Consider the following 113,589-nt stretch of genomic DNA (forward strand, 5'->3'; position numbering starts at 1 on the left):
AGTCGTCGAAGAGGACCGCGGTGGCCGGCGCCAGGACGGCGTTGAGCCGCTTGAGATCGACGTCACGGTCGCCGGGCAGGCCGATCGCCAGCAGCTCCGGCTCGCGGCCCGGGTGCTGAACGGTGACCACCACGTTCTTCAACGTGTCGGCGGCAGTCCAGTCGGTGCGCCCGCCGAGCGCCCGCTCGTTGGCCAGATCGACCAGCGACGCGATCGTCGGCGTCTCGGGAGTGTCGTGCACCGCCATGGCCGGGGCGGTCCGCTGTCGCACGGTGGGCGCCGGAGTGGTCACGGCCTCGGTGTTGGCCGCGTAGTCGCACGCGGTGCAGCCGACGTAGGTGTCCTCCCCGACCTCGGCCGCGGCCAGGAACTCCTCGGATGCCGAGCCGCCCATCGCGCCGGAGGTGGCCGCGACGACCGTGTGCTCCAACCCGAGCCGGCTGAAGATTCGTCGGTAGGCGGCGCGCATCCGTTCATACGCCTCCGCGAGCCCCGCGTCGGTGAGGTCGAACGAATAGGCGTCCTTCATCAGGAACTCGCGACCGCGCAGCAGGCCACCGCGGGGACGGGCCTCGTCCCGGAACTTGGTCTGGATCTGGAACAGGATCAGGGGGAAGTCCCGATACGACCCGGTCATCTCCTGCACCAGCAGGGTGAACATCTCCTCGTGGGTGGGCGCGAGCAGATGGTCGGCCCCGCGCCGGTCCTTGAGGGTGAAGATGTCGTCGCCGTACTCCGTCCAACGGCCACTGGTCTCGTAGGGCTCGCGGGGCAGCAGTGCGGGGAACGAGACCTCCTGCCCGCCGGCCGCGAACATCTCCTCCTGCACCACGGCGGTGACGCGGTCCAGCACGAGCTTGCCGAGTGGCAGCCAGGTGTAGCCGCCCGGAGCGGCGCGACGGACGAACCCAGCGCGCACGAGGAGGCGGTGACTCGGCACCTCCGCGTCCGCCGGCTCCTCACGCAGGGTCTTGAGCAGCAAGGTGGACATCCGAAGCAGCATGCAGGCGAGCTTAGGGACCGGGTACGACGAAAACATCCGGTTATCTCGTTGTCACCGGCATCACGTTGTGTTGGTCCCCCGCACGTGGCGGTGGCGAGCGGTGACAGCCATGCCCTCACAGCCGTGCCAAGCCCGCACGATCAGGTTGCAGCAGGCGCTAGCGTGACAGGCATGTCCGTACCGAACGATCCGGCGCAGGCGCTGCAGGCGTACGCGCATCCCGACAAATTGGTCACCACCGAGTGGCTCGCCGCGAATCTGGACACCCCCGGCCTGGTCGTCGTCGAGTCGGACGAGGACGTGCTGCTCTACGACACCGGCCACATCCCCGGCGCGGTCAAGGTCGACTGGCACCTGGAGCTGAACGACCAGGTCAGCCGGGACTACCTGGACCCGGCGGCCTTCGCGGCTCTCTGTGCGGCCAAGGGCATCGGCCGTGACGACACGATCGTCTTCTACGGCGACAACTTCAACTGGTGGGCGGCGTACGCGCTGTGGGTCTTCGGTCTGTTCGGCCACCGCGACGTGCGGCTGCTCGACGGCGGCCGGCAGAAGTGGGTGGCCGAGGGCCGTTCGGTGACCCGGGAGAAGACCGTCCGCCCGGCCGCCGACTACCCGGTTCCGGTGCGTAACGACGCCGAGATCCGCGCTTTCCGCGACCAGGTGATGGGTCACATCGCCAGCGGGCGGCCGCTGGTCGACGTGCGCTCCCCCCAGGAGTACACCGGCGAGCTGACCCACATGGAGGCGTACCCCCAGGAGGGCGCTCTGCGGGGCGGCCACATCCCGGGCGCGGTGAGCAAGCCGTGGAAGTCCGCGGCCAACGACGACGGCACGTTCAAGTCGCACGACGATCTCGTCAAGATCTATCGCGACGAGCTGGGCCTGGAGCCGGCGGACGACATCATCGCCTACTGCCGTATCGGTGAGCGGTCCAGCCACACCTGGTTCGTGCTGCGACACCTGCTCGGCTACCCGCAGGTGCGCAACTACGACGGTTCCTGGACCGAGTGGGGAAACCTGGTCCGGGCGCCGATCGCCAAGGGCACGGAGCCCGGCGGCCTCAGCTGATCCACCCGGAAACGGCGCTGCCGAACGGCGGCGCCGTTTTCTCGTGAACCAAATCCGCGGCCATCGGCGATAGTCCAGATGTGCGACGGAGAAGACTTCGACCGGTGCCGCCGGTCAGCGAGCAGAGCAGCGATGCTGACCTGCTGCGCGCCATCGCCGACGGGCAGACCGCGGCGCTGCGCCTGCTGCACCACCGGCATGCCGGCTGGCTGCGAGCCCGGCTTCGCCGGCGCTGTGCCGACGCCGATGTGGTCGATGCCGCGATCCAGGACACGTTCGTCGCGGTCTGGGGTGACGCCCGACGCTACGAGGAGATGCACGCCGACGCGGCCGCCTGGCTCTGGACCATCGCCGTTCGGCGCCTGGTCTCGGCCCTCCGCGGTCCGGCGCACCGTTGGTTGAGCAGCGGCTCCGGCGAGCTGCCGGACACCGCCGTCACACCCTCCGCCGAGGAGCTGGTCCTGCTCGGCGTCGAGCACGGCGCCCTGGGCCCGGCTCTGGACCGGTTGTCCCCCGAGTTGCGCCACCTGATCGAGGCCACCGCGCTGGACGGGCTCACCGTCCGGGAGGCGGCGAAGCTGCTCGGCATCCCGGAGGGCACCGCCAAGACCCGGCTGATGCGGGCCCGGAGCAGGTTGAGGGAGCTGCTGACATGAGCGAGTGGCATATCGACCCGGAGCTTCTCGAGCAGTACGAGCAGGGCGTTCTCAATCCGAGCCGGGTCATGGCGGTGGAGGCGCACATGTCGGCCTGCGCCACGTGCCGCGGCCGGATTCCGGTCGACATCACCTGGCTGACCGGCAACTGGTCGATCGTCTTCGACAACATCCACGCGCCGCAGGCCGGTCCCGTCCAGCGGTTCCTGACCCGCGTGGGCCTGCCCGAGCACCGGTTCCGGCTGCTCACCGCGACCCCGGCGCTGCGCTGGTCGTGGCTGATCGCCACGGTGTCGGTCGTCGTCCTCGCGGTGATCGCGGCCTCCCTGGCCGCAGCCGGCGACACCGGCGGGGCGAGCCGGTTGTTCCTGATCCTCGCCCCGGTCCTGCCGGTGGTCGCGGTCTCCGGCGCCTACGGTTCGGGCATCGACCCGATGCACGAGATCACCGGGACCACACCGTCGGCCGGCCCGGCCCTGGTGCTGTGGCGGGCGATCTCGGTGATCGGCGCCGCCACGGCGCTGGCCGGCGTCGCCGGGCTCCTGCTGCCCGGTCCGGGGTGGTATGCGGCTGCCTGGCTGCTGCCCGCGTTGCTGCTCTGCACCGGCACGCTCGCGCTGGCCACGGTCTGGTCCCTCCAAGCCGCGGCGGTCGCGCTCGGCGGTCTCTGGCTCACCGGGGTGTCCTGGGTGCTCGGCGCCCGGTCCGAGGTCTTCGTCCCGCTCGTGTTCGGCCCGATCGCGCAGTTCGTCTACCTCGCCGCGGCGGCCGCCGCCGTGGCCGTCCTGATCCGGCGGCGACGCCACTTCGACCTGGGGGAGAGCCGATGACCACGGTCACCGTGCAGGGAGTGTCCAAACAGTACGGATCGCTGACCGCGCTCGACGGCGTCGACCTGGAGATCGGGGTCGGCGTGACCGGCCTGCTGGGGCCGAACGGCGCGGGCAAGAGCACCCTGCTGCGCTGTCTGGCCACGGCGCTCGGTCCGGACAGCGGTTCGATCCGGGTGCGCGGGTTCGATCCGGCCGTGCCCGCGGAGCGCACCGAGGTGCGGCGCCGGATCGGTTACCTCCCGCAGAATCCGGGTCTCTATCCCAACTTCACGGCGTACGACCTGCTCGATTACGTCGCCGTGCTGAAGGAGATGACCGACACGCGGCAGCGGCGCGCCGAGGTCCGGCGGGTGCTCGACGAGGTGGAGCTCACCGACCGGGCGAAGACGAAGGTGCGCAAGCTCTCCGGCGGCATGCGGCAGCGGCTCGGCCTCGCCCAGGCGCTGCTCGGCGACCCGGAGCTGTTGATCCTGGACGAGCCGACGGTCGGCCTCGATCCTGAGCAGCGGATGCTCTTCCGCGCGCTGATCTCACGCATCGGCGAGCGCCGGACCGTGCTGCTCTCGACGCACCAGACCGAGGACGTCGGGGCGCTCTGCGAGCGGGTCGTGGTGATGAGCGGTGGCCGGGTGGTCTTCGAGGGCAGCCCACGCGAACTGGCCGGCGTCGCCGACGGACAGGTGTGGTTGTCCGAGTCGCCACCGCAGGGAAATGCGGCGTATTGGCGCAATGCGGACGGGCTCTACCGGACCATCGGGCAGCAGCCGGACGGCGCCGAGGCGACCCGGCCGTCCATCGAGGACGGATATCTCATGCTGTTGGGCCGGGCGGCGATCGCCGAGGTGGTCCGGTGACGATCACCATCGAGCGGACCGAGCGCCCGGCCCCGTCCCCGCGGATGGCGACCATCGCGCTGGGCCGGGCCGAGGCTCGCCGGGTCTGGCGCAGCCCTTTCCTCTGGACCGGGCTGGTGTTGTCCATCGTCTCGGGCCTGGCCTGGTCCTGGACCCGGCTGCCGACCTGGGAGACGTTCCACGAGAACAGCGGCATGGCCGCCGTGGTGCTGGCCGCCGCATTGCTGATCACCGCTCAGATGGCGGTCGCCCGCGACCACCGGGCCCAGACCGTGGAGACCATGCGCACGATGCCCACCGGTCCCGGCCGGCGCAGTCTCGGGCAGCTCGCGGTGGTGCCGATCGCGGCCCTCGCCGGGCTCGTCCTCTATGCGGCGATCCTGCTGCTCCTGCTGCCGACCTGGCCGGTCGGGCGATTCGAGCCCTGGGCGGCCGTCGTGGTGGTCGTCATCCCACCGATCGGGGCGGCGATCGGCCTGGCGGCCGGTCGGCTCCTGCCCGCCGCCGTGACCGGGCCGCTCGCCGTGGTCGCCATCTTCCTGGCCCTCTCGGTGCCGTTCGTCTTCGTGGACAGTGCGGACATCAGCTTCTGGCCGGTCACCTTCGTCGAGTGGGACTTCGGATACCGCTACCCACACGGATGGCATCTGCTCTACCTCGCCGGCCTGCTGGTTTCGGTCGTCGCCCTGGCGTCCTGGCCGGCCGCCCGCCGGGCGTCGGTGGCGATCGCGGCCGTGTCCGTGGTGTTCGCCGGCTACGCCGTTCAGCACGAGGCGGCGATCACCCCTGACTTCATCGACACGGAGGCGGCGCTGCGCCGGACCGCCCCGGAGATGCTCGACTGCCGGGTCCATGCCGAGGTGCGTTACTGCGCCCTGCCCGGATACGCGCCGTGGATCGAGTACTGGCGAGACGCCGTCGAGCCGGTCGCGGCCCTTCTCCCACCGGGCGCACGGCGCCCCTCCATCCGGCAGATCGCCGCCATGGACGACATGAAGCCGATGACTCCCGGCTATCCCGAAATGATCATCTCGGACAGCTGGGGGCGGATCGGAGGCTGGGCCGAGGACTCACGGCGCAGGATGGCCCGCGATTACGTGTCGGCCGGCATCGGGATCCTCACCCGCGAGCCCATGACGTGGCTTCCCTGCGACGCGTCGGGCCAGCACCGGACGGTCGTCGGCCTGTGGATGCTGGGCCGGGCCGCACCGGGTGAAGGCTGGACGCTGCCCCGGACCCGGTACGGGCAGGCCGAGATCCAGGCCGCGGAGAGCCTGCTGGCCATGCCGCAGGACCGGGTGGCGAGTTACCTCGCCGAGCACTGGTCCGAGGTGCTCGACCCGTCATCGACCGCCCTGGCCGGGCTCGGCGTGACCCTTACGCCGCCGCCGATCCCCACCGAACCGCCGGCTTTGCCGGCCGACGGCACGATGGCCCCGGAGGACCGTGGGGTCTGCACGTGACCCGGCCCCTGACCCTGCATCTGATCCGGGCTGTGCCGTGGTGGCCCTTCGCTGCGGCGGTGGTGCTGGCCGTCGTGGCCCAGCTCCCGGTGCTCCTGAACGACCCGCCACCCGCCATGATCGTGATCGACCTGCGGATCGCGGCGGCCGTGCTCGGCGCCGCGGCGGGGTTCGCGTTGCCGGATCTGATGGCGTCCACAGTGATCAGTCCGCTGCCGCGATGGCGGCGGCAGTGGGTGCGGATCGCTCTGCTGCTGGTGCCGTCCGTCCTGGTCTGGGCCCTGCTCTGCCTCGCCGTCCGGAATGCGGCCGGCCCGGCCGCGACCTGGCCGCACGGGTTCGTGATCCTCCAGGCGGCGGTGTGCGGGCTGTTGCCGGTCGCGGCCGCCGCGGTCGGCGCCCGCTACCGGGACGACACGACCGGTGCGCTCATCGGCCCCGCCGTGCAGGGGGTTGTCCTGGTGGTGAGCCTGTTCCTCACCGATCGCAGCTCGCCCTGGCTGCTCCCGATGGACGGGGTGTGGACCACGGCCCAGCGTTCCTGGCCGATTGCCCTGGCGTTGATCCTGGTCACGCTCCTGGTCGCCAATAGGGAGACACCGGGGCGACGCCAGCGTCGTTGGCGACGCCCTGCCTGACGGCTCGGCCGGTGGGTGGGAAGCGCTGATCGCGACGTTGGATCGTGCCGGAGGCCGGTCCAACGGGGGCCGTCGCGATCAGTGCGACTCACCGAGCGATATCGGTCTGATTTTGTCGTAGGTAACCGGTACCGTGCCGCACCGTGAGCAACACGTTCCAGGTCGACCTGCGGGGCATCGTCGATCTGCTCAGCCATCACCTCTACGCGAGCCCCCGCGTGTATGTCCGGGAGCTGCTCCAGAACGCCGTTGACGCGATCACGGCGATCGGCCCCGGGCACGACGGCGTGGTGACGATCGCCTCCTCGGACACCACCGGCGACGGCACCCTGCGGATCGACGACAACGGCATCGGCCTCACCGAGGCGCAGGTCCACGAGTTGCTCGCCACCATCGGCCGCAGCTCGAAGCGTGACGAGCTGGGCTTCGCCCGGCACGAGTTCCTCGGCCAGTTCGGCATCGGCCTGCTCTCCTGCTTCCTGGTCGCCGACGAGATCCGGGTGCACACCCGCCGGGAGGGCGCCGCCCCGGTGCTCTGGACCGGTTACTCGGACGGCCGTTACGCGGTGCGTGCCGGCGACGACCGCGAGCCGGGCACCACGGTCACCCTGCTGCCCCGCCGCGGTGCCGAGCACTTCCTGACCGGTTCGACGGTGGCCGAGCTCGCCACCACCTACGGCTCCCTGCTCCCGGTCGCCGTGTCCGTCGACGGCCGCGCGGTCACCACCGGCACCGTGCCCTGGGAGCTGCCGCCCGAGTCGCGTATGGCATATGCGCAGCGCACTCTCGGGTTCCGCCCGTTCGACGTGATCGAGCTGAACGTGCCGTCCGCCGGGCTCACCGGCGCCGCGTTCGTGCTGCCCACCCCGGTCAACCCGGCGAGCCGCGGCGGCCACCGGGTCTACCTGAAGCGGATGCTGCTCTCCGAGAGCATCGAGGGCCTGCTGCCCGAGTGGGCCTTCTTCGCCCGTTGCGTGGTCGACAGCACCGAGCTGCGCCCGACCGCGAGCCGGGAGGCGCTCTACGACGACGGCATGCTCGCCGAGACCCGGGAGGCGATCGCCGACCAGCTCCGCGGCTGGCTGGTGCGGTTGTCGGCGACCGACCCGCGCCGTCTCGCCGAGTTCCTGAGCATCCACCACCTCGGCGTGAAGGCACTGGCCCTGCACGACGACGAGATGCTGCGCCTGGTCGAGCAGTGGTACCCGATGCAGACCAACATGGGTGAGGTCACCCTCGCCGACTTCCGGGCCCGGCACGGTGTCCTGCGGTACGCCGCCACCGCCGACGAGTTCCGGCAGCTCGCGGGCGTCGCCGCGGCCCAGGACGTGGGCCTGATCAACGGCGGGTACGTGTACGACGCCGAGCTGATCCAGCGCCTCGCCGCCACCGATCCGGAGGTCCGTGCCGAGCGGCTCGACCCGACCGATCTGACCACCCGCTTCAACGGCCTGGACCCGGAGACCGAGCTGTTGCTGCGGCCGTTCCTGGCGGCCGCCCAGCGCCGGCTCGACCGGCTCGGCTGCGAGGTCGTGGTGCGCGCCTTCGACCCGGTCACCATGCCCGCGCTGTACCTGGTGAGCCGTGCCGCGGCCTTCCACGACGAGTTCACCGCGGGCCGGGATCAGGCCGACGACCTGTGGGGTGGGGTGCTGGACGCGCTCTCCCGTACCGTGCCGGCCGACCGGCCGCAGTTGGTCCTCAACCACCGCAACCCGCTGATCCGCCGGATCGCCGCACTGGGTGACGCCGACCTCGCCGGCCTGGCCGTCGAGTCGTTGTACGGGCAGGCGCTACTGCTCGGCCACCACCCGATCCGCCCGGCCGACGCCGCACTGCTCACCACGTCGTTCCTCGGCCTGCTGGACCGGGCCGTCCCCGGGGAGGAGACCCGATGAAGACCGCCCAGGAGCTGTGGGAGCTGCTCAACGAGGCGCAGCACCTGCCGTACGGTGCCGCGCAGATCGCCATGGTGGAGCAGGTTCTCCGGCATGTCGACACGACCGACGACCCGGCGCTGCGGTTCTATGCGCGACTTTTCGCGACCACCGCGTACATCTACGGCGGCGAGCCGGTGAAGGCGTTCCCGACTTTCTCCTGGTGCGTGGCGGATTTCGATCGCAACCCGGGGCCGCACCACCAGCGCTGGATGCACAACCTGCTGTGGCTGTTCAAGAACATGGTCAACTCCCTGACCAAGTTCCCGGAGGTGCCGCTGGAGCGCACCTACGCGGTGCTCGACGACATGGAGCGGCGGTACCGCGAGTCCGGCCACGGCATGCAGGCGGTCTACAAGCACCGGTACCTGGTGGCGCAGCATGTCGGGCGGACCGGCGAGGTGGCGGAGTGGTTCGGGAAGTGGCAGGCCGCGCCCCGCGACACTCTCTCCGACTGTGCCGGCTGCGACCCGACCACCCTGGTCAACCACTTGGCCGACCAGGAGAGGTACGAGGAGGCCGCCGAACTGGCCGGCCCGGTGCTCGCCGGTGACCTGTCCTGTTCCGAGCAGCCGCAGAGCATCCTCAGCGAGCTGATGCCGGTCTACCTGCGGACCGGCCGGCTGCGGGAGGCCGCCGACGCGCACCGCCGGTCGTACATGATCGAGCGGAACAACCTGGCCGACCTGTGGGGCGTCGGCGACCACATCCGGTTCTGCGCGCGTACCGGTAACGAGCACCGTGGCCTGGAGATCCTTCAACGGCATGTCGACTGGCTGGACCAGGCGCCGTCGCCGGCCGCCGCGATGAACTTCGCGGCGTCGGCGGTCCTGCTGCTGCGCCGGCTCACCGAGCTCGGCCACGGTGACACGCTGATCCGCCGGGCCGGCCGGGCGGATGTCACCGCCGCGGCTCTGGCCGGTGAGCTGGAGACGTTCACCCTCGAGACGGCGGCCCGGTTCGACGCCCGCAACGGCACCCGGCACCAGAGCGGCCTGATGGTCGAGGTGATGGAGGCGAAACCGTACGGTGTGAGCGTTCCGCTCTCCCCGACCGCGCGCCGTCCGGTGGCGCCGGAGACGGAGATCGTGGCGCCGAAACCGGAGCGGTTGGTGACGCCCCGGGTGGAGGTGCCGGAGACGGCGACGCCCGCGGAGTTGATCGACCTGGCCGAGAAGCACTGGCTGGAGGACCGTGAGGACGCCCTCCGGACGGTGTTGGAGGCCTTCGGCGCCCGGTTCGAGGTGCCTGCCGATCCGGCGCCGGCCGCCCGCCTCTGGCTGCTGCGCGGTTTCGCGGCAGCGGACGACGACGGCGCGGCGACCAGGTCGGCCTGGGAGCGGGCCGCCGCACTGTTCACCGAGGCCGGGGACACGGGCGAGGCCGGCATGACACGGGCCCGGCTGGCTGTTCAGGAGGCCTGGGCCGATGAGCCGACCGACGAGTTGCTGGCCGTGGTGGAGGCGAATGCCGCGCACCACGACGCCCACGGCGACGCGCGCAGCCGGGCGGGCGCGTGGATCCGTCTGTCCCAAATGTACCGACTTATGCAGCGGATGGACGAGGCGAACGAGGCCGGTGACCGATCGGACCGCTTTGCCGAGGAGATCGGTGAGCCGCGGCGGGTGGCGTACCACGCGATGATCCGGGCGCAGAACCGTGCGCTGGCCGACCGGAGCGAGGAGGCCCTCACGGCCGCCCGGCTGGCGTGGGAGTTCTACCGGGCGCACGGTCCGGCCCGGGCCGCTGCCGAGGCGGCCGTGCTCGTCGGTCAGCTCAGTGAGTCACCGGAGGAGACGGTGGCCGTGCTCAGCGAGGCGCTCGCGGTCGGTGTGCCCGGCGCCGAGCTGCCGTCCCGCCTGCACCGGGCCCGCGCCCTGATGAACCTGGACCGCCCGGACGAGGCGATCGACGACTACGTCGAGGTGGTCGCGCTGGTCGCGGCCGACGGTGACGGCGACGGCGGTGGCGTCTTCGTCCGGCACGAGCTGGCACAGGCGTACAAGCAGGCCGGGCGCCCGGCGGAGGCCGCCGAGGTGGCCGAGGAGGCGCTGCTCGGTTTCGACCGGCTGGGCGCCGAGGAGCCGGCCCTCGACACCCGGTTCCTGCTGGCCGCGATCTACCGCGACCTCGACGACAGCAGCCGGGCACTCCAGCTCTACCGTGACCTGATCGAGCGGCTGGAGGGCAATCCGGCCGGCCGGGGCCAGGTCGGCGAGCAGGCCGGTCAGCTGCTGTACGACCTGGACCGCGACAGTGAGGCCGCGCTGACCTTCCGGGCCGCCGCTGAGGCGCTGCACGAGGCCGGCGACCTGGTCTCCGAGCTGCGGGTGCTGCGCCGCCGGCTGATGGCGCTCAACTACGCCGACGAGGTGCCGGAGGCCGAGGAGGTCATCGGGTTCGCCGAGCGACGGTACGCGGAGCTGCCCGCCGAGCTGGCCACGCAGCCGGGTGTCGTCTGGGGCCGGTCCACCTTCGCCTTCGAGGTGGGTAACCTGCTGATGCGCCGCGGCCGCTATGCCGAGGCGCTGCCCCACCTGCGAGGTGCGGTGGAGCCGTTGCGCCGTATCGGCGCGGTGGACGACGCCGACCGGCTGGAGGGCATGCTGGCCGAGGCCCTGCTGCGTTCCGGGTCACCCCGGGAGGCCGAGCGGATGCTCGATGAGTTACTGAAGCGGATGAGTCCGGAATCGCCCACCCGGGAGCTGGCCACCGGCCTCTACGCCGAGGCGCGGGCGGCTGTCCAGGGCTGAACGACCGTTCAGTGCGGACTTGACATCGGGTTACAGTTGCGAGGTGACGACGGTAGATCAGCGGCACCGGACCACCCCACCGGCGCCTCGGCGGCGGTCGCGCCGCGAGGAGATTCTGGAAATCGCGGTGGGCCTGTTCGCCTCCCGTGGCTATCACGGCGTGTCGATGGACGACATCGGTTCCGCCGCCGGCGTCACCGGCCCGGCTCTGTACCACCACTTCGCGGGCAAGGAGGCGATGCTGGCCGCCGCCTTGATCCCGGTCAGCGAAAGCCTGTTGGAGGGCGGCCAGCAGCGCGTCGCCCGGCATCCGGACGACGCGGAGGCCGCCCTCGCGGATCTGATCGACTTCCATGTCGAGTTCGCTCTGGCCAACCCCGCGGTGATCGCCCTGCATCTGCACGAGCTGGACCGGCTGCCGGAGGATCCGCGCCGGCAGATCCGCAAGCTGCAACGGCTCTATGTGGAGGAGTGGGTGGCGGTGCTGTCCCGGGTCCGCCCCGAACTGCCCGCCCCCGAGGCCCGGGTGCTGGCCCACGCGGCGTTCGGTCTGATGAACTCCACACCGTTTCTCGGCGGCGAGGTGGACCGGGTGCGCCGCGCCGCTCTGCTGCGTGACGCGACGATCCACGCTCTGACCGGACATTAAGGACAGGTGTGATTTTCGCTGCTTTTTCCTGCGATCATTTTTCCGATTTGTCCGCGTGACTTCCGGCTCGCTCCCCTCGTTACCAATACCGAGTGGCCAATACCGCCTGTTTGCACTGAACAGGGCTAATCGGTCACCGTGACGACGAGGGGTGAATCATGGCGGGCTGGGGGGTCGAGCGCGACGAGCGCGCGACGTGCCGGTCTCTGCCAGACACCCACGGCGGCTCCCCGCTCATGCCGTCCCACAGCCAGGGGGCGGAGCGGCGGACGGAGCGCCGCGCGGGCCGTACCGGATCCCGGTGGATCCTGCGTGCATTCGTCGTCGGAGGCCTGGCCGGAGCGGCCTGGCTGCTCACCGGCTCCGCCGCACACGCCGCGGACCACGATGACCTGCTCGGGTCCGCGTTGTCCGAGGTAGCGACGGTGACCGGGAACGAACCCACGGTCGGCGAACTCCTCGAAGCGGCTGTCCGGCCGCTGGAGACGTCCATGCGGGTGGAGGCGATCGACGAGATCGTGGCCGAGGTGCCCGCGATCGACGGCGAGCCCGTCGGCGCGGCGCTGCGAACGGCGGCCGCTGCCCCGCGTGCCAGCGGTGGAACGGTGGACGACCGGGCGCAGGCCGAACCTGTTCCGGTGGAGTCTCCGCTGGAACCGCCGGTGGCCGCTGCGGCCCCGGTGACCGTCGTCGACGTCACGGCTGCCGTACCGGATACGAAACGGCCGGATAAACCGGTCGTCACACGTACCGGAAAGGCGAAGCCGAAAATGGCTGAAGCCGTGGCCGGTAAGGCCAGGGCACAGCTCGGGTCCCACGTTCAACGGCGTATCCCGGCCGCCCGGCCGGCGCCGGAGACCGCCCGTGACGAGGTGCCCGATGACGGGCCCGCGCCACGGCGCATGAACCTCGGTGCAGTCAGCGGCATCCCGGCCGGCGGCTCGGGAGCGTCTCCGGAGGCCGGCTCGGTAGCCGTTCTTCCGGCCCGGCTCGCGAACGGCGCGGTGGCGAACCACCAGCTGCCGGTAGCGGCCGACGTCGAGGCCCGGCGGAACGACGCCGAGGCACCGACCGTCTCGCCTGACTAGTGGCGGCGTTCCGCCAACCCTCCACCGGCGCTTCGTAGGGCGTCCGGACAGCGATTCCTGAACCGTTTGCGGACAAGCGGCGAATCGTCAAGGACTTGAGGGCATCACCTTCACCGCTATCGAAGCGTCATATCCGGGCGCGTGTCGACAGGCGGAGTCAGGGCTTGGAAATAGTGCCAGGGCACCGCTGCGCCCAAAAACTGTGGTTCCGGACCAAATAAATGAATACGCGGGAACAATTGCTGACCATTTTGCGAAAGGCAAATCTTTTCTGATGAAGAAGACTTGGGTTCGTAAGACTCTGAGTGTCGGCGTCCTGGCCGCCGGCGCCCTCCTGCTGGCCCCGGCCGCGGTCGCCCAGGCCGACGTCGACCAGGCAACCTTCAACAACTTCGGCGCGGCCAACGGCACCCAGGTCGCCATGCCGATCACCGTGCCGGTGAACCTGGTCGGCAACTCGGTGGGCGCCCTCGGCTCGGCGCAGGCGACCGGAGCCGGCGCCAACAAGGTCGAGAACGCTGGTGGCCGGACCAAGCAGCGCTCGTTCAACAACTACGGCGCTCTGAACGGCACCCAGGTGGCCGTGCCGGTGAACGTGCCGGTCAACGTGTCCGGCAACGCCGCCGCCGTGGCCGGCCACGCGACCGCCAAGGGCGTCAGCGCCAACCAGGTGGAGTCCGCCCGGACTCCCGAGAGCATCTGGGACGGCGGTCCCGCGGGCAGCAGCCCGGACCAGCTGAGCTACAACAACTACGGCGCCCTGAACGGCAACCAGGTGTCCGTGCCGATCAACATCCCGATCAACGCGTGTGGCAACGCCCTCGCGCTGATCGGTAGCTCGACCGCGAGCGGCATCTGCGCGAACCAGATCGGCCCGACCTATCGCATGGCCCACCCGCAGGAGAGCAAGAAGGCCGGCAAGCGCACCGAGAGCACCAGCGCTGCCGGTGGCGGCTTCGGCGACCAGGTCACGAGCAACAACTACGGTCTCCTGAACGGCAACCAGTTGTCCGTGCCGATCAACATCCCGATCAACGCGTGCGGCAACGCGATCGGCGTGCTCGGCTTCGCGAACGCGACCGGTGTCTGCGCGAACCAGATCGGTGGTGGCGGCGGCCAGCCGATCAGCTTCAACCCGGGTGGCGGTCACCCGGGCGGCGGTCAGAACCCCGGTGGCGGCTTCCCCGGTGGCGGCTTCCCCGGTGGCGGCTTCCCTGGTGGCGGCTTCCCCGGCGGCGGTGTTCTCCCCGGTGGCGGCGTCCTCCCGGGCGGTGGCGTCCTCCCCGGCGGCGTTTTCCCCGGCGACGGCTACCCGGGCGGCTTCTTCCCCGGTGACCTCGACGAGGGCCCGGACTACGGGATCCTGCCGGTGCACAACTACGTGCCGTACTACCCGGTTCCGGACTACATCCTGGACGACTGCGACGAGTTCCTGGGTGACCTCGGCCCGGACGGCCCGCGGGACTACTACCCCGGCTACCGGGGGCCGAAGTTCAAGGGCAACGGCATCGTCAAGGGCGCCGGCAACCAGGTCGTGCCGGGCGACGTCCGTGGCGACCAGGGCTACAAGGGCGGCAAGGCCAATGCCAACGCCGGGTACGACAAGGGCGGCAACCGCGGCGACGACTTCCCGGCCGACACGAAGGACGACTTCGAGGGCCCGGCCGACGACAACGACGTCAGCCCGGACAAGTACGGCAAGGGCAACGGTGGCCGGGAGAACGAGAAGTCCCCGGTCTCCGCGCTGACCAAGGACCTCGGCGCGGGCAACTTCGGCGGCCTCGACCTGCTCGACACCCTGCGCTGACCGCGCGTGGTGGAAGGCCGGGTTGCGCCGGTCCCGGGCGCGACTCGCATCGGCACGTGACGCCGATGACCGGTGCTCCTCCACAGCGCCGGTAGCAGTGAAACGAACGGGAGTCTCCGTAACCAGGGGACTCCCGTTCGTCGTTGCCGCTTCCCGAACGGTGAGATAACCTAACGTCCGTTAAGCCTAACGAGCGTTAAGGGTGGGGCAATGGTCGACTTCCGGCTCGGTGATGAGTATGCGGAGTTGCGCGACAGCGTGCGGCAGTTCGCGCAAGAGCAGATCGCGCCGGTGATCGCCGAGCACTACGAGAACAAGACCTTCCCGTACGAGATCGTGCGCCAGATGGGGAAGATGGGCCTTTTCGGTCTTCCCTTCCCGGAGGAGCACGGCGGGATGGGTGGCGACTACTTTGCGCTCTGCCTGGCCCTGGAGGAGCTGGCCCGGGTCGACAGCTCGGTCGCCGTCACCCTGGAGGCCGCCGTCTCGCTGGGCGCCATGCCGATCTTCCGGTACGGCACCGACGAGCAGAAGAAGCAGTGGCTCCCCCGGCTGACCAGCGGTGAGGCGCTCGCCGCCTTCGGCCTGACGGAGCCGGGCACCGGGTCGGACGCGGCCGGCACCACCACCCGGGCGGTGCTCGACGAGAGCACCGGCGAATGGGTGATCAACGGGACCAAGGCGTTCATCACGAACTCCGGCACCGATATCACCTGCCTGGTCACGGTGATGGCGGTGACCGGCACCAACCCGGACGGCAGCAAGGAGCTGTCGACCATCATCGTTCCGTCCGGCACGCCCGGGTTCACGGTGGCGCCGGGCTACTCGAAGGTCGGCTGGTGTGCGTCGGACACCCACGAGCTGTCCTTCGACGAGGTCCGGGTGCCGGCCGGCAATCTGCTCGGCGAACGCGGCCGCGGCCTGGCCCAGTTCCTGCGCATCCTCGACGAGGGCCGGATCGCGATCGCCGCGCTCTCGGTCGGCCTGGCCCAGGGCTGCGTCGACGAGTCGGTGACGTACGCCGGGAACCGCACCGCCTTCGGCCGGCCGATCGGCGCCAACCAGGCCGTCCAATTCCTGATCGCGGACATGGACATGCGCGCCCACGTGGCCCGGCTCGGCTACTACGACGCCGCCGCCCGGATGCTCGCCGGCGACGAGTTCAAGCGGTACGCCGCGATCGCCAAGCTGAACGCCAGCAACGCCGCCATGGAGAACAGCCGGTACGCCACCCAGGTGCACGGAGGCTACGGATTCATGAACGAGTCCGCGGTCGGCCGGTTCTACCGGGACGCCAAGATCCTCGAAGTCGGCGAGGGCACCTCCGAGGTGCAGCGCATGCTCATCGCGCGGGGCCTCGGACTGTAGTGATCGATCAGGCGGGCAGCGCGGACTCCGTGCTGCCCGCCGTCGCGCACGGGTTGACCGCGTCCCGGACCGTGCGCAGTGAATCCAGCAGCTGGGTCAGCTGCTCCTCGGGAAGCAACCCGACATACCACCGCTGGACCAGCTCCAGGTGGCCCGGCAGGACCTCGGTGAGCCGCTGCATGCCCTCGTCGGTGATGACCGCGTAGGAGCTGCGCCGGTCGCTCGCGCACGCCTCACGGCGGACCAGCCCGCTGCGCTCCATCCGGTCGACGACCCGGGTGACACCGCTCGTGGAGAGGGTGGTCTGCCCGGCCAGATCGGTCATCCGCAGGTGATTGCCGGGGGACCGGGCCAGCCTCATCAGCACCTCGAACTCCACCGGGGAGAGGCGGTGCTCCTCGAACTGCGCGGCCAGCCGGTTCATCAGGCCCGTATAGGCCTCCGCGAGCAGCCCGACAGCGGTGAGGCGTGGGTCGTCCAGGTCCGTGTTCACGCTTCGACTCTAGCAGGCACTTGACAGGAGGAATATTGCGGCGCATATAGTTGCTCCGTCAGACAAGCATCCGGACCGAGCTTCGAGAGAAGGCAGTGTCATGACCGTCAGCACCCGTGAGTTCGAAGGCCTCCAGATCCCCGCCGCCGGCACCTACGAGCTGGACGCGGCGCACAAGCGGGTCGGCTTCGTGGTGAAGCACCTCATGGTGAGCAAGGTCCGCGGCCAGTTCGCCGAGGCGACCGCCACCATCACCGTGGCGGAGAACCCGCTGGAGTCCGCGGTCGTCGCCTCCATCAAGACCGGCAGCGTCGAGACCGGCCAGGTCGACCGGGACAATCACCTGCGTACCGGTGACTTCTTCGAGGCCGAGAAGTACCCGACGATGGAGTACCGCAGCACCGGCGTGAAGTCGCACGCGGGCGCCGAGTTCGTCCTCGACGGCGAGCTCACCATCAAGGGCATCACCCGGCCGGTCGAGCTCGTCGTCGAGTTCGAGGGCGCCACCACCAGCCCGTACGGGCAGCATCTCTTCGGGTTCAGCGCGCACACCGAGATCGACCGGGAGGACTGGGGCCTGACCTACAACATGGCCCTGGAGACCGGTGGCGTGATGATCGGCAAGAAGGTCAAGATCGAGATCGAGGGCGAGGCCATCCTGCAGCAGGGCTGATCGTCCTGATCGGAGAACGCCGTCCGGTTCCGGGCGGCGTTCTCCGTGTATCCGGATGTCTGGCGGTCGTCCGCGAGTGATGGCAGGGTGAACCGAGCGCAGTCGTTCGTTCACAGAGCGGTGATCGACATCCGTTTCGTCCCCGGCCGTCCCGGGAGGGCAGCACATGGGCAAGGAACTGGTGACCGCCTTCTTCTCGCCGCATGATCGGGTGCTGTTCCGTCGGAGGGTCCGCCGTGGCCTCGACGCGCTGACCGGGATGCTCGAGGAGGGCCGGATCGAGGCCGGCGACCGGACCACCGGCCTGGAGATCGAGATCAACCTGGTCGACGCGGAGGCCGCCCCGGCCATGCGCAACACCGAAGTCCTGACCGACCTGGCCGATCCCCGCTTCCAGTTGGAGCTGGGCCGGTTCAACCTCGAGCTGAACGTGCCACCCCGGTTGCTGGCCGGCGACGGGCTCGGCGACTACGAGCGGGAGATCCTCCAGGCGCTGCGTGCGGCCGGTGACTCCGCCCGCAAACGGGAGACCCGGCTCATCCTGATCGGGATGCTGCCCACCCTCACCGCCGGTCAGCTGGTACTCGGCGACATCTCCGACAACGAGCGGTTCCGCGCGCTGGACGCCGAGATCGCGGGCGCCCGCGGTGACGACTTCCGGATCGACATCCAGGGCCCGGAGCGGCTGCGGACCAGCAGCGACACCATCGCTCCGGAGGGCGCCTGCACGAGCGCGCAGTTCCACCTGCGGGTCGCTCCGGCCGATTTCGCCCGGTACTGGAACGCGTCCCAGGCGATCGCCGGAGTCCAGCTGGCGCTCGGCGCCAACGCCCCGTTCCTCTACCGGCGGCGGCTCTGGGCGGAGACCCGGATCCCGTTCTTCGAGCAGGCCACCGATGCGCGCCCGGACGAGTTCGCGGCCCAGGGCGTACGGTCGCGGGTCTGGTTCGGCGACCGGTGGATCGATTCGGTCCTCGATCTGTACGAGGAGAACGTCCGGTACTTCCCGCCGCTGCTGCCGGAACTCGGTGACGAGGACCCGGTCGCCGTCCTGGCCGCCGGCGGCATCCCCGAACTGCCCGAACTACGCCTGCACAACGGCACCGTCTACCGCTGGAACCGGCCGGTCTACGACGTCACCGGCGGCCGCCCGCACCTGCGGGTGGAGAACCGGGTCCTGCCGTCCGGCCCCACCGTGGCGGACATGCTGGCCAACGCGGCGTTCTACTTCGGGCTCGTCCGGCAACTCGCCGAGGAGGATCCGCCGCTCTGGGCGTGCCTGGACTTCGCGGCGGCCGAGGCCGGCTTCCGGACCGGCGCACGGGACGGGATCGAGGCCCGGCTGTTCTGGCCCGGCCTCGGCGAGGTGCCGGTGACCGATCTGGTGCGCGACGTGCTGCTTCCCCGCGCCCATTCCGGTCTGGACCGGTACGGGGTGCACCCGGCGCATCGTGACCGGTTCCTCGGGATCATCGAGGACCGCTGCCGGACCCGGCGCAACGGCGCCGTCTGGCAGAGCGAGACGGTCCGTACCGTCCAGGAGCGCGGCCTGGACCGCGCGGCGGCGCTGCGCGAGATGACGCAGCGGTACCTCGAATTCCAGCGCACCAACGAGCCGGTGCACACCTGGCCGATCTGAGGCTATTTGCCGGGCTTCTTGGGATCGTCCGGGTTGATCCGGGCCACCGTCGGGCTGGCCGGCGGCGGGGTGATCGTGGACCGCGGGGCGGTGTCGCCGTTGCCGTTGCGGCGCTTGGCCGGGGCACGGCCGCCCGGACGGGACGCCTCGGCGATCTCCGGATCGGCCGGGTCCGGCTTGGCGGGCGGCGCCGCCTTAGCCGGCGCGGGTGCCGGTGCGGTCACCCGGCCGGTCGCCTTGACCGGCTTCGCCGGGGCGCTCCCGGTCTTCGGAACGGGGACGGGAGCGAGCCGGCTGCGCCGGCCCTGCGCCAGGGCCACGGTGAGCGCGGATCCGCCCATGCCGGCGAGGACGGCGTACGGAGCGATGAGGTACGCCGACTGCAACGGCCCCATCGCCTCGGTCAACAGTGGCGCCAGGGTGAGGAACGAGAAGGCGACCAGCAGCGGCCCGACCGCGCCGGAGATCGCCGTGCCCAGCCCCAGATCGCCCTTCAGCGCCGCCGGGGTGGCCGCCACCAGCCCGATGACGAACGCCGCGACAAGGGTCAGCACGGCGCTCGGCCAATAGATCCCGCCGTAGCGGACGGGACTCACCGACTCGGCGAACTGCCAGCTGGTCAGGTAGGTGGCGAAGTCCCGCCCGGTGACCAGCTCGGCCACCACGCCGGCGATGGCCAGTGTCCACAACCACAGCGCGGTGCCGATCAGGTTGGCCGCGACCGGGGTGGACGACACCGCCCAGAACGCGACCACGAGGCCGGCCAGCAGGCCGGCGAGTGCGTACCCACTGGCGACCAGTTGGGGGGACAGGGTGTCGGCGCGGACCGCGGACCGGGCCGGCAGCGCGACCAGGACGACCGACACCAGCGCACCCACCGCCGATGCCGCCGCCAGTGCGAACCGCCAGAGCGCCCGCCACCGGCCGGGTCGTTCGGGTCGCAGCCGGCCGGCGATGACGGCGCCGAGCACCGTGGCGCTCGCCGTGATCCAGGTGGCCCAGCCGAGGCTGCCCAGCCACACGCTGTCGGCTTCGGCGAGGGTGACCGGCCAGGTGATGACACCCAGGCCGTAGCCCAGACCCAGTTGAGCGGCCCCGGTCCCGGCAGCGATGCCGGCCGCGGTGGCAGCCTGTGTTGTCCAGCCATTCTCGGCCATGCCGGGCACTGTACTGGTCGCTGCCGATGTCTGGGAAATGGTCACCGAGGGTCGGCACTCGACCGCTTTACGGCTGGTGGAAACCACAACCAGGCCGCAAGATTCGATACCTTGACGCTGCGACTAGCGCGGATGTACGGAGCGGAAGGGGCGCGGTGATGCCCGAGGAGCGCGAACCCGAGCGGGACGACGAGACCCGCCCGTTGTCGTCAGTGGACGAGGAGCCGTCCCCGCGACCGGAGGACCGTGGCACGGACGTGTGGACCGGCCGGGCCGGTGTCCGGCCGTACGGGGCCTATCGCCGCGACGAGTTCGACGACGACGGCGACGGCGACTGGGCCGACAGTGGGTCCGCCGAGCCGTCCGGCCGCTGGTGGGCGCCGATCGCCATCGGCACCGTCTCGCTGATCCTGCTCGGATTGCTCGGCTTCGGCATCGCGGTGATCGTGCGGAGTTCGGACGGCGAGGTGGAGACTCCGGCCACACCCGCCGTGCGCGCGACGACGACCGGGCCGGCCGCCCCCGATGTGACGTCCACGCCCACGATCACCGAGACGATCACCACACCGCCGACGACCGACGCGGCGGATCGCGAGGTGACCGTGCCGGCGCTACGTGGGATGCCGCTGGCCGACGCACAGGCGGCATTGACGCGCTCCAACCTGGGATACCGGGTGATCCATCGGGAGAGCGACGCCGAGCCGGGAACGGTGATCAACTGCGACCCCGCGGAGGGTCAGCAGGTGCCGTCGGACACCCGGGTGACCCTCATCGTGGCCACCGCGCGGACGGGCGACCCGTCTCCGACGACACCGGCGTCCTCCATCGGAGGTTGATTCAGCGCGGGGTACGGACCGTCCGTGCGGGAGCCACCCCGGGACGGCCGGCCGGCTGACGGCTGTTGCGCAGGCGCGGATCGGGTGCCTTCCCGGCCGGGCGCAGACCATTGACCTGTACGAAGATCGAGCGGCGTTCGACCGCATCGCCGGCCGAGTTCAGTTCGTAGCCGTCCAGCCAGACCCAACCCTCGTAGGTCGGCCAGTCGTGGACCCGGATGACCCGGAAGAGCATCGGTGATGCGAATTGGACGCTTGCCGCTCTCGTCACGTGGATGACATCACCGGACCGAGGTAGAACCACGTCATCTCCTGCCCTGAGACCCGTGTAGATGGACTTTGGTGACCTAGGCGCACCAGTTTGCCGGTTTGATGCGCCCTTGCAAGCCTCCGACGGGTTTGACCATCGAAGGAGGTTGCGGAACGTCACTATCGCCGATCACACCTACCCGGTTTCGGGAGAAGGTCCATCGTGGACCGGAAGTGCTTCGGCGCCCCGTATCGGACGTCGTCTTGCTGCTATTTGTCGGACTTGCCCGCGTCTTTCAAGAACGTTAAGTGATGCAAGCCATACGGAAAGATTGCACCACCAGTCTCGTCGATGCAAGTTGCATGTCACGCTTCCGTGATTCTCCGTGATCATCCAATGTGCTTGAACGATCATGAGCGGCTCGGGAGACTGGTCGGGTGAATCGACGTCGCAGTCCCACCGTCCGTCGACGCCGCCTCGGGGTGGAACTGCGCAGGTATCGCGAGGCGGCCGGCGTGACCATTGATGTGGTGGCCGAGCGGCTGGGCTGCTCGACATCCAAGATATCCCGGATCGAAACCGGGCATACCACCGCCAGCCCGCCTGACGTGAGCGCCATGTTGGCCATTTATGGGGTCGATCCGGACATTTCGGGAGAGTTAGTTGAAATTTCGCGAGATGCCCGGAAGAAAGGTTGGTGGCACCCCTTCTCCACCGTCCTGAACAGCACTTATGTCGGCTTCGAGGCCGAAGCTAGATCAATTCAAGCGTACGAGCAGCAGGTCATTCCGGGCCTTCTGCAGAGCGAGCAGTACGCAATGGCTCTCATTCGATCCGCCCGATGGGATGACACCGATCAGGAAATCGCGCAACGGGTCCGCGTCCGTATGGAACGGCAGTCGTTACTGATTCAGGACGATCCAATCGATCTCTGGGTGGTGCTCGATGAAGCGGTGGTGAGTCGCCCGGTCGGTGGCGACGCGGTCATGCGCGATCAGTTGCGACATCTGGTCGAGACCGCCGGCCTGCCGAACGTGACCCTCCAGATCCTGCCGTTCGCGGTCGGCGCGCACGCCGCCATGGACGGTGCGTTCGCGATCCTCGACTTCCCCTCGGACGGTGACCCCGCCCTGGTGTTCGCCGAGAACGCGGCCGGTGGGCTCTTTCTGGAGAAGGACGACGAACTCCGCAAGTTCCGCGAGGTGTTCGGCACCATCCGGGCTGCCGCCCTGGATCCGGAGGCGTCCATCGAGATGATCGAAAAGTTGGCAGAGGAGCCATTGTGGAAATCGAGGCGAAGGGCCTCCGAGTCGACTTGAACCAGGCACGCTGGTTCAAGAGCACGCGGAGCGGGCCGAACTGCGACAACTGTGTCGAGGTCGCGTTCGTCGGCGAGGCTATCGCGGTGCGCGACTCGAAGAATCCGTCGGGACCGGCGCTGATCTTCACGACCGCGGAGTGGGACGCGTTCGTGGGCGGAGCCAAGGACGGCGAGTTCGACCTCTGAGGATGCCTGAGCGGTCGGCCCGGTGATTCGATCGCCGGGCCATCCGTTGCTATTTGCCCGATTCGCGTCGCTGTGCGCGACTCGCCTCGTTGAAAGCTCCAGGCGCGGACCGGACCGCGCTGACGGGCCGGGACACACCACCGACGAGGCAAGGCAGTAGAGATGACGATTGGTTCCGAGAACCTCAGCAGCGGTTCGTCGACGGCGCAGGACCGCTTCAGCGGGGGCGTGAGCGCGTACCGGCAGGGCCGGCGGGAAGCCCTCACGGGCGATCACAGCGACGGTGAGCTGGTGTCCCGTACCAGCTCCGGCCTGCCGACCCGGTCGCCCGGGCGTTCCCACAGCATCGAGCCGACCAGCCCGCTGGACCGGGCCGCGAGACTGCCCTCCCTGGATCTGCAGAACCTGAACGAGCCGGTCTTTCCGTCCGGAACCTGGTCCGACTCCGGGAACCAGTCGATGGCCGACCACCCGCTGCTCCGCGGACTGCTGCTGGAGCTGCCGGCTCGGGGGACGCTGCCGCCGTCGGAGTGGCTGGACCGCTGGTTCGAGGCGACCCGCTCGATCCTGGAGCTGCTCTACGTCCAGGAAGCCAAGCAGCACTGACGATCAGCGGGCGCCGGCCGGCGCCCGCTCCCGGTCCCGGCGCCCGATCGGGGCCAGCACCAGAGGGGCCAGACGGCTGTGCCGCAGCGCCGCCCGGATCCCGATGCCGGCGACGGTCACCACGATCACCGTGACGGCGATGCCCAGCATGCCGGTCGCCGCGCCGCCGGGCACGTCCACCAGGCCGGCCGCGATCGGTAGGCCCACCAACGCGGCCACCCCGGTGATCTGCAACGGCGCGGACAGCAACGGGTGGGCGGCCGCGGCCCGCAGAGCCGGCGGAACCGGCGTCAGCGGCGCGGCGGCGAACGCCCCCGCGCCGCGCCGCACCCAGCCGAGTCGGCGCAGGGTCGCGGTCAGCACGATCAGTGCCGGCACGCCCGGCAGCAGGGCGGCGGCCGGCGCCGCCGAGACGCCCGGCACCAGGGCGGCGACCAGGAGGATCGCGGCGAACACCGCGACACCCGCGCCGACCAGCGCGGAGAGCAGCCCGGCACGGCGGCGCAGCTGACGCGCGGTCACGGCGGCGGGCATCCCGTCGACCAGGAGCCCGGCGGAGAGCCAGACGGCGGCGAGGGTGCCGATCAGGATGACGTCCACGACGGTGTTCACATCGACAGCGTTCACCGCTCGCGTTCGTACCGAAACCGGGAGATGCCCGGACCGGGCACCCGTAGGGGTTCCGCGACACTGTGCGTAGGTGCCTCAGCACGCTCCGTCGAGAGCGGACAGTGATCTATAACGCACTATCCGAAACAAGATCCGGCCGGTCAGACGGCGAAGTCGTGGATCCGCTCGGTGGCGGGCGCCGGCGGGGTCGCCTTCCACAGGCCCAGCCGCTGTACGGCGAGGCGGCTCAGGTACGCCGGATTGAGCAGTACATACCGCTTCCACAGCCGCTTCGGCTCCAGGCCCAGGCGCCACAGCCACTCCAGCGCGTAACGCTGCATCCACGCGGGCGGGTTCTTCAACAGGCCGGCGTGGTAGTCGAAGGCGGCGCCGACGGCCAGCAGCGGCATGTCCAGCAGCGGGCGCATGGCGTAGGTGAAGATCTCCTGCCGGGGGCAGCCCAGGCCGACCAGCACCACGCGGGCGCCGGACGCCTTGATCCGTTCGGCGATCGCCTCGGCCTCACCGGGCTCGGACTTGCGGAACTTGGACGCCTCGACACCGGCGATCCGGAGCGACGGGAACATCCCCATCAGGGCCGGGACCAGCCGCTCCAGGGTGGGTTCGGTCGACCCGTACAGGTAGATGGGCAGGCCCTCGGCGGCCGCCTGCTCGACGACCCGGAGCGTCAGCTCAGGACCGTACACCCGGTCGGTCAGGCCGGCCTTGTGCAGCACGTTCAGCGCCCAGCGGACCGGCTGGCCGTCCGGTGTGACCAGATCGAACGAGTTCAGCCGCGCGTTGTGGGCGGGATCCTCGACACCGGTCATCACGCCGTGCACCGCGAGCGCCGTCACGGCGAACCCGCGCCGCTCCTTGGCGGCCTCGATGATCCGGGCGGTCGCGGTCGCATAGTCGGTCGCATCCACGAGCACACCGAGAACGTTGCGCTTGCCCTGTCCGACACCCGCACTAGTCGTTGTCACGACCGTCACTCCACCCTGAGAACCGATGAGGCGGCGAGCATAGCGCCCCGTACACCTTCACTCGAAAGGTGACGTGAAACTCCGGCGCTCACCCGTACCCCAAAGGGGTTGATCTTGTAGCCACTCGAAAGCGCGACTGAATCCGGAAACGACGAAGCGCTCCCGTCCGCAAAGCGGGCCGAGAGCGCTTCAGCGACTCGTGGGGATGGGGGGAGTTGAACCCCCACGTCCGTTAGGACACACGGACCTGAACCGTGCGCGTCTGCCATTCCGCCACATCCCCATGTGACTTGCCTCGAAGATCATACATCCGACCATCTCGGCCGAAGCGGGCTGGTCGAACCTGCTTCGTTGTTACTGGCTGCGACAGACTACGCTGTCGCACGTCACCAAGCGAGTAGATACCGCCTTGCGACGCTGGAAACACTAGCACGGCGTCAGAGGCGGTCATACGAGGGTCAGAAGTGCCGGCAGCTCTTGGGCTAAGGATGCGCAAGCGGCGGCCGGATACCATCATGTCCTCGGAACCCGAGGAGGAGCCGGTGAGCGTGCTGCAGCGCTTTGAGAAGCGATTGGAAGGCCTGGTCGAAGGGGCCTTCGCGAAGGTGTTCAAGGGTGTCGTGCACCCTGTGGAGATTCTGAATGCCATGCAGCGGGAGGCCGAGGCGCACAAGGCCATCCTCGCCGGTGGCCGCACCCTCGTGCCCAACCGCTATGTGATCGACCTGTCGCCATACGACCACAGTCGGCTGGCGCCCTATGCCGCCGCGCTGGCCCAGGAGCTGGCGCAGTCCCAGGCCGAGTTCATCGGTGAGCAGGCCTGGACGGTCTACGGCGACGTGATCGTCGAGATCGAGCGGGGCGACGGACTGGACACGGGCATGTTCCGGGTCACCGCGGAGGTGTACACCGGCGGCGAGGTCGCCCCGGTGCAGCAGCCCGCGTACGACGCCGGCCCGCAGTACTCGCCCTACGACCAGCACCAGCAGGGTGGCTACCAGCAGCAGCATCACGGTGGCCCGCGCAGCGTCGGCCTGGTCTCCGGCGACGGCCGGACCTACCCGTTGCAGATGGGCTCGACCGTGATCGGCCGCGGTGACCAGGCGAACCTTCGCCTGCCCGACGTCGGTATCTCGCGGCGTCACGCCCGGCTGGACTACGACGGCAACCAGGTCGTGCTGACCGATCTGGGCTCGACGAACGGCACCATGGTCAACGGCCAGCGGGTGTCCGCCGTCGCGCTCAACCCGGGCGACATGATCCAGCTCGGCACCACCACGCTCACCTTCCGAGTGGACGGCTAGCGACCTTGCCCGAATTCGTCCTCACCGTCGCCCGATTCGGTTTCCTCATCCTTCTGTGGATCTTCGTATTCACGGTGGTCGGGGTCATCCGGCGGGATCTCTTCGCCGGTGGCCGGTCCAAGAGCATCGTCGCCAGCCCTCGGGGGGTGGGTGGCGCGGTGCTCCAGGGTCGGCCGGCGAAGGCGAAACGCGGTAAGGCGGCGCGGCAACTCGTCGTGACCGCCGGTCAACTGGCCGGCACCCGCATCACGCTCGGTGAAGCCCCGATCACGATCGGTCGCGCCGAGGATTCGACGCTCGTCATCACGGATGACTTCGCGTCGGCCCGGCACGCCCGGTTGGTGCCCCGTGAAGGCCAGTGGTTCGTGGAGGACCTCGGCTCGACCAACGGCACGTACCTTGATCGCGGTAAGGTCTCCGGACCCACTCCAGTCCCCCTTGGCGTTCCGATCCGGATCGGGCGCACTTCTCTCGAGTTACGGCCATGACCCTGACCCTGCGCTATGCCGCTCAGAGCGACCGCGGTCTGATCCGAGACCTGAACCAGGACTCCGTCTACGCCGGGCCGCGACTTCTCGCTGTCGCGGACGGCATGGGCGGCATGGCCGCCGGTGACGTCGCGTCCAACATCGTTATCGCCGCCATGGCGCCACTCGACGAAGACGTCCCCGGGGACGCCATGGTCGACGCGCTCCGGCACGCCGTCGGGACCGCCAATCAACAGTTGCGGGACACCGTCGACGCCAACCCTCAGCTGGAGGGGATGGGGACCACGCTCACCGCGGTCCTCTTCTCCGGCAGCAAGTTCGGCATGGTGCACATCGGGGACTCCCGTGCGTACCTGCTGCGCAAGGGTGAGTTCTCGCAGATCACCAAGGACGACACGTACGTCCAGATGCTGGTCGACGAGGGCCGGGTCAGCCCCGAGGAGGCGAGCAGCCACCCGCAGCGGTCGCTGCTCACCCGGGCGCTGGACGGCCGGGACATCGACCCCGAGTACTCAGTGCGCCAGGTCCTCAAGGGCGACCGCTACCTGATCTGCAGCGACGGGCTCTCCGGCGTGGTCAGCGGGGAGACGATCGGGCAGACCATGCGTGAGCTCGCCGACCCGAAGGCGTGCGTGGAGCGGCTGGTGCAACTGGCCCTCCGCGGTGGCGGGCCGGACAACATCACCGTGATCATCGCCGACGCCGTCGACGGCATCGTCGAGCAGGCGCCGATCGTGGGCGGCGCGGCCTCCCTCGACCGGGGCAACACCACGGTCGCCGACAGCTCCACCTCGGCGGCCCGGGCCGCGGCGCTCAAGCCGCAGCCCCGCCCGGCGCAACCGGAACCGGCCACCAACGGCTACGACCGGGAGCCGGAGCCCTCCGGCCACCCGGTCCGGACCGCGCTCATGGTGCTGGTGCTGCTCGGAGTGCTCGGCGGTGGCCTGTGGCTGGGCTGGAAGTACACCCAGGACCAGTACTACGTCGGCTCGACCGACGCGGGTCAGCTCGCCATCTTCCAGGGCGTGCCGGGCCAGATCGCCGGGGTCGACCTGTCGACCGTGAGTGAGACCAGCCAGGTCAGCCTGGAGGACCTCACGCCGGTCGCCCAGGAACGCGTCAAGCAGGGCATCCACGCCGACAGTCAGACCGCCGCGCGTTCCACGCTGGCCGGCCTGACCAGCGAGGAGCCGACGAACCCGAACCTCAAGCCGATCTGCAACGCCGCCGGTGTCGCGCCGTCGGCCGCCGCCTCGGCAACGCCGGCGAAGACCACGCCGGCCCCGTCCGCCGCCGCCTCGGAGAGTGCTCCGCCGAGCGTCGACCCGGTCGGGTGCCGGACCGTCGACTGAACACACGGCCTACACGTCTGGGGAAATTCTTGACCGCGCCCGCCGTACCGGCTCCGACACCCGCCTCCACGGGCGAGATGTCGCGTATCCGGCAATGGAAGACGCGCCGCAACGCCGAGCTCGGACTGCTCGCCTTCGCCATGCTCCTCGTCGCCGCGTTCGGCGCGACGGTGGAGGCGAACCAGTTCGACGAGATCCGGCCGAACTTCTGGGTGCCGGCCGCGCTGATCGGCATCCTGTTCCTCGGCCTGCACGTGGTCGTCCGGTTCACGGCGCCGTTCGCCGACCCGGTGCTGCTGCCGGCGGTGGCACTGATCAACGGCATCGGGGTGGCCTTCCTGCGCCGCCTCGACATCGCCCGCGCGATCGCCAACGACGAGCCGGTGCCGGGGTTCTTCGCCGAGACCGGCGGCCGCCAGCTGGCCTGGACGCTGCTGTCGCTGATCCTGGCCGCGGTGCTGCTCCTGCTGCTGCGCGACCACAAGGTGATCTCCCGGTACGCGTACACCCTGGGCCTGGTCGGCATCGTGCTGATGATGATCCCGGCGGTGCTGCCCGGCAGCATCTCCGAGGTCAACGGCGCGAAGCTGTGGATCCGGCTCGGGTCGGTCTCGATCCAGCCGGGTGAGTTCGCCAAGCTCGCCCTGGTCTCCTTCTTCGCGTACTACCTGGTGCGCAAGCGGGAGGTCCTGTCACTGGCCAGCCACCGCTTCCTCGGCATCGACTTCCCGCGCGGCCGGGACCTGGGCCCGGTCATCACGGTGTGGCTGTTCAGCCTCCTCGTCCTCGTGTTCGAGAAGGACCTCGGCACCGCCCTGCTGTACTTCGGGCTCTTCGTCGTCACGCTGTACGTCGCCACCGAGCGGTCCAGCTGGCTGATCATCGGCCTGGTCCTGTTCTTCGGCGGCGTCTACGTGGCGTACCTGCTGGGCTCCGCGATCGGCGGCCCGTTCGCGAACTTCTACGACCGCGCCGAGCTGTGGCTCGATCCGTTCTCCCAGGAGAACTACACACGCGAGAGCGGCAACAGCTACCAGCTGGTCCAGGGCCTGCTCGGACTCGGCACCGGCGGCCTCTTCGGCACCGGGCCGGGCGCCGGTTCGCCGGGCAAGGTGCCCGAGGTCCGGACCGACTTCATCTTCGCCGGCCTCGGCGAGGAGATCGGCCTGTTCGGGCTCGCCGCGCTGCTGGTCATCTACCTGCTGATCGTGGAGCGCGGCCTGCACGCCGCGCTGGCGGTCCGCGACTCGTTCGGCAAGCTGGTCGCCGGCGGTCTGGCCTTCACCCTCGGCCTGCAGGTCTTCGTCATCCTCGGCGGCATCACCGGCCTCATCCCGCTGACCGGCCAGACCACCCCGTTCCTCTCCGCCGGTGGCTCGTCGCTGATGGCGAACTGGTTGCTCATCGCCATGCTGTTGCGGATCTCCGATGCCGCGCGACGGCCGGCGAACAGCATCGCCGAGCGGATCAGCGGACCGAAGAAGGCACCCACCCAGTTGCACGGCGCCATGACGGAGGTGATCAAGCCGTGAACGCCCCCCTCCGACGCTCCGGTGTCGTCATCCTCGTCCTGTTCGGTCTGATCTTCGCCAACCTCAACTGGATCCAGGCGTACAAGGCCGACGACTACCGCACCGATCCGCGCAACCAGCGGGTCCAGGTCGCGGAGTACGAACGCCCCCGCGGTTCGATCGAGGCGGCCGGCGGTGTCGCCCTCGCCCAGAACACCGAGACCGAGGGCGAGCTGAAGTACCAGCGGGTCTACCCGAAGAAGGAGATCTACGCGCCGATCCTCGGCTACAAGCCGGTGGACGGCGCCGCGGTCGGCATCGAGGCGGCCGAGAACGACATCCTCTCCGGCGCCAGCGACAAGCTCTTCGCGGACCGACTCAGCGACATGTTCACCGGTGACAGCACCGGCGGCGGCAACATCGTTCTGTCGATCAACCCGCGTGCGCAGGAGGTCGCCTGGAAGCAGATGACCGACAACGAGCGCGGTGTCACCAAGGGCGCGGCGGTCGCGATCGACCCGGCCACCGGCGCCGTCCAGGCCATGGTGTCGATGCCGAGCTACAACCCGAACCCGCTGGCCAACCACGACACGGCGGCGGCCAGGCAGGCCTACGACAAGCTCGAGGCCGACAAGGACCAGCCGATGCTGAACCGTGCGGTGGCGAACACCCTGCCGCCCGGCTCGGTGTTCAAGGTGATCGTCTCGGCGGCCGCGCTGGAGCACAACTACAACATCGGCAGCGAGCTCCAGGCGGGCAGCGTCTACCAGGAGGGCGGCGCGACGATCCGCAACTCCGAGGACGAGGTCTGCCCCGGCAGCACGATCACGCTCAAGAAGGCCCTGACTACGAGCTGTAACACCGCGTACTCGCGGCTCGGCGTGAAGCTCGGCCGCGATGTGGTGATCGACACAGCGAAGAAGTGGGGCTTCGAGAACGAGGACCTCGTCGTCGGCGACCTGGAGAGCAAGAAGGGCCTGTCGGTGGCGGCCAGCCGGACCGGCGCCATCGCGAACGAGGACGGCTCCGTGGACAAGGCCGCGCTGGCCCAGTCCTCGCTCGGCCAGCGCGACGTCCGGATGACCCCGCTGCAAGGTGCCATGATCGCCGCGACGGTCGCCAACAACGGCAGCCAGATGCAGCCCTACCTGGTGCAACAGCAGCTCGACTCGGACCGCCGGACGATCTACACGGCCAAGCCGAAGGAACTGCGCGAGCCGATCGACTCCTCGGTCGCGAAGGACCTCCAGGAGATGATGCAGAGCGTCGTCGAGGAGGGCACCGGCAAGAACGCGCGGATCTCCGGGCTCACCGTCGGCGGCAAGACCGGTACCGCACAGAACGTCGCGGGCGCCGACCCGCACGGGTGGTTCGTCGGTTATGCCCTTGATGAGGACGGCAAACCGGTCTCCGCGGTGTGCGTCATGCTGGAGAACGTGCCCGGCGGGCACGCCAGTGCCGAGGCTGCCCGGATCGCCGGGCTCATCATGAAGGCCGCCGCGGGCCAGGGAGGGAACTGACATGATCCGCCCGGGGGTCACGCTCGGGGGGCGATACCGCTTGGAGGAGCGGATCGCCGGGGGCGGCATGGGCGACGTCTGGCGCGGCACGGATGACGTGCTGGGCCGTACCGTCGCGGTCAAGATCCTGCTGCCCGCCCTGCTCGACGAGCCGGGCTTCGCCGAGCGGTTCCGCGGTGAGGCCCGGACCATGGCGACCATCAACCACCCGGGCGTCGTGGACGTCTACGACTACGGCAGCGACCAGCAGATCGCGTTCCTGGTCATGGAGTACGTCGAGGGTGACGCCCTCTCCCGGACGCTGAGCCGGGTGGGCCGGCTGACGCCGGCACGGACCATGGCGCTCGTCGCGCAGGCCGCCGACGCACTCCAGGCCGCCCACGGCAACGGCATCGTGCATCGCGACGTCAAACCCGGAAACCTTCTGGTACGCCCGAACGGCACCCTGGTCCTGACCGACTTCGGCATCGCCCGCTCGGCACTCGTGGGCCAGCTGACCGTGGCCGGCGCGGTGCTGGGCACGGCGTCGTACATCTCCCCGGAGCAGGCCGCCGGCGACGTCGCCACCCCGGCCTCCGATGTGTACGCCCTCGGTGTCGTCGCCTACCAGTGCCTCTCCGGCCACCGGCCGTTCGACGGCGCGACCCCGATCGAGATCGCCATGAAGCACGTCCGGGAGACCCCGCGGCCGCTGCCCGGCGACATCCCGCCCGCGGTCCGCGCCATCGTGGAGCGCGCCATGGCCAAGGACCCGGCGGCCCGCTGGCCCAGCGCCTCGGCGATGGCCGCGGTGGCCCGGCAGGCGGCGTCCTCGCTGACCACGAACGTGCAGCAACCGGTCGTTCAGCCGGCCCCGCCGGTCAGCCCGGCTCCGCCGATGAACCGTCCGCAGTCCGGCGGCCCCACGGCCGGGGCGGCCCGGGCCGCGGTGCCCAGGCCGGTCTCCGGCGCCCGGGGAGCGGCGTCGGTGCCGGTCCCACCATCGGTGGCGCCACCGATGTCGCCGGCCCCCTACCGGCAGTCGGCTCCGCCGGTCAACGCCTACCATCCTTCGGCCGCCAAGCCGGAGAGCTCCTTCGGACGCCAGGTGCTGGTTGTCCTCGCCGTCGTACTGGCGCTTCTGGTGCTGCTCTGCGCCGGGGTCATCTCTTTCCTGTTACGACATGGCAACGGCACCACCGCCGGGAGCAACACGCTGGGCTATCACAGCAGCTCCCCGGCTATCCTCCGCTCGGACGTGGTCGCTGACCCTGTGTCGGTGGCGTCGTACCGTCTTACGAAAGCCGATGCCCAGCTCGGCTGGATCCGACCGAACGAAGGACGACAGACGTTATGACGGCGCAGGCCCGCCTGCTCGGCGGCAGGTACCAGGTCGGCGAGCTGCTCGGCTACGGCGGCATGGCAGAGGTGCACCGTGGCCGTGACCTCCGGCTCGGGCGCGACGTCGCGATCAAGATGCTGCGTACCGACCTGGCTCGCGACGCCACGTTCCAGGAGCGGTTCCGCCGCGAGGCACAGAACTCCGCGGCGCTGAACCACCCCGCCATCGTCGCCGTCTACGACACCGGTGAAGAGCTGTCGGCCACCGGCGAGAAGCTTCCGTTCATCGTGATGGAGTTCGTCAACGGACGGACCCTCAAGGAGGTGCTCGCCCAGGAGCAGCGCCTCCAGCCACGCCGGGCCCTCGAGATCATCGCCGACATCGACGCCGCGCTGGAGTTCAGCCACCGGCACGGGATCATCCACCGGGACATCAAGCCCGGCAACGTGATGATCACGCAGAACGGCCAGGTCAAGGTGATGGACTTCGGCATCGCCCGGGCGCTGGCCAGCGGTGCCACCACGATGACGCAGACCAGCGCGGTCATCGGCACGGCGCAGTACCTCTCCCCGGAGCAGGCGCGCGGTGAGTCGGTCGACGCCCGGTCCGATGTGTACGCCGCCGGTTGCGTCCTGTTCGAGCTGGTCGTCGGCCACCCGCCGTTCGTCGGTGACAGCCCGGTGAGCGTGGCCTACCAGCACGTCCGGGAGGACCCGCGGACGCCCAGCTCGATCAACCGCGACATCCCGCCGGACATCGACGCGATCGTGCTGAAGGCGCTGGCCAAGAACCCGCTCAACCGTTACCAGAGCGCTCAGGAGATGCGCGCCGACGCGTTGCGTGCCGTCTCCGGTCGCCCGGTGATGGCCACCCCGGTGATGAGCCAGGCCGAGACCGTGGCGATGACCGGCGGCCCGCGCCAGCAGTGGCAGCCGCAGGCCGCCACCACCATGCAGCGGCCGGTCTCGCCGGGGATGGGCGCGCCCCAGAAGCCGGAGAGCCGGTCGTCGTGGGTGATGGCCGCGGTGGCCGGCGTGGCCGTACTGGTCGTGGTGGTTCTCGGTGTGGCCCTGGCGATGGACCGCGACAAGACGCCCACCAACAACGAGCCGCAGTCGATCCCCATGCCCACCCTGGTTGGGCTCACCCTGGACCAGGCGAACGCGGAGCTGAACCGCGTCAAGTTGACTAATGTCTCTCCGCAGAAGCCGACGACCGGTGAGGACTGCGACGGGAAGATCGTCAAGCAGTTCCCGGACCCCGGTACCACCACGGAGCTCACCCAGCAGGTCACCTACCAGGTGTGCAACAAGCCGGACGAGGTGCCCGTGCCGGAGGGCCTGGTGGGTGGCACCAGCGCCTCGGCCAAGAAGACTCTGGAGGGCCTCGGTCTCGAGGTGGACTTCCGCAGTGTCGACAGCGTGGCCGAGAAGGGTCAGGTTCTCGAGGTCGAGAGCGAGGGCGAGAAGGTCGCGCCCGGCACCACGATCACGGTCAAGGTGTCGAACAACAACCTGGTGATCGTGCCGGACGTGTTGAAACGCTCCCAGGAGACCGCCGAGGCCCTGCTGGAGGAGAACTTCCTGACCTTCGACGTGGTCTACGTCCAGGCTGACGGCGAGCCGGGCACCGTGATGAGCCAGGACCCGAAGGCCGGCAAGAAGGTAAAGAAGAACACGCAGGTCAAGCTGCAAGTGATCGCCGAGCCTGACCCGAACACCAGCGGTTCCCCGTCGCCCGACCCGACCGGTGCGGGCGCCGGCGTGGAATTCGACTGAGACGTACGAACACGAAAAAGGCCGGGGATTCTCCCGGCCTTTTTCGTATCGCCAGGTCAGGCGGTGGCGAAGGCGGAGCGGCGGCGGGTCTCCACCTCGGCGGCCAGCGCCGGGGCCTTCTCCAGGGCGGAGGGCAGCCCGCACGCGGCCAGCCAGTTGGCCAGCATGGTGTGACCGCCCTCGGTCAGCACCGACTCCGGGTGGAACTGCACACCCTCGATCGGCAGCTCGCGGTGCCGCATCGCCATCACCACACCGGACTCGGTCGTGCCGGTCACCTCGATCTCCGCGGGCAGGGTCTCCGGCACGACGGCGAGCGAGTGGTAGCGGGTCGCGGTGAACGGGTCGGGCAGCCCGGCGAGCACACCGACGCCCTTGTGGTGCACGTCGGACGTCTTGCCGTGCAGCAGCTCGGGGGCGCGGGCCACGGTCGCCCCGAACGCGGCGCCGATCGCCTGATGGCCCAGGCAGACACCGAACATCGGGAGCTTCCCGGCGTACTCCCGGATGACGTCCGTCATGATCCCGGCGCGGGTCGGCTCGCCGGGTCCGGGCGACAGCAGGATGCCGGCCGCACCGAAGCCGCCCACCTCGGCCACCGAGATCTCGTCGTTGCGCCGCACCTCGCAGTCGGCGCCGAGCTGGCCCAGGTACTGCACCAGATTGAAGACGAACGAGTCGTAGTTGTCGATCACCAGAATGCGCACGTCATCACCTGCTGGGGCTGGGATGGGGTTGATTGGAGGTCGTGCTGTAGGGAAGCTCGTCGTCACCCGGGACGACGGTCGTGCCACCGGCGTCCTCCCCGGTGCCGGCCTCCACCTGGACGTCGTCGAACGGCAGCAGCGGGGTGGCCCACGGGAACACCACGTACCAGAGCAGCAGCCCGACCACCGAGACCAGTGCCACCGACATGGTCAGCTTGCTCCAGCCGCCGCCCGGCAGCTTGCGCCAGATCCATGCGTACATCCGTTATGCCTTCATGTCGGCCGGCATGCCGGCGTCGGGCAGGGCCTGATTCCGGGGGACGGTCTGGACCAGCTCGGCGTGGATGATCAGGCGCTGGTAGTTGTTGAACTTCGGGTTGCAGGTGGTCAGCGTGAGCAGCGCCTTGGTGGGTTTCGCCTTGGGCTTGCCGGGAACCGCGGCGACCACCGTGACCTGGTTCGGCTTCACGATCTCCTGGTCGTAGACGCGGTAGACGAACCAGCTCTCCCGGGTCTCGACGCCGATCACGTCGCCGGACTGGAGTTCGTCGAGGCGCCAGAAGATCTTCTTGATCCGGTGCCCGGCGACCGAGAAGTTGCCGAGCTGCCCGGGCTTCGCGGTCTCCGGGTAGTGGCCAGGCGCGTACCGGATGTCGTCGGGCTGCACGCCGTCGACGACCACCCACTTCTTGTCGAGCTTCGGGATGTAGAGGCGGCCGACCAGGTTGGCGCCGGGCGCCTTGGGGCCCTTGACCGCGGTGCTCGCGGTCGGTGCCACGGTCGGGTCGGCCCAGGCCTGGTCCAGTTCCTCGCCGAGGTTGTCCTGTTCGGCCTGCACCGCCGCGGAGTTTCCGAAGACCTGGTAGCCGGCGAAGAGCAGCACCACCAGACCGAAAGTGATCATGACTTCGCCGGAGGTGCGGATGGCGGTCCGGATCCGGGAGCCGGCGCTGGGGCGGGTCAGCTCCGAATAGACGCTCTTGTAGCCCTCGTCGGTCTGCTCCGGCCGCAGCTTGACCACCCGCTCACCCCGCTTCGCCTTGACGGGCTCCGAGGTGTCCGGGTCCGGTGCGTCGGCGCCGGTCGAGCCGCCACCGGAGCCTACTCCGGCAGTGGTGGTCACCGATGCGGCTCCGAGCGCGGCGTCCGGCCCGGCCGCCTCCCGGGCGGCATCCGCGGCGCTCTTCGCGGGTTTCTCCGGGATCGTCGGGAGGATGCCGGTCGGAGCATCCACCGTACGGATGACCGTGGTGACGCTCGGGTCCCGCGTCGGGCCGGCCGTCCAGGGCTGTGCCGGTGTGCCCGCCGCGGGCAGCCAGGCGGTGGTCCCGCCGGGGGAGCCGGGCGCCTCCGGTGGGGGCCAGGCCGGCTCGGTGCGCGACCAGCGGTCACTGGGCTGCCGGCCGACGGCGGGCGTCCCGGCGGTGATCATCGCCGGGTCGGCGGGCGGGCTCAGCGGCTCGCTGGGCGGCGGGATCGCCGGAGTGGTGGTCCGGTTGGGGATCGGCGCCGTCGGGCCGCCCAGATCGTTTGCGGGGGCCTTCGCGGGGAAATCGTTCCCGCCGGTCCGCGACGCGGTGGGCTCGGGACGCGGGTCGACGTTGCCGCCCGGCCCGATCGGCGGCGCGAGTGGCCCGCCGGGCACCCCGTCGGGCGCCGCATCGGTGATCCGGGGGATGTAGGCGGTCTGCGCGTCGCTGTCCGGTGCGCGATGGCGGCCCGATCCGGCCGGGCGTGCCGGGTACTCCGGGGGAACCATCACCGGGCAGCCTGCGCCGATCGGAGGTCGGTTGATCCGTCGTACGCCTGCAAAGTCACGTTCTTCTCCACCTTTTCCTGGTAGCCGAGCCCGAAGTCGGCGACGGCCTCCCGGAACTGCCTGACTCCCTCTGACGACTCCAACGCGCGACTCAGCGCTGTGGGTTCGCCGATCGCTGTGATCTTGAAGGGTGGTGAGAAGACCTGGCCGTGAAGGAGCAGCGTGTTGCCGACACAGCGTACCGCGCTCGTGGAGATCACCCGGACGTCCATGATCGTCATAGCCTCGGCCCCACCAGCCCAGAGAGCGTTCACGACGGCCTGGACATCGCCCTGGTGGACGACCAGAGCGTCGTTGTCCGGGGCGTTGTCGCCGAAGTCGGAATCACGCCGGGGGGAGTCGTCGAGGGTGATGCTCAGACCCGGGCCGTGCATCTTCGAGAAGCCGGCCGACTGGCGTAGGGCGCCGGCCTGATCGAGGGCCGGGCGGCCCAGCTCGGCCAGCCGGGCGGTCTCGGCGTCCACCGACTTCCGCAGCTCGGCCGCGCGCTTCTCGCCGGCCGCCAGGCGGTCCCGCTTCTCGGCGATCAACTGGGTCAGTTGTGGGCGCCGGTCGTCGCGCAGTGCCGTACCGCCGGCGGTGTTCGCCGAGGTGGTGAAGAGCAGGCCCGCCGCCAGCGCGATCAGCGGAACCCCCACCGACCAGAGGGAACGGTGCTGGTCACGCCGTGGCCGGAGGCCGCGGGCGACGCGCCGGAGAACGAGTTTCCAGGAGGCCCCAGCAGCGCCGTCGTCCACGTCGCCTCCCACTCGAAAGCCCACCCCGCCCCCTCAAGAACAGACGCCGAGGTATTTTCCTGCCCCGGCGGGTGCCTCTCTGCACAGCGCCTTGACTACGCTAGCTGTCGAACAGTATTCGCCACGGGCAGCATTCGGGACTCCCGGAGCCGCTCAGCGGTGGGTTGTTCACCACTTGTTGCCCTCAGGAGAGCACCGTGCCCAAGTCGCAGGTTCGCAAGAAGAAGGTCTACACCCCGCCGTCGGACATCAGCCCGGCAGTCAAGGGTGCGTCCAACAAGCCGAGTCCGGTGTGGGTTCCAGCCACCGCGGTCGCCCTGATCGTCATCGGCATCGCGTGGCTCGTCGTCTACTACCTGTCCTCCCAGCAGTGGCCGGTGGAGAGCTGGCAGTACTGGAACCTCGCGGTGGGCTTCGGCTGCATGGTGGCCTCACTGGGCCTGCTCTCGCGCTGGCGCTGAAATCTCACGTGCCGCCATCGCGCGGTCACGTGAAAAATTGCAGAAGCAAGCGCACCCCCGCTCGCCGTGGGGTGCGCTTTCGGCGTGGGGGTGCATCGCCTTGACCTGCGGCGCGCGCCCGTCTATTACTCGTGGGTAACATAGGCTGGCGCACCGCCGACCGAGGAGGCACCAGATGGGCATCGCGCAGATAACCGCCACCGTCTTAGCGGGGGTGATCACGGTGGTGGCCGTCTATCTGGCGGTGCGCGCCGTCATGACCATCACCGCGGTGATCCGGCAGGGCCAGCCCGATCCGGCCCGGTTCGCCGAGCCGAAGGTCCGCACCAAGACCATGCTGGTGGAGACCGTCGGTCACACCAGGATGCTCAAGTGGAGCGCCATCGGCGCGGCCCACTGGTTCGTGATGGTCTCGTTCGTCATCCTGTCGTCGCTGGTCCTCGAGGCCTACTTCGAGGTCGTCGACCCGGACCTGGGCCTGCCGATCATCGGACACTGGGTCGTCTTCGGCCTGGTCACCGAGTGGATCGGCATTCTCGGCACGGTCGGCATCCTCTACCTGGTGTTCGTCCGCCAGCGCCAGAAGCCGGGCGCCGTGAAGCGGAGCCGGTTCCTGGGCTCGACCATGTGGCAGGCGTACTTCGTCGAGGCCGTCATCGTCGGCGTGCTGATCTTCGGCTTCCTGATCCGGGGCTTCAAGGTCGCCACCGACACCTTCGAGTACCCGATGTGGGCCACCCCGCTGAGCCACGCCGTCGGCTCGGTGCTCCCGGCCTGGGAGGACGGCGCCACCTGGGCCGCGCTCGTCAAGATCCTCATCTCGATGACCTGGCTGATCACCATCTCGCTGAACCCGACGATGGGTGTCGCCTGGCACCGCTTCCTGGCGTTCTTCAACATCTACTTCAAGCGCAGCCCGGAGAAGCCGGCCGGTTCCGGCCTGGGCGCCCTGAAGCCGATGATGAGCGAGGGCAAGCCGCTCGACTTCGAGGAGGCCGACCCGGAGAAGGACCTCTTCGGCGTCAACCAGGTCGAGCAGTTCACCTGGAAGGGCCTGCTGGACTTCTCCACCTGCACCGAGTGCGGCCGCTGCCAGTCGCAGTGCCCGGCGTGGAACACGGCCAAGCCGCTGTCGCCGAAGCTGCTCGTGCTCTCGCTGCGCGACCACGCGTACGCCAAGGCGCCGTACCTGCTCGCCGGCGGCGGCAAGGACCTGATGGGCGAGGAGAAGGCCACCGAGGCCCAGCTCGCGCACATGGACGTCCTCGCGCTCGCCGAGGGCAACCGCCCGCTGATCGGCACCGCCGAGGAGCAGGGCGTCATCGACCCGGACGTGCTCTGGTCCTGCACCACCTGCGGCGCCTGTGTCGAGCAGTGCCCGGTCGACATCGAGCACATCGACCACATCGTCGACATGCGCCGCTACCAGGTGCTGATCGAGTCGAGCTTCCCCTCCGAGGCCGGCGTCATGCTGCGCAACCTGGAGAACAAGGGCAACCCGTGGGGCGCCCCGCAGAACACCCGCGAGGACTGGACCAAGGGCCTGGACTTCGAGGTGCCGCGGGTCGGCGAGGTCGAGGACTTCGACTACCTGTTCTGGGTCGGCTGCGCCGGAGCCTTCGAGGACCGGGCCAAGAAGACCACCCGCGCGGTGGCCACGCTGCTCAACGAGGCCGGCGTCAAGTACGCCATCCTCGGCGAGGGCGAGACCTGCACCGGCGACCCGGCCCGCCGGATCGGCAACGAGTTCATCTTCCAGATGCTCGCCCAGCAGAACGTCGAGGTGCTGAACGAGGCGCTCGGCGAGAACACCACCAAGAAGATCGTCGCGACCTGCCCGCACTGCTTCAACACCCTCGGCAACGAGTACGAGCAGCTCGGTCTCAAGGTCGAGGTGGTCCACCACACCCAGCTCCTGGCGCACCTGGTCAAGGAGGGCAAGCTCACCCCGGTCCAGCCGATCGAGGGCGACGTCACCTACCACGACCCCTGCTACCTGGGCCGGCACAACCGGGTCTTCGACGCCCCGCGTGAGGTGCTCGGCGAGACGGCCAACCTGGTCGAGATGCCGCGTAACCAGGAACGCTCCTTCTGCTGCGGCGCCGGCGGCGCCCGGATGTGGATGGAGGAGCGGATCGGCAAGCGGATCAACGTCGAGCGCACCGAGGAGGCCCTGGCCACCGGCGCCAAGACGATCGCCGTGGGCTGCCCGTTCTGCTACACCATGATCGGCGACGGGGTCACCGGCAAGGGCAAGCAGGAAGAGGTCGAGGTGGTCGACGTGGCCACCGTCCTGCTCCGCTCGCTCAAGAAGGACGCCTGAAAGATCTCCACCGATGGCCGGTCGCCGTAGGCGGCCGGCCATCGGCCTTTCCCGGGCGGGATGTCACACCCGGCGCGGTTAGTGTGGGACGTCCCGGTCCGGCACAATGAGTGCCGAGGTGAAGCGATCATGGACGGCCTGCTCCTGACCGCGGTGCTCCCGCTGGTCGCGTTCGCGCTACTGACGGGTGGCAACGCGTTCTTCGTGGCAGCCGAGTTCGGGCTGGTGACCGTCGATCGTGCCGAGATCGACGCGCGTGCCCAGGCCGGGGACCGGCGTGCCGCCAAAGTCCGTACCGCCCTCCAGGAGCTCTCCTTCCAGCTCTCCGGGGCGCAGCTGGGCATCACGGTGACCGCGCTGCTCACCGGCTACCTGGCCGAGCCGGCGCTCTCCGAGATCTTCACTCCTGTGGTGGAACCCGTGGCCGGCGCGTCGACCGCGACCGTCACCCATGTGCTCGCCCTGGCCGTGGCCACCCTGATCTCGATGCTCTTCGGCGAGCTGGTGCCGAAGAACGCGGCACTGGCCCGTCCGATGGGGATCGCGCTGCGCACCACCACCCCGCTGCGCGGCTTCTCGACCCTCTTCAAGTGGCTGATCGCCGCGCTCAACGGCACCGCCAACTGGCTGGTCCGCCGGCTCGGCATCGAGCCGCAGGAGGAGCTGGCCAGCGCCCGCTCGCCGGAGGAACTCGGCCTGCTCGCCGCGATCAGCGCCTCGGCCGGCGCGCTGCCGGCCGAGACCGCCACCCTGATGCGCCGGACCATCCGGTTCGGCGAGAAACGGGCGGCCAAGGCGATGACGCCACGCGTCGACGTGGTCGGCCTCAAGACCACCGCGAGCGCCGCGGATCTGATCACGGTGGCGCGCGAGACCGGCCATACCCGATTTCCGGTGTACGAGAACACGCTCGACGCCGTGACCGGGGTGGTGGGCGTGAACGAGGCCCTCGGTGTGCCACCCGAGCGCCGGGCCGCCACTCGCGTCTCCACGCTGGCCAAGGAGCCGGTCTACGTGCCGGAGAGTCTGAGCCTGGACAAGGTGCTGGAGGCGCTGCGGGCGGCGGGCGCCGACCTGGCCATCGTGGTCGACGAGTACGGCGGCACCGACGGCGTGGTCACCACCGAGGACCTGGTCGAGGAACTGGTCGGGGAGATCGCTGACGAGTACGACACCGACCTTGCCGAGACGGGCACACAGGAGCTGACCGCCCCGGGTGGGGAGAAGACGTTCGTGGTCGACGGCCTCCTGCGGGAGGACGAGGTGCATGAGCAGACCGGCTTCCGGCTGCCCGAGGGGCCGTACGAGACGCTTGCCGGCTTCCTGCTCGCCCGGCTCGGCCACATCCCGGTCGCCGGGGAATCGCTGGAGGAAGACGGGTGGGAGTTCACCGTGATGCAGGTCGACCGGCACCGGATCGAGCAGGTCCGGGTGGTCGCGCCGGCGGAGAGAAGCGATGACTGAGCTTCTGTTCGTGGCGGTTCTGCTGATCGGCAACGGGCTGTTCGTGGGCGGTGAGTTCGCGCTGATCGCCTCCCGGCGTACCGCGCTGGAACCGCTCGCCGAGACGTCCAAGGCCGCCCGGTGGGCGTTGTCGGCGATGAACCAGATCCCGCTGATGATCGCCGGTGCGCAGCTGGGCATCACGATCTGCACGCTGGTCCTCGGCGCGATCGCCGAGCCCACGGTGGCGCATCTGCTGGAGGGCCCGTTCTCACGCATCGGGCTGCCGGACAACGCGGTGCACCCGATCGCCTTCGTGCTGGCGCTGATGATCGTGACGTTCCTGCACACGGTGGTCGGCGAGATGGTGCCGAAGAACATCACGCTGGCCGGCCCGGAGCGCTCGGCGCTCATCCTGGGCCCGTTCATGCTCGCCTTCTGCACCGCCACCAAGCCCCTGCTCAACGCGATGCGCTGGGCGGCCAAGGTGATCCTCCGGATCTGGAGGATCGAGACCACCGACGCGGTGAAGACCGTCTTCACCGCCGAGGAACTCGCCGGCATGGTCACCCAGGCGCGCAGCGAGGGCCTGCTCGGCTCGGAACAGTACGCCCGGATCCACGCCGCCCTCGGCCTCAACAACCGCACCGCCGGCGACACGCTGCTGCCCTGGTCCCGGGTGACCACGGTGGCGGACGACGTGTCACCGGCCACCCTGGAGGCGGTGGCCACCCGCAGCGGCCGGTCGCGCTTCCCGGTGGTCCAGCGCGAGACCCGGCGGGTGCTGGGCTTCGTTCACATCAAAGACGTTCTCGGGTACGCCGCGACGCAACGCCGGCTGCCCATCCCGTCCGAGGTGATCCGCCCGCTGGCCGTGGTGCCGCCGGACCGGGGCCTGGCCGACCTGCTGCTCACCATGCGCCGGGACCGGCTGCACATCGTCCTGGTCAGTGACGGGCGGCGGCCGCTCGGCGTGATCACTCTGGACGACGTGCTGCACGCAGTGATCGGTGAGCCGGCCGGCGCCTCGCACCCTGCGGCCCGGGCGCGATGACCGGCGTCATCCCGGATGGGTTCTCGGCGGTTCGGTTGACCACGTTCGAGGGAACTTCCGGGGAATCGCTTGCGTCACGGAGTTTCTGTTAGCGATATAAGCGGCAATCCGGACAATGAACCCCATGCTTCACTCCTGTCGGCGTGCCCTGCCGATCGGCACCCTGTCCGCGGCCCTCGTCCTGGCCTGGGTACTTTCCCTCTCGCAGTACACGCCCTCGGAAGCCGGCGTGGCCGATACGACACCGACGCCCTCGGGCCCGGCCGCTTCGACCGCCCGGGCGGTGCCGGGCTTCCTCAGCAACGCCGGCGCCTACTCGGTGCCGGTGGTTCCCGGCCGGATCCGTACCGCCGGTGGGCCGCTCATCGTCCACTACGACTTCGACGACGGCGTCGGCCACCCGATCGCCGACGCCGCCGGTGGTCATGAGCTACGACCGCTGGGCCAGAACGGCGGGGTGCTCCGCCTCGTACCCCAGGGGTCCGGTCTTGCCGTCGCCTACCCGGACCGATGCACCCTGCTGAGGGAACGCGAGTGCCCCCGGGCGATCCTGGAGGGGGCGCGCGACGACAGCTTCAATCCCGGGCAGCGTCTCCTGCGCTACGGCGCGTCCATCCTGATGACCCACGCCGACCTCGCCGACGGCGCCAACGTCCTCCAGAAGGGCTACTCGGTCGGCGGCGTCAGCCAGTACAAGCTCCAGGTCGACCACCGCCAGGGCCACCCCAGCTGCGTCATCGCCGGCCAGCGGGCCCGGATCTACCGCGCCGAACCGTGGATCGACGTGGCCGACGGGGCCTGGCACGACCTCGAATGCCGCCGCACCGCCGACCGTCTCTTCATGTTCGTCGACGGCGCGCCCCGGGCCTCCGTCCCCGTGCCGCCCCAGGTGTCGATCGCCAACGCCGAGCCGCTGCGCATCGGCGGCAAGGGCCCGGGCCAGGGCAACGACCAGTTCGCCGGCGAGATCGACGACGTCTTCGTCCACATCGGCGGCTGAGCCGGGACCGGCGGTGTGGCGTGTCCGGAAGGGACGCCCGGAGAAACACGGAAGCCCTGGCGGACATCGGTCCAGGCCAGGGCTTCCGTAAGTGGAGCGGGTGACGGGAATCGAACCCGCGCTGTCAGCTTGGGAAGCTGATGTTCTGCCATTGAACTACACCCGCAAGCTGCCTCACTGTACCTGATTAACCGTCTCGGTGGCGGCACCGCCCCGCGATCAGCTGGCAACAGCGAGCGGGCGCCGTAAGCCGCGCGGCGCCCGCCAGGTCTGGGCGTAAGCGGGCACGAACGGGGTGGCGGCCAGCGGGAGCGCGCCGGCCGGGCCGTGCCGGCGCAGCATGGCGGTGTCGACGGTCAACTCGAAGAGCCGCCAGTCGACGTCGGGCGAGGCGTGCAGGGCGCCGGACAGCCGGGCGACCGTGAGCGGGTCACGCACCGGGACGGCGCGGCCGGTCAGGCAGGCCTCGTCGTCGTTGTCCTCCGGTGGATAGGCGTGGAGGGCGTAGCGGCCGTCGCGCTCGATGTCGCGGCGCTTCGGTGAGTCGACGATGAAGCAGAACAGCCCGTCGTCGGTGAAGACCGGCGAGACCGGGTGCAGGCGAGGGCCGCCGTCGGGGCGGATGGTCGCCAGGTAGCCCATGCCGGGACCGTACTGCTCGAGCAGCGCGCGGATGCCGTCGGCGAGCGCCGGCTCGGCGGTGGCGAAAGCGGACCAGGAAGCCATGCGGGCATTCTATCGAACATCTGTTCGAGTCGGCCACCGAACACGCCGATCCGGGCAGATCGGTATCCGGGCAGGTCGGTATGGTGGCGCAATGCTCCTTTCCGACCGTGACCTGGTCGCCGAGATCAAGACCGGTGGCCTCTCGCTGGAGCCGTTCGAGCCGACGCTCATGCAGCCGTCCAGCATCGACGTCCGGCTGGACCGCTTCTTCCGGGTCTTCAACAACCACCTGTACACACACATCGACCCGGCCGAGCAGCAGGACGAGCTCACCGCCGCGGTCGAGGTGGAGGACGGCCAGCCGTTCGTGCTGCACCCGGGTGAGTTCGTCCTGGCATCGACGCTCGAGGTGGTCACCCTCGGACACGACCTGGCCGCCCGGCTGGAGGGCAAGAGCAGCCTGGGCCGCCTCGGCCTGCTCACCCACTCCACCGCCGGCTTCATCGACCCGGGGTTCTCCGGCCACGTCACGCTGGAGCTCTCCAATGTGGCGAACCTGCCGATCAAGCTCTGGCCGGGGATGAAGATCGGCCAGCTCTGCATCTTCCGGCTGTCCAGCCCCGCCGAGCACCCGTACGGGTCGGACGTCTACGGCTCCCGCTACCAGGGGCAGCGCGGGCCCACCGCGAGCCGGTCCGCGCAGAACTTCCGGACCTGGCCCACCCGTTAGAGGGAAATCAGCGGCGGTGCACCCGTAGGCCACCGGCCGAGGCGGCGCTCAGCACCTGCTCGATCTGGCCGGGGCTGAGGCCGGCTGTCGGCACCGGTACGAAACGGGCGCCGCGCAGACTGAAGAGCAGCTGCCCGGACAACTCGTCGACGGAGCGGAAGGCGCGCCAGGCGTACGCGTGCCGGCTCTCCGGGCTGGAACTGGCGACGCCGCCCTCGGTGATCTCGTAGGTGGTCAGCTGTCCGGGCCGGAAGGTCCGGACAGTGCCGTTGAGCAGAACCGCCGGAACCAGCACGGCGAGGCCCGCGCCGACAGCGAGCAGCACCGGGTCGAGGTCGCCCGTGACGGCCAGCAGCAGCGTGGCGGCCAGCAGGAGCAACCACCCGCCGAGCCGGGCCATCAGCACCGGCCGGCGCAGGCGGCGCCGGGTGGCGGCCGCGATCAACACCGGATCGGAAACCGCGGTGAACTGAATCTGCACCCCTGAAAGGTACTTTTCGTCGGGTGGGGCCGGTATTGCCCGGTCGGCTGCCTCGATCGGGCCGTCGGTCCTCGGCTGGACCTACGATGGCGGCGTGTATCTCATGATTTCGACGTACCTGAAGCCGCTCGCCGAGGTGGACGAGGCCCGCGCCGACCACCTGGCCTTCGTCACCGAGCTGGAGGAGGGCGGCTACTCGGTCACCGCCGGCCGGCTCGACCCGCCGACCGGTGGCGTCATCCTGCTGGACGTGGACACCGAGGCCGAGGCCCACGAGCTGCTCGCCAAGGACCCGTACGTGCAGCGTGGCCTGGCCTCCTACACCGCCACCGGCTGGCACCCGGCCCGTGGCGCCCTCGCCGGTTACCAGCGCGTGCGCAAGAGCTGACCGGACGGGTGCCCGTCCATCGTGGTGGACCGCCTACGGGTCGAGATCCGTTCCGGTCAGGAGGCTCCGGATGCCCAGCTCGGCGCTGACCACGGGCGGGCACTCGTCGACGATCACCGCGGTTCCCACGTAGGCCGCGCCGAGCAGGCCCCGCAGGCCCCGGGCCTGGGCGCCGGTGGCCGCCCAGTCGTCGACGACCAGCGCGCGGTCGGCGTCGCCGACCAGGTTCTGCCGGATGCCCAGGCGCTGTGCCTCGCCACGATGGTCGGCCGGGATGTCGGCCCAGATCATCGGCTCGGCGATGGCCCGGCGCGCGCCGGCCCGGTACGCCTCGACGAAACCCACCCCCAGCGCCCGCGCCACCAGCGGGCCGACCATGAATCCGGTGACCTCGGGTGACACCACCACCGTGGGGCGCTCCGCCGGGAAGAGGCCGGCGAGAGCCGGTCCGAGCCCGTTCAGGATCCGCGGGTCACGCCACCAGCCGGAGCGATCGCTGACCATGTAGTCGGTGCCGGGGCCGAGGTCGGTCCAGCGGAACGTGGAGCGCAGGAGATCACGGAGATCATCGGTCACGCGGACATCCTGTCACCGGCTGTCGCCCTTCTTGGACCGACCGAATGACGCCGAACCCGACGGTGGGCCAGAACCTGTTCAGCCTACGGGTCAAGTTGATGCCCGACGTGTGGTCGATCGGGCATGCTGTTCCGCGGAACCATGCATACTTTTCTGCCGGGCCGACGCCCGCTGAGCCCAGGGAACCGCGCCGGACTCGGCGCGGCCCTCGTGCTGCTCGCCGTCGTGTCCGCCGTGGAGGTCGCCGACGGCCCACAAGAGGTGAATTTCGTCGGCTTGCTGGCGATGGTTCCGTTCGTGGCCGCGGTCTTCGCCGTCTGGCAGGTGGTGCTCGGCGCCGGACTGCTGGCCACCGCGGTCGGCGCGGTCTTCGTGGGCGTGGGCGGCGGGCAGATCGGGATGGCCGGTCTGGTCAATCTGACGGGCATCATGCTGGCGACCGGTGTGGCTGCCGCCGGAGCCACCATCCGGCAACGGCAGTCCGAGCAGATCACCGAGCTGCTACGGCTCGCCGCGGTGGCCCAGCAGGCGGTGCTGCGGCCGATCGGGCCGCAGGTGGGCGCCCTGGCGGTGGCAGGCCGGTACATCTCGGCGACCGCGGCGGCGGACATCGGTGGAGACCTCTACGAGGCCCTCAACACGCCGTACGGGGTCCGGATCATCATCGGTGACGTGCGCGGCAAGGGCCTGGACGCGGTCCGGCTGGCGAGCATCGTGCTGGGGTCGTACCGGCACGTGGCGTACGAGCGTGCCGATCTGAAGCTGATCGTGGAGGACCTGGACCGCGCCGTGGCCCGTAGTGTCGGCGACGAGGACTTCGTGACCGCCGCGCTGGTCGAGGAGCGCGGCGGCACGCTGACCATCGTCAACTGTGGACATCCCGCGCCGCTGCTGCTGCGCCGGGGTCAGGTCATTCCGCTGGAGCCGCCGGCGCCGGCCCCGCCGCTCGGCTTCATGCCCGAGGTCAAGCCCCGGGTGGAGCGCCTGGAGCCGGGTGACCGGTTGCTGCTGTTCACCGACGGTCTCGGCGAGGCGCGCCGGGAGGGCGAGTTCTTCCCGACCGCCGACCGTGCGTGGCGACTGCTCGGCCACGGCACGGTCGGCGACGGGCTGGCATCGCTCGAGACCGCACTGGTCGACTGGGTCTACGGCCGTCTCGAGGACGACATCGCCCTGGTCCTGCTGGAGTACGCCGGTCCGGACGGCGGCGCTGCCGTCTCGGTGCCGAGCTGGGAAGTCGGAGCCGCGGGCAGCTGACTCAGGCCGCGTCTTTCTCGGGTTCGACCGGTGCGGCCGGTGAGGTCGGGGCCGGAGCGGGCGGAAGCTGGTCGGGTTGACGATGCCGGCCGATGTAGTTGCGCGGTTGGTTCGCTTGGCGCGGCTCCGGAATCAGGCTCTTGATCGTGGCGAACATGGCGTCCCCCTGTTCGTGGCTGTCTATCCGGTGAAACGAACCATTCGGGTCCTCGATACGTGATCCGAGCGTCGAAGTAGGCAAATGGCCGAACGGCTGTCCCGCGATCCACCTGATCGGAGACGTTTGGCCCGCGAACCGACGGACAGGCGGCTCTTACCGGTCGGCACATCCGAAGAACGCTCCCGGCTTGTCGCAAGCTACCGATGAGTAATACAGTGTGGTTACTGACGGGTAACTCGCGTCCGGAGAGCGGGGCCAAGCACCATGACGCACTACAAGAGCAACCTTCGTGACCTCCAGTTCAACCTGTTCGAGGTCTTCGGAGCGGAGAAGTCGCTCGGCCAGGCGCCGTTCGACGAATTCGACCTGGAGAGCGCCCGCGACGTGCTCGCCGAGGTCGACCGGCTGGCCCGGGAGGATCTCGCCGCCAGCTACACCGACGCGGACCGCAACCCACCGGTCTTCGACCCGGCGACGCACACCGCGCCGCTGCCGGAGTCGTTCAAGAAGTCCTTCGAGACGTTCATGGCGTCCGAGTTCTGGCGGCTCGACCTGCCGACCGGCCTGGGTGGCACCCCGGCGCCGCGGAGCCTCGTCTGGGCCGTCGCCGAGCAGATCCTGGGGTCCAACGCCCCGATCTGGATGTACTCGTCGGGTCCCTCCTTCGCCAACGTCATCTGGCACGAGGGCACCGAGGAGCAGCGCGAGTGGGCCAAGCTCTTCGTCGAGAAGCAGTGGGGCTCGACCATGGTCCTCACCGAGCCGGACGCCGGTTCGGACGTCGGCGCCGGCCGTGCCCGCGCCATCGCGCAGCCGGACGGCTCGTGGCACATCGAGGGCGTCAAGCGCTTCATCACCTCGGGTGAGCACGACCTGACCGACAACATCATCCACTACGTCCTGGCCCGCCCGGTGGGCGTCGAGGGCGTCGGCGGACCCGGCACCAAGGGCCTCTCGCTCTTCATCGTGCCGAAGTACCACTTCGACCCGGCCACCGGCGAGCTCGGTGAGCGCAACGGCGTCTACGCCACCAACGTCGAGCACAAGATGGGCCTCAAGGTCTCCAACACGTGCGAGATGACCTTCGGTGAGCACGGCACCCCGGCCAAGGGCTGGCTGCTCGGCGAGGTGCACCAGGGCATCCGGCAGATGTTCCTGATCATCGAGAACGCCCGGATGATGGTCGGCACCAAGGCGATCGCCACCCTGTCGACGGGCTACCTGAACGCGCTCGAGTACGCGAAGAACCGCGTCCAGGGCGCCGACCTGCTGCAGAGCGGTGACAAGGACGCCCCGCGGGTCGCCATCACCCAGCACCCGGACGTACGCCGGTCGCTGATGACCCAGAAGGCCTACGCCGAGGCGCTGCGCGCCCTGGTCATCTATACGGCGACCTGGCAGGACAAGGTCGCCATCGCGGAGGCCGCCGGCGACGAGAAGGCCGCCAAGCAGGCTGCCAAGATCAACGACTTCCTGCTGCCGCTGGTCAAGGGCGTGGGCTCCGAGCGGGCGTACGAGCTGCTCGGTGCCGAGTCGCTGCAGACCTTCGGTGGTTCCGGCTTCCTCCAGGACTACCCGCTGGAGCAGTACGTCCGGGACGCGAAGATCGACACCCTGTACGAGGGCACGACCGCGATCCAGAGCCTCGACCTGATCTTCCGCAAGATCGTCAAGGACAACGGTCAGGCGCTCGGCGTGCTGGCCGCCGAGATCCAGGGCTTCGTCGAGAGCGAGGCCGGCAACGGTCAGCTCAAGGACGAGCGGCTCGGCCTCGGCAAGGCGCTCGTCGAGATGCAGAACATCCTCGGCATCACGCTGGGCTGGCTGCAGGCGGTCGGCAACGGCGAGGCCCGCGAGCTCTACAAGATCGGCCTGAGCTCCCGCCGGATCCTGCTCGCCCTCGGTGACGTGGTCCTCGCGTGGCTGCTGCTGCGCCAGGCCGAGGTCGCCCTGAACGCCCTGAACGGCGAGGTCTCCGAGGCGGACAAGAAGTTCTACACCGGCAAGGTGGCCGCGGCCCGGTTCTTCGTACGGGAGATCCTGCCGCGGATCGGCGCCGACCGCCGGATCATCGAGAACACCACCCTCGACCTGATGGACCTGGACGAGGACGCGTTCTGATCAAGCTTTTCCCACTCTCCTGAAAAAAGACGAGAGCCTGGCGGACAACGACGTCCGCCAGGCTCTCGTTTTTTGGTCGAAGGGTCTACACGGGACGTGGTGATCTGGTTCGCGACCCGAGCTCAGGCCCGCGGGGTGAGCCCCGCCAATCAACGCCGGGCCGGCTCTGGCGATCACCAAGGCCCCGAAGAACAAGGCGAAGATCAAGGGCACGACCAAGGTGTACGTGAAAGCCTCGGACGGCAGCGGGATCGCGCGGGTCGAGTTGATCGCGAATGGGAAGGTCGTGGCCCGGGACTACACCGCGGGCTACCTGCTCGGCTTCGACGCCAGTAAGCAGAAGAAGACGATGAAGGTTCAGGTCAGGGCGTACGACAAGCTCGGCAACGTGAAGTACACGAGCACCCGGACCTGGTACCGGAAGTAGGGTTCAGCCGCGGGCGGTGTGCGAGCGGGTCAGGCGCATCGCCCCCGGTTCGGCCTGCGACCAGGGCTGGTCGCCGCTGTGTACGGCCAGTCCGGAGGTGCGCATCTCGACGACCGTGCCGGTGTACTGCTCGTCCGGCACCAGCAGGGCGGACACTTCGGACATGGTCGGATTGTGGCCGACGACGAGGATCGTACGAATGGTGTCTGAAACGGCCCGGAGCAACTCGAAGACCTCGCCGCCGCGACCCAGATAGAGCGACTCCTCGTAGTGCACCTCGGGTGCCGGCCGGGGCTCGGGGCCGCTGCTCAGCGCGATGGCCGCGTTCTGCCAGGTCTGCCGGGTGCGCTTGGCGGGGGAGCAGATCACCAGGTCGGGGTGCAGTCGCTCGTCGGCCAGCCAGACGCCGGCCGCCTCCGCGTCGGCGACTCCGCGGGGCGCCAGGGCGCGGTCGTAATCGTCGAAGTCGCCGGGGGTTTCGGCCTTGGAATGGCGCAGCAGGATGAGCGTCCGCGTGGTCATCGGTACAGCTTGCCTGATTGGAATGTCATGCGGGCGGGTAACGCTCGATCGACGCATTCACCACGGTCGAGCGGCGGCGCCCGGCCGGGCGGACACCAATCGAGGAGGGTCCGATGGGCATCGGCGCAAGCATTTTCCTGCTGGCTCTGGGGGCGATCCTGGCGTTCGCCGTGGAGGCGGACATCAGCGGTCTCGACATCGGCGTGATCGGCTGGATCCTGATGCTGGCCGGGCTGGCCGGTCTGGTCATCACGCTGGCGTTCTGGGGTAACCGTCGCCGTACCGTGGTGACTCGTACCCGGCAGCCGGTCGCCGGAGCCGATTACACCGAGTATCGCGAGGTCCGACAGGACGACGTCCCGCCGCCGCCTCCCCCGGCGTACTCCTGAGATGTGCGAAGGCCCAGGCTGATGCCTGGGCCTTCGCTCACGCGTACAGGGCGAAGTAGACCGCGATGTGGTGGCAGATGGCGGCCACCAGCGTGCACGCGTGGAAGAACTCGTGGTGCCCGAAGACGGTGGGCCAGGGGTTGGGCCGGCGCAGCGCATAGAAGACGGCGCCGACCGTGTAGATCGCGCCGCCCACGATGAGCAGGACCAGGCAGGTCACCCCGCCGACGTGCAGCACCTCCGGGATGATCGCGACGGCCACCCAGCCGAGTGCCACGTAGAGCGGGGCTCCCGCCCATCGGGGCAGGTGCGGCCAGACCATCTTCAGCGCGACGCCGCCGATGGCGCCGCCCCAGACCAGGCTGAGCAGGACGACCTGCTGCGTGCCCTCCAGGAGCAGGACGCAGAACGGCGTGTAGCTGCCGGCGATGAAGATGAAGATCATCGAATGGTCGGCGCGCCGCATGATCTGGTAGCCGCGCTCGCTCCAGACCCGGCGGTGGTAGAGCGCGCTGGTCCCGAAGAGCCCGCACACCGTGACGCTGTAGAGCAGGCAGCTCACGAACGGGGCGATGCCGGGGCGGCTCAGCGCGATCGAGCTGAGCACGATGCCGCAGACCGCGGCGACGAAGAACGCGTACTGATGTAACCGGCCGCGTAGTCGCGGCTTGCCGAGGTCGGTCGGCGACATCCGGAACGGGGCTGAGGTCGTCACGTCACCCAGGTTACGGCACCGTAGGTTACTAACGGGTAGTGACGCAGGATACGGTTGACGCTGCCGGATGATTTCCCCATGAAGATACGACGGGTGGGGACCGCCGGTTTGCTGATCGAGTGCCCGGACGCCCAACGGGTCGAGGATTGGCGGGCTGAGCTGTGGAAACGTCGTGCCACCGGTGAGCTGCGGGTGGCGGAGATCGTGCCCGGCGCCCGTACCGTGCTGCTCGACGGAGCGGCTCCCGGGACCGCGGAGGCCCTGCCCGGATGGGAGCCGGCGCCCGGCAGAATTCAGGCCGAAGGGCCCCTCGTGGAGATCCACACAGTCTTCGACGGCGAGGATCTGGAATCGGTCGCCGACCTGTGGGGGGTCACCGTGGACACGGCCGTGCGCCGCCTGGTCGAGACGCCGCTGAGCGTCGCCTTCTCCGGCTTCGCGCCCGGTTTCGCCTATCTGCGCGGGCTCGCCGACGAGTGGGCGGTCCCCCGGCTCGCCGCTCCGCGGCCTCGCGTGCCGGCCGGATCGGTCGCCCTCGCGGGTGGCTACGCGGGCATCTATCCCACGGCCTCGCCGGGCGGGTGGCGGCTGGTCGGCCGGACGGATCAAAACCTCTTCGATGTACGACGTGAGCACCCGGCTCTCCTTACCCCCGGGACCCGGGTACGACTGGTGGCGATGTGATCACCGTGCTGCGGGCCGGCCCGCTCACCACGGTGCAGGACCTGGGCCGGCCGGGGTGGGCGCATCTGGGCGTACCCCGCTCGGGTGCCCTCGACGCGCCCGCCCTGCGGCTCGCCAACCGTTTCGTCGGCAACCCCGACGACGCCGCCGGGCTGGAGACCACGATGCTCGGCTGCACCCTGCGTTTCGAGCGGCCCGCGCTGGTCGCCGTCACCGGTGCGGTCGCCGACATCGACGTCGACTCCCGGCCGGTCGAGCGGCTCCGTGGCTGCCAGCTCTTCGAAGTGCCGGCCGGTGGGGTGGTCGACGTGAAGCGGGCCACCCGGGGAGTGCGCTCCTACCTCGCGGTGGCCGGCGGGATCACGGTCGAACCGGTGCTGGGCAGCCGCTCGACGGACACGCTCTCCGGACTGGGCCCGGCCCGCCTGGCGGACGGGGACACACTGCCGGTCGGCGTCCCCGCGGCGGCGCCCATGCTGGTCGGGGAGCCGGCACGGCCGGGCGGGGAACTGGTTCTCGGGATCCGCCTCGGGCCGCGCGACGACTGGTTCGACACGAAAGGGCTGTTCGGATCCCCGTACCGAATCAGCCCGTTGAGCAACCGGGTCGGAAGCCGGCTGGCCGGCACCGCCCTGACCCGCACCCGGGCCGGCGAATTGCCCTCCGAGGGCGTGGTGCTCGGCGCCGTGCAGGTCCCGGCGGACGGGCAGCCGATCATCTTCCTGGCCGACCATCCCACCACCGGCGGGTATCCGGTCATCGGGGTGATCGACGACGTCGCGCCGCTGGCCCAGGCGCAACCGGGGACTACCGTGAGGTTCCGTGAGCTGGATTGACCTGAACGCGGACCTCGGCGAGGGCTTCGGCGCCTGGCGGCTGGGTGACGACGACGCCCTGCTGGACGTGGTGACCTCGGCGAACGTGGCCTGCGGCTTCCACGCCGGTGATCCGTCCACGATGCACCGGGTGTGCCGGACGGCCGTCGCGAAGGGCGTCGTGATCGGCGCCCAGGTCGGCTACCGGGACCTGGCCGGATTCGGGCGACGGCGGATCGACTACGACCACGACGAACTGCGGGACGACATCCTGTACCAGATCGGGGCGTTGGAGGCGTTCTGCCGGGTCGCGGGAGATCGGGTGCGATATGTGAAGCCGCACGGCGCCCTCTACAACACCGCGGCGGTCGATCCCGAGCAGGCGTCGGCCGTGGTGGACGCCGTGCTGGCCTATGACCCGGCGCTTCCCGTGCTCTGCCAGCCCGGCTCGGAGCTGGCCAGTCAGGCCCTGAACCGGGGCCTGACCGTCGTCGGTGAGGGCTTCGCGGATCGCGGCTACCTGCCGGACGGGCGTCTCGTGCCGCGTTCCCGGCCGGACGCGCTGGTCCACGAGCCCGGTCAGGTGGTCCAGCGGGCGGTGCGGATGGCCGCCGACGGTTCGGTGACGGCCGTCGACGGCTCCGCGGTGCCCTGCCCGGTCCGGTCGATCTGCCTGCACGGCGACACACCGGGCGCGGTCGAGTTGGGCCGGGCCGTACGGGACGGACTCCGTGCCGCGGGGCTGGAGGTCCGTCCCTTCACCGGTGACCGTTAGGGGTTACCCGTCCATGCCGCGGAGGATCAGCGGCAGCCGGTCGGGCCCGCTCGGGTCGATCACGATCGGCACGCCCCAGTCCTGACGGGTCAGGTGGCAGGCGCCGAACTCGGCATCCACATCGCACGTCGCGGCCTGGGCGACGACCTGGAGCACGCCCTTCGGCACGTCCGGGTTGAGCACGATTTTTCGCGACAAGTCGGTGGTGGTGCCTTCGCCGTCCAGCAGCAGTTCGGCCGGGGACGCCGACACCACCAGCCGCAGCGGCGACCCGAACTGGAAGTCCAGCTTCTGGCCCGGCGCGGGCGTGAAGATCACGTCGAGGGTGACCTCGCCCGGGGCCAGGTGCGACGGCGGGCGCTCGGTTCTGTGCCGCTCCCCGCTGACCGTCTTCACCACACCCGGGGCCAGGCGGATCAGCCGGTGCGCGGCCGACTCCACCACGATGACCTGCCCGCCCCTGGTCACCAGGACATCGCTGGGCTCGGCGACACTCGCATCCACCGTGGACACCTCGGCCTTCACCGGGTCGAAACGGCGGACCGCGCCGTTGTAGGTGTCCGCCACCAGCACCGAACCGTCGGCCAGCGCCGCCACACCGAGCGGGTGCTGGAACAGCGCCTCACCCGCCGGGCCATCCACGTGACCGAAATCGAACAGGCCCTGGCCGACCGCGGTGTGCATCACGCCGTCCTCGACATACCGCAGCGCCGACGTCTCACTGTCGGCGATCCACAGCCGCTTCCCGTCCGCGCTCACCGACAGACCGCTCGGCTGGGCCATCCACACATCCGGCAACGGGCCGTCCCGCAGCGCCTCGACCGTGGTGCCCGCGTAGACGCCGACCGTGCGCTTGATCGGATCGAACCACCACAGCTGGTGGATGCCGGCCATTGCGATGATCACGCGGTCGTCGTACCAGGCCAGATCCCACGGCGACGACAAATCGGCGGCGAGGGAGTCGTGGGCGTGATCGTCGACCGCCGACCGCCACGGACGACCGGAACCGGCCACCAGCGTGATCTCCCCGGTCTCCAGGTTCAGGCCGCGCAGCTGGTGGTTGACCGTGTCGGCGACCACCACGTCGTAACCCGCGGTTCCGGCCACCGCCTCGGGCAGCAGAACCAGACCCTGCGGCTCGCTGAACGGCTCACCCCGGACCTCACTGCCGAACCGGCGGACCAGCGTCTCACCGTCCGCGGACAGTTCGGCAAGCGAGTGCCGGGCCGAGTCGGAGACCAGCAGATTCCCGTTCGGCAGCTCGATCGCCTTACCCGGGAAGCGGAGCAGGCTCTCCGGGGCGGGCGGAGGAACGTACGGGCCGTCACCGCGGTGCAGGGTGCCGTCCGCCTCGTGCTTCACGATCAGCTCGTCGATCAGCCGGGACAGGCCCTCGGCGTGCCCCTCGCCGGCCATCGAGGCGACCAGGTAGCCGGCCGGATCGACCACGGACAGCGTCGGCCAGGCCTTCGCGGCGTACTGCTGCCAGATGTGCATGTCCCCGTCGTCGACGACCGGGTGATGCACGCCATACCGCTCGACGGCGGCGGCCAGCGCCACCGGGTCACGCTCGTGCTCGAACTTCGGCGAGTGCACGCCGATCACGACGAGCGCGTCGCCGTACTTTTCCTCAAGCGGCCGCAGCTCATCCAGGACATGCAGGCAGTTGATGCAACAGAACGTCCAGAAATCCAGAACCAGGATTTTTCCCCGCAAATCGGCCAGGGTGAGGGCCTTTCCGCCGGTGTTGAGCCAACCGCGACCCTTGAGTTCGGGCGCACGCACGCGAAATTCCATCCGCCCATGGTGCCTCACGGTGCCTGATAGCTTCGCTTCGCTCCGCGGCAAAACGCTGGGCCTGATGGCGCCACGGAGCGAAGCGAAGCCGAATCAATTAGCTTTCAGGCACAGGACCTGGTCGCCGTTGTCCTTGGGGACGACGATGTAGGGCTGGGTGGCGTCGGCGCACTGGCCCTTGGCGTTGACGATCGAGACGACCTCGAACGTGCCCGCCTCCGAGCAGGGGGCCACCACGGGGCTGCTGCCCTCGCGCTTGACGCATTCGCCCTGGGCGACCTTGAACTCCTCGTCGCCCATGCCCGAGATCAGGTAGACCAGGCCGAACACCGACGCGAGCAGGATCGCGGCGCCGAGTACTACGGCGAGGGCCACCGGCACGGTCTTGACGTTCGGCTTGGCGGGCGGGGGTGCGGCCTCGGTGGCCTTGAACTGGTCGAATCGGCCCTGCTCTTCGGCGGGTCCGGGCCAGCTGGTGGTGTCCTCCGGGCCGGGCGGCGTCACCGTGGCGCGGGCTGCCGGGCTGTTCGGGTAGGCCCCGCCGCCGGGCTGCTCACCGGGGAGTGGCGGCAGCGCGGGCGCCGGAACGTACGGCGAGTTACCTCGGCCGGACACGTCCGTGGTGTGCTCGTTGTACTGGTCCGGCAGGCCGCTCGGAGCGTTGCCCCGGCCGGCGATGTCGGTGGTGAGGTCGCTGTACGGCGCACCGAACGCCGACGATCCGGGCATTCCGGGACCGTTCGCGCCCGGGAACTGCGGGGACCCCGGCATGGTGGGCTCGCCTGCCCCCGGGTAGGGGGACCCGCCCTGTCCCGGGAACTGCGGCGTTCCGGGCGTGCCTGCTCCGGAGAACGGGGAGCCGGGCATGGTCGAGTCGCCCGCTCCTGGGAACGGGGAACCCGGCATGGTGGAATCGCCCGCTCCTGGGAACGGGGAGCCCGGCATGGCCGAGTCGTTCTGTCCAGGGCCCTGCGACGACCCGGGCATCGCGGGGCCGCCCGGTCCGGGGAATTGCGGGGAGCCCGGCATCCCAGAACCGCCCTGGCCGGGGAACTGTGGCGAGCCCGGCATCGAGTACGGCGAAGCGCTGCCCATAGCCTCCGGCGGCGAGACCCGCGCGCTGGCCGTTGCCCGGGCGGTTGCCCGAGCCGGGGACTGCGGAGCGACACCGGGAGCGCCGGGGCCGTCACCGGGCGCCGGCGGGAAGCCACCGAAACCGTCACCGGCCGGACCGCCGATACCGTCCCGGCTGCTCGGGGGGAATCCGTCCGACGGGGCTTCGCCGTCCGGCCGCGACGGCGGCGGGATAGAAGCGCGCCCACTCGGGCCACGATCGTCGGCGCCACGCTGGGGCAGTCCGAAGCCGCCGTCGTTCTGCGGTGCGTAACCGCCCGAGGCACCGTCGCTCGGCTGCGGCAGCCCGAAGCCACCGTCGTTCTGCGGTGCGTAACCGCCCGAGATGCTGTCGCTGGGCTGGGGCTGGCCGAAGCCGTCAGAGGAGCTTTCGCCCTGCTGGGCCAGGCCATAGACGCCCGAGGGACCGTCGCCCGGCTGGGGTCGCCCAAAGCCGTCGGACGAGCCGTCGCCGGGCTGGGCAAGGCCGTAACCGCCAGACGAGCCGTCACCCGGCTGGGCAAGGCCGTAACCGCCAGACGAGCCGTCACCCGGCTGGGCAAGGCCGTAACCGCCTGAGGGGCCGTCGCCCGGCTGAGGCCGGCCGTAACCGCTTTCGCTCTGTGGCGGCAGGCCGTAACCGCCCGAAGGGCTTTCGTCCTGCGTGGGCAGGCCGTAGCCGTTCTCGGTCTGCGGCCGGGTCAGAGGGAACCCGCTGGACGGGCTTTCGTCCTGCTGGGGCAGACCGAAGTCGTTGGCCACGCCGAACGGGCTCTCCGGCTGCTGGCCCGGAGTGAAGCCGCCGAAGGAGCCTTCCGGGCCGTCACCGCCATACGGCGAAGCCGCGGCCGGAGAGAACGGAGTCGCGCTGTAACCGCCGGACTGCGCCTCGTCCGAACCGGTTTCCGGTTCGGCCACCGGCGCCGGGCGACCGTAGACCCGGGCCTGCGGGGCCGGGCTGGGCGGCGGAAGCTCGCCGGCCTCCGGCGGGGTGACCCGGACACCGGGCACCGAAGCGCTGGCCGTGACCGGCCGGGCCGACCCGACCACGGGCTTCAGACCCGGGTCGCGCGGCTGCGGCACCGCGGACGAGGCGTTCTGCGAATCCCCCTGCGACAGCGAGGCGTTCGCCTCCGCGTCGGCACCCGCCACAGAACCGTTCCGGTCGTCTGCGGGGAAGGAGGCGTCGGCGCCAGGGAACGCGACGCGGGAGTCGGCGCCCGGGAAGGGGGCGTCGGCACCGGGTAATGCGGCACGGGAGTCAGCCGCCGGGAAGGAGGCGTCGGCACCGGGGAACGCGGCACGGGATTCGGTCCCCGGGAAGGAACCGCGCGGGTCAGCGCCCTGCGAGCCGTGAAGGCCGGGCCCGGGGAAGGGCGGAAGGGAGTTGGGTCCCTCGGGCTCCGGGAACGGAGCACGCAACTCCGGACCGGATCCTGGGAACGAACCACGCTGGTCCGGCCCGGCGAGCGAGTTGAGCGGGTCCGTCGCGGACGGGGCGCTGTGCATGCCGGCCGCCGGTACGGTGCCGCCGGAGGAGAGCCCCGCGCCGGGGATGCGCTGCGGGAAGCCGGAACCGCCGGCCGGGTCGCCGGCGGGCGCCTCGGACTGGGCGCCGCCGAACGGCTGCTGGCTGCGGATCGGCAGGTCGAGGCCGGGCGTGGAGCCGTTGTCGGTCTCCACCTGCGGACCGGCCGGGGCACGCAGCGGGAAGCCGCCGCTGTTGCCACGCCGGGACGGGAAGCTGTCGGAGGCCGGGCGGGCCGAGGCCGGATCGGTCGAGGTCTCTGCGGGCCGGGCGCTCTGCATCCAGCTGTTCTGCGCGGGTCCGGCTGTGAAACCCGCCGGACCGGGCGCGGAGCTCGCCGAGCCGGGCGCGGAGCCCGCTGACCCGAGCGCGGAGCCGGAGCCTGCCTGGCCGGCGACGGAACCCGCCTGGCCGGACCTGGAACCGTCGGGAAGATCGCCGAGGCTGGCGCCGGGCACGCGGATCGGCTGGTCGCCGAAGGCGGAGAACGGGGTATGGCCGAGGCCACCGTCCTCGGGCGCGGTCGCACCGGGCGTCCGGGTGGGCAGTCCGCTGGCGCTGAGCTTCAGCGGGGCGCCACCGGCCGGATTGTCGGCGGCGGGCGCGGCGGGCGGCGGCACCGACGCGGAGGCTTGCGCGGCCCGGCCGGCGGGCGGGAACGCGGCCGCGGAACCGAAGGAGGCCGCGGAGCCGGGCGCGGAACCGAACGAGTCCGGTGAGCCGGGCGCGGAACCGAAGGAGGCCGCGGAGCCGGGCGCTGCGGGCTCGGCACCGGACGGCGCCCAGGGCGAACCGTCAGGCCGGGCCCCGTAGGTGCCGGAGGCGGGACCGTACGGCGATTCGGGCGACACCGACCCGTACGGCGAGGCGCTCCCACGCTGTGGCTGCTCGTCACCGTCGGGCTGCGGCACGCGGGCGGAACCGTAGGAGGTGCCGCCCTGGCCGGCGCCGGCGCCGAAGGTGGACACGGCCGGCACGACGAACGGCGAGCCCCCACCGGGGGTGCTGACCGGCGGCGGACCGTAGGAATTGGGGAAGCCCTCAGCGGGCGACTGGGCCGCCGAGGCCCGGCCGGCGATCCGCTGACCGTCGGAATCGTGCGGGAACCCGCCCGACGTGGGTCCGCCCGACGTGGCCTCGGCCGGCTGACCGGCGTTCTGCCCCTCGGACGTCATACGCGCCTCCTCATCGATGCGGCCGTGCCAGCTTTGCACGGACGCGGCCCCACCGGCGACCTTCCGCCAAAGGGCCGTGCCAGCTTTCCGGCCTGGCCGTGCTGGGTCCGTCGCGGACGGTTAACCGCCGGTGGCCCCGGTCTCCGCACCGACCGGCCGTGCCGGGTTGGGGACCGTGCCCACGGTACCGGGCGTGCGCGGCGGGAGGAATCCCGGTGTACGCCCGGAGGTGACGAGTGCCCGATCTTCAGAAAGTGGGATGTGACACGAAACGGCCCGCCCGGATGATCCGGACGGGCCGTTCGACGTGGTAGCTGCCCTGATGGGTGAGATCAGTAGGGGCGGCGCTGGGCGAGGATCGCGAGCTCGTCACGCATCGCCTGCGTGGGCGCCGACTGGAGAGCGCGGTCGATGGCGCGGTTCTCGCGGCTGATCCTGCGGCGCTGGCGGAAACGGTCGATCATGTTGTCCATGGCGGTGCTCACTTCCCCGGCGGTGGCCGGCTGTCGGTCTGACGCCGCCGCCTGTCCGCTTGTGGCGGACCCCCCGGCGCACGTCCCGGTGTTGACTCAATTATGCGTCTCCACCGCGGACGTGGCCATCGATTCAGGGGGTGATTCGGGTCATGAGCCTAAGGATCGAAAGTCCGGCGCCTAACAGGCCGAAAGACCCTAGGTCCAACTGAGCAGCGTCGCCTCCGGGTCCTCAAGGAAGGCGCCGATGTCGCGCAGGAACCGGGATCCCAGCTCGCCGTCGATGATCCGGTGGTCGAAGGAGAGCCCCAGCGTGGTCACCTCGCGGATCCGGATCTTGCCCTTGTGCACCCACGGCGTCGGCCGGATCGCGCCGAACGCCAGGATCGCCGACTCGCCGGGCGGCAGGATCGGCGTCCCGGTGTCGATGCCGAACACCCCCACGTTGGTGATCGAGAGGGTGCCGCCGGACATGTCGGCCGGGGGTGTCTTCCCCGACTTCGCGGTCCGGACCAGCTCGTTCAGCGCTTCGGCGAGCTCGCGCAGGGTGAGCCGGCCGGCGTCCTTGACGTTCGGGACGATCAGCCCGCGCTCGGTCGCCGCGGCGATGCCGAGGTTCACGTAGTCCTTGACCACGATCTCGCCGGTCGCCCCGGACCAGGACGAGTTGACCATCGGGTGCCGTTTGACCGCGAGCAGCACGGCCTTCGCCACCAGCAGCAGCGGCGAGATCCGGGCGCCCTCGAACTCGGGACGCTTCCGCAGCTTCTCCAACGCTTTCATCGAGCGGGTCACGTCGACGGTCAGGAACTCCGTGACGTGCGGCGCGGTGAACGCGGACGCGACCATGTTCTCCGCGGTCAGCTTCCGCACGCCCTTGATCGGGATGCGCTGCTCCCGGGAGCCCTCGACGACCACGGGAGCCGGGATCGACGGCTGGGAAACCGCCAGATGTACGTCGTCCCGCGTCACCGAACCCAGCGGCCCGGTGCCGGTGACCGTGGTCAGGTCGACGCCGAGGTCTCGGGCCAGCTTCCGCACCGGGGGCTTGGCCAGTACGGGACCGGTGCGGACGACCGCCGGGCCTACGGGTTCGGCCGGACGGACCTCGGCAGCCGCCGGAGGCGGGGTGGGCGTGGTCGCGGTCGTGGGCGCGACGGGCGTACCGATGCGGGGTCGTCTTGTGGCGCTGGTGGTCCGCGGGCCGTAACCGACGAGCACAGCCGTGCGCCCGCCAGGTGCCGGTCCGCCGATGAGGCCGGCCTCGGCCTCGTCGGCGGCGGGCGAGGAAGCCGGCGCCGGCGAGGAAGCCGGAGCCGGCGGCGGGGAAGACGGAAGCGGCGAGCCGGGCTGCGTGTCGATGGCGATGATCGGCTTTCCGACCTCCACGACCGTCCCGGCCTCGTGGAAGATCCGGGTGACCACGCCGCCCCATTTGGCGGGGATCTCGACGGCCGCCTTGGCGGTCTCGACCTCGACGATCGGCTGGTTCAGCTCGATCTCGTCGCCGACCTTGACCAGCCAGGCCAGGATCTCGCCCTCGGTCAGTCCTTCACCGAGGTCGGGCAGGTTGAACTCCTTGATCCGCGACATCGGCGTCACCAGCCGAAGGAACGGTCGACGGCGTCCAGCACCCGGTCCAGGTCGGGGAGGTACTCCTCCTCGATGCGGGCCGCCGGGTACGGAATGTCGTAACCGGTCACCCGCAGCACCGGTGCCTCCAGTGAGTAGAAGCACTCCTCGGTGATCCGGGCCGCGATCTCGGCGCCGAGACCCGCGTTGCCGGGCGCCTCGTGGACGACGATCGCCCGGCCGGTCCGCCGGACCGACTCGAAGATCACCGGGTAGTCGATGGGGGAGAGCGAGCGCAGGTCGATGACCTCCAGTTCCCGTCCGTCCTCGGCGGCGGCCGTGGCGGCGTCGAGCGCCACCCGGACCATCGGCCCGTACGCGAGCACCGTCGCGTCCGTACCGGGCCGGGCCACCCGCGCCGAGTGCAGCGGGAACGCCCCGCTCAGCGGCGCGTCGAGGTCGACCTCACCCTTCTCCCAGTACCGCCGCTTCGGCTCGAAGAAGATCACCGGGTCGTCCGAGGCGATCGCCTGCTGGATCATCGTGTACGCGTCCGCCGGGTTGGCGCAGGTCACCACCTTGAGGCCGGGGGTGTGCGCGAAGTACGCCTCGGGCGACTCGGAGTGGTGCTCGACCGCGCCGATGCCACCGCCGAACGGGATCCGGATGACGAGCGGTAGCCGCACCTTGCCCTTGGAGCGGTAGTGCATCTTCGCCACCTGGGCGACGATCTGGTTGTACGCCGGGAACACGAACCCGTCGAACTGGATCTCGCAGACCGGCCGGTAGCCGCGGATGGCCAGGCCGACCGCGGTCCCGATGATGCCGGCCTCGGCCAGCGGGGTGTCGATGACCCGGTCCTCGCCGAAGTCCTTCTGGAGGGCGTCGGTGATCCGGAAGACGCCGCCGAGCTTGCCGACGTCCTCGCCCATGATGACGACCTTGGGGTCGTCCTCGAGCGCGCGGCGGAGTCCGTGGTTGAGCGCTTTACCCAGGGTGATCATCAGTGCGCGCTCCCCTCGAACGAGGCCTGGTACTCGGCGAAGGCGGTTCGTTGGGCGTCGATCTCCGGCGAGCCGTTCGGGTAGACGTTGTCGAAGAGGGTCACGGGTTGTGGATCAGGCATCTCCAGCACCCGTTCCCGTAGATCGAGGGCCTGCCGGTTGGCTTCTGCGTCGACCTCGGCGAAGAAGTCCTTCTTGGCGATCTTCTGCTTCGACAGGAAGGCCTTGAGCCGGCTGATCGGGTCCTTCGCCTTCCAGGCCTCGACCTCGCTGCCGTTCCGGTAGCGGGTCGGGTCGTCGGAGCTGGTGTGCGCCCCCATCCGGTACGTGTACGCCTCGATCAGCGTCGGGCCCTGGCCGTTGCGCGCGTTGTCCAGCGCGGCCCGGGTCACCGCGTAGGTGGCGAGCACGTCGTTGCCGTCCACCCGGATGCCGGGGAAGCCGTAGCCGCCGGCCCGCTGGTACAGCGGGACCCGGGTCTGGCGCTCCAGGGGCTCGGAGATCGCGTACTGGTTGTTCTGGCAGAAGAAGACGATCGGCGCGTTGAAGACGCCGGACCACACGAACGACTCGTTGACCTCGCCCTGGCTGGTCGCGCCGTCGCCGAAGTAGGCGATCACCGCTTCGCCGTCGGCCGAACCGGTCTTGCCGTCCATGGTGACGCCCATGGCGTAGCCGGTCGCGTGCAGCGTCTGCGAGCCGATCACGATCGTGTAGGTGTTGAACTTGAACTCGTTCGGATCCCAACCGCCCTGGTCCACGCCCCGGAACAGGCCGAACGGCATGATCGGGTCGATGCCGCGGCAGTAGAGGACACCGTGCTCGCGGTAGGTGGGGAAGGCCATGTCCTGGGGGCGCAGCGCCCGCCCGGAGCCGACCTGTGCCGCCTCCTGCCCGAGCAGACTGGCCCAGATGCCCAGCTCACCCTGCCGCTGCAGGGCGACCGCCTCGCTGTCGAGACGCCGGACCGTAACCAGGTCCCGGTAGAGACCGCGGTACTCCTCGTCGGTGAAGTCGACGGAGTACGTCGTGCCGTCAGCCGTGGTGACGGTGTCGACGCGCTCCCCGTCGGGGGTCAGCAGTTGGACGAAGCCGCCGGCCGGAATGTCGCTGCCGGCCACGCTCTCGCCTTTCGCCATCCGTGTCTCCTGTTTCCTCAACTAAGCCCGCGGCGGGTGTCTCCCGGCCACGCGGCTGACCACTGGGGGCCGCGCCTGGCCCGGGTGGGGCTGGCGCGCGGCAATCTCCGGCAGGTCGCCGGGACGGCACGCTGTAACCCCGCTTGGTCGGCGGAAGGCGACAGCGGCGATGCCGTCGCCCCCATCCTGACAGAGAGAGTGAGCCGCATTACAGGCTGCGTAGATCACGAAAAGAGATCCTGTCGACGAATCGTCAACAGTATTTGCCATATTAAGTACCTTTTGTACCCTCACTTTGGTACGAATGGCCCTACTACGCCGCAGCGGAATTCGCCGACCGTCGTTCATCCCCAGTGACCGGAACTGATCCGAGTCGATCTTTTCTTCTGGGGGGATCCTCGCGTGCCACGCCTGCCCGATGACGACGGCTACGAGCCGCCACTCAAGGTGCTGCGCAAGCGCCTCAACGGGGTGTACCGCGAAGATCTCGGCTTCTCCGGCCCGACCCGGCGCTACCTGCTGATGGTCGCGCTCCTGGTCGGGCTGGCCTCGCTGCCGACCCTCGCCGTCCTCACGGCCGGCCGCAGCGAGATCACCGGCACGAATCGGCCCGGCGCGATGGACGTGCCCTTCCTGCCGCCTCCGGCGAGCGGTCCGGTGCGGCCCTTCCCGCCACCCTCGGTCGAGGCTCCGATCAAACCCCAAACCGATCAGGGGTACGGCCAGAGCACCCGCCCCGGGAAATCCGGCACACCGTCCCGCCCGGCCGCGTCCCGTCACCCGTCCTCGCCCTCGTCGCCGGCCTCCCCGAACGCGGCCCGGGTGTTCCCGCCGTCCGCACCCCGGGCCGGTGCCGTGCCGTCGCGGGTGGCGGTCCCGGCCCGACCGGCCCGGCCGAAGCGGGTCCAACCTCGGCGGATGGCCCGTTCCGCGCCCGGCGGTATCCCCACCGTTCCGGAACTGCCGGCTGTTCCAGCAGAGGACGAAGTCCCGAAGTCGTCCCGCCCGTCCCTTTTCCCGTTCGTTCCCGGCCGGGCCACACCAAGCCCACGCGCCGCGCCCGACGAACCCGACCGGGGTTCCTCGGACCACGACGAACCGCCCTGCCCCGACCACGGGTCCTTCACCGTCCATGACAGCCGGTCGCCGGACCGGCCCCGACACCGTCGGAGGTCAGCGATGACCGATCACAACCACAACATCCGCTCGTCCCGGATCCTCGAACAGAGCTACTCGGGCGGGAACTCCAGTGCGGTCCGCCGCCGGCTCAACGACTCCAACTCCGAGGAGAACCGCCTCGCCAACCGTCCTTATCGGGGGCAGCACCGGGCCGAGCACACCAATTACCCGGAGGAGCGCCGGAGCGACCGCAGCTCCCGCGTCGGCCGCCACCACGCCGAGCGGGCCCCCGACCACTACAAGAACCGCCGCTGACCGCACTCCAGGGTCAGTCGTCGCGGTTGGCTTCCAGCCAGGCGTCTATGGCGGCGGTGTCGTTCGGGTCCACGCCCTCGGCGATGAGCTGGGCCACCGCCGCCGTGGCCGGGCTGCGTCGTTCGCCCGTCGTGTAGAGGCGGGCGAACTCCGGGATCAGCTCCTCCAGCGCCGCCTCCGCCTGCTCGGCGGCGGCCGTCGGCAGCCCCCGGCGGCGCATCGAGAACGCCGACCAGGCCCGGACCACCCGGGGCAGCATGGCCGCGTCGTCCAGGTCCAGCACGGCCCGCCGGTGCACCCAGTCGAGCAGGAACAGCCCGGCCACGGCCGGGCTCCAGCGCAGCGGGTCGGCGCCGGGCAGGGTGGCGCCGTGGTCCAGCAGGAGGCTGAGACAGAACTCCAGCGACGCGCTCTCCGGTGTCGCGGCCGGCCCGGTGGGCAGGTCGAACCGGACCGCCTCCGGAGAGGTCAGGAAGTCCCGGATCAGGCCGGTGTCGTCCGGCCCGGACGGCTCACTGAGCGGCGGCGTGGTCACCGCCGGCAGCAGGGCGAGCCGGGCCCCGGCCAGCGTGCGGTCGGTGGCGAGCGACCCGTCCGATGGCAGCTCGCCCAGGCCGTCGGTGACCTCCAGGTGCCGGCTCACCTCGTCGCGCAGCCGGCCCGGGTCCTCGCTGCGGAACCAGGTCAGCTCGTCGGCCGCGCAGATCTGCCGCACCTGGTCGAGCAGCGTCTCCGCCGAGGTGGCCACGAAGACGTCCTTGGTGATGCCGATGTTGTGGTCGACGAGGGCCACCACGGCGTGCTCGGGCCCACCGGCGACGGCGTCCTCGTACGCGAAGGTGACCAGGTAGGACGTCTGGTCCCCGTACACGTCGCCATAGGCCCAGCAGCCGGTGGCCCGGACCTGGCCGAGCTGGCCGGCCCACGACGGTGATCGCCGGTCGTGGCCGACCCGCCCGGCGCCGTCGGCCTCGGGGACGAGGGTGGCGAAGACGTCGCGAATGGTCACCGCGGCGGGAGTGCCGGAATGGACCGTGGCGGTCAGGAACCGGCCCACGAAGTCGCGCACGGCCTCGGCGCGATCCTCCGCGGCCATCGCGTAGACACTGCCGAGCAGCGCGGCGCCGAGCATCTCGGCATCGAGCGCGCAGCCCAGTTTTGTGACATCGCGGGCCGCGTGCAACACGGCGTCGTACGCGGTCCGGGGTGCGGGCATGCCGCGAGCCTACGCCCGCGCCCCGGCCCGAACTACTCCGCGCGCACGACTCCGAGCGCTTCCCTCGCCTGGGCGTACGCGTTCAGCACCTCGCGGACCGGCGCCACCACGTACCCCCGGCCGATGTCGGTCACCGCGGCCCGCAGCCGCCGCTCGGCCCGGCGCCGCGCCCGGCGTGCGCCGGCTTCGATGACGGGACGCAGCAGCAGCCACAGCAGCAGGCCGCCGAGGATCCCGCCGAGCAGCAGCAGGGTGGGCAGCGGAACCACGCCGACCTCGGGATTGTCGAACTCCGGCAGCCCGAGGGCGGTCAGGATGTAGCCGAGGACGAGCCAGCCGAGCCCGGCGGTCGCGGTGGCCAGCAGCACCCACTGGAGGATCCCGACGGCCCGCCACCAGACCGGTGACCGTTCCATACCGAGGTCGGTCTGCGCGACGGCCCGGTCCAGCGCGTCCGGCAGGTCCGCCGCCCGGGAGCGGGCCGCGGTGTTTAGTGCGGGCGCCCACACCTCGGGCAGCGGTGCGGCGGCCCGGGCCGCGACGGCCCGGACCGAGAGGCCGACCGCCGACCTCTGCGCGGCATCGGCCTCCGGCACCGAGGTACGCGGAACGACATCCGTGGACACCGCATCGGTCTTGACCGGCTCCAGGTGCAGCCGGCGCAGCGGGTCGGGCCGTAGCCGGCGCAGCCCCCGGACCAGCGGCCAGCCGGTCGCCACCGCGGCCCGGTGCCGGTAGGCGCCCGCGGTCGCGTCAGCCACCCCCGGCACTCCGGCCGACTCGGCCAGCGAGTCGCACAGCTGCCGGACGGTCGCCCGGTCCACCTCGTCCTCGGCGGCCGGCGGCCCGATCATGGCGCCCAGCTCCCCGGCGACCGCGTCCAGGTCGGCGTCCAGCCGGCGCAGCGCGGCCTGCCGGTTGGCCACCGTGCTCTCCAGCGCGGACCGCAACTCCCGGAGCATCCCGGGTTGCTTGGCCGAGGAGGCGATCACCGGAGTGCCGGTGAGCCCGTCCTCCTCGAGGAGCCGGGTCAGGTCGCCGAGCACCACCTCGGTGTCGCCGGGGCTGAGCCGGTCGGCCTGGTTGAGCACCACGATGGTGACGCCGGAGTGCGCGCTGAACTGGGAGAGGTACGCCCGGTGCAGGACCCGGTCGCCGTACTTCTGCGGGTCGACCACCCAGACGATCTGGTCGACCAGGCCGAGCAGGCGGTCCACCTCCAGCTGGTGGCTGCGCTCGACCGAGTCGAAGTCGGGCAGGTCGAGCAGGACCAGCCCGTGCAGCGCCGCCTCGTCGTCGCCGTCCAGCGCGCTCTCCCGGACGAACCGCTGCCGGGGCAGCACGCCGACCCAGTCGAGCAGACGGTTCGCCGCCTCCAGCGGCCCCCACACGCAGGCGTGCGCCGTGCCGGTGGTCGGCCGCCGCACCCCCACCTGGGAGAGCTTGAACCGGGCCAGCGCGTTGAACAGGCTCGACTTGCCGCTGCCGGTGCTGCCGGCGAGCGCCACCACGGTGTGGTCGAGCGAGAGCGAGAGCCGGTTGCCGGCCCGTTCCACCAGCGTGTGTGCGGTGACCAGGTCGCTGTCCGGAAGGTACGGGTCGGCCACCCGCAGGAACCGGGACAGCGCCTCCAGCCGGCGGGCCAGCTCGTCGCCGTCGACCCGCTTGTCGGGCACCCTCTGTGTCACGTTCATGACCCGGACCCGGTCAACGCTAGTTCCTTCCTGGCTTTCTCCACCTCGACGGCGATCTGGCGCAGCAGGGCGCCGTTCGACGTCTCGTGGCGTGCCGCCGCGGTTCGCTCGCCGAACCGGGCGGCCTCGCCGGCGAGCAGCTCCTCGAACCGGGTCATCAATTCGGTACGGGCGCGTGCCGCCAGCGTACGGATGGCCTGGTCGCCGAAGATCGCTTCGAGCACCTTCTGCCCGGCGACCGCGCTGCCGGCGCCGGCAGCCACCTCCAGCCCGGTCGGGATGAGGGCGGTCGACGTGAACACCGCGATCATGACAGCCAGCCCGGCGCCGTTCACCGCGTACGCCGCGCCGCGGGCCACCGCCCGCTTGTTCGACGCCTCCCGGCGGACCAGATCGAGGACCCACTGCTGCCAGTCCCGGATCATGCGGTCGGCGCGCAGCGGCAGGTCGTCCGAGGCTTTCTGCAGCTCGGGCGAGAGCAGGGCGGCGCCGGCCGGGTGCGCGTGCCAGGCGGCGTACGTCTGCTCGGCCGCGTCGGTGGCCACCCCGCGCAGCAGGGTCACCAGTTGGGACTCCATGGCCACCCGCAGGTTGCGCCCGGGTGCCGGCCGTCCGCTGAGGGCTGCGGCGACCCGGTCGCGCAGGTGCCCGACCCGTGACTCGAGGCTGCGCAGGAAGTCGCCGGTGCCGACGAACTCCTGCCAGCGGGCCAGCACCTCGCCACGGAGCATCCGGCCGTCGCGCAGCCCCTCCTCGGCGTTACGCAGTGCGTTGCGGTAGGCGGACTCCACCCGGTCGTCCAGCGCGTACGACGCCCGGGCCTGGTCGTCGGCCGCCTCGCCGAGCCCGCCGAGTGCCGGGGCCAGGGCGCCGAGCGCGCCGTCGAGGGTCTGCCGGACCACCGTGCCCCGGGCGTTGGCGTCCCCCGCCAGCTGGGCGAACCACATCCGCATCGGGCCGATCGCCGAGTCCGGCAGCAGGCCGCGCTGGTCCAGCTCGATCTCCGGCAGCACGAACAACGGCGCGGAGCCCAGGTCGTTGGCGGTGAGCATCTCCCCCAGGTGGGCGGCGATCTCGGCGGCCGCGCCGACCGGCACCCGGTCCAGGACCATGGCGATCACCGTGCCGCGGAGCCGGGCGGTGGTGAGCAGCTCCCACGGGACGGCGTCGGCGTACCGGGCCGCGGTGGTGACGAAGAGCCACAGGTCCGCGGCGGCCAGCAGTTGAGCGGCGAGGTGGCGGTTTTGGTCGACCACCGAGTCGACGTCCGGCGCGTCGAGCAGGGCCAGGCCGGGCCCGATCGCCGGGGTGGCCACCACCTGCAAAGCGTCGGATGCCGTGCTCGACTCGCCGGTACGTGTCAGGCCGGGCAGCAGCCCACCACGGCCGAACCAGTTCACATCGTCCGGATGGCACACCAGAACCGGTGAGCGGGTGGTCGGCCGCAGCACCCCGGCCGTGCTCACGGGCGCCTGGACCAGGCTGTTCACCAGGGTCGACTTGCCCGCCCCGGTGGAGCCGCCGACGACCACCAGCAGGGGCGCGTCGAGCCGGGCCAGCCGGGGCAACAGGTAGTCGTCGAGCTGGGCGATCAGGGCCGAGCCGACCCGCCGGGCCTCGTCCGCGGAGGGCAGCGCCAGGGGGTACGAGACCGAGCCGAGGGCTGCCCGCAATCGGGTGAGCGCGGTCGCGAGCCGTCCCACCGCGGGCGGCACGTTTTGCAGGTTCGGCTGCCGGACCTGGCCACCCCCCGTACGATCGAGTGGTTCTATGGCCGCTTTGACCTGCTGTTTCTCATTCGATGCGGCGGGGACGGCGGAAAGGGCCGACGGACCGACCGCGTCTCCGTGCGTCGTCACGCGTAAAGCGTGCACGATCTATGCATCCAGGACAACGGGTCCCGGTATGCCGTGACCTGACAGGTATGTCGCACGCGTTGACTTGCGCCCCTCGGACTCAACTTCGATTTGACGGCGTGCAGACCCGTGGCATCATTGAGTCGATTCCACTCAACCCTGTCGGTAGCTAGACCCTGTCGGGTAGCAAAGCGAGGAACACCATGGCACGTGCGGTCGGCATCGACCTCGGCACCACGAACTCCTGCGTCAGCGTTCTGGAAGGAGGCGAGCCCACCGTCATCGCCAACGCGGAGGGCTCCCGGACGACTCCGTCGATCGTCGCCTTCGCCCGCAACGGCGAGGTGCTCGTCGGCGAGGTCGCCAAGCGTCAGGCGGTGACGAACCCCGACCGGACGATCCGCTCGGTCAAGCGGGAGATCGGCACGAACTGGTCGATCGACATCGACGGCAAGCAGTACACCCCGCAGGAGATCTCGGCGCGTGTGCTAATGAAGCTCAAGCGGGACGCCGAGGCCTACCTCGGTGAGACCATCACCGACGCGGTCATCACCGTTCCGGCGTATTTCAACGACGCCCAGCGCCAGGCCACCAAGGAGGCCGGCGAGATCGCGGGGCTCAACGTCCTGCGGATCGTCAACGAGCCCACCGCCGCCGCTCTGGCGTACGGGCTGGACAAGGGCTCCAAGGAGCAGACCGTCCTGGTCTTCGACCTCGGCGGCGGCACCTTCGACGTCTCGCTGCTCGAGCTCGGCGACGGCGTCATCGAGGTGAAGTCCACCTCCGGTGACAACCACCTGGGTGGCGACGACTGGGACCAGCGGGTCATCGACCACCTGGTCAAGACCTTCCGCGGCGAGCACGGCATCGACCTCTCCCAGGACAAGATGGCTCTGCAGCGTCTGCGTGAGGCGGCCGAGAAGGCGAAGATCGAGCTGTCCGCCGCCAGCACCACCAGTATCAACCTGCCCTACATCACCGCGGGGGCGAACGGCCCGCTGCACCTGGACACGTCGCTGAGCCGCGCCGAGTTCCAGCGGATGACGCAGGACCTGCTGGACCGCTGCAAGGGCCCGTTCGAGGCGGCCATCAAGGACGCCGATGTCAAGCTCTCCGACATCGACCACGTCATCCTGGTCGGCGGCTCGACGCGTATGCCGGCGGTCACCGAGCTGGTGCAGAGCCTGATCGGCCGCGAGCCGAACAAGGGCGTCAACCCGGACGAGGTCGTCGCCGTCGGCGCCGCGCTCCAGGCCGGTGTGCTCAAGGGTGAGGTCAAGGACGTCCTGCTCCTCGACGTGACCCCGCTGTCCCTCGGCATCGAGACCAAGGGCGGCATCATGCACAAGCTGGTGGAGCGCAACACCACCATCCCGGCGCACCGCTCCGAGGTCTACACCACGGCCGACGACAACCAGCCCTCCGTGCTGATCCAGGTCTACCAGGGTGAGCGCGAGATGGCGTCGAACAACAAGAAGCTCGGCACCTTCGAGCTGAGCGGCATCGCCCCGGCCCCGCGCGGCGTCCCGCAGATCGAGGTCTCCTTCGACATCGACGCGAACGGCATCGTGCACGTGTCCGCCAAGGACCTGGGCACGGGCAAGGAGCAGAAGATGACGATCACCGGCGGCTCCGCGCTGCCGAAGGAAGACATCGAGCGCATGATGCGCGACGCCCAGGACCACGCGGACGACGACAAGAAGCGCCGCGAGGACGCCGAGGCCCGCAACCTGGCCGAGCAGCTCCAGTGGCAGACCGAGAAGTTCCTGGCGGAGAGCGGCGACAAGCTCCCCGAGGAGAGCAAGAGCAAGATCAACGAGGCGCTCGGCGAGCTGCGTGGCGCGCTCGGCGGCACCGACATCGAGAAGATCAAGTCGGCCCACGAGCGGCTGTCCCAGGTCTCCCAGGAGGCCGGTTCGCTGCTCTACTCGCAGGGTGAGGCCCCGCAGGCCGCCGCGGGCGGTGCGCCGGGTGGCGCGACCGGCCCGGCCGCCGGTGGCGACGACGTGGTCGACGCCGAGATCGTGGAGGACGACAAGAAGTGACTGCCAGGGACGACGAGAACGACGGTCCGGCGGCCGAGCGGGAAGTCATCCAGGGCGAGATCGAGGAGACGGCCGAGGAGACTCCCGCCGAGGAGCCGGTGCAGAAGCCGGTCGGCGCGCACCGCGCCCCCGAGGAGGAGCCGGCCCCGGCGGCCGACATCAAGCCCGGTCTCGGTGCCGAACTGGAGGCGCTGCGGGGCGAGCTCGACGAGCGGACCCACGACCTCCAGCGGGTGACGGCCGAGTACGCCAACTACCGCAAGCGGGTCGACCGTGACCGCGGCGCGGCCGCCGAGCAGACCACCGGCAAGGTCCTCACCGACCTGCTCCCGGTGCTGGACGACATCGACCGGGCCCGCGAGCACGGCGACCTGGTCGGTCCGTTCGCCTCGGTGGCCGAGCAGCTCACCGCGGTGACCGGCAAGCTGGGCCTGGTGGCCTTCGGGGAGAAGGGCGACCCCTTCGACCCGAACCGCCACGAGGCGGTCGCGCACCAGACGTCCGCGGACGTCTCCGAGCCGACCTGCGTCGAGGTGATGCGTCGTGGCTACTCGCTGGGCGAGCGTCTGCTCCGCCCCGCGATGGTCGCGGTCGCCGACCCGGAGTGAGAATCGACGATCATGTCCCGTCCGCCGGTGCGCCGGCGGGCGGGACGTCGCCAACTCGAGGAGGTGGATTGACATGAGCTCGAAGGACTGGCTCGAGAAGGACTTCTACGCCGTGCTCGGTGTGAACAGGTCCGCCTCCCCGGACGAGATCAAGAAGGCGTACCGGAAGCTCGCTCGCGATCTGCACCCCGACCGGAACCCCGGCAACAAGGAGGCGGAGGAGAAGTTCAAGGCCGCTTCCGAGGCGTACGACGTGCTCGCCGACGACAAGAAGCGCAAAGAGTACGACGAGATGCGCTCGCTGTTCGGCTCCGGCGCGTTCCGGCGCGGGGCACGGGGCGGTGGCACGCAGTTCGATCCGTCCGACCTGTTCGGCGGCTTCTCCGGTGGCACCGCTCCGGGCGCCGACCGCCGGTTCGGTGGCTCCGGCTTCTCCGACATCTTCAGCTCGATCTTCTCCGGCGGCCAGCCTCCCGGCTCGACCGGGCGACGAGGGCCCCAGCGCGGGCGGGATGTCGAGACCGAGGTCACGCTGGACTTCGTGCAGGCGGTTCGCGGCACCACGCTGCCACTGACACTGCGTACCCCCGGCGCCTGCGACACCTGCCGGGGCAACGGCGCGAAACCGGGGACCACCCCGCGCGCCTGTCCGAAGTGTCACGGCACCGGCCTGATCTCCAGCAACCAGGGCTCGTTCAGCTTCTCCGAACCGTGCCGTGACTGTCAGGGCTCGGGCAGCATCGTGGACGAGAAGTGCCCGGAGTGCCGGGGCACCGGCGGGGTCACCAAGACCCGCTCGATCAACGTCCGGTTCCCGGCGGGCGTCGCCGACGGCCAGCGGATCCGGCTCAGCGGCCGGGGCGAGCCGGGCGACCGGGGAGGTTCGGCCGGCGACCTGTACGTGCAGGTCAAGGTCCGGCCCGACGACCTGTTCGGGCGCAGCGGCGACGACCTGACGCTGACCGTGCCGATCACGATCGTCGAGGCCGTGCTGGGCACCGACCTGAAGGTGCCGACGCTGGACGGCCTGGTCACGTTGCGCGTGCCCCCGGGCACACCGAGCGGCCGCAAGCTGCGGGCCCGGGGCAAGGGCGTGGCCCGCAAGGAGGGCCAGGCCGGCGATCTGATCGTCACCGTCGACGTGCAGATCCCGGAGACCGTCACCGGTGAGGCCCGGGACGCGCTGGAGAAGTTCGGAAAGCTCACCCCACCGCCGGGGCGGGAGCGGCTCGAAGCCCGCCTGCGCCGGGCCGACTAGACCGCGTCTGAAGGAAACCCCGTCTCGGGAGGTGTAAATGTACGAAGAGATCGACATCTCGATAGAACAGGCCTCCGACGCGAAGGTTTTGATCATCTCGGTGGCCGCACGGCTCGCCGGGATGCACCCACAGACCCTCCGGCAGTACGACCGGCTCGGCCTGGTTCAGCCCGGCCGGGCCGGCGGTGGTGGTCGGCGGTACAGCGAACGCGACGTCGCACTACTGCGTGAGGTGCAGAGACTCAGCCAGGAGGACGGCGTCAACCTGGCCGGCGTCAAGCGCATCATCGGCCTGGAGCATCTGGTCGGCGACCTCCAGCACCGGGTGGCCGAGCTCGAGCAGCAGCTGGAGGCGGCGTACGCCCGGATCGCTCAGATTGAGGCGATGAGCAGCCCGTACTCGGGCCGCGATCTGGTGCGCCAGGAGACCCACTCGACAGCCCTGGTGGTGTGGCGCCCGCGCCGTTCCTCTGACAAATGACAGCGGCGGCCCGGATCCGGGCCGCCGCTACAGCATGTAGTTACCGCGTTGCTACTAAACGTAGTCAGCGGCGATTGAACAGGCCCAGTCGGCGCGGGTAGCGCACCAGGCCGCCTTCCATCCAGTCGTGGTGGTCGAAGAGCTCCGGCCGGGTCATCAGAACCCGGCAGTTGTGCGCCCAGATCTGCATCGGCTCGTCGCCGACCTCTTCCGCGCGCTCGATGAACTTCTTGAGCCGGCGCTTCCGCTGCCCGCTCGCGTTCTGCCGCGCACCGTCCGCGGCGTAGATGTACATGCAATGCTGCGCGAACCGCCGGGCCGGGCACTGCCGGTCCATGGCGAGCTCGAACAGCGTAGGGCCGAGCACGTCGCCGGAGATCAGGAGATCCCAGTCCTTCGGCATGCTGCTCAGCGGGACCGACTCAGGGTTGTATGCCCAGGTCTGCAGCTCGTCGGGTCGGGGGTCGACCGGATTGCCGAAACCGAGGAATGTAGCTTCACGCACGCTCACGCCGCCGCCTCACTCAACCGTTCGCAACGCGGTCGGCATTACTCGCCGACCATAGTGGCGAACGTCCCAATACTCAGAGTCGTCGCCGCGCAACGTTAGCGTGTGGAGTCCCCTTAGGGAAGTGTCAAGGGCTCACATTCAGATACTGGACAGTAACTTTGGGCTTTTTCCATGGAGATGCAGGTCACTCCGGGGATGGCAGCGGTTTCTGAACGGCCCGCTGAGCCGCCATCCGCTTGCGCACCCACTCCTTGAACCAGCCGTAATCGGACAGACGTGCCAACAACGGCCCGGTAACCACCGTGATCAGTACATAAGCCGTGGCGAGTGGTGCGAGCCGGGCATCGACGCCGTACGCGACCGCGAGGCCGGCGATCACCACCGAGAACTCACCACGGGGCATCAGCGCCAGCCCGGCCCGGATCCGGCCCGGCAGCGCGATGCCCACCCGGCCGGCCGCCAGATATCCGGTCAGCACCTTGGTCAGCATCGTCAGCACGGCCAGCCCGAGCGCCGGAAGCAGCACCGGTGGCATGTCGGCCGGGTCCGTGGAGAGTCCGAAGAAGACGAAGAACACCGCGGCGAACAGGTCGCGCAGCGGGGACAGGATCTGGGTGGCGTGGTGCGCCACCGGCCCGGAGATGGCGATGCCGACCAGGAACGCGCCGACCGCCTCGGAGACCTTCAGCTCGCCGGCCACCCCGGCGATGAAGAGCGTCAGACCGAGGACGCTGAGCAGCAGGGCCTCCGGATCCTTCACCGATATGAACCGGCTGATCTCACCGCCGTACCGAATCGCCACGACCAGGACGGCGACCACCGTGACCACCGCGACCCCGAGCGTGCTCAGGCCGTTGGCCAGGCTCAGGCCGGCCAGCACGGCGGTCACCACCGGCAGGTAGAAGGCCATCGCCAGGTCCTCGATGACCAGCACCGACAGGATCGTCGGGGTCTCCCGGTTACCGACCCGGCCGAGATCGCTCAGCACCTTCGCGATCACGCCGGACGAGGACACCCAGGTGATGCCGGCCAGCACCAGCGCCGCCTCCCAGCCCCAGCCGAGCAGCAGTGCGAACGCCGCTCCGGGCAGGGCGTTCAGCAGCATGTCGATGAGACCGGCCGGCGCCGCCGTCCGCAGGTTGCCCACCAGCTCGTCGGCCGAGTACTCCAGACCGAGCATGACCAGGAGCAGGATCACGCCGATCTGGGCGCCGACCGCGATGAACTCCTCGCTCGCCGAGAGCGGGATCAGCCCGCCCTGACCGAACGCCACACCGGCCAGCAGATAGAGCGGAATCGGGGACATGCCGACCCGGCGGCCCAGCCGGCCGAGCATGCCGAGGCCGAACAGGAGCGCGCCGATCTCGATGAGCAGGATCGTCGTGTGGTGCTGCACTGTCGGTCAGCCGCCGTCGTCGCCGGCCAGGATGGCGGTGACGCCGTCCAGGCCGTGCCGTGTCCCGACCGCGACCACCATGTCGTTCGCCTCGAACCGGAACGACGGGCCGGGCGAGGCGATCACCTCGCGATCGCGCAGCACGGCCACTATCGAAGCGCTGGTCCGGCTACGGGCGCGGGTGTCGCCCAGTTTCCGCCCGACGAACGGGGAGCCGGCCGGCAGCGCGATCTGCTCGGTGAGCAGGCCGGCCGCCTGCTGTCGCAGGCCGGCCAGCTGGCCCAGCATCAGCGAGGCGCCGAGCACGTCGGCGAGGGCTTCGGCCTCGTCGTCGGTGAGAGGTATCGACGCCAGGCTGGAGTCGGGGTCGTCCACGTCGTACAGCACCAGGTCGCGGCGGCCGTTGCGGTGGGAGACCACCCCTACCGTCCGGCCCGACGAGGTGATCAGGTCATGGCGGACGCCGATTCCCGGCAGCGGAGTCTGTTCCACCCGTACGCGCACGATCTCTACGTTAGCCCTCAGCCGGGTGTGCCGCGTCGGTGACCGGACGAACCGACGGCTCCGTCGTCCTTCGGTGCGACCGGGCCAGGAACAGCAGGACGAGGCCGATCGCACTGAGCGCCAGGTTGATCCCGAAGGCCAGGCGGAAACCGTACTGCTGGGACAGGCCGAAGAGCGGCGCCGCCAGGACCTGCCCGATCGGGAAGCTGTTGGTGAACAGTGTGGTGGCCCGTCCCGGCTGCTCCGGCATCAGATCCTGTACGTAGGTGATGCCGAGCCCGGACGTCGCGGCGATGAAGAGCGCGTTCGGGATCTGGGCCGCGACCAGCGTCCCGACCGACGACGAGGTGACCACGACGAGCTGGTACGCGACCGCGCACGCCGTCCCGCCGAGGATGATCCGGCGCAGCGGGACGCGGGTGGACAGGACCCCGAAGCCCAGCATGAGCGGGATCTCCAGGGCGGCGCACAGGCCGAAGAGCAGGCCGGCGTCGCGGACCGAGCCGTTCAGTTCGGTGCTCAGGAACAGCGGCATGACCTGACCGCCCAGCACCATGGTGGTCTGGAGCAGGGCGAAGCCGCACAGGATCGGCCACAGCACCCGGGGCGCGCGGGCGGGCGGCTCGGCCTTCCTCTCCCGCGGTGCGGACGGGGCCTCCACGCCGGGCAGGAAGCGGACCGCGATCAGGGCGGCGAGCAGATAGAGGAGGGCGGCCGCGCCGTAGACGTGGCGGAAGTCGCCGGTGTCGAGCAGCAGGGCGGCCATGGACGGGCCGCCCACCCAGGCGATCGAGAAGACGGTACGCAGTGTGCTGATCCCGAGGGCGGTCCGGCCCGGATCATCTCGTTGCAGCACTTGACGGGCGTACGCGAAGGATTGTGGATAGAGCGCCCCGGACGCGGCCGTGACCGTCGCGGTGACCGCGAGCAGAATCCAGTAGTCCCGGATGAAGGCGGTCAGCCCGCTGGCGGCGAAGCCGGCCAGCGCGGCCGCGATGAGCAGCGCGCGGCGGATCGGGAAGCGGTCCGAGGCGCGCCCGATGGCCGACGACACCGCCACCCCGGACAGCGAGGCGACGACCAGGAACGTGGCGGTCTGGACCGGTCCGGCGTGCACCTCGGTGCTGAGGAAGAGGCCGAGGAAGGGCCCGACCACCGCGGTGGCGATGCCCGAGGTCAGAAAGACCATGCCGAGAGGGAGGAGACGACGGGACAACCGGAAGGAAACCTTCACGTTACGCACGTTACGGCTCCTCGAACCGGCGCGCTAAAGTTGAGCGCGCTACGCTCAAGTTTGTCGGCTGCAGGGGAGCTCATGAACACCGAACGCTTGACCACGAAGAGTCGCGAAGTGATCACCTCCGCGGTCGCGGACGCCGGTCGCCGCGGGCACGCCACGGTCGAGCCCTGGCACATGTTGCAGGCGCTGCTCGACACCGGTGGCTCCACCGCCACCGCGCTGTTGCGGGCCGTCGGCGCCAACCCGGCCGACATCCGCCGGGCCGCGGTGCGGGTGATCGAGCAGCTGCCGTCCGCGCGCGGCGCGAGCACCGTCGAGCCCGGTCTGGCCCGGGAATTCGTCAACGCGATCGGCTCGGCCGAACTCATCGCCAAGCCCCTCGGCGATGAGTATGTGTCCACCGAGCACCTGCTGGCCGGCCTGGCCCGGGTCGGTGGCGCGGTGTCGCAGGTGCTCAAGGCGGCCGGCGCCACCGAGGAGGCGCTGGTCGCCGCGTTCCCGCAGGTGCGTGGCGGGGATCGGCGGGTCACCACGGCCGATCCGGAGCAGACCTACAAGTCCCTGGAGAAGTACAGCGTCGACCTCACCGCGCTGGCCCGGGAGGGAAAGATCGACCCGGTGATCGGCCGGGACGCCGAGATCCGCCGGGTCGTCCAGGTGCTGTCCCGCCGGACCAAGAACAATCCGGTGCTGATCGGCGAGCCGGGCGTCGGCAAGACCGCGATCGTCGAGGGCCTGGCCCAGCGCATCGTGGCCGGCGACGTCCCGGAGACGCTGCGCGACAAGAAGCTGGTCTCGCTCGACCTCGGCGCCATGGTCGCCGGCGCTCAGTACCGCGGCCAGTTCGAGGAGCGCCTGAAGAGCGTGCTCGAGGAGATCCGCAGCTCCAACGGGCAGGTCGTCACGTTCCTCGACGAGCTGCACACGGTCGTCGGCGCCGGTAAGGGCGAGGGCTCGATGGACGCCGGCAACATGCTCAAGCCGATGCTGGCCCGTGGTGAGCTGCGCATGGTCGGCGCCACCACGCTGGACGAGTACCGGGAACACATCGAGAAGGACCCGGCCCTGGAGCGCCGGTTCCAGCCGGTCGTCGTCGGTGAGCCCACCGTCGAGGACACCATCGGCATCCTGCGCGGTCTCAAGGGCCGTTACGAGGCGCACCACCGCGTGCAGATCACCGACGCCGCCCTGGTCGCGGCGGCCAGCCTCTCCGACCGCTACATCAGCGACCGGTTCCTGCCGGACAAGGCGATCGACCTGATCGACGAGGCCGCCTCCCGGTTGCGGATGGAGATCGACTCCCGTCCCGTCGAGCTGGACCAGCTCCAGCGTCAGGTCGACCGGATGCGGGTGGAGCGGCTCGCCCTGGAGAAGGAGACCGACCCGGCGTCGAGGGCCCGGTTGGAGCGCCTGATCGCCGACCTGGCCGACCGCGAGGAGGACCTGACCGCCCTCAACGCGCGGTGGGAGCGGGAGCGCGGCGGGCTGAACCGGGTGGGTGAGCTGAAGAAGCAGCTCGACGAGGCCCGGGCCGCGCAGGAGCGGGCCCAGCGCGACGGCGAGTTGCTCGCGGCGTCCCGGCTGCTCTACGAGGTGATCCCGGCTCTGGAGAAGGAGATCCAGGCGGCGGCCGACTCCGAGGAGGAGAGCCCCGAACCGCCGATGGTCAAGGACGAGGTCGGCGCCGACGACATCGCCGAGGTCGTCTCCTCGTGGACCGGCATCCCGGCCGGCCGGATGATGGAGGGCGAGACCGCCAAGCTGCTGCGCATGGAGGAGTCGCTCGCCGCCAAGGTGATCGGCCAGCGCGAGGCGATCGCGGCGGTGTCCGGTGCGGTGCGCCGGGCCCGGGCCGGGATCGCCGACCCGGACCGGCCGACCGGCAGCTTCCTCTTCCTCGGTCCCACCGGTGTCGGCAAGACCGAGCTGGTGAAGGCGCTGGCCGGGTTCCTCTTCGACGACGAGCGGGCCATGGTCCGCATCGACATGAGCGAGTACGGCGAGAAGCACTCGGTGGCCCGTCTGGTCGGCGCCCCGCCCGGCTACGTGGGCTATGAGGAGGGTGGCCAGCTCACCGAGGCGGTGCGGCGCCGGCCGTACAGCGTGGTCCTGCTGGACGAGGTGGAGAAGGCCCACCCCGACGTCTTCGACGTGCTGCTCCAGGTGCTCGACGACGGCCGGCTCACCGACGGCCAGGGACGTACGGTCGACTTCCGCAACGCCATCCTGGTGCTGACGTCGAACCTCGGCTCGGCGACCGCCGACTTCACGATGAGCGACGAGGAGCGCCACGACGAGGTGCTGGCCGCGGTCCGGGCGCACTTCAAGCCCGAGTTCCTGAACCGGCTGGACGACATCGTGGTCTTCCACGCCCTCACCAAGGACGACCTGACCGCGATCGTCGACATCCAGCTGGCCCGGCTGCGGGCCCGGCTGGCCGAGCGGCGCCTCGAGCTCGTGGTCGCCCCCGGCGCGGTGGACTGGCTGGGCGAGCATGGGTACGACCCGATCTACGGCGCCCGGCCGCTGCGCCGGCTGGTCCAGTCCTCGATCGGCGACCTGCTGGCCAAGGCGCTGCTGTCCGGCGGGATCCGGGACGGGGACACCGTGGTGGTCGAGCTGAGCGAGAGCAAGGACGGCCTGTCGGTCCGGCGCGGCCTCTGACGGTGAAGGGCCCCGGGGGAGACTCCCGGGGCCCTTCCTCACCTGTCCGCCTCCCGCTGCCGGTAGGCCTGTGTCATCAGTACGTCCGTGATGGCGTGTTCGCCGTCCGCGGACCAGATCCGTATGCCGTCTCGGTGGAGTTGGTACCGGACGTCGGTGAAACGTGTCCGGGTGTCGTCATGGTGAACGACGTCGAGGGTGTCGGCGTGGGGCATGGGACTCACCGGTCCTTAACAGGTCTGGGGCGGCCGCGGTGTGGTCACGCGGCCGGCGTGATCGGAAGGGCGCCGTCAGCCGGTCTGCCTCGGCCCCGGGGAGATGTGCGCGGAGCGGGCGACTCGTGCGGGCACGGCGGATCGCTGGAGCTGCTCGCTTCCAGTCGGCCGCCATGGCATCGAAGTTTAGGTGGCGCCGTCCAGGCCTGCCGCCCCCCGATCGAGCGACGTTTTATGGTCATTCGGGCTCGGTCGCCTCGTCTGGCCTCCGGCGGATACCGTGAATTGATCTATAGGAGGGCAGAGTGTCCGTACCGACATATCCGGGCCATCATCCACAACCGGCGCGACCGGTCACGGTGACCGCTTCATCGATACTGCTTTATCTCGTTGTGGCCATGCAGTTGCTGAGCGCCGGTCTGGTGGTGTCGATGATCGGTACGGTCACCGAGGCGTACCAGGACGCCATGGAGGCCGATGACTTTCCCGCTGAGATCGGCACCTTCATCAGCATCGTGCTGGTGGCGACGGCGGCCTTCTATCTGCTGATCGCGGTCGGCCTCGTCGTCCTGGCGATCTTCAACAACCGTGGCAAGAACGGGGCGCGCATCACCACGTGGGTGATCGCGGGCCTCGGCCTGTGCTGCAACTCGCTCGGCCTGGGCAGCTCGGTGGCCGACACCGCGGTCGGCGGGAACGTGCCGTCCACCGAACAGGCCCAGATCGAGGCGGACGTGGCGGCCGCCATGCCGGGCTGGTACGACGCGATCAGTCTCGTCACCTCGGTGATCACCGTGCTGGCGCTGCTCGGTGCGGTCATCCTGCTCGCGCTGCCGCAGTCCAACGCGTTCTTCCGCCGCCCGGTGGCGTGGAACCCGGCGATGCCGTTCGGGCCCTACCCGAGCCTGCCCGGACAGCCCGGTTTCCCGGTCCAACCCGGATATCCGCACCAGGCGGGATATCAGCCGCAGCCCGGGTTCTACCCGCAGCCCACCTACCCGCCGGCTCAGCCGCCGGTCTTCCCGGTGCAGCCGACGTACCCGGGTGCGCCGACGTATCCGCCGCCACCGCCCAGCCATTTCGGTTCGCCCGAGCAGTACGGGCGGCCCGGTGAACCGGCTCCCGGCCTGCCGCCCTACCCCGGCCAGCCGGGCAGCGTGCCGCCGCAGGGGCTGGAGCCGTCCAGCGATCCGTGGGCGCCCCCGCCGTCCCCGCCACCGCTGTCCTCGGCTCCGCCCGCGTCCTCGCCGTCCTCGGCTCCGCCGGCGCCGGAGCAGCCCCCGGCCGACGGGGGAACACCTGAGGACGAGCCGCCCCAGCGGCCCGCCGGCTGATCGCTATCGGACCGGTCCATCCATCCGGATGGACCGGTCCGGCCACTTCCGGGCCCGCTACGCGATAGGTTCTTGCCAGCCGAACCCTGCGGGAGCCATCGATGTCGTACGCCGCCCAGCCGCCGCCCGCCGCCGAGCCCCCGGCCACACCCCGGCCGGCCGCCGTCACCCTGGCGGTGGCCCTGCTCTGGGCCATGGCCGTGGCCGGTCTCATCTATGCGATCGGCATGGTGGCGGTCACGCCCGGGGTGGTCGGCCGGTTCCGTGACGCCGCCGGCTCGGAGACCGCCGAGAACTTCATCTCCGTGGTCTGGCTGATCTCCGCGCTGGCTCTGGTGCTCGCCTTTCTCGTGGCGGCCCTCTTCGCGGTGCTCGGGTTGGCGCTGCGGCGCGGCAGCCGCCTCGCCCGCGCGGTGACCCTGGGCGTGTGCGGCCTCGGCATCCTGGGCGGCTGCGGGACGCTCGCCGTGCTCGCCGCCGAGCGGTCGGGGGAGGCGGTGCCCGGTTCGGTGGGTGAGGCGCTGAGTGAGGCGTACCCCGAAGGGTGGATCGTGCTCAACATCGCGGTGGCCGTCGCGCAGGTGATCGGCTACCTCGTCGTGGGTGTTCTGCTGCTGACCGCGCCGGGGGAGTTCTTCGGCCGGACCGCCCCCGCCGGGACCGCTCTGCCGGGTTTTGTGCCGCCCGGCCAATTCGTCGCACCGTCCACCGGGTGGGCTGCTCCACAATCGAAGCCTTTTGTTACCGGCGGGTCCGAACCCGATCAGTTCTCGGATCAACCGTCGCCGCCGAAGTCGGAACCGAAGCCGGAAGACGAGTACTGGTCACGACCGTAGGAGTACGCGGTTCCGTATCGACGACTGTGGGTCACTCGAACGGGTACGGTCCGTTTCTGTCGCTGTCACTCGATCGGCTGTCCGGATAGATCGAGATCGGCCGGACGGTGGGTGTTTTCGCCCGTACGGACAAACGTGATTTCGCGGGTTCACAGGCTCTTCACAGCCCGACCATCAGGTGATCCTGAGGCCGGCGCGGGTACCGTGCAGACGTTAGGTGCTTTGAGCAGCATCTATGCTCCGAGGAAGGGCCGAGATCAGTTGGTAAATCTGTAAACCTTCTTTACAGAGTAGGCCAAAGCCCTGCGTCAATAGTTCCGTTCCGTCCTGCCGGGGGGAAAGTTTCCGGTTTCCGAACAGCCAGTACGCTCGATGTCATGGAAGCAAGGCACGACCTGGGTAAATTCATCACTGAATTGTCCGTCGCGCAGCGTGGTGTCGTGCTTTCATCGGGTCGTGGGTTGAGTGGCGAACTGATGATCGCGCAGGGTGGCGTGACGGTCTCGACGCGTTCCGTGCTGAGTCATCGTCGAGGATCGGTGGACCGAAACAATCGACGAAATGACAATGTGGTCCGCCTCACTCCGGAGGCGGGGATCGAGACCCAGACACGGATGGGTAGCGACCAGAAGGCGACTGAGGCGTTGCAGGAGGCAGAGACCGAAGTCGTCATCGCACGAAAGGTGGACTGGGTGAGGGTGTCCGGTCGGCCGACTCGGCGATCGATGTCGGCCTTACGGCCCGAAAGTTAGCCGGTTCGTTCCTGCACACATGCAGGAGAATCGATGCAGTTGGTGGAAGGATGGAGATCGTGGGAACTGCGTTGGCGGAAATGACGATGCCTCAGATCTCGCCGCTTGCCGGCGAGCCTATTGAACGCGCTGACGCTGAGCGCCTGGCGGGAGTGCTCAAGGCGCTCGCCGACCCGGCTCGGCTACGGCTGTTGAGCCTTATCCAGTCCGCCACGGATGGTGAGGCGTGCGTCTGCGACCTGACGGCCCCCCTGGGCCTTTCGCAGCCGACCGTGAGTCACCACCTGCGGATCCTGACGGAGGCGGGTCTGCTGGAGCGTGAGAAGCGTGGTGTGTGGGCGTACTACCGGCTGGTGCCGACCGCTATCGCCACCATCGCGGACCTGCTGACCCCGCCGCGGAAGCGGGCCACCAAGAAGGCCCGCTGAGCTGTCGGTAGCGACCTGGCGTCACTGATTTATGGGGGCGTGGCGCCAGGCCGAGGACCCCGGCTCAACGGACTGGGCCGGCGGACCTGAGGAGGAACGGGTGAACTACGTCCCCGGTGACCTGCGTGATCAACTCGCGCATGTGGGTTACGACGTGGTGCAGGCCGGCCTCGTGTGTGGATCGGGCGGCAATCTGTCCGCCCGCATTCCCGACGAGGACGCCATCTGGGTCACCGCGAGTGGATCCTGGCTGGACCGGCTGAGCCGGAGCACCTTCGTGCCGGTGCGGATCTCCGACGCGGCGCCCGCCGTCGTCGGCGCCATACCGCCGGCACGGATCGAGCCGACCAGTGAGCTGGCGCTGCACCTCGCGCTCTACCGGGCACGGCCGGACATCAACGCGGTGGTTCATCTCCACCCGCAGACGGCTCTGCTGCTGGACGCCCTGGGCGAGCACATCCGGATCGTGACCACCGACCACGCGTACTACGTGCGGCGGGTGTCGACCGTGCCGTTCCGGCTTCCGGGCAGCACCGAGCTGGCCGCGCTGACCGCGGCGATGGCCGCCGACGGCACCGACTGCCTGGTGCTCAGCCAGCACGGGTGCGTGGTGATGGGCGACTCCGTGGAACTCGCCCACAAACGGGCACGCAATCTGGAGGAGGCGGCGTCGCTCACGTACCGGGCGCTCACCGCGGGCCGGCTGGAGGACCTTCGGGAGTGCCCGGAGGAGTTCCTGGAGCGGCTCTCCGGATCCACCGCCGTAACGGTGTAGGCAGGAACGGAAAAGGCCGGCTCCCGATCCCGGGGCCGGCCTTCCGTCTGTCCGCCGTCAGTTGCGCGGCGGCCACTGCTGCTGGTCGCCGTAGGGTTGCTGCTGCCCGTACTGCTGGGGCGGGTACTGCGGCTGCGGCTGCGGGTAGGCGGGCTGCCCGTACGCCTGCTGGTTGGGGTGGGCCTGCGGCTGAGCCTGCTGCGGGTAGGCCGGCTGCTGCGGGGCCTGGTGGTGGTGCTCCTGGAAGTCCTGGAACTCGTGGCGGGCGGCGTCGGCCATGCCCGCGACGCTGGCCGCGGCGACGACACCGATGGCGGCCGCCGGCTCCGGGCCCTTGTGCAGTCCCTTCTTCTTCGCCTTCCGCTCACGCAGGATCTCGATACCGATGGGCAGCACCGAGATCAGGACGATCAGCACGACCACCGGCAGGATGTAGTGGTCGATCTGGTCGCCGATGGTGTCGTAGATCTGTTGCGCCAGCAGGTAGCCGAGCAGGATGATGCCGTCGGTCCAGAGGATGGCGCCCACGATGTTCCACACCAGGAACTGGCGGGCCGGCATGCCGAGCGTGCCGGCGACCGGGTTGAGGAACGTGCGGACGATCGGGATGAAGCGCGCCAGCACGACGGCCTTGGCCGGGCCGAACTTCTCGAAGTAGTACTCCGCCTTCTCGACGTACTCCCGCTTGAAGAGTTTCGAGTCCGGCTTGTCGAACATCCGGCGCCCGTACTTCGCGCCCAGCCAGTGCCCGAGCTGGGCGCCGATGACGGCACAGACCGGGGCGCCGATCAGCAGCCCGACGATGGACAGCTTCGCGCCCGGACCGAAGATCGAGTCGGCCACCGAGGAGGCCGCGACGCCCGCCAGGAACAACAGGGAGTCACCGGGGAAGAAGAAGCCGGCCAGCAGGCCGGTCTCCGCGAAGAGAATGGCCAAGACACCCGGCAACCCGAAGGCACTGAGCAGGTCCTTCGGGTCCATCGGGTTCAGCGCGAGCTGCTCCGTGAGCGCATGGATGTCCACGAGGAGCCAGGGTACCGGCCGATGCACGGCCGGTACCTGTATGAATGCTGTGCTATTCAGAAAGTAACCGACCGGTCACAAGCGGGGATCCACCGGTTCCGACTCGGCTGCCAGGATCGCGAAGACCAGCTCGTGCACCCGCCAGGCCGGAGAACCCTCGGCCAGCCGGTCCAGCGCCGCCAGACCGAGACCGTGCTCACGCAGAGCCAGCGACCGTTTCCGGCCCAGGTTCCGCCGGCGGAGCTGGTCCAGCTGTTCCGGCCGGGTGTACTCCGGGCCGTAGATGATCCGCAGGTACTCACGGCCACGGCACTTCACGCCGGGCTGAACGAGACGGCCCTTCGCGTCGGTCCGGGCGAGCCCGGCCCACGGCTTGACCACCATGCCCTCCCCGCCGGCCGCCGTCAGTGTCAGCCACCACTCGGTGGCGGCGGCCTCCGCCGCCGGATCGTCCAGGTCGACGATCATCCGCCGGGTGGGCGTGAAGAGCTCCGGGTCTGCCGCGACCAGGCGGTCCGCCAGCGCCAGGTGCCAGTCGTGGTCCCTGTTCGCGTACGAGACCCCGGCGCCCGCCAGCACGGCGAACGGAGCGAGGGTGACCCCGGAGAGGCCGTCGGTCGGTTTCACATAGGCCCGGTAGGCCGCCGAGAATCCCTCGATCTCGGTGGCCCGCAGCTCCAGCCGGTCCCGCAGTCCGCCGACGTCGAGCCCGCGCCCGGCCACCCGCTCCAGCACCGTGAGCGCGGCGGGGAGTGCGGCCCGGCCGGCCGCACCGACCCCGGCGTACTGGTCCCGGATGAGGCTGCCCGCCTTCGCCGACCAGGGCAGCAACTCGGTGTCCAGGAGCAGCCAGCCGGTCTCCAGCTCGGCGAAGAGCGGGGCGGCCGCGGCCCGGATGCGGGCCAGCAACGGCCCGTCCAGCTCCGGGCCGAAGAACGGGCGGCCGGTCCGGGTCCAGACGGCGTCGCCCGTGCCGGTGACGGAGACCCGCACCACGGCCCGGGAGCCCATGTGCTTCTCCTCGCACACCACCCGCTCCACCCCGGCGGCACGCAGGTCCGCGAAGGCCGAGGACGGGTGCTCCAGGTAGCCCTCCACGGTCGAGCTCGTGCACGGCGCCATCGTGGGCGGCAGCCAGACCAGGGTCTCCGGGTCGACCGAGAACCGCCCCATGACCTCCAGGGCCGCGGCCGCGTTCTCGGCGGGGACGGTGGTCTGCCCGTACCCGTAATCGATGTGCCGACGGCCCGTCACGTCCGCGATGTCCAGGCCCTGATCGGGTTTGGCCGGAGTCGTGAGCAGAGGCCGGACCGGCGCGTAGTACTCCTTCGCGGCCGGGACCGCGACCAGCTCGCGCGACGGCCAGCGGAGCGCGGTGAGCGCGCCGCCGAAGACGCAACCGGTGTCCAGGCAGATGGTGTTGTTGATCCACTCCGGGACCGGGGTGGGGACGTGGCCGTAGACGACGGCGGCCGAGCCGCGGTACTCCCGGGCCCAGGGGTAGCGGACCGGCAGACCGTACTCGTCGGTCTCGCCGGTGGTCTCGCCGTAGAGCGCGAAACTGCGCACCCGGCCCGAGGCCCGCCCGTGGTAGGCCTCCTTGAGACCGGCGTGCGCCACCACCAGGTTGCCGTCGTCGAGCACGTAGTGGCTGACCAGGCCGTCGATGAAGACCCGCACCTCGGCGACGAACGCCGGGTCCTCCGCCTCGAGCTGCTCCAGGGTCTCCGGCAGACCGTGGGTGAGCTGGACGTTGCGCCCGTTCAGCTTGCGAGCCAGCTTCTGCTCGTGGTTGCCCGGCACACAGATCGCGTGCCCGGCCGCCACCATGCCCATGACCAGCCGCAGGACTCCCGGCGAATCCGGGCCGCGGTCGACCAGGTCACCGACGAAGACCGCCTTGCGGCCCTCCGGGTGCACGGCGTCGACCGGCCGGTCGCGCTCGTCGCGGACCAGCTGCCAGCCCAGCTTGCCGAGCAGCGCCTCCAGCTCGGCCCGGCAGCCGTGCACGTCGCCGATGATGTCGAACGGCCCGTGCTCGCTCTTCAGGTCGTTGAAGAGCTTCTCGTAGCGGATCTCGGCGGCGGCGATCTCGTCCACCCCGCGCAGCACGTGGATCTTGCGGAAGCCCTCCTTGGCCAGCTGCCCGAGAGAACGCCGCAGGTCACGGTGCATCCGGGTGATCACCTGGCGCCCGAAGGTCCGGTCCGTACGGGCCTGCGTGCGCTCCCAGGCCAGTGACTCCGGCACGTCCAGCACGATCGCCGTCGGCAGCACGTCGTGCTCGCGGGCCACCTTGACCAGGCCGGCCCGGGCGTGCGACTGGAGGTTGGTGGCGTCCACCACGGTCAGCCGGCCGGCGGCCAGCCGCTTGCCGGCCACGTAGTGCAGCACGTCGAACGCGTCGGACGAGGCGGACTGGTCGTTCTCGTCGTCGGCCACCAGGCCACGGAAGAAGTCCGAGGAGAGGACCTGGGTGGGCGCCCAGTGCCGGGCCGCGAAGGTCGACTTGCCGGAACCGGAGATGCCGACCAGGGCCACGAGCGACAGCTCGGGAACGTCGAGGATCATGCGGTCACCTCCGAGATCTTGAAGAGAGCGAGCTGGGTGGGTGCGCCGGTGACCTCGTCCGCCTCGCCGACCCCACGGATCGTCACCGTGTAGCCGTGCGCGGCGGCGACCGACTCCGCCCACGCGGCGAACTCGGCCCGGGTCCACTCGAAGCGGTGGTCCGAGTGACGCATCCCGGACAGCCCCTCGTAGTGCACGTTGTACTCCACGTTCGGCGTGGTCACGATCACGGCGCCGGGCCGCGCGTGGCCGAAGACGGCGGCCTCCAGAGCGGGCAGCCGGGGCAGGTCGATGTGCTCGATGACCTCCATCAGCACCGCCGCGTCGAAACCGCGGAGCCGGTCGTCGCGGTAGGTCAGCGCGGTCTGGATCAACCGGATCCGGTCCTTCTGCCGTTCGGGCAGCCGGTCCAGCCGGAGCCGGCGGGCCGCCTGCTCCAGCGAGCGGGTGGACACGTCGGCGCCGACGATCTCGGTGAGGCCCCGGTCCTTGACCAGGGCGGTCAGCAGCGCGCCGCCACCGCAGCCCAGGTCCAGGACGCGGGACGCGCCCACCTCGGTGAGAGCGGCAAGCACGGCCTCCCGGCGCTGCTCGGCCAGCGGGGCGCGGCGGGCCACCGGCAGCTCGGCCTCCTCCTCGGTGGCCGGCTGATCCGCCTCCAGCAGTTCGAGGGCGGTGGTCGCCAGCGACCGGCGGTGCGCCAGGTACCGCCGGGCGATCAGCACCTTCTCCGGGTGGGCGGCGAGCCAGCCCTCACCGGAGCGCAGCAGCTTCTCGATCTCGTCCGGAGCGACCCAGTAGTGCTTCCCGTCGTCCAGCACCGGCAGCAGCACGTACAGATGGTTCAGCGCGTCGGCGACCCGAAGCTCGCCGGACAGGTGCACGTCGACATAGCGGCTGTCGCCGCCGATTTCCGCCTCGAACGGGATCGGGGTGGCCGTGACCTGCCAGCCGAGCGGGGTGAACAGGCGGCTCACCAGCTCCGGGGTGCCGCGCAGCACCGGCACGTGGATCTCCAGCGGGATGCTGGTGGCGGCCAGCTCGGGCCGGTCCCGTGAGGCGCCGCGCAGGGCGCTGCGGAACACCTTGGCCAGGGCGCTCGCCAGCAGGCTGGAGGCCGCGTACGGCCGATCGTTCACGTACTGGCTCAGCTCGAACGCGTCCCGCTGCGCCCGCAGCCGCTGTGGGTCGATGTCCAGCAGCAGGGCCGCGGTGCACCGGTCCTCCTCCGCCTCGGGGTAGAGGACGTGCGCCGTGCCGGTGGGCACGTCGAAGGAGTGCACCTTGCCGGGATGCTTGACCAGCAGATAGCCCAGGTCGGTGGCGGGCCGATGGGTGGTCGTCAGGGTGAGCAGCACGCGTCGATCGTGTCAGGAGCCCGCGACTCCGGCGATCGATTTGTGCCGGCCGCTCAGCGGTAGTCGTCGTCGAATTCGACCACGCGGCCCTGCTCCTGGGCGTCCCACTCGCTGACGTCGTCGGTGTGGGGCAGCTCGTCGTCCGAGTCGTCGTCCTGCAGGCTGGGTACCGCGATCATCGCCTGCTCGGCCGCGTCGACCTCGGGTGTCTCCAGGTCGATCTCCATCGGCTGCGTCATCCTCGGCTTCCTTCCGTGCTCGGCGGCTATCGGCTCCGGGGTGGTCCGGTCTCTCTGGTGCTCGGGTCGTGTGGTCCTCGTCTCATGGTGCGCGTTGCCCGGCCGCGATGCCGCCCAAACGGGCAGGTGCCGCATCTTCTGGCGGTGGCGAGGGCGGCCCGATCACGGAGCGCAAGGGGAACAAGGGCCACAGTCGGCGCGAACCGGCCGGGCGATTGCCGCTTATATACCAATCGCGGGTCTCGTAGTACGGATTTCGGGGCGATTTCCGCTACGCAACGCGACTGCGGAATACTGCCTGCTGGAGGACAGCGCGGTCCTGCCCTCTGCTGCCCGTACCAAAGAGCAAGGAGCGCACCGATGCCTATCGCTTCTCCCGAGGTCTACGCCGAAATGATCGATCGCGCCAAGGCCGGCGCGTTCGCCTACCCGGCGATCAACGTGACGTCCTCGCAGACCCTCAACGCGGCCCTCCAGGGCTTCGCGGAGGCCGGCAGCGACGGCATCATCCAGATCTCCACCGGTGGCGCCGAGTACGTCTCGGGCCCGACCATCAAGAACAAGGTCACCGGCGCCGTGGCGCTGGCCGAGTTCGCGCACCACGTCGCGAAGCAGTACCCGGTCAACATCGCGCTGCACACCGACCACTGCCCGAAGAACCACCTCGACGGGTTCGTCCGGCCGCTGATCGAGATCTCGGCCGAGCGCGTCGCCAAGGGCCAGAACCCGCTGTTCCAGTCGCACATGTGGGACGGCTCGGCCGTGCCGCTGGACGAGAACCTCCAGATCGCGGAGGAGCTGCTGGCCAAGACCGCAGCCGCCAAGATCATCCTGGAGATCGAGGTCGGCGTCGTCGGTGGCGAGGAGGACGGCGTCTCCGCCGCGATCGACGACAAGCTCTACTCGACCGTCGAGGACGGCCTGGCCACCGCCGCCGCCCTGGGCCTGGGTGAGAAGGGCCGCTACCTGACCGCCCTCACCTTCGGCAACGTGCACGGCGTCTACAAGCCGGGCAACGTCAAGCTGCGCCCGGAGATCCTCAAGGAGATCCAGGACGCGATCGGCGCCAAGTACGGCAAGGAGAAGCCGCTCGACCTGGTCTTCCACGGCGGCTCGGGCTCGCTGCTGTCGGAGATCCACGGCGCTCTGGACTTCGGTGTCGTCAAGATGAACATCGACACCGACACCCAGTACGCGTTCTCCCGCCCGGTCGCGGACCACTTCTTCCGCAACTACGACGGTGTGCTCAAGGTGGACGGCGAGGTCGGCAACAAGAAGGCCTACGACCCGCGCGCCTGGGGCAAGCTGGCCGAGAACGGTCTCGCCAAGCGGGTCCTCGAGGCCTGCGAGCACCTCCGCTCGACCGGAACCACGTTCGCCAAGTAATTCCGCGACGACGGCCGGTCCCCTTCGTGGGGACCGGCCGTCGTTGTCTTGCGGGGTCACGCAGAGGCACGGGTACCATCGACCGATCAAGATCGGCGGGACGGTGGTCGTGCTCGGAATCGAGGGCTGGAAACCCGAGTGGCATCACGATGCCGAAGCCCTCGCCGCCGCCCATCGACACATGTTCGTGCGGCTCATCGGCCGGAAACTGCGATCAAGCCACCTCATGTGGGATGTGGCTCAGCGTGGTTGGTTCGCCGACGGTCCGGTGATCCTCGACTTCGGATTGAGTCGCGTAGAGATCACTCACCGTAAATTCGATGAGTGCGCGATCACCTGGGACCAGATCGACATGAGCGTCCCGATCGACTGGTACGAACACTTCGACTGGCGGTCCGACCCGAACGCCGCGCTGCGCCAGGCCCGCGACCGCCCGCTTCGCGCCGTCAACATCATCGAGCGGACCACCTCGGCCGACTGGCGGCCCCGCGTGCTGCACGCCGTCGAATTCCTCTTCGACGGCGCGCGCCTCGCGATCTACAACGCCATGGACGAGAACGGCATCACCGACGTCCCCGAAGCCGAGCTGCCCGCCGCACACTGGCGGCGCGTGCACGTCGCCTGACGGGGTCAGTAGCTGCCGCCACCGCCGCTGTCGCCGCCGCCGCTCCAGCCACCGCCACTGTCGCCGCCGCCCCAGCCGCCACCGCCGCTGTCGGAGCCGCTCCATCCGCCACCGCCGCTGTCGGAGCCGCTCCATCCGCCGCCGCTGTCACTCGACGACGAACCGCTGTCGCTCCACGAGTGGTCATCCGAGGAGCCACCGTCGTGGTGGTGACTGTGCGAGGCCGCCGCCCAGCCACCACCGGAGTGGGACCGGTGGGCGCGCCGGCCGGCACCCCTGGTGAGCTTGAAAACGAGCACGACCGCCAACAGCGCGATGACAACGATGAAGAACACGGTCAGATCCATGGATGCAGTGTGCGATACCCCCGCTACTTCGCCGATGGCGCAGGTGAGAGGGCTGCCATGGCCTCGTCCAGTGAGTCGGTGACGACGAGCAGACCGGACTGGTCGCCGTGCGGGGAACGGGCCAGCAACGGTCCGAGGAGATCCACCACCGGCAGCGCGGACCAGTGCTCCACACCGAGGAACACGTACGCCCCGGACGGCCCGTCGGTGGCGTAGAACGTCTTGGTCGCCGCCTGGAAGATCTCCTGCACGGTCCCGGCCCAGCCCGGCGCGAACACGATCCCGCCCCGGGACAGCCGCAGGATCGAGTCCTCCCGCACCGCGTTGGAGAAGTACTTGCCGATCTGGCCGGCGAACAGGTTGGCCGGCTCGTGCCCGTACAGCCAGGTGGGCAGGGCCAGGCCGCCGTGCTGGAGCCGGCCGGCCACGTCGAGCTGCGGCAGCGGCCAGGTGGCCCGCACCGCCAGCGCGGCCGCGGTGTACGGCACGTGGTCCAGGAACTGCGGCGCGACCGCGAGCCGGTCGATCGCGACGGTGAGGTCGGACTCCGGGAACGAGGAGAAGTAGGCGCCCAGGTTGGCGGCCTCCATCACGCCCGGGCCGCCGCCGGTCACGATCAGGCGCCCGGCGGCGGCCAGGCGGCGGGCCAGGGCCGCGACCATCCGGTACGGCCCCGAGCCCCGTGGCGCGGCATGGCCGCCCATGATCCCGATCGCCCCGCCCGGCCCATGCGCCGACACCCACGCGTTGAGCGCCTTGCCCAGCGCGTTGTCGATCCCGGCGTCGTGCAGCCGCTGGGCGAGTGCCTCCCGGATGTCCGGAACAGCGCCGCCGTGCGCCACGAAATGGTCGTAGACGGCGGTGTCGTACATTCCGGCGAAGCCGTGCTCGGCGAACCCGGCGGACAGGTCCTCCGCCGTGTAGAGCAGCGCCGGATGCGTCGGGTAGGGCCGCCCGTCGAAGGGCGGGACCACCTGCGCCCCGCGCCGGATCAGGTCGGCCTCCACCTCCAGCCCGGCCAGATGGCAGCCGACGAAGACGGTGTCGCGGACGTCGATGCCGCTCAGATCGGGCGGGTCCTGGTCCAGGCGCAGGCCCAGGACACACAGGCCGGCCAGGGTGTTCCGGGCCAGGTGCACGTTCAGTTCGGCTCGGGTCTCGATCTCGTCGGCGGTTGCGTCGAAGGGCGTGTCGCCGCCGAGCACTGGTTGCAGGGGATCGGGCATACCGTCCATCTTGCTCGCACCGAGCACGTCGTTGACGCACTACCTAGAGTTGTCGATATGCGTGCTGCGTCGGGGTCACTGTTCGGATTGGCGTACGGGGATTCGCTCGGGAAGCCGACCGAGTTCCAGGAGTACGCGTCGATCGTCGCCCGGTACGGTCCCGGCGGCCCACGGCAGCTGGTCGGCGAGCCGGCCCTGGTCACCGACGACACGCAGATGGCCCTGGCGGTCGGCGAGGCGCTGCTCGAGGTCGGCGCCGACGTCACCCCGGCCGCTCTCGAGCCGGTGCTGCGCCGACGCTTCCTGGCCTGGGCGGCCAGCCCGGAGAACGACCGGGCGCCCGGCATGACCTGCCTGCGGGCCATCGGGCTGCTCGCCGACGGCCGGCCGTGGACCCGGGCCACCCAGGCCGACTCGAAGGGCTGCGGCGCCAACATGCGGGTCACCCCGGTGGGCCTGGTTCCCGGGCTCACCGACGACCAGCGGGCCGGGGTGGCACAGTTCCAGGCGGCCCTCACGCACGGCCATCCGACCGGGCTGGCGGCGAGCGAGCTCACCGCGTACGCCTGCCTCTGGCTCCGGAACGGCCTCGCGCCGGCCGATCTGCTCGCCGCCCTCCGGGATCGCTGCTCCGCGCAGCGGAAGGTCTATCGGGGCGACTGGCTCGGGGAGCTGTGGCAGCGCCCGACGGTGACCTCGCCGGAGGACTTCATCGCCCGCGGCTGGGACGAGTGCGCCGCCGCGCTGGACCGGGTCGAGGCCGCGCTCGCGAAGGGCGATCACGCCGGTGACCCGTGCCTGGCCACCGGCGCCGGCTGGATCGCCGAGGAGGCGCTGGCCACCGCCCTCTACTGCTACCTGATCTCCCCGCACGACCCGGTCACCGTCGTCGGCCGTGGCGCGGCCTCGTCCGGCGACTCGGATTCCATCGCCTGCCTGGCGGGGGCCTTCGCGGGCGCGTCGCTCGGCCTCTCCGCGTGGCCGGACGAGTGGCAGACCCAGATCGAGTACGCCGACCGGCTGTTCCGCCTCGGCGGGGCCTGGGACTGAAAAGGCCGCACGAAACGCGGTCTTGAAGGGAATGCGGTCGCTCCGGACGGGTTGAATGGGGTCATGCAGAACCTCCTTCCCGAGCCGCCGGCCACCCGCCTGCCCGCCGACGCCGAGGCCGACAAGGCTCTCGCCGAGGCCACCGCCGCGGGCACCGACGAGGCCTTCAAGGCGGTCGCCGCCAAGTACCCCGCGTACAGCGCCGCCTGGGCGCCCCTGGCCGCCGCGGCGCTGGCCGCCGATGAGCCGGTCACCGCGTACGCGTACGCCCGCACCGGATACCACCGCGGCCTGGACGCGCTGCGCCGTAACGGCTGGAAGGGCCACGGCCCGGTGCCCTGGGCGCACGAGCCGAACCAGGGCTTCCTGCGCTGCCTGCACGTCCTGTCGCAGGCCGCCGCCGTGATCGGTGAGGCGGACGAGGCGGCCCGTTGCGCCCAGTTCCTGCGGGACAGCGACCCGGCGGCGGCCGACGCCCTGACCTGATCCGTTCCGGTCGACGGCGGGCGTCCCGTGGCGCCCGCCGTCCCTCCTATGTGTTTGCTGTGTGGAGAGTTCCCGTTAATTCGCCCGCCAGATAGCGGGTCCAGCATGGCGATCCGTGACGGCGAGCGACAGACATTCCGGATTCCGGCCGGACATCGAGGGACTGCGTGCCATCGCCGTCACCCTGGTGGTTCTCGGTCACGCCGGGGTCCCCGGGCTGGCGGGTGGCTACGTCGGCGTGGACGTGTTCTTCGTGATCTCCGGCTGCCTGATCACCGCACTGCTGCTGCGGGAACTCGACCGGACCGGCACCGTCTCGCTGGCCGGCTTCTACGCACGCCGGGCCACCCGCCTGCTGCCCGCCTCGACGGTCGTGGCCGTCGCGACGCTGATCGGGGCCTGGCTGTGGCTGCCGCCGACCCGCTTCGCGTCGATCTCCACGGACGCCCTGTTCAGCACGTTCTACGGGATCAACTGGCGGCTCGCGGCCGAGGGCACCGACTACTTCAACGCCGCGGCCGACCCGTCACCCCTGCAACATCTCTGGTCGCTCGCCGTCGAGGAGCAGTTCTACCTGGTCTGGCCGCTGCTCCTGCTGGTCGTCACCGGCCGCCGGTCGTTGCGGATCGTGCTCGGCGCGGTGATCGCCGCCTCGCTCGCGGTCAGTGTGTGGCAGAGCGGCGCGGCCGTCTCCTGGGCCTACTTCGGGGCGCACACCCGGGCCCATGAGCTGGCGATCGGGGCGCTGGTGGCGGTCTCCGCGGGTGCGCTCGCCCGGCTGCCGAGAGCCGTCGCCACTTCGCTGGCCTGGGCCGGGATCGCCGCCGTGCTGATCGCGGCGCTGACCTGGGCGCCGGGATGGGCGCTCTCGCGCTGGTCGCCTCCCTGTTCACGCCGCCGCTGCCGTACGGGCCGGCCGCCGAGGACACCATCGCCGCGATCAGCGCCGCCGGGGACCCGCTGGCCGAGGTGACCCGTCTGGTCGCCGACGGCGCCCGGCAGCGGCGGATCCCGGCCAACGTGACCCCGGAGATCACCACCGCCAACGGCGACGTGCCACGGGTCTACCCGGACGGGTGCAGCATCACCTACGCCGGGACACGACAGGAGAACGCCTGCACGTACGGGGACCCGAACGGCCGCGAGGCCATCTACCTGATCGGCGACTCGCACGGCGCGCACTGGTTCCCCGCGTTCGACACCGTCGCCAGGGACCGCGGCATGCGGTTCGTCTCGCTCACCAAGACCGGCTGCCAGGTCCCGTCCGTGACCGTCTACAACAAGGTGCTCAAGCGGGCCTACACCGAGTGTGTGGCCTGGCGGGAGTGGGTGATCGAGAAGATCCGCCGGGACCGGCCCGCCATGGTGGTGATGTCGTCCAACAGCAGCGACGAGGGCGGGCTCATCGACGCGGACGGCGAACGGGCGCCGGCCGGGGACGACCGGCTGTGGGTGGACGGCTGGCGTGCCACGATCAGCCGGCTCCAGGCGCCCGGCCGGCAGCTCGTGATGATCAGCGACACGCCGTGGCCCTACCGCAGCGCCCCCGACTGCGCCGCCGTGCACCCGCGGGAGCTGACCGCCTGCGGCCGCCCCGCGGGCCGGTCCCTCCAGGAGCCGGCCCGCCGTGCGGCGGTCGCCGGGACGGCCGCGTCGCTCGGCGTCACGGTCATCGACCCGATGCCGTGGTTCTGCACCCGGACGTTCTGCCCGGTCGTGGTCGGCAACGTCCTCGTCTACAAGGACTTCAACCACATCTCGACCGGGTACGCCCGGGCCCTCGCCCCGCTGATCGCCGCCGAACTGCCGGTCACAGCCCCTCAGCGACCGCAGCGGCGATCTTGAGCCAGGCGTCCTTGGTGCTGCTGGAGAGCTCGCCGTAACGGATCGGCTCGCCGGAGTCGATCAGCCGCTCGTAGGGGGCCAGCAGCACGGCCCTGGTCCGGGCCGCGAAGTGCTGCTGGATCCAGGGCAGGTCGATGTCCTTGCGGGTCGGCGGCATGGTGACGATGGTCACCGCCTGGCGGACCAGGCGCCGGCGTCCGCTCTGCTCCAGGTGGTCGAGCGCCCGGGCCGCGGTCTCGGCCGAGTCGTTACGGGCCGACATGGTGATCACCAGCTGGTCGGTGGCGTCCATGGCGGCCTGCCAGTTCTCCGCGCGGACGTTGTTGCCGGTGTCCACGAAGATCAGCTTGTAGAACCGGCTCACCACGTCACGGATCTCGGCGAACGAGTCCGCGGTCAGCATCTCGCCGGCGGTCGCCGACTCGTCCGAGGCGAGCACGTCGAACATGCCCTCGCCCTGGGCCCGGACATACTGCGACAGGTCACCGACCCGGCCCTGCGCGCCCTGGAAGAGATGCAGGTCACGCATCATGTCCCGGACCGTACGGGCGTGGAAGTCCTGCTGCGCCCGCATGCCCAGCGTGCCCTGCGTCTCGTTGTTGTCCCAGGCCAGGACGTAGCCGCCGCGTTTCTGCCCGAACGTCATCGCCAGCAGCAGCACGGCCACCGTCTTCCCGGCGCCGCCCTTCGGGTTCACCACGGTCACCTGGCGCAGCCCGCCGAAGTTGCGGCGAACCATCTCGACGTCCTGCTTGTACTCCAGCTCCTGCTGGCCCGGAGCCATGTTGAGCAGCCCGAACGTGCTCTTCCGGAGCATTGCCCGGGCACCCATCGTGGCGCTCTGCTGGGACGGCCGGGCGAGCCGCCGCCGGGCGAACTCCTCCGCCGTCGGCGTCGCGTCGAGCAGGTCCTGGAACGGGTCGATCTCGGCGGCGCCGGGCGGCGGCCCCTGCTGCTGAGGCGGCGACAGCGGCGTCGTGTGCACGGGCGCCTCACCGACGGCCTGCGGCGGCCACGGCGCGGCCTCCGCGGGGTTCGGCGTCGTGACGGCGGCCTGCTCCGGCGGCCACGGCGCGGCCTCCGTGGGGCTGGGCGTCCCGACGGCGGCCTGCGGGGGCGCCGGCTGTTCAAACGGCGGGGGTACGACGGAGGCGCCGACCGCCGGTACGACCGGCTGGACCGAAACGGGCTCCACCGGCGCGGGCTGGACGGAGACCGGCTCGGCAGGTCCCGGCCATGCGGGTTGGGTGGGGACCGGTTCGGCGGGTCCGGGCCAGGCGGGCTGGGCCGACAGCGGCGAGACCGGCTGCACCGGGACCGGCTGGGTGGCCGGCGGCATCGGGGCGCTCTCCGCCGGACGCTGCGGCGGCTGCGCCCACGGGGAGTCGGTCACGGCCGGGACGACCGGCTCCGGACCGGGCCACGGCGCGGACTCGGCCGGCGGCCGCTGGCTGGGCAGGTGCACCCCGGGTGGCAGGGACGTGTCCCCGGAGGGCCGGTAGACGCCCGGCTCGACCTGCGTCATCCCGACCGGTGGCATCCGATCGGTCAGTGGCACGGCACGGCCGTGCACCGGCGTCTCGGGCTCGTCGGCCCAGAACGGCTCCACGTCCCGGGCGGGCGGAGCGGACTCGGCCCCCGGGGCATGGACACGGTCGGCGTTCTCGTCCGCCACGGATGAGACCTCCGGTATCACGATCGGCTGAAGTGCCCGTCCAGAGTTGCACGGACCTCGGATCCTTGTCTCCTGCGGTCGCGGGCGGCAGCGGCCCGGCCCGCATGAAATCGTATGCGTGCATGCCGGACACCCGGTGTTACGCTCGCTGCGATGCCACCCTCGCCGCGTTCCGTGGTCACGATGCGGGACATCGCGGCCGCCTCCGGGGTCTCGCAGAGCACCGTGTCACGGGTGCTCAACAACGCGCCCACCCGGGTGCCGATCGCCCCGGAGACCCGGGAGCGGGTGATCCGGGCGGCACGCGAGCTGGGTTACCGGCCCAATCCGCTGGCCCGGGGGCTGCGCGGCGCGTCGACCAACCTGATCGGCGCGGTGGTCCGGGACTTCAGTGACGTCTTCTACGCCGGGGTCATCGAGGCGCTCGTCGTCGAGTCGATGGCGCACGGTTACAACGTGGTCCTCGGCCACGTCCACGGCCGGCTGGACGCCGGGACCCCGCTCACCACCGTGCTGGAGACCCGGCACACGGACGCGATCATCCTGCTCGGTGACATGCAGGCGTACCCGGAGCTTCTCGACGACCTGCGCGGATCGACGGTGCCGGTAGTGGGGCTGTGGCAGGGCGTGAGCCCGCTCGAGTTCCCGGCCGTCAACCCGGACGACCGGGCCGGTGTGCGGGCGGGTCTGGAGCATCTCGCGTCGCTCGGGCACCGCCGGATCGGGTTCCTCAGCGCGGAGCTGCCCAACGAGTACCGCATCCGCGAGGAGGCGTACGCCGATTTCATGCGGGAGCGGTTCGGCGGGGTCCCCTCCGGCTATCTGCGGCGCTGCCCCGGCACCCTGGACGGCGGCGAGACGGCGCTGACCGACCTGATGAGCCTGCCGGAGCCGCCGACCGCGGTGGCCGCCTCCACCGACCTGGTCGGCGTGGGCGCGCTGCATGCCGCGCACGGTCTCGGCATCCCGGTGCCCGGCCGGCTGTCGGTGGTCGGTTTCGACGACATCCTCATCGCGTCGCACACCGTGCCCGCGCTCACCACACTGCGGATGCCGATCGCGGAGATCGTCGGCTTCGGCGTGGCCCGGGCGGTGTCGCTGGCCCGGGATCCGTCGGGCGCCCGCGAGCCGGACGTGACCGTGTTCCAGCTGCCGCTGGTCGTGCGGGACTCCACCGCGCCGCCGGAGCGACCCTGATCAGCGGGGGATCCAGACCCGCATGGCACCCGGTTCGCGGTTGGCCCACGCGAAGTAGGGGATGGCTCCGGCCGTCGCCGGTGCACCGGACCGGCGGCGTAGCACCGGGACGGTGACGCCGACCATCGCCTCGGCGACGTCGGGCCGCGGCTGCACGGCCGGTTCCCGGCTCGGATCCCAGATCAACTCCTCGATCTCGGTACGCCCCGGCGCGTCCGCGGTCTCGATGCAGTAGACGAGCGGGCCGCGTTCCACCGCCACGCACCCGCGTACCGCGTCGATCCGCGGGTCGGGCTCGACGATCCGGGCCGGCAGGTCGAGGCTCAGTTCGACGACGTCGCCGGGCTGCCACCGCCGGTGCCGCTTGACCATCCCGGCGCCGACCGCGAGGGTGCCGTCCGGCCCGGTCAGGGTCGCCGACCGGCACCACCGAGGCACCCGCAGGGACAGGGTCCACGGCTCGGCCGGTGTCTCCAGCAGGGACAGGACGATGCGGCCGTCCCAGGGGTAGCCGGTGTCGATCCGCAGCCGGGCCGGGCCGGACGGCAGTTCGGTCCGCACCTCGGCGGCGGCGTACTGGTGCACCTGGATGCCGCTGTCGTCGCAGGTCGCCAGGTACTGCTGCCACGAGCTGAGCAGGCGCATCAGGTTGGGCGGGCAGCAGGCGCACGGATACCAGGGCAGTCGCGGCCCGGCGCCGTCGAGGACGCGGTGGGTACGGCGTTGCAGCGGGTTGGTGTAGAAGAACCGGGTTCCGGTGAGCGAGATGCCGGGCAGGACACCGTTGTACATGGTCCGCTCGATCGCGTCGGCGTACCCGGCCTCGCCGGTGGCCAGCAGCAGGCGCCAGGCGAGCATCACGCTGGCGACGGCCGCGCAGGTCTCGGCGTAGGCCCGGTCCGGTGGCAGCTCGTACGGGTCACCGAAGGCCTCGTCGCGGTGCCGGCTGCCGAGCCCCCCGGTGAGGTAGGTACGGGTCCGGATCATGTCGTCCCAGCGCCGCCGGACCGCGCCGAGCAGCCGGTCGTCGCCGAGTTCGACGGCCACGTCGACGGCGCCGCAGTCCAGGTAGAGCTGCCGGACGGCATGGCCGGCGACGGTGGCCGCGTCGCGTACCGGCTCATGGTCCTGCCAGTAACCGGCGCCGAACCGCGCGCCGGGCAGCGTGCCGTGACCACGCAGTTCGAGCATCCGGGCGGCCGTCGTCAGACGGCGCCGGTCCCCGGTCACCCGCGCGAGCTCCACCAGCGCCATCTCGATGTTGGGATGGCCGTCGACGAGCGGGCCGGGCAGGTGGTCGACGGCCCGGATCGCGACGTCGAGCAGCCGGTCGTCGCCGAGCGCACGATGCCAGGCCACCGCGGCCTGGATCAGGTGCCCGAGGCAGTAGAGCTCGTGACCCCAGGACAGGTCACGGTACGGCTCGCCGTCGCCGGCCTGGACGTAGCTGTTCAGATAGCCGTCGGCCCGCTGCGTGGTGGTGACCAGGGCTATCACCTCGCCGGCGGCCGCGGCCAGGTCCGGGTCGGGTCCGCGGGCGAGCTCCCACCCGACCGCCTCGAGCCACTTGTACACATCGGAGTCGAGGAACGGCAGGGTGGCCCCGGTCGAGTCGGCGGCGGCACGGTACCCGTCCGCGAGCCGCAGATTGTCCAGCGTCCCGGCACGGCGGAGCTGGTCGAGACCGTGCGGGATGGTGCGTTCCCGGTTGATCCGGACCCGGTCGGCCCAGAAGCCGGTGCGCAGATCGACCTGCCGGGCGCCGAACGGACGGAGCCGGGACCAGGCGGTCCGGGACGGCTGCACCACTGACACGCTCATTTCACGGCTCCGCTCATCAGACCGGCCATGTAGTACCGCTGGAGCAACAGGTAGACGAGCACGCAGGGGATGACCGAGATGGTGACGCCGGCCTGGAGCATGCCCCAGTCGGTGCCGCCGAGACTGGTCTCGGTCCGCGCCGTCGCCAGGATCACGGGCAGGGTGAACTTCGCGCTCGAACTCATCATCACCAGCGCGCCGAGGAACTCGTTCCAGGACGTGATGAAGGCGAACAGGGTGACGGTGACGACGGCCGGCACCGTCGGCGGGAGGAACACCCGCAGCAGGATCTGCAACGAGCCGGCCCCGTCCATGACGGCGGCCTCCTCGATCTCACGCGGCACCGCGGCGAACGTGTTGCGCAGGATGTAGAGGCTGAACGGCAGCTGGATGCTGGTGTGCAGGACGGCCAGCCCGGCCAGCGAGTTGGTCAGGCCGACCCGGGCGAACATCAGGAACATCGGGGTCAGCAGAGCCTGGTACGGAATGATCAGCGCGAGCAGGAGCACCACGAAGATCACCTCGCGGCCGGGGACCGGGAAGCGCGACAGCCCGTACCCGGCGGGCACCGTCAGCAGCAGCGTGAAGACGATCGTCAGCAGCGCCGTGCCGAAGCTGTTGCCCAGATAGGTGAGCAGCCCCTCCTGGTAGTCCCAGAGCCGCCGGTAGCTGTCCAGGCTCACCCCGTGCGGCAGGTAGGTGGGCGGGGTGGCGGCCGCCTCGGCGGTCGGCTTGATCGAGGCCAGCATCGAGTAGACCAGCGGCAGCAGCATGACCGTGCTGATCGCGACGCAGGCCGCCGTCACCAGGTATCCGGTGCGCGCGGTCACGACTCGCTCCGGCGGGTGAGCACGAGCTGCACGATGGTGAACGCCAGGATGGTCACCGCGAGGATCAGCGACAGGGCGGCGCCGTAACCCAGCCTCAGGTACGGGAACGAGTTGAGGTAGACGAAGAACACCGAGGTCGCGGTCTCGTTCTGCGGCTGCCCGGCGGTCATGATGTAGAACTGGTCGAACGCCAGCAGCGAGCCGATCACGCTGAGCAGGGTGACCAGCAGGACCGTGCGCATGGTGAGCGGCAGGACCACGCGGGTGACCCGTTGCCGGTAGCCGGCGCCGTCCACCAGGCTCGACTCGGTGATCTCGGTGGGGATGGCCTGGATCGCGCCGACGAACAGGATCATCCCGAAGCCGATCACCTTCCAGACCACCGACGTGCTGATCGCGAAGTTCGACGTGCCGGCGTCCACCCCGAGCCAGAGCACCGGCTGGTCGATGACACCGAGGTCGAGCAGGATCCGGTTGATCACCCCGAAATCCGTGCTGAACAGCCAGTACCAGAGCAGGCTGGAAACCCCTAGACCGATAACGACAGGGACGAATATCACGGTACGGGTGACAGCGCGCACCCGTGACGGCGGCGCGGTCAGCAGGGCCAGCAGGTAGCCGCCCACGATGAGGACGGGGGTGATCAGCACCGTGTACATCAGAGTGAACCGGAACGACGTCCAGAACTGCTGGTCGCCGAACGCCCGCCGGAAGTTGTCCAGGCCGATGAAGTGTGGCTCGGCGATCAGCGACCACTCGTGCAGTGACATCCAGATCATCCGGCCCAGCGGGTAGACCGTGAACACCAGCACGAACACCAGTGCCGGGGCCACGTACGCCAGGCCGGTCCATCTGTTCCGCCGCGTACCCTGCATGGTTTTCCCCTCCGTCAGGACTTCGCGGCGATCTCCTTCATTTCCTTCTTGGCGTCGGCGATGACCGTGTCGAGGTCGTCGTCGGAGTAGTAGGCGCGCTGGAGCATCTTGAGCCAGGGGCCCTGCGGCGAGTTGATCTGCTCGAAGAAGGTCAGCGTGTACGGCGTGCGGCCGACGGTCAGCGCCTTCGCCACGTCCTGGACCAGCGGCTCGGCCTGGAAGTACTTGTTGTCGACCATGTCGCTGCGCGTGGTCAGGTTCAGCGCCTTGGCGTACACCTCGACCTGGACGTCGTCGGAGAGCAGGAACTTCATGAAGTTGACCGCGTCGTTGACCCGCTTGCTGCCCTTGGGCACCACGACGAGGTCGCCGCCGATGAACGAGGCGCTGGAGTTCGGCGCCACGCCGGGCAGCAGGGCGATGCCGAAGTCCATCCCGGGGTTCTGCTGGCGGGCGAGCGTGATGTTGAAGTTGCCGGTGCCCATCATGCCGACCTTGCCGGAGCCGAACTGGAGGTGGAACGTCTCGCCGTTCTCGGTGCGGTCGCCGTCGTGGACGTTGCCGGCCTTCACCATGTCCCGCTCGAACTGGAGCACCTGCTTCACGCCGTCGCCGACGAGCGGCTCGTCACCCGGGCCGGCCGCCTCGATCTTGGCGCCGGAGGCCCACATCAGCGGCCCGACCGTGAAGATGTTGCAGCCCGCGCAGTTGCCCGGCAGGTAGTAGCCCTTCACGTCCCCGCCCAGCGCGGTGATCCTGTCGGCGTAGGACCGCAGCTCGGACAGGCTGGCCGGCGGCTTCGCCGGGTCGAGTCCGGCCTTCTTGAAGAGGTCCTTGTTGTAGAAGAGCGCCGACACGTCGGCGTAGAGCGGGACGCCGTAGAGCCGTTGGTCGTAGGTCGCGACCGTCATGTGCCCGCTGCTGGCGGTCGCCAGCTCGGGCCAGGCGCGGATCCGGTCGGTGAGGTCGACGAGCTGGCCGGCCTTCTCGAACTGGGGCGCGTAGATCAGATCCATGCCCATCAGGTCGGGCACCTGCCCGGAGGCGATGCCCTGGGCGATCTTGCCGACCATCTCGGTGTGCGGAATGTAGGTCAGTGCGATCTTGCAGTCGGGATTCTTCGTGTTCCACGCCGCGACCAGCATGTCCACCATGTCCTTGTTGCCGCCCGAGCGCTCCCACATGGTGAGTTCGCCGTTGGCGGCGCAGCTGGTCGTGGCGGCCACGTTCTGCTCGGCCGTGGATTCGGTTGACTCAGTCCCCTGGGAGCAGCCGGTGACCCCGATCATGGCCGCGACGGTCAGGAGGGACAACCGCTGACGGGTCCTCATCCCACGTGCCTCCTGTCGAGTCAGCCCCGACCCGAGTGCCGGGTTGCCGGGACCGTACCGCGTACCGCATACGTTTGCGTACATACGTTTGCTCGGTCCGCCACGACCCGTGGAACCCGACATAGACCAGAAACCGGAGAAACAGCGCGACCCCGGTTCCGCATCGGAACCGGGGTCGCCCAGAAGGATCGCGTCAGCTCGTGAACACCGCCCAGGCGCCCGGCTCGGTCCACCACGAACGCTTGCGGCTGGTGGAACCCGCCACCCCGTCGTCGAGGAACTGCAGGTCACCCTCGCGGGGCAGCACGGACACCGCACGGCCGCGCGCCCGGCGCACCTCCACCCGTACCCTCGTGCCCTTGAAACGCTGTTTGACCACGACCGGGACCGCCACCGCGACCTCGACCCGCCCGTCGGTGGGGTCGCCGTCGGCGAGCAGCCGCAGGCCGTCGAACTCGGCGTAACCGGCCGCGTTGCCGACCACACAGGCCAGCACCGGCTCCTCACCGTCGGTGAGCAGGGCGTCGTCGACCTCGACCCGGCCCCGCCACGGCACCGCCCGGCCCTCGTCGTCGGAACCGCCGAGCAGAGCGCCGTCCAGCGTCACCGAACCGCCGTCGTTGCGCAGCAGGTCGAGGCGGCGGACCGGGCCGTTCATCACGGCCGCGGCCACCTCGGCCGGGGTCCGCGGGAGGCCGAGCTGGGCGGCCAGATCGCCGGAGTTGCCCGGGTCGAGCGGCAGGATCGCGAGCGGCGGGAGATCCGGCACGGTGCGGCCGGCCGCCAGGTCGGAGGGGCGCTTGCTGGGCGGCGGAGCGTACCGCCGGACCAGCCGGCGCACGACGGCGCGCAACTGGCCGTCGGTGGCGCTCGCCACCACCAGCCTCAGCTTGGTGTCCGGGTCCGGCCAGGCGAGACCGTCCGGCCGTGCCGGCCCGTCGAAACGGGCCAGCACCGCGTCGATCTCCTGATCCGAACCGGCCAGCACGGTCTCCACCCGGGCGCCGGCCTCACGCAGCGCGTCCGCGCAGGCCAACACGGGGGTACGCGGAGTCGCGCAGGCAGAGGCACAGCCACCGCACCCGGAACCGCAGCCGTCGCCCGACCCCTCGGCCAGGCTGAGGAGCACCACGTCGTACACGGTCAGTTACCGCCGAGCACCGAGTGCCGCTCGATGACCGCCTCGCGGCCGGGGCCGACGCCGACGATCGAGATCCGCGCGCCGATCCGCTGCTCGACGAACTCGACGAAGTCCTGCGCCTCCTGGGGCAGGTCCTCGAACTTGCGGCAGCCGGTGATGTCCTGCTTCCAGCCGGGCAGCGTCTCGAAGATCGGCTTCGCGTGGTGGAAGTCGGTCTGGTTGACCGGCATCTCGTCGTGCCGGACGCCGTTCACCTCGTACGCCACGCAGACCGGGATCTCGTCGAGCCCGTCGTAGTTGTCCAGCTTGGTCATCGCGAAGTCGGTGACCCCGTTGATGCGCTGCGCGTAGCGGCCGATCACCAGGTCCAGCCAGCCGATGCGGCGCGGGCGGCCGGTGGTGGTGCCGTACTCGTGACCGACCTCACGCAGGTAGTCGCCCCACTTGTCGTGCAGCTCGGTCGGGAACGGGCCCTCACCGACCCGGGAGGTGAACGCCTTGAGCACGGCCACCACCCGGTCGATCCGGGTCGGCGGGATGCCCGAGCCGGTGCAGGCGCCGCCGGACGTCGCGTTCGAGCTGGTCACGAACGGGTAGGTGCCGTGGTCCACGTCGAGCAGGGTGGCCTGGCCGGCCTCGCAGAGCACGACCTTGCCGGCGTCGATGGCCTCGGACAGCTCCAGGGCGGTGTCGGCCACGTACGGCCGCAGCCGGTCGACGTAGGAGAGCAGCTCCCGGACCACGTCGTCGACCTTCGCACCGGTCCGGTTGTAGATCTTCGACAGCACCTGGTTCTTGAAGCCCAGCGCGGCCGTGACCTTCTGCCGCAGGATCGACTCGTCGAAGAGGTCCTGCACCCGGATGCCGATCCGGTTCATCTTGTCGGCATAGGTGGGGCCGATGCCCCGGCCCGTCGTGCCGATCCGGCGCGAGCCGAGGAACCGCTCGGTGACCTTGTCGAGGGTCCGGTTGTACGACGCGATGACGTGCGCGTTCGCGCTGATCCGGAGCCGGGAGGTGTCGATGCCGCGGGCCTCCAGGCCGTCGATCTCCTGGAACAGCACGTTGAGGTCGACGACGACACCGTTGCCGATCACCGGTACGACGTTCGGGGAGAGGATCCCGCTCGGAAGGAGGTGGAGCGCGTACTTCTCGCCGTCGATGACGACGGTGTGGCCCGCGTTGTTGCCACCGTTGAACTTGACCACGTAGTCCAGCCGGTCGCCCAGCAGGTCCGTGGCTTTGCCCTTGCCCTCGTCGCCCCACTGGGCGCCGACCAACACGATCACCGGCACTTTGAGTGTTGCCTTTCCCCAAGGTCGTACCTGGAGGAGCCCGGGTACTGCCGAAGTTTACTGGACGGTGACGCAGGTAGGATGGGCCGTCGTGCGCGTACTTCTGATCGGCTCCGGTGGGCGCGAGCACGCGCTTGCCGTCGGGCTCTCCGCCGACCCGTCCGTCGACTTCCTGGCCGCCGCGCCGGGCAACCCGGGCATCGCCCAGGTCGCCGAGCTGCATGAGGTCAAAGTCACCGATCCCGCCGCGGTCGCGGCGCTCGCCGTCGAGCTGAGCGCCGACCTGGTCGTGGTCGGCCCGGAGGCCCCGCTGGTCGCCGGTGTGGCCGACGCGGTGCGGGCCAAGGGCATCGCCTGTTTCGGTCCGTCGGCCGCGGCCGCGCGGCTGGAGGGCTCGAAGACCTTCGCCAAGGAGGTCATGACCGCGGCCGGGGTGCCGACCGCGCGTTCCTTCGCCTGCTCGGACATGGAGGCGGTCCGCGCCGCCCTCACCGAGCTGGGCGCCCCCTACGTGGTGAAGAACGACGGCCTGGCCGCCGGCAAGGGCGTCGTGGTGACCGACGATCTCGACGAGGCCCTGATCCACGCCGAGGCGTGCGGCAAGGTCGTCATCGAGGAGTACCTGTCCGGCCCCGAGGTCTCGCTCTTCGTGGTCACCGACGGCACCGCGGCCGCCCCGCTGATGCCGGCCCAGGACTTCAAGCGGCTGGCCGACGGCGACGAGGGCCCGAACACCGGTGGCATGGGGGCGTACGCGCCGCTGGACTGGGCGCCGGCCGACCTCACCGAGCGGGTGCTGCGGGAGACCGTCGAGCCGACCCTGGCCGAGATGCGCAAACGCGGCACCCCGTTCTCCGGCCTGCTCTACGTCGGGCTCGCGCTCACCCCGGACGGTCCGAAGGTGATCGAGTTCAACGCCCGGTTCGGCGACCCGGAGACCCAGGTGGTGCTGGCGCTGCTGGACACCCCGCTGGCCGGGCTGCTCAACGCCGCCGCCACCGGAACCCTGGCCGAGCACGGACCGCTGCGCTGGAAGGACGGCTCGGCGATCACGATCGTCGTGGCGAGCCACAACTACCCCGGCGTCCCGCGGACCGGCGACGTCATCGAGGGGGCCGAGCGCCCGGGCGTCATCCACGCCGGCACCGCCCGCGACGCCGACGGCGCGCTGGTCTCGGCCGGCGGCCGGGTGCTGAGCGTCACCGCGGCCGGCGCCGACCTGCCCGCCGCCCGCGCGGCCGCCTACGCCCTGGTCGAGGGCGTCCGGCTGGACGGCGCGCAGTACCGCACGGACATCGCCCTGCGCGCCGTCGAGGGCCGGATCACGCTGTGACGAGCGCCGGCCGGCCGGCGTCCCGCAGCAGGGCCACCGACAGCCACAGCACACCCAGGCTGCCGGCGATCAGCCCGGAGAGGTAGAGCCACTCGGGTGCCGCGGCTCGCAGGGCCGCGGCACTCAGGCCCAGCACGTACAGCGCCACGGCGCCCCGGGGCAGCACTCCGGCCCGCCATGACGCGGCGCCGAAGAGCAGCACCCCGGCCAGGAAGATCAGCGCCACCACCAGGAAGTACGGCCGCCCCGGCCCGGTGAGCACGGCCTCCCGGGTCGCGGCGTCCTGGTATTGCAGGACCGCGTGGGTGAGGAACTCGATCGCGAACAGCCCGGTCAGGCCGAGGTGGTTCAGCACGAAACCGGCCAGGCCCAGCCGGCCCGACTCCTGCCGCTGGCACAGGTAGAGCGCGGTGAGGGTGAGCAGCAGCAGCGCGCTGGCCGGCGGAGCCAGGGCGTGGGTGAACCCGTTCTCCGGCAGCAGCCCGGCACGGCGGGCCACGGCCACCAGGGTGAGAACGCCGCCGGCCAGGCCGGCCAGGGCGGCGAGACGGTACAGATCCCGTTCGGACATTGTCGGACTCCTTCGGTATCGGACGTCGATACCGTGCCCGGCCGGCCCGGACCGGGGACAGTGCCGCGCGGCCAGGAGCGGCGGGCGGTCGCCGGCCGGACGGCACATGACGAATGGCCAAACCTGAGCGCCGGGCATGGGCGTGGATGCCCCGGCCACCTAGCGTGACGGTATGGCTCTCGACGCACCGCCGCTGCGCTGGATGGCCTCGCTGCTCTACGGGGCGGTGATGCTGACCGGGCTCTACTACGTCGTCGCCGGTCTGGCACCGGACTGGTCCGGCGCCGAGCTGGCGGTCTTCGTGGGGGGCCTGCTCGCCCTGCTGGCCGTCGAGCAGTTCGACTGGCGGCGGCCCCGGTCACGGCGCTGGGCGGTGGCCCTGCTGGTGGTCCGGATCGTGCTGCTGGAGACCGTCAACTCCGCCGATCAGGCCGGCTTCTCCCAGGCCCTCTTCGTCCTGGTGCCGTTCTTCGCGTACCTCTGGCTGGGCCGTGCCGCCGGGATCGGCCTGGCGGTGTTCTACCTGTCCGCCGCGCTGGTCCGGGCCAGTACCGTGACCGGCGGCTGGACCGATCCCGAGGTGGTCTCCGATCTGTTCATGCTCTTCATCGGCCTGGTCCTGACGGTGGCCACCGCGGCCGTCGCGGCCGAGCAGCGACAGAGCCGGCTGCGGGCCGAGCGGCTGGTGGCCGAGCTGACCGCCTCGCAGCAGCGGGTGGCCGAGCTGAGCGCCGCGAGCGAGCGCAACCGGCTGGCCCGGGACATCCACGACAGCGTCGGCCATCATCTGACCGCGATCAGCGTCCAGCTGGCCAAGGCGGAGGCGTTCCGGGACCGCGACCCGGAGGTGGCGGACCGGGCGGTCGCGGACGCCCACCGGGCCGCGGGACGGGCGCTCCGCGAGGTACGGGAGTCGGTCGGCGCCCTCCGAGACGAGCCGTTCTCCCTGGCCACGGCCCTGTTCGCGCTGGTGGAAGGGCTGGACGACGTGGATTTCCGGGTGGTGCTCGACGTCGGCGACGCGGACCTGGACCAGGGGCGGGCCGGCTCGGAGGCGCTCTACCGGGTCGCTCAGGAGGCGCTCACCAACGCCCGCCGGCACGCCGGTGCGGACCTCGTGCGGGTGGCGGTCCGGCGCGGCGAGGACGGCGCGGTCCTCGAAGTGGAGGACAACGGCCAGGGCTTCGCCCCGGACACCGTGGCCGGTAGTGGGCTCAGCGGCATGCGCGAGCGCCTGGCCGTTCTCGGCGGCAGCGTACGGGTGGAGTCGACGCCCGGACACGGCACCCGGATCGTGGCGAGTGTCCCGGCGGGGACCCGGTGACCGCCGACGCCCCGGTGCGGGTTCTCGTCGCCGACGACCAGGCGCTGATCCGGGAGGGCATCGCCTCGCTGCTCGGCATCGAGCCGGGTATCGAGGTGGTCGGCACCGCGGCGGACGGCCGTGCCGCGGTGGAGCTCGCCCTCGCCACGGTGCCGGACGTCGTGCTCATGGACGTACGCATGCCGGTCTTGGATGGTCTTCGTGCCGCCGAACTGCTCCGCGAGAGGCTGCCGGCCTGTCGCGTCCTGATGCTGACGACCTTCGACGACGAGGAGTACGTGATCCGGGCGCTGCGGGCCGGGACGGGCGGCTACCTGCTCAAGGACCTGCCGCCGCGGGATCTTGCCCGGGCCGTGCGGCTGGCCCGGTCCGGCGTCGACCAGCACGACAGCGCGGTGGTGCGGCGCCTGGTGTCGGCCCTGGACCGCGGGGAGCCGATGTCGACGCCCCGCGCCGACCTGACCGACCGGGAGCACGCGGTGCTGCGGCTGATCGCCCGGGGCGCGACGAACCGGGAGATCGCCGCCAAGCTCTACGTGAGCGAGGGGACGGTCAAGAACCACGTCTCGCACATCCTCGCGAGGCTGGGCCTGCGGGACCGGACGCAGGCCGCGATCTACGCCCGGGACCACGGCCTGCTGTGAGGGTCAGCCCTTCGGGATGTCGAAGAGCTTCGGGATGCTGGTGGCCAGGTTCAGGTTGCCCTTCGCCTTGATCTTGCCGGTCATGAACAGCATCATCGGGTTCCCGGCGCCGGTGATGGTCTTCAGGAACGTGAGCGCGTCCATGGTCATGGCCAGCTCGGGCTTGCGGACCGGCTCGCTGGTGACGGTGCAGGTCTTGTCCTCGATCACCGTCTCGTAGGTGTCCTGGCCGCTCGGCCCGCCCGTGATGATCCAGTGGATGACGGTGGAGGTGTCCCCGGACCGCTCCGCGCGGAAGAGCCCGGGCATCCGGTTGAACACCTCGTCCAGGATCTTGGTGCGGGTGTCGGACGCCATCACCTCGGCGATCTTCGAGTCCGGGGTGGACTTGACCAGCTGAGTGAACTCCTTCGGGCCGATCGCGGCGAGCGACTCGGGGCTGAAATCCGTCATCAGTAGTCCTTTCGGGGATCGGCCAGGCTACCCACCGGTAACCCTAGCGAGGATGCCGGTTGGCCCGTGCAGTGTGCCACTCTCAAACAACTGTTGGACAGTTGCCCCACCGGATACATAGACTCCCCAACATGTCTTTGGGAGATGCCGAGTCCGGCGGCACGGCCGCGCTCCGAGCGCTGGCCCATCCGGTACGCCTACAGATCATGTCCCTGCTCACCGGGGCCGCACTGACCGCCGCCGAAGTCGCGAGGGAACTCGGGATCACCCACGCCAATGCCAGCTACCACCTGCGCAACCTCCAGTCCGGCGGCCTGATCGTGGTGGCCGGCGAGGAGAAGATCCGCGGCGGGGTGGCGAAGCGGTACCGCTACGACGCGGTGAACGACCGCGGCCCACTCGCTTCGGAGGGAAAGCGGGCGCTCTACCCGGCTGCCGCACAGGAACTGATCCGAAGGTCGGCGGGAGGTCCCGGCCCCGGACCCGGGGTTCTGGGCGATGGGGAGTTCTGGGTCGATCCGGACGTGTGGAAGGAGATTCGTGACCGGATCGCCGCCGCGCTGGTCGACCTGCACGCGGCCGCGCAGCCGCCGCGCACTCCCGGCACGATCCGGACCAGCACCACGGTCGCCCTCTTCGAGATGGCAGCGGAATGACCGGCCCGCTGCGCCACCGCAACTTCCGGCTCCTGCTGGCCGGGCGGACCGTCAACGCCCTGGGCAACGCGATCGCCCCGATCGCTCTCTCCTTCGCCGTTCTCGACCTGACCGGTTCGGTCCGCGACCTCGGTCTCGTCGTCGGGGTCCGGACCCTGACCAACGTGTTGTTCCTGCTTTTCGGCGGGGTGCTGGCGGACCGGCTGCCACGCGGCCTGGTGCTGGTCGGCGCCGGCCTCGCCGCAGCCGCCACCCAGGGTGTGGTGGCTGCCCTGGTGCTCACCGGCACCGCGACGATCCCGCTGCTCGTCGGCGTCTCGGCGGTCAACGGCGTGGTGGCCGCCCTGGCTCTGCCGGCCACCGCGGCGGTGGTGCCGCAGACCGTTCCGGAGGATGTCCGGCAGCAGGCCAACGCGCTGAACCGGATGTGCTCCAACGGCGCGATGATCCTGGGCGCCCCGCTGGGCGGCGTGCTGGTCGCCGTCGTGGGGCCGGGCTGGGGCATCGCCGTGGACGCCACCACCTTCGCGGTCTCGGCGCTCTGTTTCGCGTTCCTCCGACTGCCCTCCCGGCCGGTTTCGGTGCGGCCCGGTGTCCTCACCGAGCTGCGCGGCGGCTGGACCGAGTTCCGCTCCCGCGAGTGGCTGTGGGTGGTGGTGGCCTGCGCCTGCATCGGCAACGTGGCGTGGTCCGGCTCGGCGAACGTGCTGGGCCCGGTGGTCGCCGACCAGACCTTCGGGCGGACGGCATGGGGCCTGATCCTCGCGGCGCAGACCCTCGGCATGATGGCCGGGGCGATGCTGGCGATCCGGTTGCGCATCCGGCGGTTGCTGCTCTGG

107 protein-coding genes and 2 tRNA genes (2 of these 109 only partly in view) are annotated in these 113,589 nt (G+C 70.4%); 62 read left to right on the forward strand and 47 right to left on the reverse strand.

Going from position 1 to position 113,589, the window contains the following annotated elements; translation table 11 throughout:
• A protein-coding gene (locus BJ964_RS10465) for a proline--tRNA ligase (protein ID WP_188120497.1) crosses the window boundary here: on the reverse strand, positions 1-1,003 show its 5' portion. It extends 731 nt beyond the left edge of the window; only the first 1,003 of its 1,734 coding nucleotides appear in the window; the start codon lies at positions 1,001-1,003; its stop codon lies off the left edge, out of view.
• Positions 1,004-1,174: 171 nt separating this feature from the next.
• Here BJ964_RS10465 and BJ964_RS10470 point away from each other — a divergent pair, with 171 nt between their 5' ends.
• From BJ964_RS10470 to BJ964_RS10525, 12 genes are all read left to right on the forward strand, one after another.
• Positions 1,175-2,074, forward strand: coding sequence for a sulfurtransferase (locus BJ964_RS10470; RefSeq protein ID WP_188120498.1), 900 nt, complete (start codon positions 1,175-1,177; stop codon positions 2,072-2,074).
• Positions 2,075-2,178: 104 nt separating this feature from the next.
• The gene (locus tag BJ964_RS10475) at positions 2,179-2,730 is read left to right on the forward strand and encodes an RNA polymerase sigma factor (protein WP_203832622.1); all 552 of its coding nucleotides are present in this window, start codon (positions 2,179-2,181) and stop codon (positions 2,728-2,730) included.
• The gene (locus BJ964_RS10480; protein ID WP_188120500.1) at positions 2,727-3,560 is read left to right on the forward strand and encodes a cupin domain-containing protein; all 834 of its coding nucleotides are present in this window, start codon (positions 2,727-2,729) and stop codon (positions 3,558-3,560) included. Before BJ964_RS10475 ends, BJ964_RS10480 begins: the two co-directional genes overlap by 4 nt.
• Positions 3,557-4,417: an ABC transporter ATP-binding protein gene (locus BJ964_RS10485; RefSeq protein ID WP_188120501.1), complete on the forward strand. Its 861-nt coding sequence runs from the start codon at positions 3,557-3,559 to the stop codon at positions 4,415-4,417. Before BJ964_RS10480 ends, BJ964_RS10485 begins: the two co-directional genes overlap by 4 nt.
• On the forward strand, positions 4,414-5,880 hold the full coding sequence (locus BJ964_RS10490; RefSeq protein WP_188120502.1) for a hypothetical protein: 1,467 nt from the start codon (positions 4,414-4,416) through the stop codon (positions 5,878-5,880). The genes BJ964_RS10485 and BJ964_RS10490 overlap by 4 nt, the downstream gene beginning before the upstream one ends.
• Positions 5,877-6,518 (forward strand): hypothetical protein, encoded by a 642-nt coding sequence (locus BJ964_RS10495; protein WP_188120503.1) that lies wholly within the window; start codon positions 5,877-5,879, stop codon positions 6,516-6,518. The genes BJ964_RS10490 and BJ964_RS10495 overlap by 4 nt, the downstream gene beginning before the upstream one ends.
• A gap of 143 nt (positions 6,519-6,661) precedes the next feature.
• Positions 6,662-8,416, forward strand: a complete 1,755-nt coding sequence (locus tag BJ964_RS10500; RefSeq protein ID WP_188120504.1) for an HSP90 family protein — start codon at positions 6,662-6,664, stop codon at positions 8,414-8,416.
• Positions 8,413-11,208 carry a tetratricopeptide repeat protein gene (locus tag BJ964_RS10505; RefSeq protein ID WP_188120505.1) on the forward strand — a complete coding sequence of 932 codons (2,796 nt, stop codon included), beginning with the start codon at positions 8,413-8,415 and terminating at the stop codon, positions 11,206-11,208. The genes BJ964_RS10500 and BJ964_RS10505 overlap by 4 nt, the downstream gene beginning before the upstream one ends.
• Positions 11,209-11,251: 43 nt before the next feature.
• Positions 11,252-11,857: a TetR/AcrR family transcriptional regulator gene (locus BJ964_RS10510; RefSeq protein WP_188120506.1), complete on the forward strand. Its 606-nt coding sequence runs from the start codon at positions 11,252-11,254 to the stop codon at positions 11,855-11,857.
• Positions 11,858-12,015: 158 nt separating this feature from the next.
• Positions 12,016-12,945 (forward strand): hypothetical protein, encoded by a 930-nt coding sequence (locus tag BJ964_RS10515; protein ID WP_188120507.1) that lies wholly within the window; start codon positions 12,016-12,018, stop codon positions 12,943-12,945.
• A 274-nt stretch (positions 12,946-13,219) separates the two neighbouring features.
• Positions 13,220-14,752 (forward strand): chaplin, encoded by a 1,533-nt coding sequence (locus BJ964_RS10520; RefSeq protein WP_188120508.1) that lies wholly within the window; start codon positions 13,220-13,222, stop codon positions 14,750-14,752.
• Between the two features lie 210 nt (positions 14,753-14,962).
• Entirely contained in the window at positions 14,963-16,120 is a 1,158-nt protein-coding gene (locus tag BJ964_RS10525; protein WP_188120509.1) for an acyl-CoA dehydrogenase family protein, read from the forward strand.
• Positions 16,121-16,127: 7 nt separating this feature from the next.
• On the opposite strand, the gene BJ964_RS10530 is transcribed toward BJ964_RS10525, so the two are convergent.
• Complete coding sequence (locus BJ964_RS10530) at positions 16,128-16,613, reverse strand: MarR family winged helix-turn-helix transcriptional regulator (protein WP_188120510.1); 486 nt, start codon at positions 16,611-16,613, stop codon at positions 16,128-16,130.
• Between the two features lie 100 nt (positions 16,614-16,713).
• On the opposite strand from BJ964_RS10530, the gene BJ964_RS10535 reads away from it, so the two are divergent.
• Together BJ964_RS10535 and BJ964_RS10540 are read left to right on the forward strand one after the other, a co-directional pair.
• Entirely contained in the window at positions 16,714-17,286 is a 573-nt protein-coding gene (locus BJ964_RS10535; protein ID WP_188120511.1) for a YceI family protein, read from the forward strand.
• Between the two features lie 166 nt (positions 17,287-17,452).
• Positions 17,453-18,925: a glutamate--cysteine ligase family protein gene (locus BJ964_RS10540; protein WP_188120512.1), complete on the forward strand. Its 1,473-nt coding sequence runs from the start codon at positions 17,453-17,455 to the stop codon at positions 18,923-18,925.
• Between the two features lie 2 nt (positions 18,926-18,927).
• Here BJ964_RS10540 and BJ964_RS10545 read toward each other — a convergent pair whose 3' ends face one another.
• Positions 18,928-20,082, reverse strand: a complete 1,155-nt coding sequence (locus BJ964_RS10545) for a Hansenula MRAKII killer toxin-resistant protein 1 (RefSeq protein WP_188120513.1) — start codon at positions 20,080-20,082, stop codon at positions 18,928-18,930.
• Positions 20,083-20,240: 158 nt separating this feature from the next.
• On the opposite strand from BJ964_RS10545, the gene BJ964_RS10550 reads away from it, so the two are divergent.
• A complete protein-coding gene (locus tag BJ964_RS10550) occupies positions 20,241-20,918 on the forward strand; it encodes a PASTA domain-containing protein (protein WP_188120514.1) in 678 nt (225 codons plus the stop codon).
• Between the two features lies 1 nt (position 20,919).
• Here BJ964_RS10550 and BJ964_RS10555 read toward each other — a convergent pair whose 3' ends face one another.
• The gene (locus tag BJ964_RS10555) at positions 20,920-21,222 is read right to left on the reverse strand and encodes a hypothetical protein (RefSeq protein ID WP_188120515.1); all 303 of its coding nucleotides are present in this window, start codon (positions 21,220-21,222) and stop codon (positions 20,920-20,922) included.
• A 383-nt stretch (positions 21,223-21,605) separates the two neighbouring features.
• Between BJ964_RS10555 and BJ964_RS10560 the strand changes: the two genes are divergently transcribed.
• The 3 genes from BJ964_RS10560 (at position 21,606) to BJ964_RS10570 (ending at position 23,281) form a co-directional block, all read left to right on the forward strand.
• The gene (locus BJ964_RS10560) at positions 21,606-22,487 is read left to right on the forward strand and encodes a helix-turn-helix domain-containing protein (protein ID WP_188120516.1); all 882 of its coding nucleotides are present in this window, start codon (positions 21,606-21,608) and stop codon (positions 22,485-22,487) included.
• Positions 22,457-22,675 carry a DUF397 domain-containing protein gene (locus BJ964_RS10565; protein WP_372441892.1) on the forward strand — a complete coding sequence of 73 codons (219 nt, stop codon included), beginning with the start codon at positions 22,457-22,459 and terminating at the stop codon, positions 22,673-22,675. The genes BJ964_RS10560 and BJ964_RS10565 overlap by 31 nt, the downstream gene beginning before the upstream one ends.
• A gap of 162 nt (positions 22,676-22,837) precedes the next feature.
• On the forward strand, positions 22,838-23,281 hold the full coding sequence (locus BJ964_RS10570) for a hypothetical protein (protein WP_188120517.1): 444 nt from the start codon (positions 22,838-22,840) through the stop codon (positions 23,279-23,281).
• Positions 23,282-23,284: 3 nt separating this feature from the next.
• On the opposite strand, the gene BJ964_RS10575 is transcribed toward BJ964_RS10570, so the two are convergent.
• The 3 genes from BJ964_RS10575 to BJ964_RS10585 form a co-directional block, all read right to left on the reverse strand.
• Complete coding sequence (locus tag BJ964_RS10575; RefSeq protein WP_188120518.1) at positions 23,285-23,908, reverse strand: hypothetical protein; 624 nt, start codon at positions 23,906-23,908, stop codon at positions 23,285-23,287.
• Between the two features lie 143 nt (positions 23,909-24,051).
• Positions 24,052-24,876, reverse strand: coding sequence for a WecB/TagA/CpsF family glycosyltransferase (locus BJ964_RS10580; protein WP_188120519.1), 825 nt, complete (start codon positions 24,874-24,876; stop codon positions 24,052-24,054).
• 200 nt (positions 24,877-25,076) lie between these two features.
• Positions 25,077-25,159: transfer RNA gene (locus tag BJ964_RS10585), tRNA-Leu, on the reverse strand.
• A 232-nt stretch (positions 25,160-25,391) separates the two neighbouring features.
• Here BJ964_RS10585 and BJ964_RS10590 point away from each other — a divergent pair.
• The 7 genes from BJ964_RS10590 (at position 25,392) to pknB (ending at position 34,150) form a co-directional block, all read left to right on the forward strand.
• Positions 25,392-26,180 (forward strand): FhaA domain-containing protein, encoded by a 789-nt coding sequence (locus BJ964_RS10590; protein WP_188120520.1) that lies wholly within the window; start codon positions 25,392-25,394, stop codon positions 26,178-26,180.
• Positions 26,181-26,185: 5 nt separating this feature from the next.
• On the forward strand, positions 26,186-26,668 hold the full coding sequence (locus BJ964_RS10595; RefSeq protein WP_043525772.1) for an FHA domain-containing protein FhaB/FipA: 483 nt from the start codon (positions 26,186-26,188) through the stop codon (positions 26,666-26,668).
• Complete coding sequence (locus tag BJ964_RS10600; protein WP_188120521.1) at positions 26,665-28,020, forward strand: PP2C family protein-serine/threonine phosphatase; 1,356 nt, start codon at positions 26,665-26,667, stop codon at positions 28,018-28,020. Before BJ964_RS10595 ends, BJ964_RS10600 begins: the two co-directional genes overlap by 4 nt.
• A 77-nt stretch (positions 28,021-28,097) precedes the next feature.
• Positions 28,098-29,552, forward strand: a complete 1,455-nt coding sequence (locus BJ964_RS10605) for an FtsW/RodA/SpoVE family cell cycle protein (protein WP_188120522.1) — start codon at positions 28,098-28,100, stop codon at positions 29,550-29,552.
• Entirely contained in the window at positions 29,549-31,051 is a 1,503-nt protein-coding gene (locus BJ964_RS10610; protein ID WP_188120523.1) for a peptidoglycan D,D-transpeptidase FtsI family protein, read from the forward strand. Before BJ964_RS10605 ends, BJ964_RS10610 begins: the two co-directional genes overlap by 4 nt.
• A gap of 1 nt (position 31,052) precedes the next feature.
• Positions 31,053-32,387 carry a serine/threonine-protein kinase gene (locus BJ964_RS10615; RefSeq protein WP_188120524.1) on the forward strand — a complete coding sequence of 445 codons (1,335 nt, stop codon included), beginning with the start codon at positions 31,053-31,055 and terminating at the stop codon, positions 32,385-32,387.
• Complete coding sequence (gene pknB, locus BJ964_RS10620) at positions 32,384-34,150, forward strand: Stk1 family PASTA domain-containing Ser/Thr kinase (RefSeq protein WP_188120525.1); 1,767 nt, start codon at positions 32,384-32,386, stop codon at positions 34,148-34,150. Before BJ964_RS10615 ends, pknB begins: the two co-directional genes overlap by 4 nt.
• 56 nt (positions 34,151-34,206) lie before the next feature.
• On the opposite strand, the gene BJ964_RS10625 is transcribed toward pknB, so the two are convergent.
• The 4 genes from BJ964_RS10625 to BJ964_RS10640 are packed head-to-tail and all read right to left on the reverse strand — an operon-like array spanning position 34,207 to position 37,413.
• Positions 34,207-34,857 carry an aminodeoxychorismate/anthranilate synthase component II gene (locus BJ964_RS10625; protein WP_188120526.1) on the reverse strand — a complete coding sequence of 217 codons (651 nt, stop codon included), beginning with the start codon at positions 34,855-34,857 and terminating at the stop codon, positions 34,207-34,209.
• Positions 34,858-34,861: 4 nt separating this feature from the next.
• Positions 34,862-35,119 carry a hypothetical protein gene (locus tag BJ964_RS10630; RefSeq protein WP_188120527.1) on the reverse strand — a complete coding sequence of 86 codons (258 nt, stop codon included), beginning with the start codon at positions 35,117-35,119 and terminating at the stop codon, positions 34,862-34,864.
• Positions 35,120-35,122: 3 nt separating this feature from the next.
• On the reverse strand, positions 35,123-36,616 hold the full coding sequence (locus tag BJ964_RS10635; protein WP_203832621.1) for a class E sortase: 1,494 nt from the start codon (positions 36,614-36,616) through the stop codon (positions 35,123-35,125).
• Positions 36,616-37,413 carry a DUF881 domain-containing protein gene (locus BJ964_RS10640; protein ID WP_188120528.1) on the reverse strand — a complete coding sequence of 266 codons (798 nt, stop codon included), beginning with the start codon at positions 37,411-37,413 and terminating at the stop codon, positions 36,616-36,618. Before BJ964_RS10640 ends, BJ964_RS10635 begins: the two co-directional genes overlap by 1 nt.
• Before the next feature lie 197 nt (positions 37,414-37,610).
• Between BJ964_RS10640 and BJ964_RS10645 the strand changes: the two genes are divergently transcribed.
• The 5 genes from BJ964_RS10645 to BJ964_RS10665 all read left to right on the forward strand — a co-directional run bounded on the left by BJ964_RS10645 (position 37,611) and on the right by BJ964_RS10665 (position 43,694).
• Positions 37,611-37,874, forward strand: coding sequence for a cell division protein CrgA (locus tag BJ964_RS10645; RefSeq protein WP_183225786.1), 264 nt, complete (start codon positions 37,611-37,613; stop codon positions 37,872-37,874).
• A 175-nt stretch (positions 37,875-38,049) separates the two neighbouring features.
• Positions 38,050-40,197: a (Fe-S)-binding protein gene (locus tag BJ964_RS10650; protein ID WP_188120529.1), complete on the forward strand. Its 2,148-nt coding sequence runs from the start codon at positions 38,050-38,052 to the stop codon at positions 40,195-40,197.
• A 129-nt stretch (positions 40,198-40,326) separates the two neighbouring features.
• Positions 40,327-41,661, forward strand: a complete 1,335-nt coding sequence (locus BJ964_RS10655; protein WP_188120530.1) for a hemolysin family protein — start codon at positions 40,327-40,329, stop codon at positions 41,659-41,661.
• Positions 41,654-42,694, forward strand: coding sequence for a hemolysin family protein (locus BJ964_RS10660; protein WP_188120531.1), 1,041 nt, complete (start codon positions 41,654-41,656; stop codon positions 42,692-42,694). The genes BJ964_RS10655 and BJ964_RS10660 overlap by 8 nt, the downstream gene beginning before the upstream one ends.
• A gap of 124 nt (positions 42,695-42,818) precedes the next feature.
• Positions 42,819-43,694 (forward strand): LamG-like jellyroll fold domain-containing protein, encoded by an 876-nt coding sequence (locus tag BJ964_RS10665; protein WP_188120532.1) that lies wholly within the window; start codon positions 42,819-42,821, stop codon positions 43,692-43,694.
• 92 nt (positions 43,695-43,786) lie between these two features.
• On the opposite strand, the gene BJ964_RS10670 is transcribed toward BJ964_RS10665, so the two are convergent.
• Positions 43,787-43,860, reverse strand: a tRNA-Gly gene (locus BJ964_RS10670).
• 53 nt (positions 43,861-43,913) lie between these two features.
• Positions 43,914-44,420, reverse strand: a complete 507-nt coding sequence (locus BJ964_RS10675) for a pyridoxamine 5'-phosphate oxidase family protein (protein WP_188120533.1) — start codon at positions 44,418-44,420, stop codon at positions 43,914-43,916.
• Positions 44,421-44,511: 91 nt separating this feature from the next.
• Between BJ964_RS10675 and dcd the strand changes: the two genes are divergently transcribed.
• Complete coding sequence (gene dcd, locus BJ964_RS10680) at positions 44,512-45,090, forward strand: dCTP deaminase (RefSeq protein ID WP_183225780.1); 579 nt, start codon at positions 44,512-44,514, stop codon at positions 45,088-45,090.
• A 7-nt stretch (positions 45,091-45,097) separates the two neighbouring features.
• Here the strand turns inward: dcd and BJ964_RS10685 are convergent, their stop codons facing one another.
• Entirely contained in the window at positions 45,098-45,571 is a 474-nt protein-coding gene (locus BJ964_RS10685) for a YcxB family protein (protein WP_188120534.1), read from the reverse strand.
• 103 nt (positions 45,572-45,674) lie between these two features.
• Between BJ964_RS10685 and BJ964_RS10690 the strand changes: the two genes are divergently transcribed.
• Positions 45,675-45,959 carry a YciI family protein gene (locus BJ964_RS10690; protein ID WP_188126884.1) on the forward strand — a complete coding sequence of 95 codons (285 nt, stop codon included), beginning with the start codon at positions 45,675-45,677 and terminating at the stop codon, positions 45,957-45,959.
• A 33-nt stretch (positions 45,960-45,992) separates the two neighbouring features.
• On the opposite strand, the gene BJ964_RS10695 is transcribed toward BJ964_RS10690, so the two are convergent.
• Positions 45,993-46,535, reverse strand: coding sequence for a phosphoribosyltransferase (locus tag BJ964_RS10695; protein WP_188120535.1), 543 nt, complete (start codon positions 46,533-46,535; stop codon positions 45,993-45,995).
• A 123-nt stretch (positions 46,536-46,658) separates the two neighbouring features.
• On the opposite strand from BJ964_RS10695, the gene BJ964_RS10700 reads away from it, so the two are divergent.
• Entirely contained in the window at positions 46,659-47,792 is a 1,134-nt protein-coding gene (locus BJ964_RS10700) for a PP2C family protein-serine/threonine phosphatase (RefSeq protein ID WP_188120536.1), read from the forward strand.
• A 1-nt stretch (position 47,793) separates the two neighbouring features.
• Here BJ964_RS10700 and BJ964_RS10705 read toward each other — a convergent pair whose 3' ends face one another.
• Positions 47,794-47,949 (reverse strand): hypothetical protein, encoded by a 156-nt coding sequence (locus BJ964_RS10705; RefSeq protein ID WP_188120537.1) that lies wholly within the window; start codon positions 47,947-47,949, stop codon positions 47,794-47,796.
• A gap of 267 nt (positions 47,950-48,216) precedes the next feature.
• On the opposite strand from BJ964_RS10705, the gene BJ964_RS10710 reads away from it, so the two are divergent.
• Positions 48,217-50,073 carry an acyl-CoA dehydrogenase gene (locus BJ964_RS10710; protein WP_188120538.1) on the forward strand — a complete coding sequence of 619 codons (1,857 nt, stop codon included), beginning with the start codon at positions 48,217-48,219 and terminating at the stop codon, positions 50,071-50,073.
• 172 nt (positions 50,074-50,245) lie between these two features.
• Positions 50,246-50,500 carry an Ig-like domain-containing protein gene (locus BJ964_RS10715; protein ID WP_268248034.1) on the forward strand — a complete coding sequence of 85 codons (255 nt, stop codon included), beginning with the start codon at positions 50,246-50,248 and terminating at the stop codon, positions 50,498-50,500.
• Positions 50,501-50,503: 3 nt separating this feature from the next.
• Here the strand turns inward: BJ964_RS10715 and BJ964_RS10720 are convergent, their stop codons facing one another.
• Entirely contained in the window at positions 50,504-51,022 is a 519-nt protein-coding gene (locus tag BJ964_RS10720; RefSeq protein WP_188120539.1) for a SixA phosphatase family protein, read from the reverse strand.
• Positions 51,023-51,135: 113 nt separating this feature from the next.
• Between BJ964_RS10720 and BJ964_RS10725 the strand changes: the two genes are divergently transcribed.
• A complete protein-coding gene (locus BJ964_RS10725; protein WP_188120540.1) occupies positions 51,136-51,411 on the forward strand; it encodes a DUF6458 family protein in 276 nt (91 codons plus the stop codon).
• Positions 51,412-51,448: 37 nt separating this feature from the next.
• On the opposite strand, the gene trhA is transcribed toward BJ964_RS10725, so the two are convergent.
• Entirely contained in the window at positions 51,449-52,126 is a 678-nt protein-coding gene (gene trhA / locus BJ964_RS10730; protein ID WP_188120541.1) for a PAQR family membrane homeostasis protein TrhA, read from the reverse strand.
• 78 nt (positions 52,127-52,204) lie between these two features.
• Between trhA and BJ964_RS10735 the strand changes: the two genes are divergently transcribed.
• Genes BJ964_RS10735 through BJ964_RS10745 form a run of 3 tightly spaced genes read left to right on the forward strand, consistent with a single transcriptional unit; the run spans position 52,205 to position 54,400 of the window.
• Positions 52,205-52,810, forward strand: a complete 606-nt coding sequence (locus BJ964_RS10735) for a 5-oxoprolinase subunit B family protein (protein ID WP_188120542.1) — start codon at positions 52,205-52,207, stop codon at positions 52,808-52,810.
• A complete protein-coding gene (locus BJ964_RS10740; RefSeq protein WP_188120543.1) occupies positions 52,807-53,646 on the forward strand; it encodes a 5-oxoprolinase subunit C family protein in 840 nt (279 codons plus the stop codon). Before BJ964_RS10735 ends, BJ964_RS10740 begins: the two co-directional genes overlap by 4 nt.
• Entirely contained in the window at positions 53,642-54,400 is a 759-nt protein-coding gene (locus BJ964_RS10745) for a LamB/YcsF family protein (protein ID WP_188126886.1), read from the forward strand. Before BJ964_RS10740 ends, BJ964_RS10745 begins: the two co-directional genes overlap by 5 nt.
• Before the next feature lie 3 nt (positions 54,401-54,403).
• Here the strand turns inward: BJ964_RS10745 and BJ964_RS10750 are convergent, their stop codons facing one another.
• The 6 genes from BJ964_RS10750 to pdhA all read right to left on the reverse strand — a co-directional run bounded on the left by BJ964_RS10750 (position 54,404) and on the right by pdhA (position 64,201).
• On the reverse strand, positions 54,404-56,197 hold the full coding sequence (locus tag BJ964_RS10750) for an NHL domain-containing thioredoxin family protein (RefSeq protein ID WP_188120544.1): 1,794 nt from the start codon (positions 56,195-56,197) through the stop codon (positions 54,404-54,406).
• A 93-nt stretch (positions 56,198-56,290) separates the two neighbouring features.
• Complete coding sequence (locus BJ964_RS10755) at positions 56,291-60,013, reverse strand: LppU/SCO3897 family protein (RefSeq protein WP_188120545.1); 3,723 nt, start codon at positions 60,011-60,013, stop codon at positions 56,291-56,293.
• A 332-nt stretch (positions 60,014-60,345) separates the two neighbouring features.
• Positions 60,346-60,498 (reverse strand): hypothetical protein, encoded by a 153-nt coding sequence (locus tag BJ964_RS10760; protein WP_188127576.1) that lies wholly within the window; start codon positions 60,496-60,498, stop codon positions 60,346-60,348.
• Between the two features lie 186 nt (positions 60,499-60,684).
• The gene (locus tag BJ964_RS10765) at positions 60,685-62,079 is read right to left on the reverse strand and encodes a dihydrolipoamide acetyltransferase family protein (RefSeq protein WP_188120546.1); all 1,395 of its coding nucleotides are present in this window, start codon (positions 62,077-62,079) and stop codon (positions 60,685-60,687) included.
• Between the two features lie 5 nt (positions 62,080-62,084).
• Complete coding sequence (locus BJ964_RS10770; RefSeq protein WP_188120547.1) at positions 62,085-63,062, reverse strand: alpha-ketoacid dehydrogenase subunit beta; 978 nt, start codon at positions 63,060-63,062, stop codon at positions 62,085-62,087.
• A complete protein-coding gene (pdhA, locus tag BJ964_RS10775; protein WP_188120548.1) occupies positions 63,062-64,201 on the reverse strand; it encodes a pyruvate dehydrogenase (acetyl-transferring) E1 component subunit alpha in 1,140 nt (379 codons plus the stop codon). Before pdhA ends, BJ964_RS10770 begins: the two co-directional genes overlap by 1 nt.
• 402 nt (positions 64,202-64,603) lie before the next feature.
• Here pdhA and BJ964_RS10780 point away from each other — a divergent pair, with 402 nt between their 5' ends.
• Positions 64,604-65,635: a hypothetical protein gene (locus BJ964_RS10780; RefSeq protein WP_188120549.1), complete on the forward strand. Its 1,032-nt coding sequence runs from the start codon at positions 64,604-64,606 to the stop codon at positions 65,633-65,635.
• A 13-nt stretch (positions 65,636-65,648) separates the two neighbouring features.
• Here BJ964_RS10780 and BJ964_RS10785 read toward each other — a convergent pair whose 3' ends face one another.
• The 3 genes from BJ964_RS10785 to BJ964_RS10795 are packed head-to-tail and all read right to left on the reverse strand — an operon-like array spanning position 65,649 to position 70,404.
• On the reverse strand, positions 65,649-66,851 hold the full coding sequence (locus tag BJ964_RS10785; protein ID WP_188120550.1) for a hypothetical protein: 1,203 nt from the start codon (positions 66,849-66,851) through the stop codon (positions 65,649-65,651).
• 32 nt (positions 66,852-66,883) lie between these two features.
• On the reverse strand, positions 66,884-68,545 hold the full coding sequence (locus tag BJ964_RS10790) for a GTPase (protein ID WP_188120551.1): 1,662 nt from the start codon (positions 68,543-68,545) through the stop codon (positions 66,884-66,886).
• Positions 68,542-70,404 (reverse strand): ABC transporter, encoded by a 1,863-nt coding sequence (locus BJ964_RS10795; protein ID WP_407650800.1) that lies wholly within the window; start codon positions 70,402-70,404, stop codon positions 68,542-68,544. Before BJ964_RS10795 ends, BJ964_RS10790 begins: the two co-directional genes overlap by 4 nt.
• Positions 70,405-70,604: 200 nt before the next feature.
• Between BJ964_RS10795 and dnaK the strand changes: the two genes are divergently transcribed.
• The 4 genes from dnaK (at position 70,605) to BJ964_RS10815 (ending at position 74,793) form a co-directional block, all read left to right on the forward strand.
• Positions 70,605-72,446: a molecular chaperone DnaK gene (gene dnaK / locus BJ964_RS10800; protein WP_188120552.1), complete on the forward strand. Its 1,842-nt coding sequence runs from the start codon at positions 70,605-70,607 to the stop codon at positions 72,444-72,446.
• Complete coding sequence (gene grpE / locus BJ964_RS10805; RefSeq protein WP_188120553.1) at positions 72,443-73,054, forward strand: nucleotide exchange factor GrpE; 612 nt, start codon at positions 72,443-72,445, stop codon at positions 73,052-73,054. Before dnaK ends, grpE begins: the two co-directional genes overlap by 4 nt.
• Positions 73,055-73,127: 73 nt before the next feature.
• On the forward strand, positions 73,128-74,312 hold the full coding sequence (dnaJ, locus tag BJ964_RS10810) for a molecular chaperone DnaJ (RefSeq protein ID WP_188120554.1): 1,185 nt from the start codon (positions 73,128-73,130) through the stop codon (positions 74,310-74,312).
• Between the two features lie 37 nt (positions 74,313-74,349).
• A complete protein-coding gene (locus tag BJ964_RS10815; protein WP_188120555.1) occupies positions 74,350-74,793 on the forward strand; it encodes a heat shock protein transcriptional repressor HspR in 444 nt (147 codons plus the stop codon).
• 64 nt (positions 74,794-74,857) lie between these two features.
• Here the strand turns inward: BJ964_RS10815 and BJ964_RS10820 are convergent, their stop codons facing one another.
• From BJ964_RS10820 to BJ964_RS10835, 4 genes are all read right to left on the reverse strand, one after another.
• On the reverse strand, positions 74,858-75,304 hold the full coding sequence (locus BJ964_RS10820; RefSeq protein ID WP_183225756.1) for a hypothetical protein: 447 nt from the start codon (positions 75,302-75,304) through the stop codon (positions 74,858-74,860).
• 184 nt (positions 75,305-75,488) lie between these two features.
• The gene (locus BJ964_RS10825) at positions 75,489-76,640 is read right to left on the reverse strand and encodes a cation:proton antiporter (protein ID WP_223150102.1); all 1,152 of its coding nucleotides are present in this window, start codon (positions 76,638-76,640) and stop codon (positions 75,489-75,491) included.
• Between the two features lie 66 nt (positions 76,641-76,706).
• Complete coding sequence (locus BJ964_RS10830) at positions 76,707-77,204, reverse strand: cation:proton antiporter regulatory subunit (protein WP_188120557.1); 498 nt, start codon at positions 77,202-77,204, stop codon at positions 76,707-76,709.
• Positions 77,205-77,214: 10 nt separating this feature from the next.
• Complete coding sequence (locus tag BJ964_RS10835; protein WP_229807117.1) at positions 77,215-78,438, reverse strand: sugar efflux transporter; 1,224 nt, start codon at positions 78,436-78,438, stop codon at positions 77,215-77,217.
• Between the two features lie 81 nt (positions 78,439-78,519).
• Here BJ964_RS10835 and clpB point away from each other — a divergent pair, with 81 nt between their 5' ends.
• Positions 78,520-81,108, forward strand: coding sequence for an ATP-dependent chaperone ClpB (gene clpB, locus BJ964_RS10840; protein WP_188120558.1), 2,589 nt, complete (start codon positions 78,520-78,522; stop codon positions 81,106-81,108).
• A gap of 38 nt (positions 81,109-81,146) precedes the next feature.
• Here clpB and BJ964_RS10845 read toward each other — a convergent pair whose 3' ends face one another.
• Positions 81,147-81,323, reverse strand: a complete 177-nt coding sequence (locus BJ964_RS10845; RefSeq protein WP_188120559.1) for a hypothetical protein — start codon at positions 81,321-81,323, stop codon at positions 81,147-81,149.
• A 398-nt stretch (positions 81,324-81,721) separates the two neighbouring features.
• Here BJ964_RS10845 and BJ964_RS10850 point away from each other — a divergent pair, with 398 nt between their 5' ends.
• From BJ964_RS10850 to BJ964_RS10870, 5 genes are all read left to right on the forward strand, one after another.
• Positions 81,722-82,657: a hypothetical protein gene (locus BJ964_RS10850; RefSeq protein ID WP_188120560.1), complete on the forward strand. Its 936-nt coding sequence runs from the start codon at positions 81,722-81,724 to the stop codon at positions 82,655-82,657.
• Positions 82,658-82,758: 101 nt separating this feature from the next.
• Positions 82,759-83,493, forward strand: coding sequence for a hypothetical protein (locus tag BJ964_RS10855; RefSeq protein WP_188120561.1), 735 nt, complete (start codon positions 82,759-82,761; stop codon positions 83,491-83,493).
• Positions 83,494-83,870: 377 nt separating this feature from the next.
• A complete protein-coding gene (locus tag BJ964_RS10860; protein ID WP_188120562.1) occupies positions 83,871-84,245 on the forward strand; it encodes a hypothetical protein in 375 nt (124 codons plus the stop codon).
• A 50-nt stretch (positions 84,246-84,295) separates the two neighbouring features.
• Positions 84,296-84,673 (forward strand): ArsR/SmtB family transcription factor, encoded by a 378-nt coding sequence (locus tag BJ964_RS10865; RefSeq protein WP_014440216.1) that lies wholly within the window; start codon positions 84,296-84,298, stop codon positions 84,671-84,673.
• 100 nt (positions 84,674-84,773) lie between these two features.
• Positions 84,774-85,448 carry a class II aldolase/adducin family protein gene (locus BJ964_RS10870; RefSeq protein ID WP_188120563.1) on the forward strand — a complete coding sequence of 225 codons (675 nt, stop codon included), beginning with the start codon at positions 84,774-84,776 and terminating at the stop codon, positions 85,446-85,448.
• Between the two features lie 57 nt (positions 85,449-85,505).
• Here the strand turns inward: BJ964_RS10870 and BJ964_RS10875 are convergent, their stop codons facing one another.
• From BJ964_RS10875 to BJ964_RS10890, 4 genes are all read right to left on the reverse strand, one after another.
• Positions 85,506-86,471, reverse strand: a complete 966-nt coding sequence (locus tag BJ964_RS10875; protein WP_229807116.1) for a DedA family protein — start codon at positions 86,469-86,471, stop codon at positions 85,506-85,508.
• 75 nt (positions 86,472-86,546) lie between these two features.
• A complete protein-coding gene (locus BJ964_RS10880; protein ID WP_188120564.1) occupies positions 86,547-89,042 on the reverse strand; it encodes a polynucleotide kinase-phosphatase in 2,496 nt (831 codons plus the stop codon).
• A complete protein-coding gene (locus BJ964_RS10885; protein ID WP_188120565.1) occupies positions 89,039-90,400 on the reverse strand; it encodes a 3' terminal RNA ribose 2'-O-methyltransferase Hen1 in 1,362 nt (453 codons plus the stop codon). The genes BJ964_RS10880 and BJ964_RS10885 overlap by 4 nt, the downstream gene beginning before the upstream one ends.
• A gap of 53 nt (positions 90,401-90,453) precedes the next feature.
• On the reverse strand, positions 90,454-90,639 hold the full coding sequence (locus BJ964_RS10890; protein ID WP_188120566.1) for a hypothetical protein: 186 nt from the start codon (positions 90,637-90,639) through the stop codon (positions 90,454-90,456).
• 360 nt (positions 90,640-90,999) lie between these two features.
• On the opposite strand from BJ964_RS10890, the gene fbaA reads away from it, so the two are divergent.
• A complete protein-coding gene (gene fbaA, locus BJ964_RS10895; protein WP_188120567.1) occupies positions 91,000-92,025 on the forward strand; it encodes a class II fructose-bisphosphate aldolase in 1,026 nt (341 codons plus the stop codon).
• A gap of 181 nt (positions 92,026-92,206) precedes the next feature.
• Positions 92,207-92,650: a hypothetical protein gene (locus tag BJ964_RS10900; RefSeq protein WP_229807126.1), complete on the forward strand. Its 444-nt coding sequence runs from the start codon at positions 92,207-92,209 to the stop codon at positions 92,648-92,650.
• Between the two features lie 5 nt (positions 92,651-92,655).
• Here BJ964_RS10900 and BJ964_RS10905 read toward each other — a convergent pair whose 3' ends face one another.
• A complete protein-coding gene (locus tag BJ964_RS10905; protein ID WP_188120569.1) occupies positions 92,656-92,997 on the reverse strand; it encodes a hypothetical protein in 342 nt (113 codons plus the stop codon).
• 23 nt (positions 92,998-93,020) lie between these two features.
• Positions 93,021-94,223 carry a hypothetical protein gene (locus BJ964_RS10910; RefSeq protein ID WP_188120570.1) on the reverse strand — a complete coding sequence of 401 codons (1,203 nt, stop codon included), beginning with the start codon at positions 94,221-94,223 and terminating at the stop codon, positions 93,021-93,023.
• A gap of 57 nt (positions 94,224-94,280) precedes the next feature.
• Here BJ964_RS10910 and BJ964_RS10915 point away from each other — a divergent pair, with 57 nt between their 5' ends.
• The 4 genes from BJ964_RS10915 to BJ964_RS10930 all read left to right on the forward strand — a co-directional run bounded on the left by BJ964_RS10915 (position 94,281) and on the right by BJ964_RS10930 (position 97,604).
• Positions 94,281-95,273: an ADP-ribosylglycohydrolase family protein gene (locus BJ964_RS10915; RefSeq protein WP_188120571.1), complete on the forward strand. Its 993-nt coding sequence runs from the start codon at positions 94,281-94,283 to the stop codon at positions 95,271-95,273.
• Positions 95,274-95,336: 63 nt separating this feature from the next.
• The gene (locus BJ964_RS10920) at positions 95,337-95,759 is read left to right on the forward strand and encodes a DUF3151 domain-containing protein (protein ID WP_188120572.1); all 423 of its coding nucleotides are present in this window, start codon (positions 95,337-95,339) and stop codon (positions 95,757-95,759) included.
• A 115-nt stretch (positions 95,760-95,874) separates the two neighbouring features.
• Positions 95,875-96,732, forward strand: coding sequence for an acyltransferase family protein (locus tag BJ964_RS10925; RefSeq protein WP_188120573.1), 858 nt, complete (start codon positions 95,875-95,877; stop codon positions 96,730-96,732).
• A complete protein-coding gene (locus BJ964_RS10930; protein ID WP_188120574.1) occupies positions 96,618-97,604 on the forward strand; it encodes an SGNH hydrolase domain-containing protein in 987 nt (328 codons plus the stop codon). The genes BJ964_RS10925 and BJ964_RS10930 overlap by 115 nt, the downstream gene beginning before the upstream one ends.
• On the opposite strand, the gene BJ964_RS47885 is transcribed toward BJ964_RS10930, so the two are convergent.
• Positions 97,570-99,279 (reverse strand): MinD/ParA family ATP-binding protein, encoded by a 1,710-nt coding sequence (locus BJ964_RS47885; RefSeq protein WP_188120575.1) that lies wholly within the window; start codon positions 99,277-99,279, stop codon positions 97,570-97,572. The genes BJ964_RS10930 and BJ964_RS47885 overlap by 35 nt on opposite strands.
• A 153-nt stretch (positions 99,280-99,432) precedes the next feature.
• Between BJ964_RS47885 and BJ964_RS10940 the strand changes: the two genes are divergently transcribed.
• Positions 99,433-100,476, forward strand: a complete 1,044-nt coding sequence (locus BJ964_RS10940) for a LacI family DNA-binding transcriptional regulator (RefSeq protein WP_188120576.1) — start codon at positions 99,433-99,435, stop codon at positions 100,474-100,476.
• On the opposite strand, the gene BJ964_RS10945 is transcribed toward BJ964_RS10940, so the two are convergent.
• The 6 genes from BJ964_RS10945 to BJ964_RS10970 all read right to left on the reverse strand — a co-directional run bounded on the left by BJ964_RS10945 (position 100,477) and on the right by BJ964_RS10970 (position 107,769).
• Positions 100,477-102,297: a glycoside hydrolase family 127 protein gene (locus BJ964_RS10945; RefSeq protein WP_188120577.1), complete on the reverse strand. Its 1,821-nt coding sequence runs from the start codon at positions 102,295-102,297 to the stop codon at positions 100,477-100,479. It lies immediately after the preceding gene.
• Complete coding sequence (locus BJ964_RS10950; RefSeq protein ID WP_229807115.1) at positions 102,294-103,127, reverse strand: carbohydrate ABC transporter permease; 834 nt, start codon at positions 103,125-103,127, stop codon at positions 102,294-102,296. The genes BJ964_RS10945 and BJ964_RS10950 overlap by 4 nt, the downstream gene beginning before the upstream one ends.
• The gene (locus BJ964_RS10955) at positions 103,124-104,002 is read right to left on the reverse strand and encodes a carbohydrate ABC transporter permease (RefSeq protein WP_188120578.1); all 879 of its coding nucleotides are present in this window, start codon (positions 104,000-104,002) and stop codon (positions 103,124-103,126) included. The genes BJ964_RS10950 and BJ964_RS10955 overlap by 4 nt, the downstream gene beginning before the upstream one ends.
• A gap of 14 nt (positions 104,003-104,016) precedes the next feature.
• On the reverse strand, positions 104,017-105,333 hold the full coding sequence (locus BJ964_RS10960) for an ABC transporter substrate-binding protein (protein ID WP_229807114.1): 1,317 nt from the start codon (positions 105,331-105,333) through the stop codon (positions 104,017-104,019).
• A gap of 193 nt (positions 105,334-105,526) precedes the next feature.
• Positions 105,527-106,474: a diacylglycerol kinase family protein gene (locus tag BJ964_RS10965; protein ID WP_188120579.1), complete on the reverse strand. Its 948-nt coding sequence runs from the start codon at positions 106,472-106,474 to the stop codon at positions 105,527-105,529.
• 2 nt (positions 106,475-106,476) lie between these two features.
• The gene (locus BJ964_RS10970; RefSeq protein ID WP_188120580.1) at positions 106,477-107,769 is read right to left on the reverse strand and encodes an adenylosuccinate synthase; all 1,293 of its coding nucleotides are present in this window, start codon (positions 107,767-107,769) and stop codon (positions 106,477-106,479) included.
• 91 nt (positions 107,770-107,860) lie between these two features.
• Between BJ964_RS10970 and purD the strand changes: the two genes are divergently transcribed.
• Positions 107,861-109,102, forward strand: a complete 1,242-nt coding sequence (purD, locus tag BJ964_RS10975) for a phosphoribosylamine--glycine ligase (RefSeq protein ID WP_188120581.1) — start codon at positions 107,861-107,863, stop codon at positions 109,100-109,102.
• Here the strand turns inward: purD and BJ964_RS10980 are convergent.
• Positions 109,092-109,673, reverse strand: a complete 582-nt coding sequence (locus BJ964_RS10980) for a hypothetical protein (protein WP_188120582.1) — start codon at positions 109,671-109,673, stop codon at positions 109,092-109,094. The genes purD and BJ964_RS10980 overlap by 11 nt on opposite strands.
• Positions 109,674-109,845: 172 nt before the next feature.
• Between BJ964_RS10980 and BJ964_RS10985 the strand changes: the two genes are divergently transcribed.
• Entirely contained in the window at positions 109,846-110,997 is a 1,152-nt protein-coding gene (locus BJ964_RS10985) for a sensor histidine kinase (protein WP_188120583.1), read from the forward strand.
• Positions 110,994-111,641, forward strand: a complete 648-nt coding sequence (locus tag BJ964_RS10990; RefSeq protein ID WP_188120584.1) for a response regulator — start codon at positions 110,994-110,996, stop codon at positions 111,639-111,641. The genes BJ964_RS10985 and BJ964_RS10990 overlap by 4 nt, the downstream gene beginning before the upstream one ends.
• A gap of 3 nt (positions 111,642-111,644) precedes the next feature.
• Here the strand turns inward: BJ964_RS10990 and BJ964_RS10995 are convergent, their stop codons facing one another.
• Positions 111,645-112,094 carry an SCP2 sterol-binding domain-containing protein gene (locus tag BJ964_RS10995; RefSeq protein ID WP_188120585.1) on the reverse strand — a complete coding sequence of 150 codons (450 nt, stop codon included), beginning with the start codon at positions 112,092-112,094 and terminating at the stop codon, positions 111,645-111,647.
• A gap of 131 nt (positions 112,095-112,225) precedes the next feature.
• Here BJ964_RS10995 and BJ964_RS11000 point away from each other — a divergent pair, with 131 nt between their 5' ends.
• Entirely contained in the window at positions 112,226-112,750 is a 525-nt protein-coding gene (locus tag BJ964_RS11000) for an ArsR/SmtB family transcription factor (protein ID WP_188120586.1), read from the forward strand.
• Positions 112,747-113,589 carry the 5' portion of an MFS transporter gene (locus BJ964_RS11005; protein ID WP_188120587.1) on the forward strand. It continues 393 nt past the right edge of the window, so 843 of the gene's 1,236 nt are visible here — the first part of the coding sequence; the start codon lies at positions 112,747-112,749; the stop codon falls past the right edge of the window. Before BJ964_RS11000 ends, BJ964_RS11005 begins: the two co-directional genes overlap by 4 nt.

It is taken from the genome of Actinoplanes lobatus (genome assembly GCF_014205215.1).
Classification (GTDB): domain Bacteria; phylum Actinomycetota; class Actinomycetes; order Mycobacteriales; family Micromonosporaceae; genus Actinoplanes; species Actinoplanes lobatus.

Coding starts and splice junctions, on each gene's coding strand:
- BJ964_RS10470 (WP_188120498.1), top strand. CDS start 1,175: ATGTCCGTACCGAACGATCCGGCGCAGGCGCTGCAGGCGTACGCGCAT.
- BJ964_RS10480 (WP_188120500.1), top strand. CDS start 2,727: ATGAGCGAGTGGCATATCGACCCGGAGCTTCTCGAGCAGTACGAGCAG.
- BJ964_RS10485 (WP_188120501.1), top strand. CDS start 3,557: ATGACCACGGTCACCGTGCAGGGAGTGTCCAAACAGTACGGATCGCTG.
- BJ964_RS10505 (WP_188120505.1), top strand. CDS start 8,413: ATGAAGACCGCCCAGGAGCTGTGGGAGCTGCTCAACGAGGCGCAGCAC.
- BJ964_RS10515 (WP_188120507.1), top strand. CDS start 12,016: ATGGCGGGCTGGGGGGTCGAGCGCGACGAGCGCGCGACGTGCCGGTCT.
- BJ964_RS10520 (WP_188120508.1), top strand. CDS start 13,220: ATGAAGAAGACTTGGGTTCGTAAGACTCTGAGTGTCGGCGTCCTGGCC.
- BJ964_RS10525 (WP_188120509.1), top strand. CDS start 14,963: ATGGTCGACTTCCGGCTCGGTGATGAGTATGCGGAGTTGCGCGACAGC.
- BJ964_RS10535 (WP_188120511.1), top strand. CDS start 16,714: ATGACCGTCAGCACCCGTGAGTTCGAAGGCCTCCAGATCCCCGCCGCC.
- BJ964_RS10540 (WP_188120512.1), top strand. CDS start 17,453: ATGGGCAAGGAACTGGTGACCGCCTTCTTCTCGCCGCATGATCGGGTG.
- BJ964_RS10545 (WP_188120513.1), bottom strand. CDS start 20,082: ATGGCCGAGAATGGCTGGACAACACAGGCTGCCACCGCGGCCGGCATC.
- BJ964_RS10550 (WP_188120514.1), top strand. CDS start 20,241: ATGCCCGAGGAGCGCGAACCCGAGCGGGACGACGAGACCCGCCCGTTG.
- BJ964_RS10570 (WP_188120517.1), top strand. CDS start 22,838: ATGACGATTGGTTCCGAGAACCTCAGCAGCGGTTCGTCGACGGCGCAG.
- BJ964_RS10590 (WP_188120520.1), top strand. CDS start 25,392: ATGTCCTCGGAACCCGAGGAGGAGCCGGTGAGCGTGCTGCAGCGCTTT.
- BJ964_RS10600 (WP_188120521.1), top strand. CDS start 26,665: ATGACCCTGACCCTGCGCTATGCCGCTCAGAGCGACCGCGGTCTGATC.
- BJ964_RS10605 (WP_188120522.1), top strand. CDS start 28,098: ATGTCGCGTATCCGGCAATGGAAGACGCGCCGCAACGCCGAGCTCGGA.
- BJ964_RS10615 (WP_188120524.1), top strand. CDS start 31,053: ATGATCCGCCCGGGGGTCACGCTCGGGGGGCGATACCGCTTGGAGGAG.
- pknB (WP_188120525.1), top strand. CDS start 32,384: ATGACGGCGCAGGCCCGCCTGCTCGGCGGCAGGTACCAGGTCGGCGAG.
- BJ964_RS10630 (WP_188120527.1), bottom strand. CDS start 35,119: ATGTACGCATGGATCTGGCGCAAGCTGCCGGGCGGCGGCTGGAGCAAG.
- BJ964_RS10635 (WP_203832621.1), bottom strand. CDS start 36,616: ATGGTTCCCCCGGAGTACCCGGCACGCCCGGCCGGATCGGGCCGCCAT.
- BJ964_RS10650 (WP_188120529.1), top strand. CDS start 38,050: ATGGGCATCGCGCAGATAACCGCCACCGTCTTAGCGGGGGTGATCACG.
- BJ964_RS10655 (WP_188120530.1), top strand. CDS start 40,327: ATGGACGGCCTGCTCCTGACCGCGGTGCTCCCGCTGGTCGCGTTCGCG.
- BJ964_RS10660 (WP_188120531.1), top strand. CDS start 41,654: ATGACTGAGCTTCTGTTCGTGGCGGTTCTGCTGATCGGCAACGGGCTG.
- BJ964_RS10665 (WP_188120532.1), top strand. CDS start 42,819: ATGCTTCACTCCTGTCGGCGTGCCCTGCCGATCGGCACCCTGTCCGCG.
- BJ964_RS10675 (WP_188120533.1), bottom strand. CDS start 44,420: ATGGCTTCCTGGTCCGCTTTCGCCACCGCCGAGCCGGCGCTCGCCGAC.
- dcd (WP_183225780.1), top strand. CDS start 44,512: ATGCTCCTTTCCGACCGTGACCTGGTCGCCGAGATCAAGACCGGTGGC.
- BJ964_RS10690 (WP_188126884.1), top strand. CDS start 45,675: ATGATTTCGACGTACCTGAAGCCGCTCGCCGAGGTGGACGAGGCCCGC.
- BJ964_RS10700 (WP_188120536.1), top strand. CDS start 46,659: ATGCTGTTCCGCGGAACCATGCATACTTTTCTGCCGGGCCGACGCCCG.
- BJ964_RS10705 (WP_188120537.1), bottom strand. CDS start 47,949: ATGTTCGCCACGATCAAGAGCCTGATTCCGGAGCCGCGCCAAGCGAAC.
- BJ964_RS10710 (WP_188120538.1), top strand. CDS start 48,217: ATGACGCACTACAAGAGCAACCTTCGTGACCTCCAGTTCAACCTGTTC.
- BJ964_RS10720 (WP_188120539.1), bottom strand. CDS start 51,022: ATGACCACGCGGACGCTCATCCTGCTGCGCCATTCCAAGGCCGAAACC.
- BJ964_RS10725 (WP_188120540.1), top strand. CDS start 51,136: ATGGGCATCGGCGCAAGCATTTTCCTGCTGGCTCTGGGGGCGATCCTG.
- BJ964_RS10735 (WP_188120542.1), top strand. CDS start 52,205: ATGAAGATACGACGGGTGGGGACCGCCGGTTTGCTGATCGAGTGCCCG.
- BJ964_RS10750 (WP_188120544.1), bottom strand. CDS start 56,197: ATGGAATTTCGCGTGCGTGCGCCCGAACTCAAGGGTCGCGGTTGGCTC.
- BJ964_RS10755 (WP_188120545.1), bottom strand. CDS start 60,013: ATGACGTCCGAGGGGCAGAACGCCGGTCAGCCGGCCGAGGCCACGTCG.
- BJ964_RS10765 (WP_188120546.1), bottom strand. CDS start 62,079: ATGTCGCGGATCAAGGAGTTCAACCTGCCCGACCTCGGTGAAGGACTG.
- BJ964_RS10770 (WP_188120547.1), bottom strand. CDS start 63,062: ATGATCACCCTGGGTAAAGCGCTCAACCACGGACTCCGCCGCGCGCTC.
- pdhA (WP_188120548.1), bottom strand. CDS start 64,201: ATGGCGAAAGGCGAGAGCGTGGCCGGCAGCGACATTCCGGCCGGCGGC.
- BJ964_RS10785 (WP_188120550.1), bottom strand. CDS start 66,851: ATGCCCGCACCCCGGACCGCGTACGACGCCGTGTTGCACGCGGCCCGC.
- BJ964_RS10790 (WP_188120551.1), bottom strand. CDS start 68,545: ATGAACGTGACACAGAGGGTGCCCGACAAGCGGGTCGACGGCGACGAG.
- dnaK (WP_188120552.1), top strand. CDS start 70,605: ATGGCACGTGCGGTCGGCATCGACCTCGGCACCACGAACTCCTGCGTC.
- dnaJ (WP_188120554.1), top strand. CDS start 73,128: ATGAGCTCGAAGGACTGGCTCGAGAAGGACTTCTACGCCGTGCTCGGT.
- BJ964_RS10815 (WP_188120555.1), top strand. CDS start 74,350: ATGTACGAAGAGATCGACATCTCGATAGAACAGGCCTCCGACGCGAAG.
- BJ964_RS10825 (WP_223150102.1), bottom strand. CDS start 76,640: ATGCTCGGCCGGCTGGGCCGCCGGGTCGGCATGTCCCCGATTCCGCTC.
- clpB (WP_188120558.1), top strand. CDS start 78,520: ATGAACACCGAACGCTTGACCACGAAGAGTCGCGAAGTGATCACCTCC.
- BJ964_RS10845 (WP_188120559.1), bottom strand. CDS start 81,323: ATGCCCCACGCCGACACCCTCGACGTCGTTCACCATGACGACACCCGG.
- BJ964_RS10850 (WP_188120560.1), top strand. CDS start 81,722: ATGCAGTTGCTGAGCGCCGGTCTGGTGGTGTCGATGATCGGTACGGTC.
- BJ964_RS10855 (WP_188120561.1), top strand. CDS start 82,759: ATGTCGTACGCCGCCCAGCCGCCGCCCGCCGCCGAGCCCCCGGCCACA.
- BJ964_RS10860 (WP_188120562.1), top strand. CDS start 83,871: ATGGAAGCAAGGCACGACCTGGGTAAATTCATCACTGAATTGTCCGTC.
- BJ964_RS10865 (WP_014440216.1), top strand. CDS start 84,296: ATGGAGATCGTGGGAACTGCGTTGGCGGAAATGACGATGCCTCAGATC.
- BJ964_RS10880 (WP_188120564.1), bottom strand. CDS start 89,042: ATGATCCTCGACGTTCCCGAGCTGTCGCTCGTGGCCCTGGTCGGCATC.
- BJ964_RS10890 (WP_188120566.1), bottom strand. CDS start 90,639: ATGACGCAGCCGATGGAGATCGACCTGGAGACACCCGAGGTCGACGCG.
- fbaA (WP_188120567.1), top strand. CDS start 91,000: ATGCCTATCGCTTCTCCCGAGGTCTACGCCGAAATGATCGATCGCGCC.
- BJ964_RS10900 (WP_229807126.1), top strand. CDS start 92,207: ATGTTCGTGCGGCTCATCGGCCGGAAACTGCGATCAAGCCACCTCATG.
- BJ964_RS10905 (WP_188120569.1), bottom strand. CDS start 92,997: ATGGATCTGACCGTGTTCTTCATCGTTGTCATCGCGCTGTTGGCGGTC.
- BJ964_RS10910 (WP_188120570.1), bottom strand. CDS start 94,223: ATGCCCGATCCCCTGCAACCAGTGCTCGGCGGCGACACGCCCTTCGAC.
- BJ964_RS10915 (WP_188120571.1), top strand. CDS start 94,281: ATGCGTGCTGCGTCGGGGTCACTGTTCGGATTGGCGTACGGGGATTCG.
- BJ964_RS10920 (WP_188120572.1), top strand. CDS start 95,337: ATGCAGAACCTCCTTCCCGAGCCGCCGGCCACCCGCCTGCCCGCCGAC.
- BJ964_RS10930 (WP_188120574.1), top strand. CDS start 96,618: ATGGGCGCTCTCGCGCTGGTCGCCTCCCTGTTCACGCCGCCGCTGCCG.
- BJ964_RS10940 (WP_188120576.1), top strand. CDS start 99,433: ATGCCACCCTCGCCGCGTTCCGTGGTCACGATGCGGGACATCGCGGCC.
- BJ964_RS10945 (WP_188120577.1), bottom strand. CDS start 102,297: ATGAGCGTGTCAGTGGTGCAGCCGTCCCGGACCGCCTGGTCCCGGCTC.
- BJ964_RS10955 (WP_188120578.1), bottom strand. CDS start 104,002: ATGCAGGGTACGCGGCGGAACAGATGGACCGGCCTGGCGTACGTGGCC.
- BJ964_RS10960 (WP_229807114.1), bottom strand. CDS start 105,333: ATGAGGACCCGTCAGCGGTTGTCCCTCCTGACCGTCGCGGCCATGATC.
- BJ964_RS10980 (WP_188120582.1), bottom strand. CDS start 109,673: ATGTCCGAACGGGATCTGTACCGTCTCGCCGCCCTGGCCGGCCTGGCC.
- BJ964_RS10985 (WP_188120583.1), top strand. CDS start 109,846: ATGGCTCTCGACGCACCGCCGCTGCGCTGGATGGCCTCGCTGCTCTAC.
- BJ964_RS10995 (WP_188120585.1), bottom strand. CDS start 112,094: ATGACGGATTTCAGCCCCGAGTCGCTCGCCGCGATCGGCCCGAAGGAG.
- BJ964_RS11000 (WP_188120586.1), top strand. CDS start 112,226: ATGTCTTTGGGAGATGCCGAGTCCGGCGGCACGGCCGCGCTCCGAGCG.